We start from the raw sequence: 115,343 nt of genomic DNA on the forward strand, positions 1-115,343 counted from the left end.
AGTAATTTCATATCGGTGCTGTTATCAGGTTTGAACTAGCCGCTTTTGGTGATGGGTTTTATAACTAAAGATATCAAGGGGAAATAAAATGAATGAAGATAAACATGCCGGTAATGTGATTTTATTAAGAACAGCCTGTATTACATTACTTACCGGGTTGGTGCTTGCATGGTGCCTGGTCATGACCAGAGGCATGAAAATTCCTTACATGCTGAATATATTCACCAGCACAGAAAACCTTCTCTCTGGCCACCTGGACTATTTAATGATGACCATGTTGTTATTAGGTTTTTACGCATCAAAAATCAGGTTGCCCAAGTTTGTTATTTGGCCTATGGCACTAGGTTCAATAGGTAATCCAACGGCGTTTTTAATATTGGCCATAGACCCAAAAATTCATTCACTGCCATATATTCTGTTCCTCTATACAACACTCTCTTTAACTACTTTTGGGTTTGGGATGGCTGCAATTAAAGTCCTTAGATACTCCCTGAAATAAACTATCCCTACAGTAGGGCATTAGAAGCGGGGGCTTAAGCGATGGGCATTGATATTAAAAACTCGAATACACAATATGGTCTGATAGCCAGGATTTTGCATTGGACGAGTGTGGCGATGCTATTATCTATCATAGTAATCGCTAGTCAATTTTCGGATTTAGCTCCCGGCCCTGAAAAGCTGGAACTCACTTCCAGCCACTCATCTTTAGGCATTTTGTTGCTCTTTTTGATGATCACCAGATTGACATGGCGAAATCTGAATCCTAACCCTATTCATTCGTACAGCATCAAACCCTGGCAAAAGCTGGTGGCGATTTCCCTGCACAGATCAATCTACATCATCATCATTACGCAGTGTCTTTTAGGGCTATTGATGTTGCTAACCAGCGGCGAAACATTTCATTTTTTTGATGTATTTACATTACCTCCCCTGCTTGAGCAAACAGTTCCTCTTCACGAAACGGCATTAGGTTTTCACTATTTAATTTCAGTGATGATTTATCCCTTGTTTGCTATCCACATTACAGCAGCTATTTACCATCAAATTTTTGGATTGGTAGAAGAAAGTTAATCACCAACAGAAATCTCCAGGGTCATCCAGGTAAGTAGTCTCCTACGCATAAATAAGAGTGTGTCGGATATGTTGGAAAATGGGTTCGTTATTAAATAACTACACGTTCTAAATTTAAATATTTAGCCCCCATATTCAATTGTTTAAAGGATCTAAAATGAAAAAATTATTATTTTTACTAGCTTTGTCAGCCATTGCCCGCAAAGTAATGGCTAAAGTTAAAAACGAGCCATCTGCTTCTCCTGATCTGAGAACATAAGAGTCTATGTAAACTGAAATATTCAGCCTCAAATAAAAAAGAGACTTGTTTAAAGTCTCTTTTTTTTTGCCTTTTATTACCCTTTGAAAAACAACACTTACAACGGCATCAGCAAACCAGTCCGCTCACTGAAAATAAATTTTTGCCAAAAAGTAAAACATAAAAAAATGCCTCGCATTTCTGCAAGGCATTTTTATAATTGAGTATCAACAGAATTTCTTAATTGATAATCAATTTAAAGAAACTCTACTTAACACCATAGCTGATATCTACACGACGATCAATTTTGTGGCAGTGTTCATCAGGGCAATCGCGGCTTGCGAATTCATTCCCGTAACTTAATGTCTCCAGTTGCGCATTCTTTACCCCTTGAGCAGCAAATGCATTTTTCACAGCCACGGCCCGGCGCAACCCAAGATCTTTGTTGTACTCAGGCGTACCTCTTTCATCTGAATGACCTTGTAGTGAAATCTTGCTTTGTGGATGATTAAGCAGATACTTGGCATGTACTGCAATCAGGTTTTTATATTTGGGATTGAGGTTATCGCTGTTGTAATCAAAATATACCTGGCGGTTTGAAAGATAAGCACCATATATTTTGTATGCCCTGCCATCATCTTTCTCGCCTACAGCATGCTCTGCAGCAGTTTCCTGTTTTGAGGTTGGATTAGCAGTATGTGATAAATCCGTTGGGGTGCTTTTACAAGCCGTTAAAACAAATGCAAGTGCAACGATTTTCCAAGTGTATGCTTTCATGATTTCTCCTGTTTTCTGCAAACTTATGAACTAGCGATGTTTTTACATAGCCGTTAGTTTGTTAATAACCAGCGTAGTGCTCACTAGTATAGAGGCTTTCTTCGTATCAACAGCATCAGACTAACCATTTATCAGATAAACATTTATCGGAAAACTTCTCTAAACTGTGTAGGAATTTGCCTGCTTGGTAAAAGTTTGATGAATGCCAAAGAATAATCAATTACAAATACTTTCAGGAAGTCGGCTGTCAACCAGAACACGTAATGATAAAAACTGCCCGGATCATCACTTGATTGATGGAGGTAAAAAAGCCCAGTGTTACTGGGCTTTTAATTAAGCAATGCATCACTGCTTATATGCTGGAAGATTATTCCGGCTTGATATTCGCTGCTTGCTCGCCTTTAGCGCCAACCACGATATCAAATGATACACGTTGACCTTCATTGAGGCTTCTAAAGCCGCCATCTGAAGAAATAGCTGAGAAGTGTGCAAACAAATCTGCACCACCATTATCTGGAGTGATAAAACCAAAACCTTTAGCGTCGTTAAACCATTTTACATTGCCTATAGCCATGTTAATTCCTTTGAAAATAAAAATAAGGCATTTGCCTGAAGTTAGGCGAGAAACAAGACTAGGAATGAAAAAGAAAAGAAACTTATGAAAGAAACTAAACTGATAAAAACTAAAGGACTTGCAATTCACCGCCCACCCACTATGGGCTAATGCTCCAAATATAGCAAGGTTTATTTAAGCATTTCATTCATTTGATGAGTCGCTACTTATTTAATCGGCACTTTTAATCCCGTGATAATAGCAATAAAAGAGAGGCACGGTATTCAATCACACAGGCGCAATGAGGTTAAGCTCAATATAACAGTTTGAAATACTTGGCCTTTAGAAAGTCCTTAATCCTCAGTCAAATCATTAGGGACCACTAATGATTTATCTCAATATATTCATGATACATCCTCATAAAATCCAGATATATACAGATCTGTATATTTATTGAATAACTTATATTGAAATAATCAGAGGATGATATGAAAAAAATATCCATGCTTGCTGTCACAACGTTTTTTTGTTTAAGCAACTTTGCAGGTGCCACAGACAACATTGAGCGTATGAATGCCACAACAATGAAGTCTTTTACTCCTGAGAATATTGAATGGAAAGATGAGCCCATTCTGCCGAAGGGAGCTAAAAGCGCTATTGTGGTTGGAGACCCAACGAAAAAAGGTGTTTTTATAGCCTGGTTAAAATTTCCTGCAAACTATCCAATTCCACCACACACGCATCCCTTTACCGAGGTCGTCACGGTACTCAGTGGTCAGTTAGGAAATGGTATGGGGCCTAAACTCGATAAATCAAAAGGTGAGGTATTAAATGCAGGTTCTAGTTTTGTACTCCCTACAGGTCACACTCATTATGTGTGGACTACGGACAAAGAAACTATTGTTGAGTTGATTGCTACCGGCCCTTGGGATATAAAATACACAAATCCGAGTGATGACCCTAGAAAGACGGGCTCGAAGAAGTAACCATGATCCTTAGCAGATGGGGCACTATCCAATTTGCTCCTCTGCAAGGTGAATCATTGAGTTGCATTGCTAGTGACTCACCTTGCTCTTAACTTCTAAACACCAAGCCAATCGGCTAATCATTGCGCCGGGATAAGCTGGCGTATCAGCCAAGCCCCTGATTACATGACCATGGTTTAAGGCACACGCTTATGGTGAGAGCTTAAAGTGGCAAGTTGGTGAGTTGCTGAAAGACAGTGGCAACTCTTTTGACCGAGATTTCTGCATATTAACAATGGTAATGTGAGCACCACCTTGAGTGGCGGCAGTAATAACTCGGTGCAGATCCTCGGCAGATATATTATTTTTGTTTAAAGTAAATCCAAGGCCTGCTTTAGCGATCCTGATTAATGTATCAGTTGGTTTATTTTCGAAGCTCATGATGATTGACCTTATTAACCTAAGAGAATACTTACCTTACCTGCCTAACCCCATAGGTAGTAGTGGCTAGTGAGCCGTTTATTAGTTGCTGTAGACTAGAACCTAGACGCATCGAATAATGCTCACGATAATCTCGCTATTTCTTAAAAACTAGCGGTTAGCGCACATACAGGCAAATGATTCCAACCTTAATACCTTTCAATTCGATAGATACTAAAAAAGACCCTGGCATTGGACTTGAGTTATCTCATGGTGACGGTGACCTGCCAACCTAACAATCAAACCTGAGCATCAACGCTAACACTCCCGCCTGAATCAATCCGAACGCTCACACCAAGCCAACATAACGGCCAACAATTAACACCAGAATCACTTTTACATCAGACAACTCCTGATTGCCTGGTTGTGCCTCGAGGCGGGACTATTAGCAGGGTTTTAGGCAGCGATCAGTGCACTCCCCCTCTCCGGCGGTGAGTTTACGAATGTGTTTCACAACAGAACATACAGGTGCTTTTTCCCACTGCAATAAATATCACTCCCCACGAACAGTTAAGTTCATAATGCAAGAGAGCGCGGCTTTAAAACTCATTAAAACCAGGTGATGGAAAATTTCGTAATGTATTGAAACAAAATAAGCCTCAATCAGGCTTTGATTCAATCTAACCCATGAAATTATATGAACAATTAGCAAATTCGATCGCTCAATCAATTCATGAGGGCGTGCTTAGTCGCGGGGATAAATTACCTTCAGTACGACAAACATGCAAAAGTAGAAATGTCAGTTCCTCAACAGTTTTCCGGGCTTACTATTTACTTGAGGCCAGAGGGCTCATTAGTGCTCATGAGCGTTCCGGTTATTTTGTGACTGCAGGCAGCACGACTGGCAGCCCATCAGCCCCTGATCCAGCATTTTCTGTTAACCCTGAGTGTAAACATGTCGATGTGAGTGAGCTCGTATTTGAAGTCCTCGAATCCATCAGAGCGCGTAATGTGGTGCCTCTCGGTTCAGCATTTCCAAGCCCTTTGTTATTTCCATGTAATAAGTTGGCTCAAGCCATGGCATCGGCTGTCAAGACCATGGATCGTTGGCACAGTGTCGACAATCTAAGTCCGGGTGATCTTAATCTGCGCAGGCAGATTGCACTTCGATACATGATTGATGGGCTTCATATTCAAACGGATGAGATCGTTGTCACCAATGGTGCGCTTGAAGCATTGAATTTGTGTTTGATGGCCGTTACCCGGCCTGGCGACACGGTTCTGATTGAATCGCCCACATTTTACGGAGCCCTCCAGTCCATTGAGAGAATCGGTCTAAAAGCCATCGAAATTCCCAGCCATCCAAAAGATGGTATCGATTTAGAAGCAATGGAAAAAGCTTTGCAACTACACAAACCAAAAGCTTGTTGGTTGATGACCAACTTTCAAAATCCTTCGGGAAGCTTACTATCTGACGAAAAGAAAAAGGCCTTGGTTGAATTGCTGTGCCGGTATCAAGTGCCATTGATTGAAGATGACGTATACGGCGAGCTGTATTTTGGAAACAAGCGGCCGGCACCGGCAAAAGCTTTTGATACTGAAGGATTGGTGATGCACTGCTCTTCCTTTTCAAAATGTCTGGCGCCAGGATATCGGATTGGCTGGGTGGCCACAGGACAATTCTCTAAAGCCATCGAACGACTTAAATTAACCACAACGCTATCTGCCTCAGTGCCAGCGCAAGTGGCGTTGGCAAAGTATCTTCAGAAAGGTGGTTATGACAAACACCTTCGTAATTTAAGGCACTCCTTATTACTCAATCAAATCAATTTTATTAAAGCGATAGAAAGGTATTTTCCCACTGGAACCAGGTTAACTCCACCGCAAGGAGGGTATTTTTTATGGGTGAAACTACCAGATGGTGTAAATGCATTAGCAGTACATCGGATGGCTCAGTGAATTCACTTAAACATGCACTAATCCTGAACCAATATTTAAATTGAAATAAATTAATTAATTAAATTATAAAATTTACATAAAACTTTAATTATTAATATTCCTCTCATTATCTATGGGCTGAATGCTTTCTTTTGCACTGCAAGAATATTTAGTTATCTGTTTTGGTAAATCTTACTGGAAGGAACACGTGCAATGATGATTAAGAATGGGAACGTAACAGATTTAAGTCATAGAAGACAAAATGAGGAACTCATCTTCGATAAGGCAAGTATTTGCAATGCCATCGAAAATAATCAGTTTGCATTATATTACCAACCTCAAATTGACTTACCTACTGGGAGAGTGGTGGGGTTTGAAGGGCTTCTGCGATGGCAGCATCCCAAGCATGGGATAAAACTACCAGAAGCCTTCATTCCAGCAGCCGAGCAAACAGGCCAAATTGGGCAGCTAACTCATATAGCGATTGATACCGGGTTCAAATTCATTGAAAAGCTGGATCCGGAATTATCATTTTCTCTTAATATTTCAGACTGCAGCATTAAAGATAAGCATCTAGTCGATACGCTAGATAGCTCTTGCCATGCGTTTCATATAGATCCACATCGAATCGTTTTAGAGTTCACTGAGACTGCCTCTTTAGAAAACCCTGCTCATGCAGAAGATATTCTTACCCAATTAAATACCAATGGTTTTCGATTGGGTATTGATGATTCAGTGGCAGGCCATTATTCATTGACGCAACTGGAAAAAATGCATTTTTCAGAGCTGAAAATTGATAAATCACTTGTGGCAACGATGGAATTCTCTTCAAAATCCCGGAAATCTATTATTTCAACCATAGAACTGGCAGATAGCTTAGGTATTGCCACTATTGCAGAAGGTATTGAGACCAACCTAGAAGCCATAGGCCTGCGGGAATTAGGATGCCAATTGGGTCAAGGGTATTATTTTGCAAAGCCAATGGATGAAGTTAATACATTGAAGTGGCTTGAAGACTGGAATAAAAGTCTTAGGCTCCAACCTAAGTATAAGGACTCACATATTTAAGGGGTCTCTCTATCAACAGGACTGCCGTTGTACAGGCGGTCTCTGATTACTTAGCAATTGCTCAAAGTGTTCAAGTGCGAGGGTGCAGGTGGATGAGTTTAGAGAAAAGTGAATAATCACGACTCGGCGATACATTTACAGCGCAATCTTAATGGTTATTGTTGTTCATTTTTGAAATGCAAAAGTCAATAAATTGCCTTACGCGTGTTGGAATTTTCGTGCGCTCTGAGTAATACATGTATATCCCTAACCTAGGCACCCAACCATCCGGAATAAGTTGTATCAATTCGCCCTCCCTCAATTCTTTCTTGATCAGGTATTCGCTTAGCTGCCCAATACCGATACCACGTTTAACTGCCTCAATTTCTGCCTCAATATTATTAAATCTCGCTACAGAGGGCACATGGATGTAATTTACCTCTCCTTTTACATTGATTTCCCAAGGTAATTCCTTACCAGTTTGCGGATGTAAAAAACCAGTGCATCGATGTCCTTGAATGTCATTCAAATCGAGAGGCATTCCATATTTTTCAATATATTTTGGCGATGCACAAATGACGGAAACAATGTCCCCCAGTTTTCTGGAAATGACATTTTTATCTGGTGACTGTCCAGTTCGAAATCCAACATCGATTCTCAGAGTGACGATGTCTACGAATTCATCGCTAAGCATCAGATCAAAGTGAACATCTGTATTTACTGACTGAAACTCATCTATTAAAGGCACCAGGATCCGATTGCCAAAAGCAAGCGGCGCAGCAAGTCTAATGATCCCATCCATGCCTTGCTTACTTTCTTCGAGACCAACGATTGCGTCTGTTAAAAGCTGCATTCCCTGATTGGCATTTTGAAATAGCTTCTCACCGTCTTCTGTCAGGCTTAGATGCCTGGTTGATCGATGGAGTAATTTCAACCCAAGATGCATCTCGAGCTGTTTAACGGCTTTACTGACCGCCTGTGGAGATACGCCCTGTTCAATAGCTGCCTTTCTAAAACTCATCGCATTTGCTACCGCCAGAAACATAGTTAAGGATCTCATCATCCGCATATAAACAACTTAAGGTTGATAATAAAACAATTATATTGAATATTTTTTTACTTTTGAATAGTAATTATGATGGCCTCCATGTTCTGCATGTCGCGGTTCATTTAGTTAAAGGAGATTGTCATGAGCACTCATTCAAAAGTATGGTTTATTACTGGCGCATCAAGAGGTTTTGGTGCCTTAATCGCAAAGGATACACTGGAACGTGGCGATAAAGTCATTGCAACTGCTCGCAATCCAAAAACAGTCATTGATGCATTGGGTAATCACCCAAACCTCCTCGCTTTAAAACTTGACGTTACAAATGAGGCTGCCTCCATCCAGGCGGCTAAAGCTGCGATTGCCCAATTCTCACAAATTGACATTCTTGTGAATAACGCCGGCTATGGGTTGCTGGGGGCCGTTGAAGAGTCTGGAGATCAAGAAGTAAAAGATCTATTCAATACCAATGTATTTGGTTTGCTCAACGTGATTCGCGCTGTATTGCCATACATGCGCAACCAGAGCAGCGGTCACATCATTAACATTTCATCGATTGGTGGTTATGCCTCTTACCCTGGATGGGAAGCATATTGCGCTACCAAGTTTGCAGTGGAGGCTTTGACCGAGTCGCTGGCCTATGAACTTGAGCCATTTGGCATCAAGCCTACAACAGTCGAACCAGGCTTCTTCCGTACAGATTTCCTAGATAGTACATCCCTGGTTTCCACCGAGAAGTCGTTTCCGGAATATGCGGAAACAGTGGGAGCAATGCGTGAGTTTGCTGCATCAGCTAATCATGCACAACCTGGCGACCCTGCTAAGTTATCCAAGGCGATTTTGAAATTAGTTGACAGCCAAAATCCTCCTTTGAGATTGCCACTGGGTTCAGACACTGTTCACAAGATCATTGAAAAAAATCAATTTGTGCAGAAGGAACTGGATGCTTGGAAAGAACTGGCTGTTTCTACTGACTATGTTTAACCGGTATCTCCAGCACCAGGTTGCTGGAGATCAGTTTCAACCGGGAATTCACAAACCCTGCTAATCATTATGAAAGGATTAATCATGAAAAAGAAGCTAAGTCTGGTTGCATTTATTTATGCAAAACCTGAATACCAAGATGAAGTGGCTACAAAACTTAAATCTCTGATTGATCTTAGTAGATCAGAAGCAGGATGTATTAATTATGATCTTCACCAATCGTCGGATGATCCTACCGTATTTGTTATGTACGAAAACTGGCATGATCGTAGCGATCTAGATCAACATTTCAAAATGCCATATATGCAGGAAATAATGAAAATCTTGCCTGAAATGTTACGTGCGCCTTTAGTAATGCATTACCTTGATATGTTATCTAATCCCAGCGCCAGCAGTTGACAATGACTGAGCCCCAAGATTTCTAAAGGATAAACGTCATATCAGTAATGACTTATGTTTAGCTATGGCTCAAGACGTTTCTTAAAAGACATGAAGGCAAATCTTGATTTCACAGGGTAAATTAGCGGCAGTTTATGTCGATAAAGTTAGAGAGGTTCATGTTTTGAAATTAGGATAAAACTCTGCCTTCAACCACGGACTTTAATGGCCTATCATTTATCAAGGATAAATTATGACAAGTATCATTGCTGGAACCATGGGCCTAGGCAGGACAACTTCTTCAAACACATCTGGCGGCGCGAGCGCTGCAGCAAAAGTGGCAGCATTAATGAAGAAGATAACTGAATTACAAAAGCAGGCTTCTGAACTAAAGGGCTCGCCTGAAGAAGTCTCAAAACAATCAAAACTCATCCAAGACCAGATTAAGTTGATTCAAATGCAAATTCAACAAATTATGGCTCAAGAAGGCAAGAAAAACCAAGAATCACAAACTAAACCAAAATCTGATGAAGGTAACAATAAAGCCTCTAATGTTTTTAAATTTGGGCCAGGCAATATTGTGGATGTAGCAGTTTAGGAAACAGGTCGTAATAGCCTGCCACCAGTTCTGATGGTACTTAAAGCTGATGCTTTCCCCCATTAAAATCTAAGACCACTGCGAATAGTCGCCACTAAGCAGCTTCCGCCTGGATAAATTCTAACGCCTACGCCAAGCCAAATAACGGCCAACGATTGCGACGGAGACATGGTATTAGCCAGCCCCTGATTACTTGGTTTGCTGAAGACTTGCGTAAATGGGCACCCTCCTCAAGAACTCATAGTCAAAGGTCTTTTCTCTTAAAACTGAATAATCTAGAATAATATTTTCGCAAGCATAATTATCACGATATTTATATAAAAGGATGTCGTTATGAAGATATGCAAAATAAGAGAATTGAAGTCGGCAGGTAAAATTGACCACCCAGTAATATTGTTATGCGACCATTGCTATGAAGCGGATGCACAACGCGGTGATAATGCCCAGATAGTAAGTTACAACGACTACACTTCGGATTATGATGTGAGCTGTGAAGTTTGTTATAAAACTCTTGAAGAAGAACGTGAAGAGGTAACTTAAACTCAACCTTGATATCAAACAATAAGCTCAAATTGAGATTCAGCTGTTGAAATGCCGACTTAGGCTAAATGAAGTTTATATCTCACTTAGATAAAAGTAACCGGTCCGACAATCAAAATAATCGTATTATTTATTAAGGCCTGGTGAAATGAAGTTTGTTTTATATACAAGTGCATTGGATCAATCTAAATACGACCCATCAATAGTAAGCGACATCATCAGGCATGCCCGCAAACAAAACGTTAAACATAGCATCACTGGCGTGCTTTTGTTCGATGGGAGTACATTTACGCAATATATTGAAGGTCAAGCTGATGGCATAGATAGATTGATGGAAAAAATATTGTTAGATGAACGACACAACAGAGTTTTTATAATCACGGTTGGTGCGACTCAAACACGTTTATACGATAAATGGGAATTAGGCTATATTGATCTAACCAGCCAGGCCTCTGATCCAAAAAATATCATTTCAAAAAAAGATCTGAACGTAAAAGCTTTTCATAAATTGATTGATAGGTTTGTTGTAGGGTAAATCGAACCCCCACCAAAGACCTTACTGTGAATTTGAATTACGGATTATAGAAAATCACTCCCGCCCAGATAAATCTCAACTTCCACGCCAAGCCAACATAACGGCCAACGACCTGCACGTTGAGCTAAAAGAAAATGAGTTTAGAAACAAATGTACCGTTGGTGCTTGAGATACCCAGAATATGGTTACCTTCGCTGAAGCGCTAGTATTCGCGCAGCTTGATTTTCTATCGGCCCAGCTTCTTCATCCCGATTAGTGGCCCTGTAAAGTGCTGCAAGATTCTCCAAATTCGTGACTAAAGCTGGGTGATTGGGGCCTAGCGCCTTCGTCATGATGATCAACGAGCGCTTATAGAGTGGCTCCGCTGTAGCATAGTTTCCTGTAGCTACATATACAGCAGCTAAGTTGTTGATAGACGTAGCTACACTAGGATGGTCAGCTCCATGTACTTTCACTAATATCTTTAAAGAGCGGTAATAAAGCGGCTCTGCTTCCCTGTAATTACCCTGCTTATCGTAAATTCCTGCTAGATTATTCAAAGTTATGGCTACCTCGGGATGGTCTGGACCTAAGGCACTCTCTCTAATCTGCAATGCCTGCTTGTACAGCGGCTCTGCTTTACCAAAATCAGCCTGAGCTGCATATAGCCCAGCAAGATTATGCGCTATTATGGCTACATTAGGATCGCTGGAACCAAGCACTGCCTCATTGATCGCCAGTGATCGTTTATAAAGCAGTTCGGCCTTGGAAAATTCGTTTTTTCTTTCGTACATTCCCGCTACGTTGTTCAGGCTGGTAGCTACATGGATACTATCAGGCCCAAAACTTTGCTCTGCGAACTCTAACGATTTTTGAGCAACAACCATAGCCCGATCGAACTTGCCCGCCTTGTGTAACTGTATAAATTCGTAATTGATATTTGTCCACTCAGCATCTGCATCCTGTGCATACACGATAGAAAGCTGCATGCAAATAAGGATAAAAATCAAAGTACGAAATCTTTTGCTTATCATCACCAATCCTTTAAGCTATTTTTATACTGATACTAAAGTCTACACTAACCAAAACAAAAGACCCAAGGCGTTAACCTTGAGTCTCTCTATAAATGGTGGCCCCTCTGTGAGTCGAACACAGCACCAACGGATTATGAGTCCACAACGTTGATGCACTATGTCTTCCATTACACAACAATACATACACTTAGATAACGTTGCGCAACTAAGTAGACTTGTCATCTAACTATAGCGTTGAACTTTAGTTGTACCTCTGTAACGCTCAAATTAAGGGCGGGCGAAGCCCGTCCGCTTGAATGCCTTGTTATGCATTAGTGAATCACCGCCATAACAAGAGATAGGCCGAAGAACCCCCAACCTAAATACTTAAATGTTGTAGCGAACAGCTTGTAGTTCGTTTCATTATTCTTCTGATCGTAGTGATCTACCACAACAGATAGCATCACCAAGCACGCGCAGATAATAGCCCCATACATTATCCATGCTGGGACGTCATGTAGGTGAACTCCTTTTGAGCGCTTGCCTGGGACATACAGGTCGTTTAGCCACACGCCATAACTGCCATACGCGAAAAGCAATACGGAAAATATGAAGTTTGTGACGCGCTCGCCAGCTGGAATGTGATTCGGTGTGTGCGGAGTAGTCATAACGTTTAAATTAAGGGGCTGGCGACACCAGTAGATCAACCCTAGTTATTAATAATTGCTCATCGAGAGTGCTCTAGCCAGTCCCGCTTGAATGAAGGGTTAGAGTTTAGCCGCATGGAGAAAAAATCTTATGAAGATATTCTTTTTCATCGGGTTGGTTTAAAAAATATTCCTGACTAAAGAATTTAATGGTTTCAGAATTTACTGGAATTTTTCCGTTAACAATAATGCGATAGCCGTTTTCAAAATCCCATGTACTTTCGATTTTATTTACTTCCAATTTCGTTTCTTTGTATATTCTCCAACCCCGTTCCAATGGTTTTTCATCTATGCCGAAAAAATTTATAGAGCCTTTATTAAAGTCAGCAAGAGAAATGAATGCATCAGCATTCAATTTGGCACACTGTGTTTGATTAAATCCATCTATGTCGGTCAATTTAAACTTCTTCGGAATGGAGCAACCTAACATACAGGCTATTATATTTATTAATAATAAAGCTTTTAGGAACTGGTAAGTGTTCATACTCACTCTAACGTGAAAGTGAGGGGCGCGAGCGGCCTCGCGGCGAAGCGTCCCTCTCGACTAGCAGGTTATGCATAGTCACTTGGACTTCCCAAGTTGGGCGATGACACTATTAACTGTTTCTCTCCATTGCGTCACCAAGTCGCTAGATGGCTGGTCTCGCCAAACTCTGGAAATCTTGTAGCCGACCTTGTCGTGATTGAAAGCGAAATGTCTCAATGTCATTACATTGCCACTCGCTAGAGTACATACAGACACCCACCCAAGGAAAGGATCGCTCTCGCCCCCGAATTCAGTTTTGTTGCTGAAGTCCTTACAGTTTCTTGCCCCAGCTCGGACATCACTTTCACGGCTAAAGCTGGGAGATTCAGTACTTCTTGGATCGATGAACAAAATTACCCGATCTTTTCCATCGTTCGCTATCCAGTTGTATCGCTTTACGCCGAAGGCGGCTAGTGCGCTGGCCGTAGGATCGTCGTTCTTTGACGACCACCCCACACCGCTAGGCGTTACGGTATTGATAATTGCAGTATTAAAATCCTCGGCGTGTGCGTTTGATAACACCAGAAGTGATGCAACGGCCGTCACAAAAAATTTGATGGAATTCACTTTTCCTCCTGATGCATAACGTTTGAAGTAAGGGGCTGGCGACATTGTTGTCTCCACCCTCGTTATTAATAAACTTTTCATAAAAGAATCTTATCGCCAGTCCCGCTTGACTGATGGGTTATGCACTTACTTTGATGGGAATACATCTGCTTCTCCCTTCTGCGCGAAAACCTCACCAAAGGTGAGTTGGCCTTTATTTAATTGGTATGTAAAGAAGACAACTACCGAATAATTCTCGCGATGATTGAGAGACACAGCTATGGCATTAGATTTTTTCCCAGACGACGGTAATGTGACTTTCACATCGTAAACCAATGCCGTAGCTTTGTACTCTCCTGACTTTGCACCTTTAGCAAAACCTTGCTTTAGCAAACGGATGATGTCGCTCGATGGTAGGAGTTCGCGACCGTCGTAGCCTGCCACGCTAGCGATTTCTCCATTTTCTTTTAGAGCAGCACCGTATGGAAAGAACTCACCATGCTTTTGGAGCATTTGCTCTGAGAATGGGAGTGCCGTGTTCATGAGGTTTTCGCACTCAGCCTTGGGCGTACTCATGTTTTGGGCTCCAGCAACGAGTGAATACAGAAATGAAAGTGTGAGTAATAAAATTCTCATGGCGCATAACGTTTAACATAAGGGGCAAGCTTTAGCTTGTCCCGCTTGATGGATGGATTAGGCTTGGGGTAGCTCTTCATATATTTGTATAACATGTACTGGCTCAAATTCTACCAATGCCCCGTGGCGAAGCTCATTTGTACAGTAAGGGTCGTTATCCAGTTCACCAATATAACCATTTGTGGTGCGCTCTTTAATCAATACCCACATCCTCTCAACATGCTGCTCACTCTCCAGTGATATGCGAAATATCAATTTCACCAACTCACCTGGTAATAAATTTTCTCGTTCTACATTGCTTGGTATCCAGAATGTTTCTGGAAACTCCTGATTCAACTTTTCACCATCATCAAGTGTGTATCTCATTGAAGGCCTAACGTTTGACATAAGGGGCGGGCTTTAGCGCTTCCTGCTTAATGGATTGGTTAGGCTTGGCTATTTCTGAATTAACTGACAGCTGAGCCGTACATTGATACAAACCAAATAGAAAACCAACAATTACAAAGATAGTTATTGCAATTGGGATACTTTGATGTACCTCTCGCCCAGGATATTTTTCATCCTCTGTAAGGCGAGCTATTTGACCCCATTTGTTAATATGCCATTTCATTCTGAATTAACGCCTAACGTTTGAATTAAGGGGCGCCGTTAGGCGTCCCGCTTGAATGATGGGTTAGCGGCACGGTGACCTAAAGCTACTGCAATTGCACCGCCAAAACTGACCAATACAGTGATTCCAAGAACATACCCCGCTGGATTAAGCAGGCCGGTGTATTGCGCAAGCAAGACCAGCCCAATAGTTAAAAGCAACTGTGATGGCAAAACCAACCAGAGCAAACGCGACATTTCCACACCCAAGCGGTATTTGAGTACGCGCGCGCATAGAACTGGTGGTAGCCAAAGAATGATAACTAGAAGCGATAAAACAATGATTGTAAATACACTCATGTCTTTAGCCGCTAACGTTTGAAGTAAGGGGCTGGCGACAATGACGGCTTAACACTCGTTATTAATAAACGTTTCATAAAAGAACCTTTTCGCCAGTCCCGCTTGAATGATGGGTTAGCCATAATTGGCCTCAATCTCACTCTCCAAAGCAAACCATAGGCTGTCGTACGGCTCAGGATCCTCGCCGGTAAGTTGCCACTCTGAAATAATCGCTTCTGTCATAGCCTGTGGCGTGGCACCGTATCCATGCTGTTGATACCAGCCTTTCGTTTGGCCTGATCCTTTAACGGGCACGGCACCTCTGGCAATTAATGCCAAGATTCCGCGGCGCGTCCACTCAACAAGTTCATCACCTTCAAGATTAAACTGTTGTCGAAGAACAGGGATAATCTGCCACATGCCCACAGCGTCAATCGCCAACTCATTAGGGAGTCGGGAAAGCCACTCATCAAGAGAATAGTCAAATTTGTTCATACTTTCACCGCTATTGTTATGCATGGCTAACAGTTATTAACCGGACGCATGTGTCCGCATAATAATATTCTTAAAAGGGAAACTCTCATGCGGCGTTCCAATTACTTCTTATGTTTAGAAGGAAACCTGTCCGTATAGTAATTAAGAGCAATTGCGGACGCAACCACTTTTAATTTAGGTAAACTTCATCATTTTCACCCCCTGTTTAGGAGCTACATTTATGGGGTCAAAATCCACCTACCCCGCCGCGTCTAATGGATCAGGTAAACAAACAAGGCTAGGTGTCTACAAAACTGTGGATAGTCCAATAAATATAGGCTGGACATGAGTGATTACAGATCCTCGGTTGAGCCTTTTGCATAGATGACAAAAAACAAAGGGCTACGAATTAACGTAACCCTTTGATTTACAGCGATTTTTGGTGGCCCCTCTGTGAGTCGAACACAGCACCAACGGATTATGAGTCCGCTGCTCTAACCAAGCATGAGCTAAGGGGCCGGAAAGCGAGTGATTATAAACTAATCTTGTCCGTTTTCTAAGAAGCTGCGCAGGCGCTCGGAGCGTGTTGGATGACGCAATTTACGTAGCGCTTTTGCTTCGATCTGACGGATACGTTCACGGGTCACGTCAAACTGCTTGCCCACTTCTTCTAGCGTATGGTCGGTGTTCATTTCGATACCAAAACGCATGCGTAGCACTTTGGCTTCACGCGGAGTCAGTGACTCCAGCACTTCACTTGTTGCATCGCGCAGGCTGGCGTACACCGCAGCATCCATTGGTGCCAGTGTGGTGTTGTCTTCGATAAAGTCGCCCAAATGGGAGTCTTCGTCGTCGCCAATCGGTGTTTCCATCGAGATCGGTTCTTTGCTGATCTTCAGGATTTTGCGGATTTTTTCTTCCGGCATTTCCATTTTCTCAGCCAGGGTCGCCGGATCAGGTTCCAGGCCAGTCTCTTGCAGAATCTGACGGCTGATGCGGTTCATCTTGTTGATGGTTTCGATCATGTGTACCGGGATACGAATCGTACGCGCCTGGTCAGCGATAGAACGGGTAATCGCCTGACGGATCCACCATGTCGCATAGGTCGAGAATTTGTAACCTCGACGATATTCAAATTTATCTACCGCTTTCATCAAGCCGATGTTACCCTCTTGAATCAAATCAAGGAACTGCAAACCACGGTTGGTGTACTTTTTGGCAATCGAAATCACCAGGCGCAAGTTAGCCTCGATCATTTCACGCTTGGCGCGACGGGCACGTGCTTCGCCGGTGGTCATCTGTTTGTTAATGTCGCGCAGCTCTTTAATCGGCAAACCAACACGAATTTGCAGGTTTTGCAAACGCTCTTGCTGATCCAGAATTGAATGAGTAAAGCGTGTGAGGCGCTCTGCGTAAGCAGGATTACCAGCCAACTCGCCATCCAGCCAGTTCATGTTGATTTCGTTACCAACGAAACTCTTGATGAATTGCTGACGCGGCATGCCCGCTCTGTCTACACAGAACTCCATGATCTTGCGTTCATGAGAGCGCACTTCTTCAACCATGTTACGCACCTGGTCACACAAGGCTTCAACTTGCTTAGCTGAGAAACGGAACGTGGTCAGCTCATCAAGCACTTGCTGATGCAGGGTTTTATATTCGTCGTTTTGTGTCCCTTTAGCCTGACGGATTTCATTCATCTTGGCATTGTGAGAACGAATTACGGCGAAGCGGTTGAGCACCTCTTCTTTGAGTTTTGCCAGCAATTCGGCAGACATGGAAGAAGCCTTGGCTTCATCATCTTCCTCTTCTTCGTCTTCCTCTTCTTCGCCTTCTTCTTCCTCTGCTTCAACAGCAGCCAGCGCGTCATCCAGGCCCAAATCGCTATCAATCAAACCATCGACCAGGTCGTCGACGCTCATTTCGTCTTTTTCAACTTTATCTACCATCTCCAGCAACTGGGCGATGGTGGTTGGACAGGCGGCGATCGCATGCACCATATGCTTGAGGCCATCTTCGATACGCTTGGCAATTTCAATCTCGCCCTCACGTGTCAGCAGGTCAACCGTACCCATTTCGCGCATATACATACGCACCGGGTCGGTAGTACGGCCAAACTCTGAATCAACCGTTGCTAAAGCTTGTTCAGCTTCTTCAGCAGCATCTTCATCAGTCACGGCTGGCGGTGCGTCTGACATCAGCAACACTTCGGCATCAGGCGCTTCTTCATACACCTGGATACCCATGTCATTGATCATGCCGATAATGCTCTCGATCTGCTCGGAGTCTTGCACATCATCCGGCAAGTGGTCATTAATTTCGGCGTAAGTGAGGTAACCGCGCTCTTTACCCAGAACAATTAGGGTTTTCAGGCGGGTACGGCGCGCTTCTGCATCCATGGCCTGCGTGGCCGGGTCTTTAGGGGATTCGGCTTCTTTGATTCCGAGCTCTTTATCTAAACTTTTATCTGCTTTTGGTCTGGCCATGGCCGATTCCACCTCTAAAATGATTGTTGTCGAGCGCCGACCACACCTTCTGACACGCCGCTCGCTATAACATTACGGGAAACCCTACATTTTACCTGATTTTTGCATTTTCTTTAAGCATACCCATGACTGTTTTTGTGGGTATTAGGAAAACACAGGTTAGCGCTTGCTGGTTAACTGCCGTAAGGACTCTCGTTCAGCGTCTGAGAGTGTAGAAAACGGTTTTTCTGTGAGTTTACCAAGCAGCGATTTGTCTCTCGCAGCTAGCGCCATATCGGATAATTGGGTACACGCCCCCTCAAATTCAAGTGTGAAGTCCAGGCTTTCATCCAGTAAAGACAATTCTCTATGTAATTGATTGCGCAAGACTTCTGAAATACCCTGACTCACTATTTGCAACAATACGACCGGGCGTGACTGAGGGTGCGCGATCGATGCTTTGACGACTTCACGCAACATATGCTCCTCATCACTCTCGCCCAACACCTGATCGAGCAAATCGTGCCGTGCCCATTGCGGACGCATGAGCAAGATCAACGCCAGTCGCAAATGCAATGACAATGGCGTTCTTGAACGCTGTCGCGGTGTTTTTTCCTGTTTCTTTGTCGGATTCGGCAACTTGAGCATGCGCTGCATTTCAGCTTGACCTAAGCCGGTCATTTCGGCAACTTTTTTACGTAACAACATGGAAAACCGCGGTGCCTGGATCTGTTTGAGAATAGGCTCGGCCTCATTCAGAAATTGCACTTTATCCTCCTGCGACGCCATCGGATTATGCTCACTCAAATGCTGGATAATATATTGCGAAAGCGGCATCGCTTTATCCATTTCTGCCTCAAATGCCTCTTTGCCAAATTCACGTACAAAACTATCGGGGTCATGTTCGGCAGGCAGAAACAGGAAGCGCAATTTCAGGCCGTCTTTAATCGCAGACAAGGCATTCATTACTGCACGCCAGGCCGCTGTGCGTCCGGCTTTATCGCCATCAAAACTGAAGACTATTTCATCGGTCTGCCGCATTAATTTGGCGATATGAAACGGTGTAGTAGCTGTGCCCAGCGCGGCCACGGCATATTCAATACCGTATTGCGCCAGCGCCACCACATCCATGTAGCCCTCTACAACCAGCACACGACCTGCATCACGAATGGCGCGCCTCGCCATAAACAAGCCATATAGCTCATGGCCTTTTTGGAACAAAGGCGTTTCCGGGGAGTTGTAATATTTAGGTGTATCTTCAGGGTTAATCACACGCCCGCCAAAACCGATGACTTCACCTTTCTGATTATGAATCGGAAACATAATTCGGTCGCGGAAACGATCATAACGACGCCCCTGCTCGTTCTGCACGACCAACCCGGCAATTTCGAGTGCTTCTGCCTCATAGTTTGGGAATACCGTTTGCAGATTTTGCCAACTGGCAGGTGCGTAACCCACCTGGAATTTGGCTGCCACCTGCCCGCTCAAGCCACGTCCTTTTAAATACTCAATTGCGCGTGGTGATTTTTTAAGCTCAGCTTTATAAAAGACGGCAGCTTGTTGCAAAGTCTCTTGCAAGCTCAGCATCACTGCTTTGCTGGGGGGCTCTGGTTGGCTAGGATCGCGTTGCTCTTGCGGCACAATCATGCCGACTTGCCTGGCCAAATCATGAATCGCTTCAATGAAACTCAGCCCGTTGTATTCCATCAGAAAGCTTAGTGCAGACCCATGGGCACCGCAGCCAAAGCAGTGATAAAACTGCTTGGTTGGGCTTACAGTAAAACTAGGGGATTTTTCGTTATGAAACGGGCAACATGCCGAGTAATTCGCCCCGGCTTTTTTCAATGGAACCGCCTTATCGATGACCTCGACAACGTCTACGCGATTGAGCAGTTCTTGAATAAAACTTTCGGGGATCATAAATGGAAGTATCGCTTATGCGGAGCAAAAAACAAAGGGCGCCAATGCGCCCTCTAACTGTTTTGCAACTGGCTGCAAACTTAGCCTAAAGCAGCTTTAATCAAGCCGGATACTTTCGCCATATCCGCTTTACCTGCAACCAGCGGTTTCACAGCACCGACCACTTTGCCCATATTTTTGGCGCCAGCGGCGCCGGTGTCAGCCACTACCTTAGCGATAATGGCCTTAATTTCTTCTTCACTCATCTGCGCCGGCAAATACGTTTGCAACACGGTGACTTCAAATTTTTCCTGGTCAGCTAAATCGTGACGCTCAGCACTCTCAAAAGCAGCAATTGAATCGCGGCGCTGTTTAAGCATCTTCTCAATCGCGGTAATCACAGCTGCATCATCCATCTCGATACGCTCATCAACCTCGCGCTGCTTGATGGCCGCCAGTATCAGACGAATCACACCCAGCTTGGCCGTATCCTTGGCACGCATGGCGGTTTTCATATCTTCGGTGATTTGTGCTTTCAAGCTCATATGCGTTTCCATTAAACAGACTGACGAAAAATACCGGCTACAGAAATAGCTAAAGGTTGTGGCACGCCACAACCTTTGCAATATTCAGTTAACCCCAGCCACTGGTTAACCGCAAAACATACCCTAGAAATTAATAGAGTTTTGTTGGCAACTGTTGGTTGCGCAGACGACGGTATTGACGTTTAACCGCAGCAGCAGCTTTACGTTTACGTTCCCAGGTTGGTTTTTCGTAGAACTCGCGTGCACGCAAGTCGTTCAACAAACCAGTTTTTTCAATCAAACGCTTAAAGCGGCGCAATGCAACGTCAAACGGTTCGTTCTCTTTCACACGAATAGCGGTCATGTAAATCCCTATCCTTACAATTATTGGTTAGACTAAGGTGCTTGCGGATTGATGCAGCACTGAAAACCGCGTATTCTATCGCGCTTATCTGGATTTATCAATCTTTTCTGTAAAAAATCATATGCGAGTTCCTTTTTAATGTTGGTGTTAGGCATTGAATCCTCTTGTGACGAAACCGGCGTCGCTCTGTACGATACACGTCACGGCTTGCTGGCCCATGCGCTGCACTCGCAAATTGATATGCATGCCGCTTACGGCGGCGTAGTGCCTGAACTGGCTTCGCGCGACCACATCAGCCGTGCTCTACCGTTGACACAGCAGGTCCTCGCGCAGGCAGACAAAACTTTGCAGGACATTCAAGGCATTGCCTATACGCAAGGCCCAGGTCTGGCCGGCGCTTTACTGGTTGGCACCAGCATTGCGCAATCACTGGCGTTTGCTTTGAATGTGCCGTCAGTCGGCGTACACCATCTGGAAGGCCATTTGCTTGCCCCGTTACTGGAGGAAAATCCGCCAGCTTTCCCCTTTGTTGCCTTACTGGTTTCTGGCGGCCATAGCCAATTAATGCGCGTAGATGGCATCGGGCAATATGAATTGCTGGGCGATACGCTAGATGATGCTGCCGGTGAAGCATTTGATAAGACAGCAAAATTAATGAAGCTGGGCTATCCAGGCGGACCAGCGTTATCGAGACTTGCCGAGCTGGGTAAGCCTCGCTTCCAGCTGCCAAGGCCTATGCTTACCAGCCCTGACTTGAACTTCAGTTTCAGCGGCCTGAAAACGGCAGTGCTCACATTAGTTAATAACCAGCCACAACTGGATGCGGAAACCGTGCAAGATATTGCCTGGGAGTTCCAGGAATCAGTGACCGAGATTTTGACGCTTAAATGCATGAAAGCGCTCAAGCAGACCAAGCTGAAAAGACTAGTGGTTTCTGGTGGCGTCGGTGCCAACAAACGCTTGCGTGAGCGCCTGAATGAGGCAGCATTGAAACGTGGTGCGAGCGTCAGCTACCCAAGACTGGAATTCTGTACTGATAACGGCGCCATGATCGCCTTTGCCGGTGCCATGCGCCTGCATGCCATGCAGCAAAACACACCTGATTACAGCTTTAGCGTGCGCCCCCGCTGGGATTTAGCAGAACTCAAAGCACCTGCTTAAATTACTTTTTACCAAAGCGGGTTTCAGTACCCGCCAGTAATTTCTCAATATTGGATTGATGGCGAATCAGTAAAAACGCCGCCATTACCACCACTACAGCCACATAGACCGGATAAGGCGACAAAAACTGCCAGGCAATAATTGGCGATAATACGGCTGCCACCAAGGCTGACAATGAAGAGATTCTGCTGATTAAAAACACCGCCAACCACACTGTGACAACACTTAACGCCAACCAGCCTGAAAACGCAATCATCACACCCAATGCTGTGGCTACACCTTTACCGCCTTTGAATTTATGGTAAATAGGGTATAGATGCCCCAAGAATACGGCCAGGCCAACCAAAGCCACCACATCCATCAGCATACCTGCATGTAACGCCAGCCATACTGGCAACCAGCCTTTAAACACATCGCCCAACAAGGTCAAAATAGCCGCTGATTTCTTTCCGCTACGGGCTACATTAGTCGCGCCGATATTGCCGCTACCTACTGAACGCGGGTCCGGTAACCTATATAATTTGCTGACAATAATGCCAAAAGCAATCGAACCGATTAAGTAGGCCGCTATTACCCAGATGATTGCTTCCAGCTCAAACCCAAAACCAAATTCGCTCATATTTAAAACTCTCAGGAGATGCGCAGTGCGCTTTGTGCCAGCCACTGCGTGATGTTGTATGATGCCGAATCATACTGGATTCCGGCCCGCGCGGAAATAACAAAGGACGCATAGTGATGGACACGATTTTTCTTGAACAAGTCAAAGTACAAACCAAGCTTGGCGTGCCCGAGTGGGAGCGTGCCGTACCACAGACAGTGATTCTGGATATTGAAATTGGTTATGACTTTAGTAAAGCCTGCCAGAGTGATGCGATTGAAGACACCATTGATTATGGGCAGGTAGTAGGGCGTATTCGCGAGACTTTAGCAGAGCGTAGCTTTAAGTTGGTGGAAGCCCTGGGGGAGCATGTTTGCCAGTTGGTTTTGCAAGAGTTTAAGGCGCAGAATGTGAAGCTAAAGGTGAGCAAGCCGGGAATATTGCCGGGGCTGAAGGCATTGGGGGTGACGCTTCATCGGACAGCTTAAATCTTGATTATTTAAGCATTTCTAAACGTTTTATGTCGATTTTAGGAGAAAAAGAATGTTGAGTATCTGAAGAATACCTATTTAAACTCTTCCAGATGATTAACACCCACGATCTAACCACAACTCTGATCAGAACTCGTCTACCCTCTGGGATGATGCATCTTATGCAACTGCTGCAGCCTCTCCCTCGCCACATGCGTATAAATCTGCGTAGTAGAAATATCCGCATGCCCCAGCAACATCTGCACCACCCGCAAATCCGCACCATGATTCAGCAAATGCGTCGCAAACGCATGACGCAATACATGCGGGCTGATATGCTGGGTAATACCCGCCTGTAAAGCATAACGCTGAATCAAATGCCAAAAAGCGTGCCGTGTCATCGCAGCGCCGCGATTGGTGACAAACATGGCATCACTGAGACGGTTCCCCAGGATTTCTGCCCGCGCATATTCCAGATATCTATCAATCCACTCCGCAGCTTCTTGCCCCATAGGCACCAACCTGGTCTTGCTACCTTTACCTGTGACACGCACGACGCCATCCTGTGTGCTGATTTCCGCCACGCTGACATTGACCAATTCAGAAACCCGCAAGCCGCTGGCATATAACAATTCCAGCATTGCCCGATCACGGATACCCAATGGTGTATTCACATCCGGGGCATGCAGCAAATCTTCCACTTGCGATTCGCTCATGGTTTTGGGTAACTGCCTGGGCATTTTCGGCGCTTCTATATGCAGCGTCGGGTCTTGTTTAATCAGGTTCGCCAGCAAGGCATAGCGGTAAAACCGGCGCAGGGTGGCAATCAGCCGGTTGATACTTCTGACTTTGACCAGCGGGAAACGATGTGCCAGATACTCCTGCACCTGGTGTGATTGCACCTCCCATAACGTCAATGTGCGTTTGCTGACCCACTCGGCAAAGCCTTTGAGGTCATTACGGTAACTTGCAAGCGTGTTGGGTGACAGGCCATCTTCCAGCCATAATTGATCAATGAAGCTATCAATTTCAGGAAAAGCTGTTATTGCGGTACTTTTTTTTTGCTGCATTGTTATTTTTCTGCGCGCTGTTCATGCGCCAACAGCCAGCGCTTGATTTCCAGGCCACCTTCTATACCCTGCATGAATCCACCCAGGCCATTACTGGCAACAATACGATGGCATGGATTAAACAAAGGCAACGGGTTGGCCCCACAGGCGTTGGCAACGGCACGCGGCCCGGAACCAACAGCTGCAGCCAATTGGCTATAGGTCCAGGTTTCACCCACTGGAATCGTACGCATGGCTTGCCAGACTCGCTGCTGGAAAGGGATACCATGACTAGACTGAATGGGCTGCCAGGCCATGTGCGGATTTTCAAGATAAGCCGCCACTTGATCGGCAACTGCTTGCGCACGCGGATTAGGGTTGAATTTCACCGGCAAGGCATGCAGCAGGAATTGAAGTATCTCGCCCTTCTCATCACTGCGTACACCCACAAAACCAAATGGTGCAGGAATTAAAGCATCAAGTTCATCAACAAAACTTTTCATGCATGTATTTAACGTTAATCTTGAACCTGGCGCAACCGACTATAGCAAGAATATGGCAATAAAAAAGCCCTTCAAAAGAAGGGCTTTTTCTGCAACGCTTGAATTAGGAGTTGTCTGCCGCGATTTCTTTCTCGCGTGCAACCAGTTTCTCTTTAATACGTGCAGATTTACCTGAACGTTCACGCAGGTAGTACAGTTTAGCGCGACGAACGTCACCACGGCGCTTCACTTCGATAGAAGCGATTTGTGGGGAGTAAGTCTGGAATGTACGCTCTACACCTTCACCTGATGAGATTTTGCGTACGATAAATGAAGAATTCAGGCCTCTGTTACGCTTGGCGATGACTACGCCTTCGTAAGCCTGCACACGTTTACGTGTACCTTCAACCACGTTCACACCTACGATGACTGTGTCGCCTGGTGCAAAGCTAGGGATAGTTTTGTTCAAGCGGGCAATTTCTTCCTGCTCTAACATTTTGATAATGTCTGCCATGTTACTTCCTTTCGTTCCTTTTAATTGTAAAGAGCTCGTTCCTACTCTACATCTTTGAGTAGCCTAGCCTCTTCCTTCGTCAACTGCCTTGCGGCAAGTAAATCCGGGCGTTTAGCCCTTGTTAGCACCAGCGATTGTTGTAACCGCCATTGTCTAATCTTTGCGTGGTGACCAGACAATAAAATGGCTGGCACCGCTAATCCTTCAAATACTTCCGGTCGTGTGTAGTGCGGGTAATCCAGAAGGCCGTTCACAAACGAATCTTCCTGCGCTGAATCAGCGTCCCCTAGCGCACCTGGTAACTGGCGGATAATCGCATCCAGTAATACCATGGCCGGTAACTCGCCACCGCTTAACACATAATCACCGATAGAGATTTCCTCATCTACCAGTGACTCCAGCACACGCTGGTCCACTCCCTCATAGCGGCTGGCTAATAACACCAGCCCCTGATAATCTTTGAGCGCCATCACTTTTTCATGTGTGAGTGGCTGTCCTCGTGGTGACAGATGAATCACCCTGGGCGTTAACCCTTTTGCCTGCAAGCTTGCCTTGGCATCTTTAATCGCTGCTGCCAGTGGCTCAGCCATCATCACCATGCCGGGGCCACCGCCATATGGCCTGTCATCGACCGTATGATGCACATCCTGTGTATATTCGCGTGGATTAATCAGGTTTAACTGATACAAACCACGCTGTTTGGCACGACCGGTAATGCCGTACTCTGTCAGTGCTGTAAACATCTCAGGAAACAAACTGATGACTTCAATCTGCATCATGAGACTACCTTTCATTTCCGGCTTTCAATTCCGGGCTTCCAATATTTCGGACGCCTTTTAAAAATCTGCATCCCAATCAACCAGCACCGTACCGGCTTTTATATTTACATCCGGTACTGCGTCGCTGGTAAAAGGAATCAGCCGCTCGCGGTATTCCTCATGCAACTTACCATCTTTACCCTTGACGCTGGTAGGCTGGTCTTCACGCACGACCAGCACATCGTTGGCACCAGTTTCAAACACCTGGGTGATTTTGCCGAACACGACACCTTGCGTATTGGTAACATGCAAGCCTATCAGGTCAGACCAGTAATACTCACCTTCGTCAGGTTCTGGTAGTGCTGCGCGTGGTACCGCAATTTGCTGCCCTTTCAGGCTAAATGCAGCATCGCGGTCTGCGACGCCTGCCAGCTTGATCAGCAATACGTCGTTGTGGATTTTGGTTTGTTCAACCGAACATTCGCGCCAGTTTGGCGCTTTGCCTATCCACCAGACTTCATAATCCAGCAAGCCATCCAGATACTCAGTATCGGGCACAACTTTCAGCCACCCATAAACGCCATATGGGGCGACAATGCGCCCCATTACAACCATATCTTCAAACGCCATATGAGATCAGGCGTAAGAAAAATTATTCAGCAGCTGGTGTTTCAGCAGCTGCGGCTTCAGCGGCATCCGCTTCAGCTTTTGCGGCTGCGTCAGCTTTTTCTTTGGCAGCGGCTTCTGCAGCAGCAGCGTCAGCTTCAGCTTTTACTTTAGCAGCAGCATCCGCTTCTTTTTTCGCCTTGGCAGCATCCGCTTTAGCAGCGTCTTTAGCTTTGGCAGCAGCCATACCATCAACGCCTTTAGCGTGGAATTTAACCAGACGTGCAACAGTGTCAGACACTTGAGCACCGGTACCGATCCAGTATTGCGCGCGCTCTTCATTGATACGCAGGCCTTCTGCACCAGCACGCGCTGATGGATTGTAGAAACCGATGCGCTCTACGAAACGACCGTCACGACGGTTGCGGGAATCTGCCACAACTACGCTGTAAAACGGGTTCTTCTTAGAACCACCGCGTGATAAACGAATAACGACCATAATCTTTGTTCTCTTAAAAATGAATTCTTAGCAGAAAGGCGCGGATTATACTTGATGAATACGCGAACTGGCAAGTGTTTTTCACTTACTTAATCAGCTATTGCGGTAAGGCGTGGGATCCTCGACACCGGCCTGTACGAAACCTGTTTTGCGGAACCGGCAGGAATCACATACCCCACAAGCCGCCCCGGCATCATCTGCCTGGTAGCATGAAACCGTCAGTCCGTAATCCACGCCCAAGGCGTGGCCCGTGCGGATAATATCCGCTTTGGTCATATCGATCAGCGGCGCATGCACCGTGATCGGCTGCCCTTCCACGGCAGCCTTGGTCGCCAGGTTAGCCATTTGCTGGAATGCTTTCACGTACTCTCCGCGGCAATCAGGGTAACCCGAATAATCGAGCGCATTCACGCCGATAAAAATATCATGCGCTTCCAGCACCTCTGCCCAGGCCAGTGACAATGACAGCATGATGGTATTGCGCGCCGGCACATAGGTCACCGGGATACCTTGCGTTTCTTGCTCAGGCACGGCAATGGCATTATCGGTGAGCGCGGAGCCGCCGAATAAGGATAAATCCAGTTGCACGGTTTTATGTTCGGCTGCGCCTAACGCTGTGGCGACGCGTTGCGCAGCCAGCAATTCGACATTATGCCGCTGGTGATAATCCAGGCTCAGGCAATAGCACTCGTACCCCTGAGATTGCGCAATCGCCAGCACGGTGGTCGAATCCAGCCCACCAGATAACAGGATAACGGCTTTGGGTTTTTGTCCGGTTGAATTGTTGTGTTGATTCAGGTCTGTCAACTTACACCCCTTGCTTCTCGCCCCAAAGGATTTTATGTAATTGCAGTTGCATTCTGACATGTAACTGGTCCTGCAATATCCAGCCGGCAAGGGTCTCGCCACTCACTTGATTAAAGCTTGGGGAGAACAAATGATCACAGTCCGCAGGGAACGGCTGTTCGGCCATCATTTGCCTGGTCCAATCATAATCTTCACGGCTACAGATAACCCATTTCACCTCATCGCCGACTTTAAGCAACGGCAGATTCTCCCAGCGGTTTTTCAGCATTTCGCCGGAACCCGGAGTTTTCACGTCCATGATGACTTTTACTCTTTGATCTACAGGCGTCAAATCCATGGCACCACTGGTTTCCAGTGAAACCCGATAGCCAGAATCGCATAATCTGGTCAGCAAATCAGCGCAGCTTTTTTGCGCCAATGGCTCGCCACCTGTGACACAGACATAGCGCGTGCCATACTGCTCAACCTGCTGCATGATCTCGTCCAGCGTCATATTGCTGCCGCCTTTGAACGCGTATTCAGTATCGCAATACACGCACCGCAACGGGCAACCTGTGAGACGAATGAAGACCGTCGGCAAGCCGACACGGGAACTTTCGCCCTGCAAAGAATAAAAGATTTCGAAAATTCTGAGTGTGGTCATGGGAGTAATAAAGTAAACGGGCAGATATTGCTATCTGCCCGTTATTATCGCCGAAATAAGGCAATTTCAATCATGCAAACTACTATTTAATGCTTTCAAGCACCTTCAGGCGTTTTTGCGCGCTAGGCGTTACTTCTGCTGAAGGGTGGGCAGCAATCAATTCTTTCAAGGTCTTCTTGGCTGCTGGTATCTGGCCTAACTGAATCTGGCTATTGGCCAGACTGAGCATGGCATTAGGTGCCAGCGGATGCGAAGCATAGTTTTCCAGGAACTTTTGCTGGGTTGCCACTGAAGATTTGTAGCTCTTGAGCGCAAACTGGGTATACCCCATGCCATATAAGGCATCAGGCGCCAATTTGCTACCAGAGTAGGTTTTCAAAAAGTTGTCATATGCAGTAAACGCCTCTTTGTATTTACCTGCCTGGTTAAGCGACTCCGCTTCAGAAAAAGCACGTGCCTCCTGCTGGGATGCATCAGATGGCTTATTGGCATCACTACCGGCTGCGCCGGGCACAGCAACACCCAGCTGCCCGGAAACCTGCTGTGCCAGCGACTCAAGACCTTTGACACGGGTATCCAGATCAGTGTACTGCGCATTTTGCTTGGTGCGCATATCCTCCAATTGATGGTTGACGACTTCGAGGTCACCCTTCAACTGCGCAACATCCTGCCGTATCTGCTCCAGCTGGTTCTGCATATCCAGCAAACCTTTGCCATTGATGAGCGACTCCAGGCTTTGCACCCTTTTATCCAGAGATTGCTGGATACGCGTCAAATCACCAATCGATTTTTGCTGCGCATCATGCTCGGAAGCCTGCTTATTCTCTAACTCAAGAATACGTTTCCTGGCTTCAGCATCATCAAACAGCGCCGCATGGCTGACTGCCGAAACAGTCAGCCCCAGTAAGGCAATCGAAATTGCTTTACGCAAATTATTGGCTTGCATACACAACATCTACGCGACGGTCATGCTGGAAGCAATCGTCGTCACCACAATTCTGCTTGGAGCGCTCTTCACCGTAGCTAACAGTTTCGATCTGGTTATCGCTAACGCCCAATACGTTCAAGGCATTTTTAACAGCTACAGCACGACGTTGACCCAGTGCCAGGTTGTACTCATGTGTACCACGCTCATCAGTGTTACCTTGCAATACCACTTTGGTTTGTGGATGTGCAGCCAGATATTTGGCGTGGTTAGCTACCAGTTCTTTGTACTCTGAACGGATTGCGTCGCTATCGTAATCAAAGAAGATTTGACGTTTAGCCAGTTCAGCCGCGCTTAACTGATCTTTGCCGCTATCAACATCAACTGTTTTGATATCAATTTTGTTAGTACCAGCAGAACCATCATTACCATTGTTCTGTGAGTTTGAAATTGGCTTAGTCACGCTTGAATCTTCAACTTTTGCCGGGTTCATTGGGGTGCTTTTACAAGCAGTCAATACCAATGCGAGAGCTGCGATTTTCCAGATATTATTGTTCATACTTTCTCCTTAAATTGAGTTACAAAACTAAAATTCATCCATACCTACTTGGGTGCCGCTTGCGCAGGTCCCCAGGCAGGTTCACGAATATCACCACCAGCTTCAGATAAACGCTGCCTTACCAGGCCATCCACTGTCACTGTCGCCAACGTGCCTTTTCCACCCACGCGCGTTGCATACATGATCGTGCGTGCATTTGGTGCAAAGCTAGGGGATTCATCCTGTGAGCCAGTGCTTAGCAGCTTGACGTCTCCAGAACCAAGATCTTGTACAGCAACTTTGAACGAACCACCATCATTACGGATGTAGGTCAGGTATTTCCCATCAGGTGAAAAACGCGGACTCACGTTATAACCCCCTTCAAATGTCACCCGTGAAGCTGAACCACCCGAAGCAGGCACTTTATATATCTGCGGGCGTCCGCCACGGTCTGAACTGAAATAAATGAACTGGCCATCTGGAGAGAAAGCAGGCTCAGTATCAATCGAGCTGCTCTTGGTTACTTGTTGCAGGTTTGAGCCATCAGCCGAGATAGTATAAATCTGAGAGTTTGCGCCATACGTCAACACTACCGCCAGTTTACTGCCATCCGGGGCCCACGCTGGTGCACTGTTATTACCCTTGAAGTTGGCAACGACTTTGCGCTCGCCGGTATAAAGTGATTGGACAAAAACGATAGGTTTCTTTTTCTCAAAAGACACATAGGCCATTTTGCTGCCGTCAGGTGCCCATGCTGGTGAAATAATCGGTTCATTTGAAGACACCAGGGTTTGTGCATTAAAACCATCGTAATCAGCAATCTGCAGCGTAAAACGCTTACCTGCTTTGGTCACATACGCGATACGTGTGGCAAAAGCGCCTGGCTGGCCGGTGAATTTTTCATAAATCTGATCAGCAATTAAATGCGCAACGTGCCTGTATTGGCTAGGAGAAACAGTATAAGTAGATTGCAACAAAGGTGTTTGGCGCAAAACGTCCACCACCTGAACATTGATTTTCAAATTACCATTGGCTGTTTGCTGAACTTCACCAATGCTCAAGCCTTGTGCCTTGAGTGCAGTCCAGTCGGTATATTTGATTTGTGCAGCCGTCGTAGGCAATGAAGGCACGCCGCTGGTGTTCAGCACACGGAACATACCGCTGCCTTTTAAATCATTGCTGATGATTTCATGAATACGGCTTTTGCCTTGTACATTGGCAGGCTCGTTCAATGGCAAAATTGCAATAGGAATCTGGATGGCGCTACCACCGCTAATCTCGATTTCAAGCGCAGCTTGAGCAGGATTTGCAAACATCCACACCAGGATACTGGTGCAAAACGCATTGATTAATGCCCAACGATTATCTATCAGGCGGCTTTTAACTCTTGTCATGGTTACAATATTATTCACTTTAAATTGCCTGTTATATGAAGAATTATAGCGAAAAGCCCGGCCAACGTCATTTCGACGCTAACCGCGCGGTTTAAATTTCAAATGTAACAACTCCAGCAATGCTTTACGCACTGCCGGGTCATCAGGTAAATCAAACGGTTTAGCTGCCACAATGGCGCGGAAAACAGCATCATCACAAACCGTGTCGCCAGAACCTTTAACCATCTTAGGCATACCGGATAAATCACCAGTATTGGTCAATTGTATGTCAAACAACAATTGAGGATTTGAAACCGGGCATAGACCAGGGTTGACGTTACTCCTGATTTTACGATTCATAAGCCCGACGTAATAACTTAAAACAGAAGGATCCACTGGTCCGGTCGCGGCAGCTTGTGCATCCAGATCCTGCTGCCGCATGGCATCCTGCACTTTCTTCAGCTTTTCTTCTGCTTCTTCCTTACGTAGAGCTTCCTGAATTTTCTTCAGTTTCTCCTCCTGCTTTTTCTTCTCTTCTTCTTTCTTTTTCTCTTCCTCTAACTTTTGTTTTTTCTCATCTTCCCGCTTTTTGAGTGCAATTTCCGCTTCTTGTTCCGCTTTATTCACTTGCGGCTCTGGCGGCGTCACTTTTTCTGGTGGTTTTGGCTTAGGCTCTGGTTCTGGCTCAGGAGGCTTAGGCGGTTCCGGCTTTGGTGGTTCTGGCGCAGGCTTAGGCGGCGTCTTGCTGGGTAAACTATCCCATAACGTCGCCTCCATTACCGAAGGATTCACATGCACGGCTTTCCAGTCGATCATAAAAACCATCGCCAGAAATAGCGCGATATGCATCAGCACAGACAATATCGCTGCACGTCTGCGGAATATCTGATCTTGTGGTGAATGTGAGATTTTCATTAAATATGCGACCTGCCGCTTATTTTTCGTTCTGGAACAGCAAACCAACCTGGTTGACTTGTGCCTGTTTCAACAAATCCATCACAGAAACCACTTCACCATAAGGCGTATTTTTATCGGCAGAAACCACGACTGGTTTTTCTGATTCGGATAACTTTTGACGGATCAATGCCAGCATGTCATCCCGCTCCATCTCCTTGCCATCCATGGTCACGGTGCCTTCTTTCAAGACGGTCACCACAATCGGGTCACCACTTTGTTTCAACGCCTGCCCGACTTTTGGCAATTCAACCATGCCAGGATTTGTCATCGGCGCGGTCACCATAAAAATCACCAGTAATACCAGCGTCACATCAATGTAGGGCACAACATTGATCTGGTTCATCATGCGCCGTTTACGCGTTCTGCTCATAAGGACTCCGATCAGGCTCTACGTTGCAAAATGTTGGTAAATTCTTCCATAAAGCTTTCGTAACGGACCAGCAGCCGATCTACGTTAGCTGCAAAACGGTTATAGGCAATCACCGCTGGAATCGCAGCAAACAAACCAATCGCTGTCGCCACTAAGGCCTCTGCAATACCTGGCGCTACCTGACTCAGCGTAGCTTGTGCCACATTAGATAATCCACGGAAAGAGTTCATGATGCCCCACACCGTTCCGAACAGACCGATGTACGGACTGACTGAACCTACTGATGCCAGAAAAGGCAAATGCGAATCCAGGTAATCGAGTTCGCGGTTATACGCTGCGCGCATGGCGCGACGTGTCGCTTCCATCACATCGCTGATTTCTGCGTCTTTTTGCGCATCTTTCTGCTGTTTGTGGCGGATAAATTCTTTTAAACCGGCCTGGAAAATACTGGCCATGCCTTGAGGTACCTTGCGGCCTGAGCCTATACGCTCATACAACTCGTTCAAGTCACCACCAGACCAGAATTGTGCTTCAAATTGATCGACATTTTCAGCGGCGGCCTTTAATGAAAACACTTTAATGAAGATATACCACCAGGATGCCAGCGAGGTCAGCAATAAAATCAGCATGACCACCTGGACGGGCAAACTCGCCCCGCTCACCAGGGTAAAAATCGACATATCGTTTGTTACATTCATGAAGACTCCAGTGCTATTTTGATACGGGCCGGAATACCCGTGGGTTTAAATGAATCCGCGTCTACACAGGCAACTTTTACCTGTGCTTCTAATAAAACCAATTCGTCCCGCAAAATCTGTTGCTGGCAGCTAAAACTGCCAAGCCGCATTTCAGTGACCTGCGAAACAATTGTTAACTCGTCATCCAGCCTCGCTGGCTTCTTAAATTGTATTTGCATGCTGTGCACAACAAATAACACCTGCTCATTTTGTCGCAACACGGCCTGGGCAAAACCCAGGCCGCGCAACCATTCAGTCCGCGCACGCTCCATAAAGTTCAGATACTGGCTGTGGTATACCACGCCGCCGGCATCCGTATCTTCGTAGTAGACCCGCACGGGAAATTCAAATGGTTTACTGTCCGCCATCTTGCCATAACTCTCCGCTGACCATGCTGGCAGGCGCTTTTAATCCAAAATGCTGGTAGGTTAACAAGGTAGCGACGCGGCCACGCGGCGTACGCATCATATAGCCTTGCTGAATCAGGTAAGGCTCCAGCACATCCTCAATCGTATCGCGTTCCTCGCCGATCGCGGCAGCAAGATTATCCAGGCCTACCGGGCCACCGCCAAATTTCTCTATCACCGCTTGTAACAATTTGCGATCCATCACATCCAGTCCTTGCTGGTCGACATCGAGCATTTTCAAGGCAGCATCAGCAATCACATTGGTGACTATACCGTCGGATTTTACTTGTGCGTAATCGCGCACCCGCCGTAACAGACGATTGGCTATGCGAGGTGTACCACGCGCCCTGCGCGCGATTTCGACAGCACCGGCCTGTTGCATTTCAACCTCCAGCAGATTGGCTGAACGCGCAACAATCTTGGCCAGTTCATCGTGGCTGTAAAACTCTAATCTTGCGACGATACCGAAACGGTCCCGCAGCGGATTGGTCAGCATGCCGGCACGGGTGGTCGCGCCCACCAAAGTAAATGGCGGCAAGTCCAGGCGCACACTACGCGCTGCCGGGCCTTCACCAATCATGATATCCAGGCGGTAATCTTCCATCGCCGGATACAGAATCTCTTCCACCACCGGGCTCAGGCGGTGGATTTCATCGATGAAAAGCACATCATTGGGCTCGAGGTTGGTCAGCAGCGCTGCCAGGTCGCCCGCGCGCTCAAGCACCGGGCCAGAAGTCATGCGCAGATTAACGCCCATTTCTTTGGCGATGATATGGGCAAGTGTGGTTTTACCTAGCCCCGGTGGGCCGAACAGCAATACATGATCCAGTGCTTCCTGGCGGCCGCGGGCGGCATTGATGAAAATCTCGAGTTGACCGCGTGCTTTTTCCTGGCCGACGTATTCGTCGAGCACTTTCGGCCGAAGCGCTCGCTCCAGCGCTTCTTCCTGCACGCTGACTGTGGCAGGAGCGACAAGTCGATCGGTTTCTATCATGGGATGGTCGGTGATGAGGTCATGGAACACATAGTGTCAATGCAAATTTAATCAGTGCAGGACTTCATTGCCGCTAATTTAAGAAGTTATTTTTTATGCATCATACCATGGCGCGCCTGACTATTACAGGCGCCCACTGATGCGAGCCTTGGTTTGGTTTTTGTGGATTATTTGGAAAGATATTTCAGTGCCTGGCGTATACCATCACTGACACCCACACCCGGCTCAAGCAATTTGATCGTCGCTGCCGCTTCGCGCTCATTGTAACCGAGCGCCACCAGCGCATTCAGGATGTCATCGGTGGCCGCTTTAGCCACCGGCTGCGCCGAAGTGGAGCCGGTCACCACAAACTTGTCTTTTAATTCCAGCAACAAGCGCTCTGCGGTTTTTTTACCAATACCAGGCACACGCGTCAACATGGCAACCTCTTGCTGGCTGACTGCCAGCATTAGATCATTGACGCTGACACCACTCAAAATAGAGAGCGCTGACTTAGCACCAATGCCATTCACTTTAAGCAACTGCTTGAAGGTGTTTTTCTCTTGCTCGCTACCAAAACCATATAGCAATTGCGCATCTTCACGCACGACCATGTGCGTCAGCAATTGCACCGGCTGGCCAAGTTCAGGCAGGTTATAAAAGGTGCTCATAGGCACCTCGACTTCATAGCCTACGCCATTACAATCCACCACAATCAGCGGCGGTGATTTTTCCAGCAGACGACCATTCAGACGCGCAATCATACTAACCTTCCATTTTTGACCCTGAGTCCGGTCGTTGCCAGTGCACCCAGGCCTTGCCCACCATGCGCATGGCAGATGGCACAAGCCAGCGCATCCGCCGAGTCCGGGCTTGGGTTTGCAGGGAGTTTTAACAGGCGCTTGACCATTTCCTGCACCTGTTCTTTTTGGGCGTGCCCGTTTCCGACCACAGATTGTTTCACTTGTAATGCGGTATATTCCGCAACAGACAGTTGTTTAATAACTGCTGCTGAAATCGCTGCGCCACGCGCCTGGCCAAGTAACAACGTCGATTGCGGATTCACATTTACAAATACTTTTTCAATCGCCACCTGGGTGGGCTGATAGGTATCGATCACTTCAAACAAACCATCCAGAATTACCTTCAAGCGCTCTGGCAAAGCTTCTTTTTCTGCTTCGCCAGCAACACTCTTTTTGGCAGATGCCGTTTTAATCACGCCGCTGCTGACATAACTCAACTTGCCACCAACGGCTTCTATCACGCCAAAACCGGTGACGCGCAGGCCGGGATCTATGCCTAGAATACGCTGCATGGTCATGGCAGATGTGCCGCTGGAAAAGTCAACTAGCTCTCTTCAATCACTGCGGAAGTATAGACATCCTGCACATCATCCAGGTCTTCCAGCATATCGAGGATTTTTTGCATTTTCACCGCATCGTCGCCGGTAAATACCACTTCATTGAGTGGCTTCATGGTCACTTGCGCCATCACTGCTTTCAGGCCGGCGGCTTCCAATGCTTCCTTTACCGTCACAAAATCATTCGGTGCGGTGATGACTTCAATACTGCCATCTTCATCGGTAATCACATCTTCAGCACCGGCTTCCAGGGCAGCTTCCATCACAGCATCTTCGGAAACTCCCGGTTCAAATACCAGCTGACCACAGTGCTTGAACATAAACGCTACGCTGCCATCCGTACCGAGGTTACCGCCATGTTTGGTCAGCGCATGCCGCACATCCATCACCGCACGCTGCCTGTTATCGGTCAGGCAATCAATAATAATAGAAGCGCCGTTGATGCCATAACCTTCATAACGGATTTCTTCGTAATTCACGCCTTCCAGCTCACCGGTGCCCTTTTTGATGGCACGCGTGATATTGTCAGAAGGCATGTTCTCTTCTTTAGCGGCAGCCACGGCAGCACGCAGGCGCGGGTTCATGGCGATATCGCCACCACTCAGCCTGGCTGATACCGTGATTTCCTTGATTAACTTGGTGAATATTTTTCCGCGTTTGGCATCCTGGCGACCTTTACGGTGCTGGATATTGGCCCATTTACTATGTCCCGCCATGTAATGTCCTTATCAGTCTATGCAGCAATGGTTGTTTCTTAAAAGTGGCGATTTTACCACAGCGCACGCACCGGATTTTCATTGTTCACCCACAATCATCATGCTGGGCAATCCTTCATATATTGATAACCACAAGTCCAAATCAAACCACCAGTGTTTGATTTTCCAACGCCAAAACTTCTGCATTTACATATGCAAAACTGGTTTTTTTTGTTTATAAAGAAATGTTAGTATTTGTTTCCCTTTGTATTTAAAGACGCTGAATATTCTTACAAAGGGATTTTTATTGCGGTTTTTTATCAATGATAAATATCGCTATAAAGCTTGGAGAAGTAAAGAAAACAAATTAAGGAGAAGTGTATGGCATTACTTAAAACCCTGACTTTCGGATTGTTTGGCACTGTCAATGATGTGATTGATGGCACCCAGGCGAAGTTGAATAGCATACTTCCGCAAGTCATTACTCCAGTGGATAACGCCGTCGACCATTTACTCGGCAGTACCGGCAGCCTGCTAAATGTGGGAGGTTTAGTGAACACAGTAACAGGTACTGTAGGTGGCGTAATCAATACCGTTAACCAAACCGTCGGCCATAGTGTCGCAGAGGTAGGTACGCTGGTAAACGGCACCACTGCCTTGGTTGGCGATGTGGTGGCGGGCACCGGAGACTTGCTGGAAGACGTTACAGGCGTGCTCGCCAACACAACTACCACCCTTGGTGAGGTGGTCGGAAGTACCACCAGCCTGGTAGATGTTGAAGCCGTTGTAGGTACCGTCAACAATATCGTTGGTGACGTAGTGCATGCCACAAACACGCTTCTGGATCAGACAGCCACCACTTTAGGCGCTACTGTGAATGGCGCGACCGCCACAGTGGGTACTTTGTTGACCGATGTCACCACAGAAATCGCAGCACTCGTGAATGGTGCCGGCGATGGCGCACCACAAGATATCACAACTGCAGTAGGTGGTGTGGTTGGCACCGTTTCTGGTGTAGTAGCAGGTGCTCCAGAAACCGTCGGCAATTTGCTTGATAGTGCAACCGGCCTGGTTGATATCAGCGGTTTACTGGGTAGCGTCACTAACGTGGTGGACAATGTGACCAGCCAGGTGGATGTCGGTGGTTTGCTGGATGTGAATGGTGTGGTCAATACCGTTACCGGCGTGACTCAAGGTGTCACCGGGCAAGTGCTGAATGTTGCGGACGTACTGTTTGAAACTACCGATGGCTTGCTGGATGGCGTGATTGCTGCGGCGGGCGACATTACTGCAACAACACCAGCCGTGACTGCCGGCTTGACACATGCAGTAGGTGATTTAACACATGCAGTAGGCGACCTGGGTTCAGTACTCGGCAACCTGTTGGGTGGAGTCAACAACGGCTTGCATGAACTGGCTTGATAGCCATCATTTAATAGAGAAAGCCCGCATGTGCGGGCTTTTTTATATGGCTTTCACAGGTTTTGGCTGCTCGCGAATAGTAACCCACGAGATCACCAGCAGCGCAAATGCAATCAATACCATACCGATAGACTCCATTGCATCCGGGACTTCACCAAGTTGTATCCAGGCTGCAATCACGCCTATCACCGGCGCCAGCATGGAGCCCATGCTCGCTACACCTGCTGGCAGCCTTTGCAGGGCAAACAGCCATAACAGCCAGGCGAATGCGCCACAGAGAATCACATTGAACAACACTGCGCCTATCAAATAAGGTTCCCACATAATGGGCGGCGCAGGTACCAGGAAAGCAATCGCGATCATCGGCAACGAGCCCAGCAACATTGGCCAGGCGGTGAGATTGATTAAATCCAGGTCCGGATGACGCCTGTGCAATTTTTTAGTCATGATGACCGACAATGACCAGGAAATACCGGAAATCACTGCCAGCGTCATGCTGAAAGCATCGGCGCGTATATGTAGTGGATCAAAAATAAATATCATGCCGAGCACGGCGGAAATCACAGCCAGCCATTGCCAGCCATGCACACGCTCACCTAATAGTGGCCACGCGAACAATAATGTCCAGAAAGGCATGGTGTAAGTGAGCACCGCTGTTTTACCGGCGCCGCCCTCAACCAGTGCCCACATTAACACACCGGTAAATCCTACATTCTGCAATATACCCAATACCAGCATGGTCGGGAACTCGGTAAGTCGCATGGACCGGCGTGTCACATACAACACCAGAAACAACACCAGCGCACCAAAAAAGGTGCGCATGGCCGCAAACTGGAAAGGCCCCGCATAATGCAGAGCGCTTTTCATCACCACCCAGTTATAGCCCCAGATAATGGCGAGCACTAATAAGGCGGTGAGCGCCTGAGAACGCTGTTTGACTAATTGATCCATACTGTTTATTCGTATTGAATATAGCTTTAGAGAGTCAGGTTTATTAAGCGCCAGCCGGCAGCGCATAATTAACCTGATTGGATTAGTTCCAAATATGTGTCACTGCCAGCCATTGGCCGTCAGCCTGTTTTTGGAAAACAACTTGCACATTACCGCCAAATTGCTGTTTGACACCATCTTGACCAACCATGGCGCCCGCCCAGTTGCCTGTTTGCGTTGCCAATGACTCTGTGACCACTGCATCTTTCATTGTCAGTGCGTGTTCAATGACGCCGGCCTGGATCAAACCACCAAAGAAATCTGCGATTGCCTGGCGGCCTTTTACTGGCTCGCCTGCTGGTGCCGGCAGTACAATGGCGTTTTCTGCATACAATGCTGCAATTGCCTGGGTGTTTTTACTATTGAATGCGGCGTCAAATTGCGTATTCAATGTGGTTAAAGTCTCAACTGTAGTCGCCATCTTTTACTCCTTTAAAAATACTATGAATTACTGATTGAAATCCCAGGCGGACATTCCTTGGTCTATCACGCCTAAAATAGTTTGCAGATCACTACGCTGGTTTTCCGACAAGCCCTGCATGCATAAACGCAAGCGAGTGTAATAATCCGGCATCACCGCATCCAGCTTGGCCTGACCAGCTGCTGTCAATTTGACCTGCACACTACGCCTGTCTTGTGGTGCAGAAATACGCTGCACTAATCCGCCTTGTTCCAGACCATCCAGCAAACCGGTCATGGTTGCGCGTGTGACCCCGATTTTTTCTGCCAGCACAGAAGGCACACACGTTAAATCCTGCTCGCGCATCAGCAAAATAAGCACCCACCAGCGCCCTTGCAGCAAGTCATGCTTGGTCAAACAGGCATCTAGTGCGAGCGACAAATCGGTTGCCACCCTGAGCAACATCAAAAAACTGGCAATCGCAGTGACGTCGGCAGCAGGATACCTTTCAGCAAATCGCTGCAATACTTCTTGGGTAGGAAGATCTCTGAGTTGCAACATAATTAGGATCATTATAGTTAGCTTCCTAATTATGTCAAGCGTAATGAAAGATTTTACTCAGACGACCATCGGTGTATATTTAGATATTTGTGATCATGATAGGAGGAAGTGATGAAGACTCTTCAGCAAGTACTCAATCAGAAAACTCACCAGGGGATCATCAGCATTGCACCTAACAGGCCGGTGTATGACGCCCTGGTTATTCTCTCAGAGTACAAAATTGGCGCACTGGCTGTCATCAAGGATGGCGAGCTGGTCGGTATTTTCTCTGAGCGGGATTACGCTCGCGAGATTATCCTCAAAGGCCGCTCCTCAAAAACGACAGACGTAGGCGAGGTCATGACGCAAAAAGTTATCACCGGGAAACCTGACGAACTGGTGGAATCCGCCATGAACACCATGCTGGAAAAACGCTTCCGGCACTTGCCAGTGGTGGATAAAGGGAAAATGCTAGGCATGTTATCGATTGGCGATATTTTGAAAGAAACTATCAGCTATCAGCAGGAGCTGATTAAACAGCTGGAAAGCTATATTCATAGTTGAATCAGCGCTTTCCCTGATTGCACGAGCAATTAAAGCCATCATAAAAATAATGCCGCCCTGATGTGGCGGCATTATTTTTAAAAAACTACGCTGCCTTATTCACCAATAATCTTGATCAACACACGCTTGTTGCGACGGCCATCGAACTCACCGTAAAAAATCTGTTCCCATGGGCCAAAATCTAACTGGCCTTCAGTGATAGCGACTACCACTTCTCGGCCCATGATCTGGCGCTTGATATGTGCATCGGCATTATCTTCACCGGTATCATTGTGGCGATAACCACTCACAGGTTCGTGCGGTGCCAGTTTTTCCAGCCAGACTTTGTAATCGTGATGCAGCCCACGCTCATCATCATTGATAAATACACTGGCAGAAATATGCATGGCATTGATCAACACCAATCCTTCTTTCACTTTGCTCTCGCGTACGCAGGCGATGACATCTTCTGTAATGTTTTTAAAATCCATCCGTGCCGGAATGTTAAACCACAACTCTTTGCGAAAACTTTTCATACTTTATTCTCCTGATTCCGATGAGCTTATTTTAACACTGGCTGACAAACTCCAGCGATTGAAGAATGCAGGCCATAAAAGCAAAAGGGCCTCCTTCGAGACCCTTTATTAACCCGTTATGCAATTTAGCTGTGCACATCAACGCTTTGCGTAAAAGTTTTGCCCTCATTATCGGTGGCGACTATTTCCAGTTTACCTGGCGCATCAGGCACGAAGCTGAATTTCATATACGGATCTTCACTGGTACCCACACCTACATCTACTGTCATCAACTCTTTACCGTTATAGGTAAATGTCGTCTTATTGATATAAAAAGCCGGCACATACCCTTGTGAAACCAGGTCACGCTGTAAACCTGTGCGCATGACGTGCCTGATATTAAAAGTCGCGGTGGCTGTTTCACCCATTTTGGGCGCATCGACATTGAGTTTGATTTTACCAGCGGCGGCACGCACTTCAGATTCGTTATTGTCCACCGTACCGCCACAGCCGCCAGCTGCGCGAATTTCACGTTTTGCCATGTATAACTTGCCATCGGCAGTTTCGCCAATCAAGCGCACATAAGAATCTGTTTCTTGCCGGATTCGGGTGGCCATGTGAAAACCATTCAAGCTATCGGTCAAATGATAAGTAGAAGCTAACTGAATCGGATTGGCATCGACTATCACATATAACTTCTTAAGATCAACGCCATTCGCGGCCGCTTTGTCATAAGTGAAAGTAACCGGCACTTGCGCTCCACTCTCTGCGCGTTTAGGCGCTTCAATTTTCAGGAAGTCCACCTCCTGAATATCCCGTTTAGGGAAAAATGCCTCTTTCACAACTGCCCATAGTTTAGGATCCGCTTCAGCTTGCGCAAATGTGCTCAAGCAAAGTGCCGACAACGCTATTACCAATATCCATAATCTTTTCATTTGATTCCCCATGTGTCGTATCTAGCTTATTATTTATTTCAATTTGTTTATGTCAACGCCATGAAAGCCATTCTGCTCCGGAAACACAACTTGAATATGTGATACTCATCACATTTTAATGCTTACAAGTATTCCTAATAGTTAAGCCTGTTTGCTTGGGTCGCCAGAAGGACGCATCTCATAATCAGGGTCAGCATACTCTTCAAAATTCAGCTCTACGCCATTGCCGGCAGGGTCGCGCAGGTTAATTTGCTGTATGCCATTGGCCAATGTGCGAGTAGTGTATTCCAGCGAATAGGAATTCAGGCGCGCTTCCATCTCCGGCATATCGGTACAGGTAAATGAAACATGGTCGAAAGTGCCATGCACATGCAGCTTCGGCGCTTCGGCAGTTTTATATTCGGCCAGGTGAATCACGTCGTTATTGCCAATATACAGCCAATAACCATAGGTGGTACTGGCAACGCGTTTGCCTACCGTTAGCCCCAGCACATCGCAATAAAAATCACGCAGCTTGTGCATGGTGTCGCGATCAGAGCGGAAATTCACATGATTGATTTCGGTTAACGGCATGATTACCTTATGAAAAAATGATTACAGTCGGCAACTATAGTACAAAATTTCTTGCGTACAAAACTTAATGCAACGCAATCAGAACTGGCATAAGGCAAATCCTTGCACGCCAGCATTCGCCAATTGTTGCATGCCGCCCAGTTCGGGCAGGTCAATCACAAAGGCGGCCTGTTCCAGCACACCACCCAACTGCCGGACCAGCGTTACCACCGCCAGCGCGGTGCCACCGGTTGCAATCAGGTCATCCACCAACAGGATACTCTCACCAGGCTTGATCGCATCTTCATGCATTTCTAATGTATCTATACCGTATTCCAGGGTGTAAGCTTGCGAAACGGTAGCCCATGGTAACTTGCCAGGCTTGCGTGCAGGCACAAAACCAATACCCAGTTTGACTGCCAACGCTGCGCCCATAATAAAGCCTCGCGCTTCCATCGCCACTATCTTGTCAAATGTGTGCTGTTCAAATTGTTTGCTCAAACGATCAATCGCAGCGGAAAACCCTTGTTTATCCTGTAGCAGTGTCGTGATATCACGAAACTGGATTCCTGCTTTGGGATAATCGGGTATAGTGCGGATCAAAGACTCAAACATAATCACCTTGCAATAAAAAAACGCGCCCTGAGGACGCGCTTGAACTTACTGAGCGCTTGCAGAAAACCATGCAAGCACACCCATCATCAACTGGTAGCAGTATTTTGCTGACGTACGCGAATATGTAATTCGCGCAACTGCTTCTCATCCACCTCGTTTGGCGCATTGGTCATCAGGCACTGCGCGCGCTGGGTTTTCGGAAAAGCAATCACGTCACGGATAGACTCGGCCCCGGTCATCAAGGTGACCAGGCGGTCTAAACCAAAGGCTAAACCACCGTGCGGAGGCGCGCCGTATTGCAATGCATCCAGCAGGAAACCAAACTTTTCTTGCGCTTCTTCCTTGCTGATTTTCAATGCATCAAATACTTTCGATTGCACGTCCTGTTTATGGATACGCACTGAACCGCCACCCACTTCCCAGCCATTCAACACCATGTCGTAAGCCTTGGACAGGCAAGCGCCAGGATTGCTGACCAGCAAGTCTTCATGGCCATCTTTAGGGGCAGTAAACGGATGGTGCAGCGCAACCCAACGATCACCTTCTTCATCATGCTCAAACATCGGGAAATCAACCACCCACAATGGCGCCCACTGGCGACCATCGACATGGCCTTTTTCGTGGCCGACTTTGGTACGCAATGCGCCTAATGCTTCGTTGACGATCTTGGCTTTATCAGCCCCAAAGAACACAATATCGCCATTTTGGGCGCCAGTACGTTCAATAATTGCTTGCAGCGCATTGACGTGAATATTTTTCACAATCGGGCTTTGCAGACCTTCCTCGTTCAACTTGGTAATGTCATTGATCTTGATGTAAGCGAGGCCTTTTGCACCGTAAATTTTGACGAATTCGGTATACGCATCGATTTCAGAACGGCTGATGGCCGCGCCGTTAGGGACGCGAATCGCCGCTACACGGCCACCCGTCATATTGGCAGCACCGGCAAACACTTTAAAATCGACATCTTTCATCACGTCGCTGAGCTCAGTGATTTCAAGCGTAACCCGCATATCCGGCTTGTCTGAACCGTAACGGTTCATCGCTTCACTGAAAGGCATGCGCGGGAATTGCGCTGGCAGATCCACATCCTGTACTTTTTTCAGCATGCGGCGGATCATTTCTTCCACCAGGTCCATGATGTCGTTTTCTTCAAGGAATGAAGTTTCGATATCGACCTGCGTGAATTCCGGCTGGCGGTCAGCGCGCAGATCTTCGTCACGGAAACATTTGGTAATCTGGAAATAACGGTCAAAACCCGCCACCATCAATAACTGCTTGAACAATTGCGGTGATTGCGGCAAGGCGAAGAACTGGCCGTGATGCACACGTGAAGGCACCAGGTAGTCGCGCGCACCCTCTGGTGTAGAACGTGTCAGCATTGGTGTTTCAACTTCTATAAAGCCGTTTTCATCCAGGTAGTCACGCAGGTTTTTTGCCACTTTATAACGCAGCATCAGGTTTTTCTGCATGGCCGGGCGGCGCAGATCGATATAACGATGCTCCAGGCGCACAGTTTCGGTCAGGGTATCGTCATCCAGCATAAACGGTGGCGTCAATGAAGGGTTCAGCACTTCAATCTCGCTTGCCAGCATTTCTACTTCACCGGTAGGCAAATTGCTGTTCACAGTACCCTCAGGACGGGCACGCACTTTACAGACCACACGCAGCACAAACTCGTTACGGACGGTTTCTGCAATGGCAAACGCTTCTTTGGTATCCGGGTCGATCACAATTTGCGCTAGGCCTTCACGGTCACGCAGGTCAATAAAAATCACACCGCCATGGTCGCGACGGCGATGGGCCCAGCCACACAGTGTCACAGTTTGTCCGATATGTTCGCGGTTTAAATGGCCGCAGTAATGTGTACGCATCATAATAATTTTTATAAAGTTGAAAGGGTTGCGGTTAGTGCTGTTTTGGCAAAGGCGCCACTGTACCCATGCTGATAATGTATTTCAAGGCTTGATCTACACTCATATCCAGAGTGATCACGTCTGCTTTCGGCAGCATCAGGAAAAAACCCGAGGTCGGGTTAGGCGTGGTTGGCACATAGACGCTGACATATTCACCTTTTAGATGATTGGCAACATCGCCACCCGGCGTGCCGGTCAGGAATGCAATCGTCCATACGCCCTGACGCGGATACTCAATCAACAACGCCTGGCGGAATGCATTACCAGAATCAGAAAACAGGGTATCAGACACTTGTTTGACGCTGGAATAGATAGATTTCACCACCGGGACCCGGATTAATAAACCTTCCCAAAGTTCAATCAGTTGCTGGCCAAAAATATTCGTCGCTACGAGGCCGGTCGCCAGCACAATCGCTACCGTCAATATCACGCCAAAGCCGGGGATATCCACGCCCAGCAAGGCTTCCGGGCGCCAGGCAGCAGGCAGCAAAAACAAACTCTGGTCCAGCGTTTGCACTAAAGTTTTAAGCACCCAGACCGTAATAAATAAGGGGACCAGTACCAGCAAACCCGTGATGAAGTATTTTTTCATGGTGTCAGCTATTTGCTTTTAATGACAGGCGCAGCCAGCAGCGCACTTGGCACCTTCTGTAGAAGCGGGCTCTGCAGCTTTACTGGCGCTTGAATTACTGCCGCCTTTGAAGTCAGTGGCATACCAGCCACTGCCACTTAACTGGAAATTCGGCGCGGACACTTTTTTAGAAAAGGTCTCTTTTTGACATTGTGGACAGGTGTCCACGCTAGGTGCAGAAACTTTGCGCATCAGCTCTTGCTGATATCCGCATTCGCTACATTGGAAATCGTAGATAGGCATATGTAAACGCAACCCAAAGGACAACTTGCTGAAAAAGATTTATTAAGCGGCAAATTATACATTATTCAAGCTGCAAAACATCAAAACGGCGGCGATGTAATTGAATTAAAAAGACTTTAAGGACTCATGCATGCAACAAACAAGCTTTAAAATGGCAGCACTTTCCAGCCTGTTTATCTTTCTGGGTTTAGTTAGCCGCGACCTGAATGCGCATCACCAACGCCTGACGCTCAATAGTGTGCCGTTAAAAACCCGTACCCTTTCAGCACTGGCTACGGATATTTTGTATGCTGAACCAACGCTGACTATTCGCCGGATTCAATAATCAGCGGCCAGACCGGCTGATTAAACTTGCGCTTCGTAAGTGGCTTGATCCAGCAACACTTCAGCACCGCCAGCACTTGGCTCGAGCTTGAAAAGCCAGGTCGTATAAGGATGATCATTCACTTTTTCCGGGGATGCCAACGCATCCTCGTTTATCGCCTGCACAACGCCAGTCAACGGCGCATAAATATCGGAGCCGGTTTTTACTGATTCAATCAGCCCGCACACTTCAAATTGGCTCACGGCCTGACCGACTTTTGGCGGATCTATAAACACCACGTCACCCAGCATATTTTGCGCATAATCGCTCACACCAACCAGCCAAGACCCATCCCCTGATTGTGCCGCCCATGTGTGTTCTTTAGAAAAGAGGTATTTCAAGCCTGTTGACATAAGTTTTAAAAAAGAAAATTTAGGTGATAATAATTGTGCCATAGACTATTATTCCGACCAATGCTTATTAAGGTAGCGCTGTCACATTAGCAGTTGTAAAGCTTTAATTTTTTACACTAGAAAATTGCGATAAGTGATTGACTCTGAATAATAACTGGGCAATAATAAAACTGGTTTCTGGAAGGTAGATCATGAGTTTTTTCAAGCATTGTCTTAAAGTTTTACTGGTGAGTTCGATTGCATTTGCGCCAGCAGGCCAAGCGATTGCAAAATCCCCATCGAAAAAACAATCGGTTTCCAGTAGCCAGAAGAAATACAGCCCGCGCGTTTCATCCGAATATCGCGTTAATCCAAACAAAACCAGAGCGATGCGTCCGGCCAAAGTCAGGGCGCATGCAAGAAAAGTTTCAAAACCTGCTGTTGATGCAGAGATGTTTGATTCTTTCACAGGCAAGTCTAGCAACAGCAATCTGGCAATTGCTTCGACCAAAGCGCTGGTGATGAACCAGAACACGCACGAAATTATTTACTCCAAAAACCTGGACACCCCTACTCCGATAGCGTCAGTCACTAAACTGATGACTGCGATGGTCGTTCTGGATGCGAAACTTAACCTGGCGGAAGAAGTTTCGATTACCGAAATGGACGTGGATTACCTTAAAGGTACTTCTTCACGTTTGCCGGTAGGCACCACCATGACCAGGGAAGATTTGCTGAACCTGGCACTCATTGCTTCTGAAAACCGTGCCGCATCAGCGTTGGCAACACATTATCCGGGTGGAAAACAGCGTTTCATCCAGGATATGAATGCCAAAGCCGCAAGTTTGGGCATGATGAATACCCATTTCGAGGACTCCACAGGACTGAACAGCAACAACGTTTCTACCGCGATGGACTTGGCAAGAATGGTACATGCAGCGTATCAATACCCGACAATCCGCCAGATCACGACCACTTCTGATTACGACTTGAATGTACACAGAAGGCAACCACTGCATTTCCATAACACCAACGCATTGGTGAGGGAAAGTTCACGCAGCAGCTGGGAAATCGGGCTATCAAAAACCGGCTACATCAGTGAAGCAGGCCGCTGTTTGGTGATGCAGGCAACGATTGCAGGTGAACCGCTGATATTGGTATTGCTGGATTCTGTCGGCAAATTGACGCGTATCGGTGATGCGAAACGGATTAAAAAATGGATGGAGCACAACTCCAATACATTAACCTCGCATAATGATGGTCGCGGCGACATCGTGCTGACAGGCTTATCGATGAGCAAAACGCTGGGGGAAGAAGCTAACTGAGCTGATCGTAGTCACTACATAAGCACAAGCAACAAAAAAGCCCGCAAGTAATGTGGGCTTTTTTTACGTCATACACAAACCTTAATTAGGCTCGGCGCCGTCAAACTCCGGGTCATACCCTTCGCTGGCTGCGGCTTTGCGCTGATGCTCTTTCCATTGTTTACGCAGCACTTCTTTTTTCTCAGGGCTCAGACTCTGGAACTGCTGATAACGCTTACGTGCATTTTCCCGTTCATAAGGCGTCATGCGACTCCACTTCACTAGCTGCTTCTGAACGCGCTGTTGTTTCTGGGCATCCATTTTCGGGTATTGATGGGCAATATCCAGCATTTTTTCGCGTTGCCATGGGCGTAGGGTATCCCATTCGCCTTTCAAAGGTGCCAGCACCAAGCGTTGCTGATCAGTTAATTGCGCCCAGGTAACATTGGCAGCAGGATCATCTGGCGACAGATCATTCTTGATCGCGCCAATATCGGCCATTGCCAATAATGCCGGACGTGAATTGAGATCACCAGCCTGCACTAAAAGTGCGCTCGCAGCGACCCCCAAAGACAACACCACACTCCCTAATATAAATGAATGATTTCGCATCACTTCTCATTGTTCCATTAATTTAAACCTAATAACCCAAGCTTTACTTTAAATGTGTTCTGAATAGTGCCAGGGCTCAAACCCATTATCGACAAAAGCTTCCACCGGCAAATCTGCACTCAGTAACAAAGCATCATCGTTATGCTGGTTAGATATCAACAACACGGTAACTACAAGACAAACAGATAAAGCGGCTGCACCCAACATGCGCGGGTGGCCGAATGACGCCCAGGACAAGATATCGCCAATCATTGGTGATGTTTGTTTGGTTTCGGCAAAGCGCCTTAAGGCATCTTGCCTGGCTTTGGTTAATCGTGCCTCAACCTCCACGGAAAGTGGCGTAACATCATTTTTCAATAAATCCACACATTCACGTAGAGGCAATGGCAAGTCGTCTTCCGGATGACGTTGATTGCTCATGACTTTACTCCTCTTTTTTGCAACTTCTGACCACCGAGACCAGCTTGTTCCAACAATTGGGACATGGCGCTAACCGCTCTGGAACAATGCGTTTTCACACTTCCTTGCGAACAACCCATGGCTTCCGCAGTCTCGGCGACATCCAACTCTTCCCAATAACGCAATACGAATGCTTCTCGTTGACGTGCTGGTAACTTTTCTAACGCTTTTCCTATCAGAATCATGGTTTGCGAGCGCTCGAGCTGGTCTACAGGATTATTGTCGGCACCTTCAACATCTATTGTTTCCAGCAGATCAAACTCTTCATCATCCTGCGGACCAAAGGAAGAAAACAAAGAAGTCCATAAATTGCGGACTTTTTGCCGACGCCAATAATCACGGGTAGTGTTTTGCAGAATGCGTTGAAATAGCATGGGGTATTCAGCAATGGGCTTGTTGGCATATTTATCTGCCAATTTCAGCATCGCGTCCTGGACTATGTCCAGTGCGGCGTGGTCATCGCGCACAGCATAAGCCGTTTGCCTGAACGCCCGTTTTTCAATCTGACGTAAAAAATCCGATATTTCTTGCGCACTCGCCACTACGGTTCCTAATCCCCGAGATAATCAAAGTTTCCACTCGCCGATGCCCGTTATTCGCCGCATTCATGATTATTTTTTTGGCGGTCAAAGAAATAGGCATCGTTTATCTCCCTGTCGATTGGAGTATATCAGTTTTAATTTTATTACTGATAGAATAAGGCTTGATGGCTGCAAAAGTATGGCTCACCTCATGACAATCAAAAAAGAATTACCTATAAACGAAGGCATGCGCTCACATGCCTTGATCGTTAAACCATGGTTTCAGGAAACTGCACGATGGTCGCAGCAATGAGTACGCCTCAGCCAGAAAAAGCACCAGACTTACAGCATCTCAGACTGTACAGCCTGTATCGACTGTGTGCTTCGGGCATGTTGCTGGGCAGCCAGCTATGGCCGTATTTCAAGCACACCTTTCAGGCTCCTGCTTTTGTGTTCTGGATACTGGTCGTATTTTTCTTTTATGCACTGACCGTCAGCCTCAGTTTCAGGCATCTTCAGTCTAAAAGCGGGCTCGCGTTAAAACTGCAAACCAGCCTGGATATTGTATTTATTGTCGTGATGATGCATTTTCTACAGGATGGCCAAAGTGGTATCGGTCTATTGCTCATCATTAATATTATCTTCGCCGGGCTTATCAGCGATGGCCGCTTTGCCATGTTTTATGCAGCAATAGCCACGATAGGTATCCTGCTTGAAAACACCCACCAGGTATTAAAACATAGCCTGCAAAATGGTAGTTACAATGATTACAGCAGTTCTGTGCTGCTTTCATTAAGTTGTTTTGCCACGGCATGGCTGGCGCAAACACTGACCTCACGCATGCAGAGCAGTGAAAAATTGGCCACTGAACGCGGGCAGGATATAGAACAGCTGGCGCGGACGAATGCGCTGATTACGCAGGAAATGCCCAATGGCGTGCTGGTGATTGATCAGCATCAGCGCCTGAAACATTACAACTTGCAGGCTTGCAAATTACTCGGGCTGGAAGATAGCCAGTGCCAGGAGATCGTAAAATCGCAGGCAACATTGAGTATGCTGACCCCTGCCATCACTCAACTTTTGCACTCATCGCCAGCCAACAGACCGATATCACAGGATGCCACCAAACTTACGATTAATAATCGGGACCTAGGCATCCGCTTTCATGCCATTTCGGAAAATATGGACAATGGCGTGGTGATTTTTATTGAAGACTGGTCACAAATCCAAACCCAGGCACACCAGGTCAAACTGGCAGCCCTGGGCAGATTAACCGCCAATATTGCGCACGAAATCCGCAACCCTTTAAGTGCTATCAGCCATGCCACCCAACTATTGCAGGAAGATTCGGTTGATCCTGGCACAGAGCGCATGCTACAAATCATTTCGGATAATGTGCAGCGCCTGGACCAAATCATTAAAGATGTACTGGAACTGAATCGTCGTGACAGAACCAACCAGGAACAATTCAACATCAAAAACTTTATGCAGGAGTTTTACCAGCAGTTTTGTGCCGTGGAAAAAATTGACCCTGCCGCCTTCACGCTCAGCATTCCGGAAAAACACGGCATGGTGATGTTTGATCGCAGACATATCAATCAGATATTATGGAATTTATGTAAAAATGGATGGCGTCATAGCAAGCAACAGCCACGTAGCCTGCAACTCAAAGTCACTGGAGATAAAAGCGGCCAGTTCATTCATGTGTTGATTAAAGATGATGGCAGCGGCATCGATCCAAAAATCCAGCCGCATTTGTTCGAGCCGTTTATGACCACGGAAAAAACCGGTACCGGCCTGGGATTATTTATAGCGCGTGAACTTGCAGAAGCAAATGGCGCCAAACTAGATTATTCAAGTAATACAACCGGCACTCAATTTTCACTGACTATTAAGAAGGTAATCGTTTAAATGGCAAACTCCTATCGCTGTCTGGTAGTCGATGACGAAACCGATATCCGTGAATTAGTCGTGTTGACCCTTGAGCGCATGGGCATACAGGCCGAGAGCGCGAGCAATGTCACTGACGCCAAACACATGCTGCACTCCTTCAGCTATGACTTATGCCTGACTGATATGCGTTTACCGGATGGATTGGGGCTGGAACTGGTGCAGCATATCAATGCACAATTCCCGGGGTTACCGGTGGCGGTGATCACCGCTTATGGTAGTGCCGAGAATGCAGTTTCGGCATTAAAAGCCGGTGCATTTGACTACATTACCAAACCGATCTCACTGAAACAATTACGCCCATTGGTGGAATCTGCACTTAAGCTTTCTTCGCAAAAAGAATCGAATGGTGCCAATACCGTAGACCTGATTGGTGCATCTCCGGCCATGAGCTATGTGCGTACGATGATTGCGAAACTGGCGCGTAGCCAGGCGCCTGTCTACATCAGTGGCGAATCCGGCAGCGGCAAGGAACTGGCGGCCAGACTTATCCACCAGAACAGCTCGCGCAAGGACCAGGCCTTTATTGCCGTCAACTGCGGCGCCATCCCGGAAAACCTGATGGAAAGCGAATTTTTCGGCTATAAAAAAGGGGCATTTACCGGCGCCATACAGGATACACAAGGCCTGTTTCAAGCCGCCAATGGCGGTACTTTATTCCTGGATGAAGTGGCTGATTTGCCGCTAGCCATGCAGGTAAAATTATTGCGGGCAATCCAGGAGAAAAAAGTACGTGTAGTTGGCAGCACCATTGAAGAAACGGTTGATGTGCGCATCATTTCTGCCACCCACAAAAACCTGAACGCCATGATGGAAAAAGGCGAATTCAGGCAAGACCTGTATTACCGCCTGAATGTGATTCAACTCAAAATGCCATCCCTGCGCGAACGGCCGGAGGATATTCCGGAACTCACTGAACGCTTGTTAGCTAAACTCTGCCAGAACCAGAATATCAGCAAACCCGGTATTGCGCCTGAAGCCAAAGTGTATATCCAGCAGTTACAGTTTCATGGCAATGTACGTGAGCTGGAAAACATGCTGGAACGCGCGCTGGCATTATGTGATGGACTTACCATCGCGATTGAGGATTTATCGCTGGAGGACATGCCACCGGTAGTGTTAAGTGACAAACCAGTGTTGCCATGGCACTCGCCCGCTGCTGCCGAAGAAAATGTCGATTCGTCTATATACCATTCTCCACGCACGGAGGCAGTATTAGCTGGTGACAGCGCGATTAAACCAGCCAATGCAGGTAACACCATGCTGCCTATGGATGTCAGCTTGTCAGATTATCTCGAAGATATTGAAAAGCGCACCATCTTGCAGGCACTTGAAAAAACTAATAATAACAAAACGGCTGCTGCCAAATTGCTGGGTATCAGTTTCCGTACTTTACGTTATCGATTATCCAAACTTGGTTTATCTAAAGAACAGGATATTGAAGACGTAGAAAATGAAGAAGATTAAGATTTAAGCCGAAGTTGAGACTGGTAAATAATTAGCCGTTTAAAAAGATTAAGGCCCTTCACAGGGCCTTAATCTTTTGTAAAACATGGTCTTAATTCAGAACAATCGCCAGGTAAATTAAATAGAACAGACCATTGACCAACAAGTGCCATACCAGCAAACCACCTTTGGCAACCCGGTAACGTAACCAAACCGCCGCCAGCAGTGTGATCAAAATCCCCAAAGCGACTTCCTGCCGTGGCGCCCAATCTGTCAGCATAATACCGATTGCGGGCAACAAGGTGCCTTGAAACACCATGGCGCCGGTAATATTACCGAACGCCAGTGTATCTTTACCTTTGCGTATCCAAATAATGCTGTTTACTTTTTCCGGTAGTTCGGTGGCAATCGGGATAACCAGTAGTGACAACAACAGCGCTGATACACCAAGAATCGCTGCTGCGGTTTCCACTTCATTGATAAAGCCTTTGGCACCCGCAATCAGCAATCCCAACCCAATCAGCAACTGTACTACGATAGTTACAATATTGGTTGGCAGGCCAAGCTTGGACAGCATCATGATGTCTTCAGCCTCGGTAGCGTGGCCTTCCTCGACCAACCCTCTAGAGGCTTTAATGGTCATCAACACATAAACAAAATAGATTAGCACCATCAGTATGCTGATCGCATAACGCACAATCGCTTCCGTATGCGGCACGAACATGGCAATGGTCGCGAATATAAATGCCAGGATAAAGAAATTCAGGTCACGGACCAGGCCTGTACGCTCAGGGCGAATATGGCCAGTGCTGCCGCGTCTTTTCCAGACCGACAAAGCCATCAAGCTGATTGAGAGTGTACCCAGCATGAGTGGAGCGCCCAGAATTGCGCCTATGCCGATATCATGACCGGCATGGCTATCGCCCGTTGAGGAGGTGTAAGAGAAAATGGCCAGCAGGGGCACCAATGTTTCAGGAAGAGCCGTGCCAACTGCAGCAAAAATAGAGCCGGTCACACCTTCTGAAATACCAAGGCGTTCACCCAAATGCTCCAGTGCATTGGTAAACACTTCTGCGGCAATCAGTATCACCACCAACATTAATAACAACTGTAAGAAAACCATGCTCGTTCCTGTCCTGGCGGCAATCAGTTTCCATGCAGCCTCCGCCAATGCGGCATGGAATGACAAACTTGTGGTTGCGGGCGGAATCATAACGCAATTCGTACAAATTCACCTACAATGTTGGCATGTTGCCTGCGCTTTCCTCCTTCATAGAAATTGATACCCAAGGCATGGCCAGCCCATGCCTCATCATAAACTCACCCAATACGGATGAGCGTCCTGCTGGTACCAGCATAGACATGATTGTCATCCATAACATCAGTCTGCCTCCAAACGAATTTGGCGGCCCGGGAATTATCCAGCTATTTACCAACCAGCTGGATGCCAATGAGCATCCGTACTATGCAGAGATTGCGCATCTGAGAGTGTCGTCGCATTTCCTGATCCGCCGTGAAGGTGAATTAATACAATTCGCCAGCTGCGCGCAACGCGCCTGGCATGCAGGCGTTTCCTCATGGGAGGACAGAGAGCGCTGTAATGATTTCTCTATTGGTATAGAGCTTGAAGGCAGTGACGAATGCGCATTTGAAGACGCGCAGTATCTGACCTTGCAAGCGCTGATTGACGCATTAAAAAAACGTTACCCAATCCAGCATATCGTTGGCCATTCAGAGATTGCGCCAGGGCGTAAAACCGACCCCGGTCCTTTTTTCAATTGGCAGCGGATTACACCATCCAGCTAGTCGTGCAAGCTTTGGTTTATGGTGAATATTCGAGGATTACTTACTAGAACTTCCAGAAAGTACGAGCTTATTCCTTTTGAAACTAAGCTCAGCATTAACTTTTACCTAGACCCTCCCTTGCAGGGCTCCTTACTTTCTGAGATGAGTGGTGTTTTAAAAGTAACCTTCGATGACTAAGCATCGAAAAGCATTCAATTTACAGGCAGGTTCATAATTCACAACACCTTCTGCAAAACAATCAACTGCATATTCTCCACCTGCGCTTGCCACATATCCGGCTGATGCGGAAACGGCACCGTCTCCCCAGTCGCCTGGTATCCCAGCCGCTGATAAAATTCAATCAACTCCTTCCGCAGGCTAATCACCATCATTTCCGCCCGCTGTGCCTCCCACTGTGCTTTTGCCAGCTTTTCCGCTGCCAGTATCATGATTTTCCCATACCCACGATTCTGCAATAAAGGCGAAACAGCAATCATACCTAAGTGCACCATCTCCGCGGAATCCGCATGCCTCTCCAGGCAAATACAGGCAGCCACTACCCCACCAGCTTCTTCACCTAGCAAAATACAGGCATCCTCGCTTTCAATCAGCGCCTGGATGGTGCGTTCACTGGTGCGCACACCGGAGAGTAAATCGGCTTCTGTAGTCCATCCAGCGCGACTAGTCTCTCCGCGATAAGCGGCATTGACCAATGCGCAAATGACGGGGGTATCTGAAACCTGGGCTATGCGTTGTTCTAACATGGATGGTTTAGCTCGAAGAATGGGATTCAGTCACGTGTTGTACCACCAGGCTGCCTATCATATCGCCTTCCACGTTAACAGCGGTTCTGACCGTATCGAGCAAGCGGTCTATGGGCAATAATATCGCAATCGCTTCCGCGGGCAAGCCTACACTTTGCAATACCATCACCATGGTGACCATCCCGGCACTGGGGATGCCAGGCGCGCCCATAGCTGCAATCATGGTAGTGAAACACACCACCAGTTGCTGACCAAGCGACAAGTCGATCCCTGCCAGTTGCGCGACAAACAAGGCAGCAGCGGCTTCGTACAAGGCGGTGCCATCCATATTCACTGTTGCCCCTAGCGGCACGACGAACCCGGCAATCTCAGGTTTCACCTGCATATTTTGCGTGGCGCAGCGCATGGTCACCGGCATGGTGGCATTGCTCGAGCTGGTCGCAAAAGCAGTGATCAAAGCTTCTTTGGCATTGCGCAAAAACCACCAAGGCCGCTTGCGGGTGATCAGGAATAATAAAGCAGGCAACACGACCAGCCCATGCAGCAAAGTCGTACCGGTGACCACCAGCATAAACTTGGCCAAGGTGGTAAACAGGCTCAAATCCTGTGTGGCTACCAGCTTGAACAGCAAGGCACCAATCCCGAACGGTGCCAGGCGCATGATCCAGCCTATCATTTGCATGGATAAACGCATGCCTTCTTCAAACAAACCCAGCAATTGCGGATAGCGGTCTGAAGCCATCACCAGCGCAATACCCAGCAACAATGCGTAAGCGACGATAGCGAGAATATTGCCATCAGCCAGCGCTTTGAAAGGGTTCATGAAAATGCCATGCAGAAACTGGGTGAAAAACTCGGGCAAGGTCATTTGCCTGGATTCAAACTGCTGCATTGCATCGGCAAACATGGCCAGATGCAAGCCTTCGCCCGGTTTGAAAATCTGGCTGGCACTAATACCGATGACCACTGCAATGATCGTTGTGGTGGCAAAGAAGAGGAGAGTGGTTTTCCACACCAGGTTAATCTGACTATGCTGCCGCAGATTGGCAATCCCGGTTACGATGGCGCAAAATACCAGCGGGATCATCACCATTTTGAGTAAGTCTATAAACAGCGTACCGACCAGATTGGTGGCGTAAAGACTCCACATTAGTGTTTCTGAATGTGCGGGCAAGCCATGCATCGCCCACCCCCCGGCAATACCCAGCACCGCAGCGATGAGTATTTGCAGATTCAGAGTCAGTTTTGTCATTTCTATGCTTTAAGAATTAATCAATCGTGGATTAAGAATAACTCAAAAAAGTAGTGTTGACATGTCCCAGTCGTCTATTGCTGATTGATTGCTGCCTCTAATCTACTGGGACAAAGTTAGCTGCTAAGCCCATCTGATTGATGCCTCAGCAGCTTATAGTGTTTTCTAATCAAGAATCCTTTGCGACCTCGGTTGTTTGACCAGCCTTCTCAAATACCGCCGCAAAAAAGCCATCGGTCCCATGCAAATGCGGCAATTGTTTCAGGTATTCGCCAGTATCCAGATCAATGTTTTGCTGTGCAAACACTTCACTGGCAGGGATCAACTTAAAGTCTGGATGCGCTTGGAGAAATGCTTCGGCGATCGACTCGTTTTCATCACGCAACAGGCTACACGTCGCATAAATCACGCGGCCACCGGTTTTGCACAGTTTGGCTGCACGCGCCAGAATATTGGTTTGTTTTACATTTAACTCGGCTACGTCCTGCTCGGTTTGGCGCCACTTCAGATCCGGATTGCGGCGTAAAGTCCCCAAGCCGCTACATGGCGCATCCACCAGCACACGGTCAAACTTGCCGTTCAGGCGTTTGAGTTTTAAATCATTTTCGTTGTTGATCAGCTGCGCCTGCAGGTTGGATAATCCACTGCGTTTCAAGCGATGGCCTAAATTATTCAAGCGTTTTTCAGAAACATCGAACGCGTACAAGCGACCGGTGTTTTTCATCAATGCGCCTAGCGCAAGCGTTTTGCCACCAGCGCCTGCGCATAAATCAGCCACCATTTGCCCGCGTTTTGGGGCAACCAGGTAACTCAGCAATTGGCTGCCTTCATCCTGCACCTCAATCTTGCCTTCGGTAAACAGGATGTGTTTGCCGATATTCAGGCGTGAGCCCATGCGGATACCGACTGGCGAATAGGGCGTGGTAGTAATCACATTATCTTTAACGGTATTTTCAGCCAGCATGCGAGCAAGCACTTCTTCGCGGGTAGCTTTGATGGTATTGACGCGCAGGTCGAGGCTGGCTTGTTCAAACATGCTGCGGCAGATGGTCATGGCTTCGGCTTCGCCGTATTGCGCCACCAGTTTGTCCCAGAACCAGTCACGTACATCGGCCAGAATGGCGGGCGCAAACCCTTCGCTGGTTTTGCTTTTAATTTGCACGGCCCATTCTTTTTGGCGCTCGTCTAGCATCTCGTCGAGGTCGCGTATGCTTTTGCCTTCGATCTTGATCAAATAGGCCAGAATCAGTTTACGCGTGTCTTCCTGTTCATCAGGCTCTGTGATGCTGATTTCGCGCAAGTAGCGATAGCGACGCAATACACCATAGGCGGTTTCAGCGATCCAGGCACGCTCTTTAGTGCCCAGCTCCCTATGCTGGCGAAAAAACTCACTGAGTTTGCCATCGGCCGGGCTTTCGAACTGCAGGATGTCGTTTAATAAAGCCGCCGTTTGGCGCATAAGGGTGGAATTCATAAATGTCTTTCAAATATGTTACGTCTTGCGTTATTCAGTGATCAACCGTGTGGCGACTTGCTCAATCACCATACCGTTTTTTTCCTGTTTTCTGATCTTGACTGGCACATAGCGGTAATCGCTCGCCAGCCATAATTCAATTTTTTCGTCGGTCTCGCCACGGGTATGCGCTATGTGTACCGTTTGAATGGCCTGGTCAGCGATCACCATCGAATCTTCACCCTCAAACTCGTATTGGTAGGTATTCAGGCGTCGCCCGTTGGTGAGTGCAATATGCATTTCCTGCAATGGCGGCACAAACATAAACTGGTACATAAAGCTGAGGATATCCTGCGTGTTACGAGGCAGGTCCAGCCGTTGCTCGCCCTTGGACGTTTTCAGGGTGATAAAATTGGTTTCCCAATCCAGAGTCGCTTCATATATTTTGTCCGCCTTGCTGCCAAACGCATAACGGTAAAAATGCGGTTTTAATCCATGTGGGCCAATGTCACCGCGGCTTTGTTGCTCAAGCGTCGGGTAGAGCAATTTTAACAGACCACGCCCTTCAACCACCCAGCGGAGGCTGTATTGGCCGGATGGCTCCTGCGCATAATCTATTTTTGCGCTGCCCGCAGGCTGCTTTTCGCCATTTACAAACACCGCGTACTCAGTACTTACCCGCTGATAAGGCGGCGGTAGCGCCGCATCCTGCTCTACGATGGCACTGTCAGTTTCATGCCAGGCGGCAATTTCTGCCTGCGCTGTGTCCTGTTCGCTCATTTCTGCGGGTTGCGATGCAACAGGAGATTCGGCCACAAGTTCTGGTGGATCTTCAACTGGAATAGCTTTTGGCGCTGGTTCAGACTTGGTTACCGGTGGCTTTTCTTTGGCTACAGCTTTGACTGGTGCTTTGACCGGCGGCTTGACTGGCGCGGCTTCAAGCTGCGCACTTAACAAGGTTGGTGGCGGCTCTTCGCCTGAAAACCAGCTTTGCCAGGCAACCTCCTTCACAAGCAGCACATGCACAAGCAAGGATACGCATAACGCCAACCCTAATCGCCAGGAAACGTGTTGCCGTATCCATTTTCGCAGGCCTTGTGTGTTAATCACGCGCTTTCCCGATGTGGAGAATACCCGTTATTGGCCAGTGATGCTGGTGATCACTTGTTCCATGCGTTTACCATCATCCTGCACGACTAACTTCACAGGGAGATAACCTTTGTCCTTGGCCAGATAAAGCGTTTTTTCACCCTCGCTGTCTTCCAGCTTGATCACATTAAATGTACCCGCCTCGGTTTCCAACGGTGTCTTTTCTTCACTTACTACAAATGTGTGTGGCGATAGTTTCTTACCATTATTGATCAGCAACTTCACCTGCTTGCCTTTTGGCGGTTGCCACATCCAGCAATACAATATGCTTAATAAATCCTGGGTACCTTTCTCCAGCTTCTCCGTTTCCTGTTCGCCTTTCACCTGCATATTGAGTACTTTTTTGCCCCAGTCAAAATCACTTATCAAGGCTTTATCAGGATGTTTGGATTGACGGGATTCAAAATGTGCAGGGCGTAACGTATTTTGGGCCACATCGCCCTGGCTTGAGAGTGTGCGCTCACCCATCAGCTTGTAAATACCTTTACCTTCGGCCAGCGAGTCGATCTGGTATTTATTACCGGTCACCGTCAGTTGGTCTTTGACACTACCTATGGTGACGCCTTGCTGAAGCAGGTCATACTTCAGGGTGAGCTGCTTGGGCGCTGCCGCTAAATTCGCGGAAGCAACAAACAATAGTACCGCCAGCCCGCTGACGACCCTATGCTGTAAGCGAATCGGATTCATTACACCACCACAGTCGGCGCTTCGCCAGCCTGTTGCGTACGAATCTGGCCAATGCGGTATACCGTTTCACCTGAACCAGCCAATACGGTTTGTGCCTGCTCGGCATGTTCGGCAGCAACGATGATGGCCATACCAATACCACAGTTAAAGGTACGGTACATTTCCACCGAAGCGATATTGCCCTGAGCCTGCAACCATTGGAACAGCGGTGGCAATGTCCAGCTCGATTTTTGCACTTCTGCCGTCAGACCTTCAGGTAACACGCGTGGAATATTTTCAGTAATGCCACCGCCGGTGATATGCGCCATGCCTTTGACCGGCAAGGTTTCCAGCAATTTGAGCACGGATTTCACATACAGCCTGGTTGGCGCCATCACTACATCTTTGAATTTACGGCCATGGAAGTCTGATTCCATATCAATGCCAGATTGTTCAATCAGTTTTCGGATCAGAGAGTAGCCATTGGAATGCGCGCCGCTGGAAGCCAGGCCCAAAATCACATCACCTGCTTTGATGGTAGAACCATCAATGATATTGGCTTTATCTACACAACCAACCGCAAACCCTGCCAGGTCATATTCACCCGCCGGATACATGCCAGGCATTTCGGCAGTTTCACCACCGACCAATGCACAGCCGGATTCTTCACAACCTTGGGCAATCCCTTTAATCACAGCGGCGGCCGTGCCAACTTCCAGTTTGCCACAGGCAAAATAATCGAGGAAAAAGAGCGGCTCGGCGCCCTGCACCAGAATGTCATTCACACTCATGGCTACCAGATCGATACCTACGGTGTCATGCTTGTCGAGTTGGAATGCCAGTTTGAGTTTAGTACCTACACCGTCAGTACCGGAAACCAGAATGGGCTCCTTGAATTTTTTCGGCATGGCGAACAATGAACCAAAGCCGCCAATGCCACCCATGACTTCCGGGCGCATGGTGCGTTTGGCAAATGGCTTAATCTGCTCGACCAGCGCATCACCAGCTTCCATATCCACACCGGCGTCGCGGTAAGTGACTGAAGTTTTATCAGAAGAAGTCGTCAAAGTACTCTCGTTTCTTTCTATGCTATGAATATTTAATTCAATATAAATTCATGGATATTGCAACAAAGCGTGTTACATCCACGAAATTCAGTATAATTTTAAGAATAATCATTATTTTAACGCATCTTGCCAGTTCGACCTATGCCGGATTGAGTGTATGCATTACAGGCGCCCATGTCAGATCACGAGTATCAAACGTCCAGTGTGACTCAGTTTGTCAGCGAAAATCGCTGGTGGATCGTGGCTGCGCTTTTCATCTATCTGTTTTATTTGCTGGAACCTGTGCTGACGCCCTTTCTGGCAGCCATGGTGATTGCCTACATGCTGGACCCGCTGGTAGACCGGCTCAGTGAAGCCGGATACCGTCAATGGAAAGTTGGCCGCACCCTGGCGACTTTGCTAGTGATGGCTGGCGTGATTCTGGCGCTGATTGGTTTGATGCTGATTATTCTCCCGCTGTTGCAACAACAATCAATGCTCATTGTGCAACGCTTGCCGGCAGTGGTGGATCATTTTCACCAGCAGGTGGAGCCCTGGCTGCTGCAGCATTTTGGCATTCGTTTCAATGTGAACCCGGCCTATATACAAAAACTGTTGACCGAGCACTGGCAATCAGCGAGCAGCTTTGTTGGCAGCGTATTATTGAGTGCCGGTCAAAAAGGCCTGAACCTGATTGGCATGCTCGCCAACATACTCTTGCTGCCCGTGGTGCTGTTTTATTTTTTGCGCGACTGGGACGATATGATGACCAAAATTGGTGAGCTGATTCCACGCGACCTGATAGGCCGTGTCAAAAAAATCGTCAAGGATATAGACAGTGTAGTGGCCGAATTTCTCCGCGGGCAGTTATCAGTGATGCTGTCGCTTTGCGTGTTTTACAGTGTTGGCTTATGGCTGGTTGGCCTCGATATGGCACTGTCTATCGGCATGATTGCCGGCTTACTCAGTTTTGTACCTTATCTCGGTTTTGCCTTGGCGTTTATTTTGGCCATGATCCTGGCATTATTACAATTCGCCTCACTGCCAGAAGTGGTTCCAGTGCTACTGGTGTTTGGCGTCGGCCAGTTTGTAGAAAGCTTTTTCCTGACACCTATCTTGGTCGGTGACCGTATCGGCCTGCATCCGGTACTGGTGATTTTGGCTTTAATGGCGGGCGGGCAATTATTTGGTTTTGCCGGGGTGTTGCTGGCGTTGCCGGTCAGCGCTGCCATTGCCGTCGGTTTACGTTACGTCAAAAATAGTTACTTGCGTAGCGACACTTACCTGCACAGCCAGGCATCAGTAATTCACCTATCGGATGACTGACATTTTAATTTTTAAGCATTCGCTGTGAAACAATTATTACTGAATATCCAACCCCCGGCCGCACCGGGGTTTGGCAATTTTATTGTCGGCCAGAACCAGGAAGCGCTCAGCAGCCTGCAAGCAGCACTGGCCGGGCATGCGCCTTCACCTTTTGTATATCTATGGGGTGTTGCGGGCAGTGGTAAAACGCACTTGCTACTGGCAGCCCAGGCCATGGGTGCGCATATCGCCGATGATGTGCATACCCTGGATGAAGAATCACAAATCATCCTGTTTGATACCTTTAACCAAATCAAAGCCGAGGGCGGTGTATTGGTGACCGCCGGCAACCATGCACCCACGCAAATGGGTTTGCGGGATGATTTGGCTACCCGTTTAGCGTGGGGATTGGTCTACCAGTTACAGCCATTGAGTGATAACGAAAAAGCCGATGCTCTGCGTGCGCATGCGCGTGACCGTGGAATGAAATTACCCGATGAAGTGATCGCTTACTGCCTGAAATACTTACGCCGCGACTTACCGACACTAGTGGCAGTACTTGATGCGCTGGATGAATGGTCACTGACGACTAAAAAGCCGGTGACAGTGCCTTTGCTAAAAAACATGCTGCAACTTGAACTGGCAAATTAATGCACTATTCACCATCAAAACTGTAAGAATTTTTACCGTTTTTCTTCGATACATACATCGCCTTATCGGCCGCATGTAATAGCTGTTTCACTTGTTTGCCATGCCGCGGATACTCGGCAACGCCTATACTGACGCCAATATTAAGTGCCATGGTTCTGACAATCACCGGGCGCGAAAATAACTGTATCAATCGTTGCGCGAGTTGCACTAACTCCATGCGATGCATATAACTGCCCACCACCAGCACAAACTCATCACCACCCTGGCGGGCAAGAAAGTCTGTTTGCCGGAGCACTTTCTGGAACATATGAGACACTTCAATCAGCAGTGCATCGCCAATTTCATGACCATACTGGTCATTCACCTGCTTGAATCCATCTAAATCCATAAAGAAGATGGCAAACGGTTTTGAAGTGTGTTTTGACCGCTGGAAAACACTTTCCAAATGCTCATCCACACTACGCCGGTTTGGCAAACCGGTCAGCAGATCATGGTCAACCTGATGGCTTAACTGCTCGGTGACCGCCTGGGTTTCCAGCATCTTGCCTAACAAATCGGTGGTACTGCGGTACGAAAACAGCAACACGCCGATAATCAGCATACACAGCAAAATAGCGCCGATTACCGCCTGGATCACGCGCTGGCGTATTTCTTTTTCGTAATCCGCCCGCAAATGCTCAAGCTTGCTATCCATCTCACCCAAGCGATCATCAATCAGCTTCATCAACTCTCGGCTTTTATCTTTACTCAGGGTGAGGTGTGAGGCATAGGAACCGGCGCGCATTTGCACCTGGATGCTGATATCCATGGCATCAAATTTTCGATTCACTAATTGTTTAACCGTTTCCAGTTCGGGGCGAACTTCACCCACAGAGGCTACACGTCTATCCAGGCTGGCAAGCATTCTACGTGTGTCTGTACGGCCCTGCTCCATCGTATCGAGGAACAAGGTATGCCCGGTCAGCAAATAGCCGCGCTGGCCGCTTTCAGCGTTGGTGATGGCTTTACCAAGTGCAGCCACGTCATAGCGCTGCCGGTCTACCGAATCTTTTTGCTCCGAAAAGGCCACCAGCTGATACATAGCGATAAATAACCATATCATTGAGACGCACAGAATAGTTGCGGCAATGATTAACGGGGTAAGTATTTGGCGCTTGTAGTTAAACATAATTCCTCTAACGACCAAATTCGACACTAATTAAATAGAACCGATATAAAAATCTACCATACGCTAAGACTGGATGTAATAAAATACGTTTTTGATAGATAACCACTATCCATGAGATATTTATGCTACGAATTACTGAAATCAAGCTTCCATTAGTACAAGCGGAGACGCTTAAGCATCAAGACGATAAAATCAGGGCTGCTATCCTCAAGCGGCTGGAAATTCCTGAGAGCGATTTGATCCATTTTGAAATTTTCAAGCGCGGGGTGGATGCGCGTAAATCACATGCCATTCTTTATGTGTACAACATCGATATCGAGGTCAAAAACGAGTCTCAGATTCTTGCCAGGTTTAAAAAAGATCCCCATATCAAACCTGCGCCAGATACCAGCTATAAATTCGTTGCCACCAATACGCAGGCTTCGGAACACAGGCCTGTCGTAGTCGGCTTTGGCCCGGCAGGTATTTTTGCAGCCCTGATATTGGCGCAAGCCGGTTTTAAGCCTATCGTGCTGGAGCGTGGCAAAGAGGTACGTGAGCGGACCAAAGACACCTGGGGATTATGGCGTAAAGGCAAATTGAATCCTGAATCCAACGTGCAGTTTGGTGAAGGTGGCGCGGGCACTTTCTCCGACGGCAAACTGTATAGCCAGATTAAAGACCCCAAACATTACGGCCGCAAGGTATTGCAGGAATTTGTCAAAGCTGGCGCGCCGGAAGAAATTTTATATATCAGCCATCCGCATATCGGTACGTTCAAGCTGGTCAGTATGGTCGAGGAAATGCGTAGCACCATTATCAGCCTGGGCGGCGAAATCCGTTTCGATCACCGCGTCACCGAGATTGATGTGCAGGACCAGCAAGTGCAGGGTGTTTTCTTGCAAACAGGCGAATATTTACCTACCCGCCATCTGGTACTGGCCGTCGGCCACAGTGCCCGGGATACTTTTGAAATGGTCTACAACAAAGGCATTTTTGTCGAAGCAAAACCGTTTTCAATCGGCTTCCGTATTGAGCATCCGCAAAGCCTGGTAGACCGTGCACGCTATGGCAAAAGTTACAGCGATGACATCCTGCAAAAACTGGGTGCAGCTGATTACAAACTGGTACATCATGCGAAGAATGGCCGTAGTGTGTACAGCTTCTGTATGTGCCCAGGGGGAACTGTAGTCGCCGCCACGTCTGAGCCTAACCGAGTGGTGACCAACGGCATGAGTCAATACAGCCGTAACGAGCGCAATGCCAATGCGGGTATTGTGGTCGGCATCACGCCGGAAGTAGATTACCCCGACCATCCATTGGCAGGCATTGAGTTACAGCGTCAACTCGAAAGTCATGCGTTTGTATTAGGCGGTAGCAACTACGCGGCGCCGGGGCAATTGATTGGTGACTTTCTGGCAAATCGGCCTTCTACCGAGTTTGGTGAAGTCACGCCTTCCTATACGCCTGGCGTGCATCTGACTAACCTTGAATCCGCCTTGCCAGAATTTGCGATTAACGCTATCCGCGAAGCAATTCCGGCGTTTGCCAAGCAGATCCCCAATTTTGATTTGGCAGATGGTATTTTAACCGGTGTGGAAACACGTACTTCCAGCCCGATACGCATCAAGCGTGACGATGAAACGCTACAAAGCATCAACACCAAAGGCTTGTTTCCCTGTGGTGAAGGTGCTGGTTATGCTGGCGGTATTTTGTCAGCGGCTGTGGATGGCATTAAAGTGGCTGAAGCGGTTTCTTTATCGCTAAACTCATCAATCAATAGCCTTAAATAAAAAAACCTGCCGAAGCAGGTTTTTTTATTATTACATGACTTATTGGCGAATCAGGTAATCAAATGCGCCCAGAGCAGCATTCGAGCCTTCGCCCATTGCAATCACGATTTGCTTGTAGGGAATCGTTGTCACATCCCCCGCTGCAAATACACCCGGCAACGAAGTCGCATTATGGTTATTAATTTCAATTTCACCATACTTGCTCAAGTCTATCGTACCTTTCAGCCAGTCCGTGTTCGGTACCAGGCCAATCTGGATAAATACACCTTCCAGGGCTACATGCTTGCTTTCGCCACTGACACGGTCCGTATAGGTCAAACCATTGACACGGGTGCCATCACCAGTAATTTCAGTGGTTTGTGCACTGGTCAGAATAGTGACATTTTCCAGAGTGCGTAATTTGCGTTGTAACACGGCATCCGCTTTCAGCTCGGTATCAAATTGCAGCAAAGTGACATGGCCCACTACACCGGCCAGGTCAATCGCCGCTTCAACACCGGAGTTACCACCACCAACCACTGCCACGTGCTTGCCTTTAAACAACGGGCCATCGCAGTGTGGGCAATAGGCAACGCCTTTGTTTTTGTACTCTGCTTCACCAGGCACATTCAGGTTTCTCCAGCGTGCCCCGGTTGCCAGAATCACTGACTTACTACGCAAGGTCGCGCCGCTTTCCAGCTTCACTTCAATCAGGCCGCCATGCTTTTGGTCGGTCTGTTTAGGCTCAGCCAGACTAACTGCACGTTGCAACGGCATGATGTCGACTTCATAAGTTTTCACGTGTTCTTCCAGCGCTGCCACCAATTTAGGCCCTTCAGTTTCCTTGACCGAAATAAAGTTTTCAATCGCCAGCGTGTCGTTGACCTGGCCGCCAAAACGGTCCGCCACGATGCCAGTACGGATACCTTTACGTGCAGAATAAATCGCCGCTGAAGCGCCAGCCGGGCCACCGCCCACCACCAGCACATCAAATGGCTCTCTGGCATTCAGTTTTTCAGCTTCTTTCGCTACCGCGCCAGTGTCCACTTTCGCCAGAAACTCTTCCACCAGCATGCGGCCAGAAGCAAACATCTCGCCATTCAGGAAAGTGGCTGGCACCGCCATGATGTTGCGCTCGTTCACTTCGTCCTGGTATAGGCCGCCATCAATCACCGTCACATTGATGCGCGGATTAAATACCGTCATCAAGGTAGTCGCCTGCACAACATCCGGGCAGTTATGGCAAGACAGGCTCATATACACTTCAAAGTTCAGGTCACTATCCAGCGCCTTGATCTGGTCGAGCACATCCTGCTCCACTTTTGGTGGATGGCCGCCGGTCCACAACAAGGCCAGCACCAATGAGGTGAATTCATGACCCAGAGGAATCGCTGCAAAGCGCACGCCATGCGTTTCACCTTCCTTGGCGATCACGAATGAAGGTTTACGCGCATCATCGCCAGTTTCATCCAGGCTGACTTTGTCCGATAAGGCGGTAATCTCTTGCAGCAATTCGCGCATTTTTGCGGCATTGTCGCTGTTATCCAGGGATGCGATCAGACGGATAGGCTGACGCAGCATACCAAGGTAGGTTTGCAGTTGTGTCTTTAAGGTATCGTCTAACATTTTTATTCTCCAAAATCCTGCCCTTATTTCAGGCGGCAAGAAGCCCTGGCCATTCCACATGGCATTTAAAACGGTTGGGGGAAGCTCAGGTAAACCCGCTAAGCTTTTAGTGACTTTACCTGAGCGCCCTGCTCTCGCAGGGCGATGCTAAAACTAATCTCAGAGAGATTAAATCTTACCTACCAAGTCCAGTGATGGTGTCAATGTCGCAGCACCGTCATTCCATTTGGCTGGGCAAACCTGGCCTGGGTTGGCAGCGGTGTATTGTGCCGCTTTCAACTTGCGCAAAGTTTCTTTTACATCACGCGCGATTTCGTTGCTGTGTACTTCAGCAGTCTTGATCACGCCTTCGTTGTTGATTACGAAAGTACCGCGCAATGCCAGACCTTCTTCATCAATATGCACATCAAATGCACGTGTCAATTGGTGAGTCGGGTCGCCAACCAACGGGAATTTTGCTTTACCCACGGCTGGTGAAGTCTCGTGCCAAACCTTGTGGGAGAAATGCGTATCGGTGGTCACGATGTACACTTCAGCACCAGCCTTCTGGAACTCTGCGTAGTTGTCAGCGGCATCTTCAACTTCTGTAGGGCAGTTAAACGTGAACGCTGCCGGCATGAAAATCAATACAGACCATTTGCCCTTTAAAGATTCTTCAGTCACTTCGATAAATTTACCGTTGTGAAATGCCTGGGCCTTGAATGGTTGAACTTGTGTATTAATCAATGACATTGTGCTCTCCTTTTAATAATGGTTTAAAACGTTGTTTCACTTAACTAGTGATCTGATACTGCTATTTAAACTTTGTTTGTTTAAGCGAATGAATGCATTGTAGACAACTTTAATACATATGCATAATTGATTGTTTTAATTTTAATGATAAAAATTACTTATCAAAAATTAAAGTGATACGGTGACTTCACCGTGGCCGCTGAAACCGCGATTATCCTGCCAGTTAACTGCAATCACATCGCCAATTCTGGCGTCTTTCAAATAAAACGTAAAGTAGGGGTTACGCGAAATGCCGGTGCCGGTTTGCGCATCGACAATGACCGCTCCATTCAGTATTACCTGCATCAGCTGCATGAAATGCGCTGGCATCAATTGCCCATCGTCATTTTTACTGCGACCGGTGCGCATCGGGTGCACGATAATAATCTTGAGCTCGGTAATGTTCTTGCCTAACGGCCCGTCTGCAAGTGGCCTTGCGCGCATTTTCATGCTGCTGGCGAATGGCTCTTCGCGCTCACTACCTGCACAGCCATCCTCCAGCACAATCACATCACGGCGTTGTTGATGAAATTCGCCGCCAGTATTCTGCACTAAGGCGATTAATTCACCCGATTGCGCCAGCTTGATGCGCGTCACCAGCTTAGGCAATACCTGCTTGCCCAACTCAAAACTGGCAATCAGCGGCGTCGGGTTGGCATCTGCCAGCAAACGCATGTTACTGACACTACCCGCAGGCTGCTGGCTGGAAATCTCCACTTGCACCACCGCCCCATTTTCGGCTTTTTGTGGTGCTTCGATATGAATCTCCTGCGAAACCGGTACTGATTTCGCCTGCAATTCAGCCATGACTTCGGCAGTGTGCTTGGCTTCAAACGCCTGCGCAAACCAGGTGGCAGCCTGTACTTTCTGAATCATCATCCAGAACGGTAACGTCGCCAAGGCGAAACAGCCCTTTAATAGTGTCCGTCTTTGCATTTAACTCTCCTGCAACCAGTTAGCCTTTGTCATCATCTTTTTCCAATGCTTGCTGCAAACGGAGCGCCTTCAGTCGAGCTTCGACTTTGGATTGCAAATAAAAATCCCCATCTTTGGCTTTACTGGCGATTTCAAACTGATCTACCGCACGCGGCAAATCGTATTTGCGCACATATGCCTCACCCAATGCCTGATGTCTCAGCATTTGCTTGCCTTGCCCCTGGTAAGCCGCGGCCAGCCATTCATACAGTTTGGGATCATCAGGAAACGTTTGCAGCTGCTTTTGGATAAAACTCACTGCCGGCGCCCACTGATTGCTATTAATCAATGACTCCGCCTGGCCCTGGGCAAATATTCTATGCTGCGGGTAACGTTGCAGACCTTGTAAAAACTGCGCTTGCGCTTCTGGCACCTGGCCGAGCTTGGCCAACGTCACCGCTTTCAGGGTAATAATGTAAGGATTGACCATGCCATGCTGCTCCAGCCATTGCACTTCCTGCTGGGCATTTTTTGCCTGGTTCGCCCGTAAATAAGCATACGCCAACCCGAAGTGTTCGGACTGCTCATTCTGGAATCGGCCTTCCTCCAGGTTATTCTTGAACTCTTCCACCATTTGCGTTGGAGAACCCTGGAACGCGCGAATTTTTGCCCGCATCAACGAAAAAGCCGGGTTTTCACTAACCTGTTTATAAGGCAGGTTTTGCACACGGTTACCCATATCGGCAATCCGCTCGCTGGTCATCGGGTGAGTACGCAAATAACTAGGCATATTGCCATCAGAAAAACGCGTCGCCCGCTGCAAGGTATTAAAAAAAGCGGGCATGGCGCGTACGTCAAACCCGGCATCCTGCAAGATAGTCAGGCCAACACGGTCCGCCTCACGCTCATGCTCACGCGTATAATCAATCTGGCGCTGGATACCGGCAGCCGACGCCGCTGTCATCGCGCCCATCCCCGCTTGCGGATTTGACCTCATCACTAGCAAAGCCAGCGCAGTCGCAGCAATATTCTTGAACATATCGTATTTTTGCGAGGCCAGCATACGCGCCAGGTGATGCTGGGTAACATGACCGATTTCATGTCCCAGCACACTCGCCAGTTCAGACTCGCTATTGGATGATGTAAACAGGCCGGTATGCACACCGATCACACCGCCAGGCATCGCGAACGCATTAATGCTTTTATCCTGCAAAACAAAAAAATAGAATTTCTGCTGTTTGTCCGGACTACTGGCCCCCAGACGCTTGCCTAATGCCTGTAAATAATCAGTGACCTCGGCATCATCAAATACATCCTGGCTCACAGCCACCTGCTTGAGAATCTGGTTAGCGATTTTTTCCTCATCGCGCGCAGACAATACGGTTTGCGAAGCATCCCCCAGTTCAGGCAACTGGTTGGAAGAGTCTGCCGGTAAATTTAAATCCAGCTCGGGCTCATAAGGTTTACCGGAAAACTGGCCAACCGCACTTTCTGCCAGCATGGGGAACCCGGATGGCATCAGCAAAGCCAACGTCACACTCCATCGCCCAAGTGTGCGGCGCGAGTATGGATCAAAAAATTTGAGTGGGTTAAAAACCATGTACCTTTGAGTAAAAACGATCCTGAAAATCACATTATTCCTGAATCAGCATAGACCGCTGACCCAAACTTGTTATGATAACGGCTTCACCGCTTGAGTTCATCATTTTTCACCATGTCCGAATTAACGCATTTCAACGCACAGGGCCATGCGCATATGGTCGATATTGGCGATAAAGCGCACAGCAAACGTGTGGCCATTGCTGAAGGCAGCATTCATATGCAAGCGGCGACATTGCATACCATTTTGCAAGGTAATGCAAAAAAAGGCGATGTCCTGGGAATTGCGAGGATTGCAGCCATTCAGGCCAGTAAAAAAACCAGCGATCTGATTCCGCTTTGTCACCCGCTTAGCTTAAGTCGTGTTGATGTGAGCTTTGTGACAGATGAAATTAATCATCGTGTTGTTTGCCATGTGCAGTGTGAAACTACCGGGCAGACGGGGGTTGAGATGGAAGCATTGACGGCGGTTCAGGTGGGTTTGCTGACGATTTATGATATGTGTAAGGCGATAGATCGTGGCATGACGATGGATAGTATTCGATTGCTGGAAAAGCATGGCGGGAAGAGTGGGGATTGGGTAGCTGCTGAGAACAGTGGTAATTAAATTCTTGCTGACGTCAGCTTAGCTTCTAATGCTAACTCTTAAAGATTAGCTTAAAAAGCAATTCTCATTTTTTTAGCTTGGTGGTCATTCTTTTTCGCCCCTAGGCGACCTTCTTTCTTATGCTTGTTCATAAGAAAGAAGGTAAAGAACAGGACACCCTAGCTTCCGCTTATTTTGACGAGCAACGCAGGAAACAAGCGGAAGCTAGGGTGCCCTTTCTTTTGGTTACTTGTTCTTTGGGCAAGCAAAGAAAAGTAACTCGCCTAATGGCGAAAAAAGGAATAGTGAATTCCAAGTTAAGACTTCCAGCCAGTACGGCACTCTTCTCTTTAAAGGACCTGAGCCAAGCAATAATGCTGCCTGGATTCTGGCCTCCGCCAGAATGACGACCCCTTGCTGTTCTTATGATTTGCGCACAGGCCTGCCGTAAGCTATGTACTGCACATGCCGCACTGTCAGGCAATCAACGCGGCAATTCTCCGTGCACACTCCGGCGCCATCGTCACCCCATAGCGAAAATGCCCGGTATTCAAATACAAATTCTCAATCTGCGGATGCCGTCCTATCATCGGGATATTATGCGGCGTCCCCGGCCGCAACCCACTCCAGTGTTTGATAATCGGCTGCCCACGCAATTCTGGCAATATTGCCTCTGCCTTCTCCTGCATTTCTAGCCGCATGCTCTCGGTCACACCTGTATCAAAACCGACATCCTCAAGGCTACTGCCCGCCAGCAAGTGGCCATCCGCACGTTGCAGCATATAAAAACCATTCCGGTAAACAATATGCGGCAACAAGCCAGGTTGCATTTGGTATAGCAGCATCTGTCCGCGCATGGGCTTGATATCCAGCGTAAGGGCAGTCTGTTTAAGCAACTCAAAGCTCCAGGCGCCTGAAGTGACTACGTAGGTATCCGCGTACAAGGTTTCATCTTCAGTAGTTTTCCAGCCACTGATAGGCAATTGCCCTTCTTGCAATGGCATTAAACGGGTTTGCTCACGTAACTTGACGCCGTGTTTAATCAACCAGGCTTTCAGGGATTGCAACAGGCGAGGATTACGGATTTGTATCACTTCAGGGATCAGCAGGTTTTCGCCATGCGCCTCTACTGCCAGGCCAAATTTGCTACACCATGCCAATGCCAGTTCGCGCTCAAAGGATGGCTGAATCAGCATGCCACTTTGAATACATTCAGGATCAATGCCGGATTCTGCAAACAACTCGGCGCTGATTGCTGGGTAAGCCCTGGCACCGGCCAGTGCTAATTCGTTGACCACATCCTGGTAAAACCATGGCAACAGCGGAAACGCGATACCCGCCCCGGCCCAGGAGGATTCCCCCGACGTTTGCGCGGCGATAACATTACGCTCTACCACCGTGACTTCATGCCCTTGCTTGCGCAATTGCATGGCGGTCAAACAGCCGACAATGCCGCCGCCCACAACTAATACCGAAGTGTTTGCCATTAAAGAATTTTCAGGAAAAAACGCGTGTGTCTAACAGTGGATTAAATGGGAATTAAATTAAACAGGCTGCAGACTTTACACTGTTAGCAGCCTGCTTGAAATCAGGGGTGGATTTTCTAGGGTTTGCGGCCGGAAATCAAATAGACTTCCATGGCGATCAGGGCGGCATTACTGCCCAGCAATACCAGCACATCACCTTCGTTCAGCACGATATCGCCGCGCGGGACGATAGGTTCCGGCATGTTAGGGCGGCGTAGCTGTTTAACCTCGACCGCAAAATCTTCAAACGGAACATGATCCAGCCGTAAGCCATGCGCATAGAAATTTTTATACATTTCCACCGAGTGCAGTTGTGGCAAAGAGGCAGTAGACGCATCGGCATCGCTGACACCGCGGAAATAACCCTTGAACATTTTGTAGCGTTCTTCGCGGAACAGGCGGATCCGTTTGACCACCCGATTTAGCGGCACCCCAAGGGTAACCAGGGCATGCGAAGCTAACATCAGGCTGCCTTCGAGAATTTCCGGCACCACTTCAGCGGCACCGGCGGCGCGCAACTCATCCATCTCGCTGTCATCATGCGTGCGCACAATCACCGGCAGGTTAGGATGGCGTTCCTTGATCACATCCAGCACCTTCATGGAGGCACGTGTTTCGGCATAGCTGATAATCACGGCCTTGGCACGACCCAGTCCAGCGGCTTCCATCACTGAACGCCTGCTGGCATCACCATAAATCACGTTTTCACCGGCAGACGCGGCTTCCTGCACGCGGCTGGCATCCATATCAAGGGCAACATAGGGAATATTTTCTTCACGCAGAAAACGGCCCAGATACTGACCGCTACGGCCATAGCCACAAATAATAACGTGACCACTTAATTCCTGGCTGTGCTCCTGGATAGTGTCAACGCCTTTGATACTATTGCGGGTATAGCTTTTTACCAGGTAACGCGCGATACGGCCGTTGTACTGAATAATAAATGGCGCCACCAGCATCGAAAGTATAGCCACGGACAACACCAGTTGCAGGGCCTCTCCATCGATCAGGCGCGTTTGCAAACCCAAAGCCAGAATCACAAAAGTAAATTCACCTGCCTGGCCCAGGATAATGCCGGTACGCACACCAACACCCATTTCAAAGCCATAGAATTTGGTCAGGAAAGCAATCAGGGCTATTTTGAACATCAGGTAAACCGCCAGCAACACAACGATTAAGCCTGCATGTTCAAGAATGACCCTGACATCCAGCAACATACCGACACTGATAAAGAACAAGCCGAGCAGAATATCGCGGAAAGGCGCGATATCCGACTCCACCTGGTAGCGGAACTTGGTTTCTGAGATCAGCATGCCAGCGACAAAGGCACCCAGCGCGAAAGATAGACCGGCAAAATTGGTGGCTGCCGACATGAGCAAGGTCACCATCAGCACGTTTAATACAAACAGTTCGCGTGAACGCTGTTTGGCTACCAGCTCAAACCAGAAGTTGAGGATATTCTTACCAAATTTGAATAACAGGAATAGCAGGACTGAAGATTTCAACAATGTCAGGCCAAGCACATCCAGCCAGTTATTACTGTGCGCACCCAATGTTTGAATCAGCACCAGAATTGGAATCACTGCCAGATCCTGGAATAACAATACCCCGATACTCAAACGTCCATGACGTGAGCTGAGGTCTACGCGTTCCATCAGAATTTTTGAAACGATGGCGGTAGATGACATGGTCAACGCTGCGCCGATAATAAAAGCAGTAGTCAGGCTTAACCCGGCCATTTTGCCTAGCAACAGGCTGACAACCAGCGTGAGAATCACTTGCCCCCCACCCAGACCAAACAGGGTTTTACGCATGGCATATAGCTTGGGCAGGCTGAATTCCAGGCCTATGCTAAACATCAGGAACACAATGCCGAATTCAGCTACCTGGCGACCGGTTTCTTCATCCTCAAGCAGGCCCAATGTGTGCGGACCGAGGACGATGCCGATCATAAAGTAAGCCAGTATTGCCGGCAGTCCCAATATGCGGAACAAACCGACGGCAAATACCGAACTGGTGAGCAATAAAAGTAAATGGATTAGGGAGTCAAACATGCAAAAATTCTAAGCAACTAATTAAAACCACTGATTTAGACCACATTGCCGATATACAGAGAATACGCCGCTTGTGGTCGTTAATTTATTATAAAACCGGATTATGTCAGCTTAATTATGCCGCCACAAAACTTTTGTTCAATGCAAAAAATGTGCCTGATATTAAAAAAACGGTAAAAAAGCCTAGATTCGCTTTCTTGCCGGGGCTGTCACTTGCTATACTTAGTGACCATGAGTATAGCAAAATCAGGTGTCAAACTTGCTGAAAGTTCTGGCATCGTAGAAAAAGCGCGCAATGTGTTATTGCACGAAGCAGATGAGATCCGCCAGCTGGCCGGACGCCTGGGCGCTGAGTTCGAAGCTGCGGTCCATATGATTCTTGACTGCCGCGGCCGTATTGTTGTCACCGGCATGGGAAAATCCGGCCACATCGGCGGCAAAATTGCAGCTACACTCGCCAGCACAGGGACCCCAGCATTTTTTATGCATGCGGCTGAAGCCAGCCATGGTGACCTCGGCATGATTACCGCAGAAGATGTGGTCATTGCGCTTTCCAACTCGGGCGAGAGTGATGAAATCATCAATATTCTGCCTGCTATCCGTCGCATTGGCGCCCGTATTCTCAGCATTACCGGCACCCAAGATTCAACCTTATCACGTGAATCGGAAGTACATTTAAGTGCTGCAGTTGGCCATGAAGCCTGCCCGCTAGGCCTGGCACCGACCGCGAGCACCACCGCGGCACTGGCTTTGGGCGATGCACTGGCGTTATGCGTGCTTGACTTGCGCGAATTTACTGCCGAAGACTTCGCCCGTTCGCACCCTGGAGGTAGTCTTGGCCGCCGATTACTGGTCAGGATTAAAGATGTGATGCGCACTGGCGATGCTATTCCAAGTATCAGTGAAAAAGCCACTGTACAGCAGGCAATCCAGGAAATCACCAGCAAAGGCATGGGGTTTACTGCCATTGTGAATGCTGAACAAAAACCGACCGGTATATTTACCGATGGCGACCTAAGACGCCTGTTCGTACAGGGACTCACGGATCACCAGGCGCCTATTTTAAATGTGATGAGCAAGCAGCCCAGATTGCTGGGCGCTCGGCAAATGGCCGTTGAAGCCGTCAGTTTGATGGAGCAGTACAGAATCAATGGTTTCCTGGCTGTGAACGAACAACAGCAACTGGTAGGCGCATTTAATATGCATGACTTGCTCAAGGCGAAAGTCGTTTAGGCAGACAGGTAGAGATTTTACGCATGCTTAAATATCCGATTCTGCTGCCGATTGGTTTGATGCTGTTTTTGGCGCTGCTGACTTTTTGGATTAACCAAACAGTGCAAGAGCAAGCGGCGCGCGTGACTGGTCTGAGCCGTCATGCGCCCGATTACATGCTGTATAACTTTGTAAGCACGCGCACCGATGCGACTGGAAAAACAAAATATGTGCTGGCTGCTGCGCAGATGCGCCACTACCCGGATAGTGACCACACTGAACTGGACAGGCCGCGTTTTACCCAGTTTGGACAAGAGTCGCCATACACACAGATTCACGGTCAGCGCGGCAAAATATCCGGCAATGGTAAACTGGTGGAGTTTGACAAACAGGTCAAAGTGATTCGCCAGGCCACCGCTGAAAAAGGTGAAATGCAAATGCTTACCGAGAAGTTATTCGTAGAGCCGGATACGGATATTGCTTATACCGATTTGCCCGTTACCATCCATCAGAAACCGGCGACAGTGATTACCGGTACCGGTATGCGTTTTGATAAAAAATCGGAAACCATGCAATTATTTAACCGGGTGCATGTTCATTATGAGCGAGCGCCCGATGCAGCACCCACAAAGGCTGTGGTCAAGCCAGCTAAAAGCGGCACCAGCAAAAATACAAGTACTAAGAGTCGATGATTCTGGAGAGATGAGTTGAAAACGCGCACGCAATTATTTTATGTTACCTGCCTGATGCTGGGCACGCTATGCTCAGCTACCGGTTGGGCTGAGGAGTCAGATCGTGACCAGCCGATAGAACTGGAAGCCGATACCGTCAGCGTCAACGATGCGAAAAAAATCAGCGTCTATACCGGTAATGTGATCCTGAACCAAGGTACTTTGCAAATCAAGGCCGACAAGATGATAGTACGTGAAGACCAGGATGGCTTCCAGCATAGCACTTGTACCGGCACTCCTAGCACGCCAACCACGTTCAAACAGAAACGCACCGGCAAAAATGAGTGGATGCAAGGCAGTGGTCAGCGCATTGAATACAATGCCCGCATGGATAAAGTGCAACTGTATACCAATGCCTGGGTCAAACGTGGAGAAGACGTAGTGACGGGTGATTACATCAGTTATGACGCCAATGCCGAATATGCAGAAGTGATCGGTGGCACTAAAGCAAACCCGAATGGCACCGCCAACAGCCGCGTGAAAGCTACCATACAGCCAAAAAACAAAACAACCCCACCAGTGTTAGATAACAAATCTAATACCCAACAAGGGTTACGGATGAATCGCTCGTTGCAATTAAGGACTGAACCGGTACCCGATGCACCTGAAAACGGATCCAAGAAAGAATCACAGTAAAGACTGGCAATATGCAAACAACCGTTTCTCCAGACAACAGCCATTTGTGCGTCAGCCATTTAAAAAAAACCTATCAGGGCCGTACCGTCGTCAGAAACACCACGCTTGATTTGCATAGTGGTGAAGTGATCGGATTACTGGGTCCGAATGGTGCAGGCAAAACCACTAGCTTCTACATGATTGTTGGCCTGGTGGCATTGGATGACGGCCGTATCACCCTGGATGGCACCGATGTTAGCCACGCCCCCATGCATGAGCGTGCGCGTATGGGTCTGGCCTACCTGCCGCAGGAAGCCTCCATTTTTCGCAAGATGTCTGTGACCGATAATATTCTGTCGATACTGGAAACCCGTCCTTATACCTCTGAACAACGTGAAGCCAAACTGGAATCATTGCTGGATCAGCTACATATCCAACATATCCGCAATAGCCAGGCTGTCAGTTTGTCAGGGGGTGAGCGCCGCCGGGTTGAAATCGCGCGTTGCCTGGCAACTGACCCGAAATTTATTCTGCTGGATGAGCCATTTGCCGGGATTGACCCGATTGCGGTGATCGAGATCCAGAAAATTATCCGTTACCTCAGCAGCCAGAATATAGGCATTTTAATCACAGATCATAACGTGCGTGAAACGCTGGATATATGCGACCGCGCTTATATCGTGAATGAAGGCGCCATCTTTGCCGCGGGTACGCCGGATGAAATCATCCAGAACGAAGGTGTACGTGAAGTATATCTGGGCAAAAACTTTAGGCTGTAATTTGTTATGAAGCAAAACCTGCAATTACGCATGTCGCAAAACCTGGCTCTTACGCCACAGTTGCAGCAGTCTATCCGTCTGTTGCAATTGTCGACGCTGGAACTTAACCAGGAGCTGGAAGCCATCTTGCAGGAAAATCCTTTACTGGAAATGGCTGACAATGAAGAAGGCGAGTTTGAAGATAACACGCCCGATGCACCGTTGCAGGCTCAGGCTGAAGTGGAAGATGCCAGTTCATTTGACGTAGCCATTCAGCAGGATATCTCTTCGCCAGCCGATACTTTGCGTGAAGAATTACGGGATGACCTTAGCGGTAATGAAGGCGAATTACCCAACCTTAATGAAGAATTCACACCGCCGGAATTTGAAGATGATTATGGCGAATTTGGCAGTACCAGCAATTGGGACGAGGCAGGCCGCAACAATAATGACGATGAAGACGGCGATTTCTCCCGCCAGGATGCCAGCAGCATCAGCTTGCGTGAGCACCTCATAGACCAGATTCAGCTGGCGCATTTATCACACCGCGATATGAGCCTGGTTAAACTGCTGCTCGACAGCATTAATGATGACGGCTATCTCGAACAGGATCTGCAGGAGGTTGTTGAAAACCTGCCGCTGGAACTTGAGGTTGACTTGCTCGAACTGGAAACCGCACTCAAGCTGATCCAGAATCTCGACCCGATCGGCATAGGCGCACGCGATTTGCGTGAGTGCCTGTTATTGCAACTTAATGCCTTGCCTGCGGATACGCCCTACCTGAAAACCGCCATCGCGCTGGTCAAAGATCACCTGGCACTACTTGCCAATAAAGATTTTGTGAAGCTGCGCAAACAATTGAGTTGCGATGAAGCCTCACTCAAAGGCGCGCAACAACTAATCCGCCAGCAAAACCCGAGGCCGGGTAGCGAATTTTCCAATTTCAGCCACGATCATTTTATCCAGCATGATGTGGTGGTCAAAAAAATCAAAGGCATCTGGGTGGCAACCCTGAATGACGGCGTGATCCCTAAATTGCGCATCAACCAGATGTATGCCGACATCCTTAAACGTAATCGTGAGAGTTCCGGCCAGTATCTGCAAAGCCAGATGCAGGAAGCCAAATGGATGATCAAGAATATCCAGCAACGCTTCTCGACCATATTGCGCGTATCGCAAGCAATTGTGGATAGGCAGCGCAACTTTTTTGAGCACGGTGACATTGCCATGCGCCCGCTGGTATTACGTGAGATTGCTGAAGAACTCGAATTGCACGAAAGCACCATTTCCAGGGTGACTACGCATAAGTATATGCTCACACCACGTGGTGTTTATGAACTGAAATACTTCTTCGGCAGCTCGGTTGCCACAGATGCTGGCGGCTCCTGCTCGGCGACGGCGATCCGCGCACTGATCAAACAAATGGTTGCAGAAGAAAACGTCAAAAAACCATTATCAGATAATCAGATTACCGACACCCTGGCCCAACAGGGCATTGTGGTAGCGCGCCGGACCATTGCCAAATATCGTGAATCATTGAGCATTCCACCCGCCAATTTGCGTAAGTCACTTTAAAACGTAATCTCTATCTTCCAGAAAAAAGCCGCTAAAAAGCGGCCTTTTACTTTCAAGCAGTTATTACTTAATGGTTATTTTGGCGAACTTGCGTTTGCCAACTTGGGCCACCACCACGCCTTTTTCCAATTGCTGATTTTTGTCTTCCACTTTTACGCTATCCAGTTTCACGCCACCTTGTTGAATAGCACGCATCGCTTCACTGGTGCTTTCTACCAGGCCAGCCAGTTTCAGTAACTGGCTGATACCAATACTCTCGCCTTCAATGGCCACTTCCACTTCCGGCACATCATCAGGGATGCCACCTTTGGCGCGCGTCTGGAAATCTGCCAGTGCTTTTTCTGCTGCTGCCTGACCGTGGAATCGGGCTACGATTTCCTGCGCAAAACCTACCTTGATATTACGCGGGTTTTCGCCACCGGCAACTTGCGCCTTCCATTCGGCGATGGTTTCCAATGAGGCAAAAGACAGCAAATCAATATAGCGCCACATCAGCGTGTCGGAGACAGACATGATTTTGGCAAAAATTAATTCGGGTGCCTCGCTGATACCAATATAGTTGCCCAGCGATTTGGACATTTTATTAACGCCATCAAGACCTTCCAGCAATGGCATCATCAGCACACACTGCTGCGCCATTCCTGCCTGCTTCTGCAACTCGCGGCCCATCAGCAAATTAAATTTTTGATCGGTGCCGCCCAACTCCAGATCGGACTGCAAGGCGACAGAATCGTAGCCCTGTAACAACGGGTATAAAAACTCGTGAATCGCAATCGGCTGATTACCTTTGAAACGCTTGGAAAAATCATCACGCTCCAACATACGCGCCACAGTAAGGCTGGCAGCCAGTTTAATCATGCCAGCTGCACCAAGCTCGCTCAACCATTTGGAGTTGAACACAATTTCAGTCTTAGCCGGATCCAGGATTTTGAATACTTGCTCTGAGTAAGTGTCCGCATTGATTTTGACCTGCTCTACCGTAAGCGGCGGGCGGGTAGTGCTTTTACCAGTGGGATCACCTATCATGCCGGTGAAGTCACCGATCAGGAATAAGATCTGGTGACCAAGATCCTGCAACTGGCGCAATTTATTGATAAGTACCGTATGGCCTAAATGAAGATCAGGTGCGGTTGGGTCAAAACCTGCCTTGATGCGCAGTGGCTTACCGGTTTTGAGCTTTTCAACCAATTCTTGCTCGATCAGCAATTCATCCGCACCGCGTTTGATAATAGCCAGTGCTTTGGCAATCTCGGGGGAAATTTCCGTGCTGATCGCCTCGGCTGAAGGTTTTGAGTCTGTCATAAATACATTTCTGTCACGCTGTTAGCGAAGATACTTCTTAACAGCATGGTTTAAATTAAAGCGGCTATTTTAACGTAATCTGGTGCATTACTGTAGGCATATCCCGCGACGATGTTACTATGTGGGCCTATGATTTCACAGTCAGCAGTCCCCGATACGCGTTACTTTATTGGCATCATGTCAGGCACCAGCCTGGACGGTGTTGATGCGGCATTGGTCGCGCATACCGGTGATCGCTTTGAACAAGTTGACCAGGCATTTGTACCATACCCATCCGTCATCAAACGGGCATTGCTGGCGTTGCACCAACCTGCCATCAATGAACTGCATGATGCAGCACTGATGGCAAATAGTTTGGCCGAGCTCTACGCAGAGTCTGTATTAAAAATTTTGCAGCAAAGCCAATTGCCGGCATCAGCAATTACCGCGATTGGCTGCCACGGACAAACCATACGCCATTGTCCAGACCTGCCAGATGGCCAGGCTTATACCTTACAAATAGGTAACCATGCCCGGCTGGCAGAACTGACGAATATCACAGTAATAGGTGATTTCCGCAGCCGGGATATTGCAGCAGGCGGTCAGGGCGCACCTTTGGTACCGGCCTTTCACCAGGCGGTGTTTGCGAGCCTTACTAAAAACCGAGCTATTATCAACATCGGCGGCATTGCCAATATCTCGTGGTTACCGGTGGATGGACAAGTGACCGGATTCGATTCCGGCCCCGGCAATATGTTGCTCGATCAATGGACGCAACAACACACAGGTCAGTCCTTTGACGCCAATGGCGCCTGGTCTGCCAGCGGACAGGTAAATAGTGTTTTATTAGAAGCCATGCTGGCTGAACCCTATCTGGCGCAGGCTGCACCAAAAAGTACAGGACGGGATTTGTTTAACCAACAGTGGCTGGCGCAACATTTAAACGTGGTTGATGACCGCCCGGAAAATATCGCGCGAACCTTGCTGGAGCTTACAGCGCTTAGTATTGCCGATGCCATCAAACGCTTTTGTCCGGCTATAGACGAGGCCTATGTCTGCGGTGGCGGTGCGCATAACGGCCTATTGATAGAGCGCTTATCCGCACTGATTGGCTGCTGCATTGAGCCAACCGACAAACTTGGCGTAGAGGTGGATTGGGTAGAGGCAGTAGCGTTTGCGTGGCTGGCGCAATGCTGTGTCGATGGCTTGAGTGGCAACCTTCCGGCAGTTACTGGCGCACGCGGCCCACGAGTGCTCGGCGCCATCTATTCCGCGTAGCGGATTTTTCACGCAAGCAGTGCAACTGCACCATGCTAGCGGTTAATTCTGGTGCATGTTTTGACAGCTTTTTCCGTGTTTTCACTTTCAATCTCCCCGCAAGTGCGCATTTTGGAGAGTTGATTGCGTATAATTTAGTCTTAACCCGTCTACACCATTTTGAGTATGTTATGGCAACCAAAGCGACCATTTCTTTTGATAACGACACCCCCGCAATAGAACTCCCGATCCTGAAAGGGTCGCTAGGTACCGATGTCATCGATATCCGCAGCCTGGGCAAACACGGCATTTTCACTTATGACCCGGGATTCATGTCCACGGCGGCTTGCGATTCTGGCATCACCTTTATTGATGGTGAAGAAGGTTTGCTGTATTACCGCGGCTACCCTATTGAAACCCTGGCGGAAAATTGCGACTTCCTGGAAATATCCCACCTGCTGTTACATGGCGAGCTGCCAAATGCCGCCCAGAGTGAAGAGTTCGTCAACGCAATCCGCAAAAACAGCATGTTGCACGACCAGATGAGTAATGTCTTCCGCGGCTTCAGGCGCGACGCTCACCCGATGGCTGTGATGATAGCCGTCGTCGGCGCGATGGCTGCTTTTTACCCTGACAACAATGATGTCAGCAACCCGGAGTCGCGCAAACGCGCGGCAATGCGCTTGCTGGCAAAAGTGCCGACCATTGCAGCATGGAGCTACAAATACAATATCGGCCAACCGTTTATGTACCCGAAAAACAACCTGGGTTACGCCGAGAATTTCATGCACATGATGTTCGCCACGCCCTGTGAAGAATACGTGCCTAACCCTATCCTAGCGCGCGCGTTCGAACGTATCCTGATCCTGCACGCAGATCACGAACAGAATGCTTCTACGTCTACCGTGCGTCTGGTCGGCTCCAGTGGAGCCAATCCATTCGCCTGTATCGCAGCCGGCATCGCCTCGCTGTGGGGCCCTTCACACGGCGGCGCCAACGAAGCCACACTGAACATGCTGGAAGAAATGGGTGACATCAGTCGTATCGGGGAGTTTATCAATCGCGCCAAAGATAAAACCGACAGCTTCCGCCTGATGGGGTTTGGCCACCGTATCTACCGCAACATGGATCCACGTGCTTCCATCATGCGCAAGACTTGCCATGAAGTACTGAATGAACTGGGTTTGCAGGATGACCCTATGTTCAAGCTGGCAATGGAGCTGGAGAAAATTGCATTGGAAGACGAATACTTCGTTTCACGCAAACTGTATCCGAATGTCGATTTTTACAGTGGTATCGTCATGCGCGCCATGGGCATCCCAAACTCCATGTTCACCGCCATTTTTGCGCTGGCACGTACGGCTGGCTGGATTTCGCAGTGGTGCGAGATGAATGCAGACCCGGAACAAAAAATCGGGCGTCCCCGTCAGCTGTATGTGGGCGAAGCGCGCCGGGAATTTGTGCCACTGCATCAACGCTGATTTCAGAATTGCTGAAAAACAAAACGCCGGAATATTCCGGCGTTTTCTATTCTCTTTGCAACTCAGAGCGTTGCACCTTTCCTGGGCCGAATGCTTCAATAAGCGATTCAAATAATTGCCTGGCTTTTTCTGAGTTATCGTCTTTGTAATTACATACAAACACATCTAATGTCACATAGCCAGACTCCGGCCACGTATGTATTGCCAAATGTGATTCAGCCAGCACCAAAGCACCGGTAACTCCCTGCTGATCACCAAAGTCATGAAAACACTCTCCGACAATAGTCAGCCCTGCTTTTCTAACGGCATCTACACATACGCTTTTGCATGTAGTTAAATCAGTCATCGCCATGATCGCATGATCTACTTTATGCAAATTGGCTATTAAATGCAGGCCACTATAGTGTAATCTTTTCATATGCTAACTTATGCAACACAGCAGTCACTAAATTTGAAGTATATTAACAATGATTGGTCGCCTCGCATTGTATAGGAATTCGCGTCCAAGCCAAGGTAAGGCATATAAAAGATACAGCATATAAAAACAGCAGGGAGCTTACGTGGGTATTTTTGACTTTGTAAAGAAACAGTTTGTTGACGTTATTCAGTGGACAGAAGACAGTGACGGAGTACTGGCCTACCGCTATCCAATGATGGACATGGAAATTCAGTACGGTGCACGACTTACGGTGCGCGATTCGCAAAGTGCACTATTCATAGATGAAGGCATCATTGCGGACAGCTTTAATCCCGGCCTGCATACGTTGAATACCCAAAACCTGCCCCTGCTTACCAATTTAAAGCACTGGGACAAGTTATTTGAGTCCCCCTTCAAATCTGATGTGATTTTTTTCAGCAAGCGTTTGCAGCTTGACCGCAAATGGGGAACATCGAATCCGATCACACTGCGCGACCCGGAGTTTGGCATGGTCCGACTGCGCGCTTTCGGCATCTACAGCTACCACCTGTCTGATACCACTCTTTTTTATAAAGAGGTTTGTGGTACCCGGGAGGTGTATAAGGTTGATGAGCTGGATGGTCAGCTGCGTCACTTGATGATTGCCGAACTGACCCAGCTGTTTGCCAACAGCCAAGTACCGTTTATTGATATGGCTGCCAATCAAAGCAAACTGTCTGATAGCTTACGCACGCATATGGCTCCCATATTTGCCCGCTATGGCCTGATGCTGGACAACCTGGCGCTGGAGAATATTTCGTTGCCTGAAGACCTGCAAGCGGTGCTGGATAAGCGCATAGGCATGAATATGGTCGGCGATTTGAATCGCTACACACAATACCAGGTCGCAGATGCCATCCCGATGGCCGCGCAAAATGAAGGTGGCGTCGCCGGCGCAGGGGCTGGCCTGGGTGCAGGCTTTGCCATTGCACAAAATATGGCGCAAGCAATGACACCCCCGGCAAACAATGGTCTCAATCCGCCAGCATCCGCCATCTCACACGATGACATTATAGCCACACTAGAGAAACTGCATGGCTTGGTCACCAAAGGTGTACTCACCCAGGCGGAGTTTGATGCCAAAAAGGCAGAACTACTGAGCCAACTCAAATAAAGCGTAGTACCCGTGTTACGTTATAGTCAGTGCCCTTCTTGTGGCGCCAGAGTTCAGTTTCGGGCCAGCAGCACCTTGCTCATGGTGTGCGAATATTGCCAGAGCACCTTGCTCAGAAGCGATGTCAACCTGGAAAACCTGGGGAAAATGGCAGAGTTGCTGCCTGACCACAGCCTGTTGCAGATAGGCAGTAGCGGCCTGTACTCCGGGGATGGGTTTTCTGTCATTGGCCGCATGCAGTTTGAGCATAGTAGCGGCGTCTGGAACAGCTGGCATTTGCTATTCGACACCGGCAAGACCGGCTGGCTATCAGAAGCCTCAGGCACTTATACCTTAAGTTTTGAGGTGCTTGACGGCATACCAGACTTGCCGCTGGAGCGCTGCGTCCCCGACCTCAGCGTGCCGATACAGGGCCAGCGCATGTCAATCATCCGCATTGAGGAGGCGCAATGCATTGCCGGACAAGGCGAGCTCTCTACTGCAGTCCCCGTAGGCAAAACCATACACTTTGTAGAACTGGCGGCAGCGCAACATTACGCCTCACTTGAATATCAGGCAGGCAAAGCCGCTCTTTATCTTGGGCAGGCAGTTGCACTGGAGACCTTGCACCTGCAAAACCTGCGCGACATAGAACAAATGGCGGTGAGGGTTACCAGCCGTCAGCTGGACTGTCCGTCGTGTGCCGGCAGCCTGCCCAACAGACTGGAGCGCGCGCTTACCATCACCTGCCCGCATTGCGCGACGATTCTGGACGCGCGCAATGAAAGAATCGCCGTTCTGATCAAGCAGAAGAAAAAGCTGGATCAATTGCATCATCTGACTATACCGCTGGGAAGTACAGGCCGTTTTGAAAAAGCTGATTTTACGGTGATCGGCTATCTGCAACGGTCTTCTACCTGGGAGGGCCTGACCTATTACTGGGAAGAGTTCCTGTTACATCACCCAGGCTACGGCTTTCGCTGGCTGGTGTGCAGCCAGGGACACTGGAACCTGCTCAAGCCCCTGGTCGCAGCACCAGTATTAAGTAAAGATTATTCACAGGGCACGCTGGCAACACTGGAAAAGCACCGCTACCGGCATTTTGCCAAATACAATGCCAAAATAGACCTGGTTGCCGGAGAGTTTTACTGGCTGGTCAAAGCCGGCGATAAAGCCTCTCTGGAAGACTACATTGCACCGCCTTATCTGCTCAGTAAAGAAACACAGGGCAAGGAGATCCAGTGGAGTCAGGGAGAGTATCTGACGCCAGAGCAAGTCAATACAGCCTTTGGAGAGCATCTGCAGCTGATGCAGCCGCAAGGCGTATTCGCCAATCAGCCTTGCCCCTACACGCAATCGGTGTCTGCCTGGGTAAGCAACACTTTGCTGTTCATGCTGCTCGCCATCGCTTTGCACAGCTGGTTTGTGATGCAATCACGCGAAGAATTGGTATTCAACAGCATCATGCAAGTTAACGCTGTCGACAGTAGCGACTGGTCAAATTACCGCACCCTCAACCCTGAAACCGCCTCACTAGAAAGCGAGCCTTTTGAGATACACACGCAGCATGGCAATGTCGTGATCAAGATAGATGGCGCCCTGAGTAATAGCTGGTTATTTTCCAGCCTGACACTGGTTAACCTGCAAAATGGGCTCACTTACAGCAGCAGCCGTGAGATCAGTGACTATTCAGGCTATGATGGCGGCGAGTACTGGCGGGAAAACGATAGCCGGGCCGAAGTGATTTTCAGCGCTGTTCCTGCCGGTCGCTATCAATTGCAAGTCGAAACCGAAAGTGAACGCAGCTACAGCATGAGCTCCGCAATTAAATCGCAGCAGATTAGGGTGATAAGCAACGTGCCTTTGTGGCGTAACTTCTGGTTCTTGCTGGCATTTCTCTGTATAGGCCCGGCAATTTTTTATTATCACAATTCCAATTTTGAACAACGACGCTGGGCGTTGAGTGATCACCCGCTGAATACTTGATGGATATAGCACACCATGTGGCTCAGACTTTACCAATTGACAGCAATTCTGGCGCTTGCCTACTTCTGCAAGCTGCAATATGACGGCGCGCCCTTCTGGCAAAGTGATGATGCAGTGCATGTCAACAGAGGCGGCTCGCATGAGTCAAATCATAAATAAACGAAAGGAAGCATAATGGATAGTCTCTTAATTACCAATCTGCAAAACTCAGTCATTTTTTCACTATTAGGCATCGTGATTTTCTGGTTGGGATTTATCATTATCGACAAAATCACACCCTATCAGCTGTGGCGTGAAATCATTGAAAAAAACAACCTTTCGCTGGCAGTGGTCGTAGCTGCCATGTGTATCGGTCTTGCGATGATTATTTCAGCGGCCATACATGGCTAGTACTTCGTCATCGACTGATAGCATCAGGCCGGTGCATGACAAAGTCTTGCGGCAGGTCCTGTTTGCTTCAGTTTTTATTATTGCTTCATGCGGTTTAGTATATGAGCTGGTCGCAGGCACCGTTTCAAGCTACCTGCTAGGTGATTCGGTCACCCAGTTTTCGACGGTGATTGGCGTGTACCTGTTTGCCATGGGTGCGGGTTCATGGGCCTCCAAATATATCAATCAGGACCTGGTCAGACGCTTTATAGAACTGGAGTTGCTGGTTGGGCTTATAGGCGGATTTTCCGCAGTTATCCTGTTCCTGGCTTTTTCACAGATCGGTTACAACGGTGGCCTGGCATTCCATGCCATACTTTACCTGCTGGTGTTTGTCATTGGCATGCTGGTCGGGCTGGAGATCCCGTTGGTCATGCGCATCCTGGAGCAATCGCTGACCCTGAAAGAGCTGGTATCCAAAGTACTGACCTTTGATTACTTGGGCGCATTGGCGGTCTCGCTGGCTTTTCCTTTGCTGCTGATTCCTCATTTAGGCCTGATGCGTACCAGCCTGGTTTTTGGCCTGCTCAACATTTTAGTGTCATTTTGGGCCATGCATCTGTTCAGTGCACAACTGCGGCAACGACGGGCTTTGCTGGTTTCCGCTTCTTTTGCCAGCCTGAGTCTGCTTGCCGGATTAGTCTTCGCCGAACAATTGACGCGCTATAGTGAAGAAATGCTGTTTGAGGACCGTATCGTGTTCTCCAAATCCACACGTTACCAACGCATGGTACTGACACAATGGCATGACGACACTCGCTTATTTTTGAATGGCAATTTGCAGTTTTCATCACGCGACGAGTACCGTTATCACGAAGCCTTGATTCATCCTGCCCTGAGTGCGATCGCACATCCGCGCAAGGTATTGGTACTGGGTGGAGGAGACGGTCTGGCCTTAAGAGAAATATTAAAATACTCCTCTATTGAACAGGTGACACTGGTTGATTTAGACCGTGAAATGACGGATATTTTCAAGAGCAACATTCGTTTAAGCCAGCTCAACGCTCATGCTTTTGATTCGTCCAAAGTACAGGTGGTCACCGCAGATGCGTTTGTCTGGCTAGACCAGCAGCAAGCGTTTTATGATTTTATCGTGGTGGACTTTCCTGACCCGACCAATTTTGCGCTGGGCAAGCTATATACCACCAGTTTTTACCAACTGATTGCGGCCCATTTGTCACAGCATGGTTTGGCTGTGATCCAGTCGACTTCCCCCCTGTATGCCCGTCAGTCGTACTGGTGCATAGTCAATACCATTGCCAGCTCCGGTTTGCACACCTACCCTTATCACGCACTGGTGCCCTCTTTCGGTGAATGGGGGTATGTGATCGCCAGCCACCTTGCTTATCAGCCACCGGCCAGCATCGCAGTGAGCGGACTTAGATTCATACAGGCAAACACCATGCCCAGCCTGTTCTATTTCCCGCCTGATATGCAGGCAGTGCCGGCCGAGGTCAATCGTCTGAACAACCAGAAACTGGTGCATTACTACGAGCGCGAATGGAATCACCAGGGCCCATGAAGCATGGATAGACGTACCTTCTTGCTGAGCATGGCCGCCAGCCCTTTATTGATGCACTGTCAGCGTAGCACAGGCATCACCTACAGCGGCGATCTACTGGGGCCTGATCATGTCGCTGGCCATGCTTTGGTCAAAGGCGATTTTCCAGTTTTTACGCAAACCAAACGCAGCAAGGTGGTAATAGTCGGTGGCGGCATCAGCGGTTTATCCGCTGCATGGCACTTGCAATCACAAGGCATGCATGACTTTACGTTACTGGAACTGGAGGCCGCAGTCGGTGGTAACGCCCGTAGCGGCCGCAACAGCATCAGCCCTTATCCATGGGGGGCACATTATCTGCCGGTGCCTAACCATGAAAACCTGTTACTCAAACAGTTACTGGCAGAAACCGGCGTCATTGTCAGTGGCTATGACAGTGAGCGGCCGCAGTACCATGAGCGTTATCTGTGTTATGCGCCACAGGAAAGGCTATACATTCACGGCCAGTGGCAGGAAGGTTTGCGGCCGACTCACGGTCTGACAAAGCAAGAACATGCTGATATAAACGCGTTTGAACAGCAGATGCAGTATTTCAGGCAAGCGCGCGGTAAAGATGGCAAGCCAGCCTTTGCTATTCCGCTAAACAGCTCTTCCACCGATTCTGAATTCCAGGCACTCGATAAAATCAACATGTCTGACTATCTGCTTGAGCAGGGCTGGCATAGCAAGCCCCTGCACTGGTATGTCAATTATGCCTGCCGAGATGATTACGGTGTCCCCGCCGGGCAGATCTCCGCCTGGGCTGGCATCCATTACTTTGCCTCGCGCCGCGGGCAGGCTGCCAATGCTGAAACGGATCAGGTACTGACGTGGCCGCAAGGCAACGCGTGGCTGGCCGGCCAGCTGGCGAGCAAACAACAAGCACATACACACACACGGCAGCTGGCCCATTCCATCACATTGGAAAAGCATGGGGTGACACTGGATGTGCTGGATCTAAACACGCAGCAGACAACGCGTTGGCTGACTGACCAGGTCATTTATGCTTCACCTGCCCACACGCTGCCTTACGTACTGCGCAACGCCGCTGATATTGCACAGGCAGCCCGTAGTATCCAGCATGCGCCATGGCTTGTAGCAAACATCAGCCTGAACAATGCAGATATATTAAACGCCAACCTGCCAACAGCCTGGGACAATGTGCTGTATGACAGTGCAGGGTTAGGATATGTGGTGGCCAACCACCAAAACCTGCAGCAACACCCAGCACAATCTGTCATCACCTATTATCATGCGGTTACACTAAGAGATAGCAGCAGCGCTCGTAAACAATTGTATACACAAACATGGCAAGCGCTTAGCAAGCAGGTGACACAGGATTTACAGCACGCCCATCCGCACATTGCACAGGCAATCACCCATATGGACATCTGGCGCTGGGGACATGCCATGACTTCTCCACGTCCTGGTTTCCTATCGGACAACCAACGCCTGCGGCTTAATAATCAGACGCGCTATCCACGTTTGCATATTGCGCACACTGATGCTGCAGGCATTTCAATCTTTGAAGAAGCTTTTGCACAAGGAGTGGAGGCTGCGACACGATGTCTGTCTACATCGCAGCGTTTATCAAAATAAAAAGCCGGGCATGCCCGGCTTTTTATAAATCTCTGATTAGACTGAGAAAGAACTACCACAACCACACGTCGTCGTGGCATTCGGGTTACGAATCACAAACTGGGACCCTTGCAGGCTATCCGTATAATCAATTTCCGCCCCTGCCAGATACTGCAGGCTCATCGGGTCAATCAATAAAGTGACGCCATCTTTATCCACTTGCGTGTCGTCGTCATTCACCTCTTCTTCAAAGGTAAAGCCGTATTGAAAGCCGGAGCAGCCACCACCGCTTACAAATACGCGTAACTTGAGGTCGGGCGTGCCTTCCTCATCAATCAGTTCTTTCACCTTTTTGGCGGCATTATCGGTAAATACCAATGGGGTTGGCATTTCAATATCAATCATAGCTTCTGCGGTCATCATAGACTCCTGTCAAACTCTCAAACTCAATATGGCGGCGAAATTAAATATTTCAAGTTAATTCTGGTACAGCCACTTCGGGTGGTTGTTCTCCGAGGTAAATCAACTTGCCTTCAATCACTGCGCCGGTATGCATTTCCAATGACTTGTAGTACAAATCACCCACAATCCGTGCCTTGCTTTGCAATTCTATAAATACCGAGGATTTCACCGGCCCGCGGATAATCCCGTTCAACACAATCTTCGATGCTTCTACTGCCCCTGTAATCGCGCCATTCTCACTGATAATGAGCGTGCTCGGGTGCTCTCGTTTTTCAATCAGGTTTCCGGCTATCTGGCCATCTACCCGCAAGCCGCCAGCGAAGTGCATATTGCCTTGAATCTGTGTTTCGTGGCCGACTAGTGTATCAATATGGCTGTCGATATGAACGCTTTTTTTGAAAAACATGGCATTTCCTGTTCCGAATCAATTATTCTGAATGCGTGCTTGTTTCTAGAACCGATACAAGCAAATATTATGCACACACTTAACGCTTGGTAATTTTCTTGTAAAACACCAGTTCTTCTTTCAGTTTGATGTTTTCATCTTGCTGGGCCGTGAGCGTTTTTGCTAGATTATTGCTGGTAGCCAGTTCCACCTGTAACTCACGTTGCGAAGCAATTAATTTTTTCTGAAACTCAATATTTTCTGAAGTCACCTGACGCAGGCGTTCGCGGACATACTGACTATTATCATCATGCAGTGCCCAGTAAGCCAGTGCGAAACCAAGCAACAAGTTGATGACAGCCAGTGTACCCTGAAAATACCAAGGCCTGTGTGAACGCACTGCGACTTGCTTGGCTGTTAATCCAAAATGGTTCCTGAGTCTTCTACGTATGGGTCTTATCATTATGGCAATAATGGCAACACTTGCAAACCTGTATCTGACGCCAATCCAAACATGATGTTCATATTCTGAACTGCCTGGCCTGAAGCGCCTTTCACCAAATTATCTTGCACGACAATGATCGTCACATAATCATTTGCCTGTGGATATAAAGCCACCCGCAAAAAATTAGAGCCGCGCACTGAACGTGTTTCAGGCAAAGCACCTGCAGGCATGATATCCACAAAATAATCATCCTGGTAATGCTGCTCATACACTGCTTGCAATGCATGCTTGGCGCCTTCTGCATTCAGCTTCACATGCAGGGTCGTCAACATACCGCGAATCATCGGGATCAGATGTGGTACAAAGATTAGGTTGACCGCATCATTGCCCGAGAGTTTCTTCAATTGCGCCAGAATTTCCGGGTGATGCCTATGCCCGGCCACACCGTAGGCTTTGAGGTTATCACTGGCTTCGGAGAATAAAGTGCTGACTTCGGCTTTTCTGCCCGCACCTGATACCCCAGATTTGGCATCTGCAATAATTGGTGCAGAAAAATCAATCCAGCCATTTTGCAGTAATGGGGACAGACCCAACAAAACCGTAGTTGGATAACAGCCTGGATTACCGATGACTTGCGCGTGTGCAACTTCATCTGCATATAACTCCGGCAGACCGTACACCGATTGTTCCAATATATCGGTACAGCTATGCGGCAGTTTGTACCATTTTTCAAACTCTGCTGCATCCTGCAGGCGGAAGTCCGCCGCCAGATCAATAACCTTCACACCTGCCGCGACTAACGCTGGTGCCTGGCTCATTGCCACTCCATGCGGGGTAGCAAAAAATACGACATCGCATTGGCTTAAATCAATGGTAGTGGGATCGCTAAAGGTTAAATCAACCACACCCCGCAAGCTTGGAAACATATCAGCCACCGGCAAGCCAGCTTCACCACGGGATGTAATGACCTGCAATTGCACTTGCGGATGCCGTGCCAGCAAACGCAATAATTCAACACCTGTATATCCGGTGCCACCGACAATGCCGACTTTAATCTTTTCCATAGACTTCAACCAAACTTGCGATTCATGCAGAGAAAAATAAAACAATAAATGAAAAAGGCCGCCAACGCGACCTTTTTGCACAACTCTCTTGTAACAAACGTGAAATTAACGTTTGGAGAACTGCTTCCGGCGACGTGCTTTGCGCAGGCCGACTTTTTTACGTTCAACTTCGCGAGCATCACGGGTAACGAAACCAGCGTGAGACAAAGCGCTCTTCAACGCTGTATCGTAGTCGATCAATGCGCGAGTAATGCCATGACGCACAGCACCAGCTTGACCGGACTCACCACCACCGTGCACATTGACCAAAATGTCAAATGTCGCTGTGTTATTTGTTAATTCCAGTGGTTGACGCAGAATCATGCGAGATGTTTCGCGTGAGAAATAAACGTCAACTGGCTTGTCGTTCACTACGATGTTGCCACTACCGGACTTAATGAACACACGTGCCACTGAGCTTTTGCGGCGGCCTGTGCCATAGTTGTATTTACCGATCATGCTTTATCCTAATCGTCTGTATTTAGATAGTTAATGTTTGCGGTTGCTGAGCAATGTGCTCGTGCTTGTCACCGGCATACACTTTCATTTTCTTGATCATGGCATAGCCCAAAGGACCTTTTGGTAACATGCCTTTTACTGCTTTTTCCAACGCACGACCTGGGAAACGGTCTTGCATTTTAGAGAATGTAGTGGTTGTGATACCACCTGGGTAACCGGAGTGGCGGTGATACAATTTACCGCCAGCCTTGTTGCCGGTCACTTTAATTTTGTCTGCATTGACGACAACGATATAGTCACCGGTGTCTACGTGCGGTGTGTAAATAGCTTTATGCTTACCACGCAGGCGGTGAGCAATAGCACTGGCCAAACGACCCAAGACTAAATCTGTGGCGTCGATCACGAACCAATCACGTTGTACTTCATGCGATTTTGCTGAAAATGTTTTCATTTTATAACTACCGAGTTATAGCGTGTAAATTAAGAGGGCGGATTATAAGCCAGCTTGAGAAAGCTTGTCAACGAATTAATCCGAAAAAGAATTGACGGTTACGCCGGATCGCATCTTTCACGCGTGTATTTGACCAACATTGTTTTTTCTCGTGTCAATTATGCAAATTAACGGAAAATAAACCTAGTTTATGATCAATTCCCCTTGATATCTAGGGGTTTTATACGGTCAAGTGTTATATTAGGCCATTCATTGTGTTTCCAAGCAAGCTTCAATTTAAAAATAAACATTTGCATCATGCTTTTTTGCAACACGCATACACAAAGCAGACGCTTCGCAGCTTTTCACCGGTTGCGACTTATCTCTTTATTTTTTCTCGGTTTGGCGTCCGTTTCAAATGCCGCCGAGTTAAATACACTCAGCATCGAATCTGGGTTGAATGAACCGTTTCTCGCGCAATTCAGAATATATAACGCACAATCGAGTACAGACCTAAGCTGCTTCACCCTGCAACAACCACCTTCACCTGACCCTATCCAACTCGAATACACCACCTTGAGCAATCAGCAAGGTAGCATCATGTTGTGGTCAAACAGCCCGATTTCCGCACCACTAAAACTTACCCTTATTGATCACTGCCAGCATAGCAGCCAAACTTTAAGTATCCAGGCCGATAATACTGTCACTGTTTCACCGCCAGTTTCCACCAATAAAGTGACCACTGAGACTATACCTTTGCAACCTGCAACAGCAGAAACCATTGCTGACACACCTTCTGTGCAGACTGAGATAATTTCACCGCCGACCATGATATCTCCGGATGTTCCACTAGATACTTACAATGCATTGCAGCAACAAATTAACGCACTTCAAGTCGACTTTAAACAATTACAGAAAAAATCCGACACGCTTTATGCCAGCAATCTTGCTCAAGCAAATATATTAATGACATTAAAAAGCCAGCTAACCCAACTGCAAAATGAAAATCACTTGTTGCGTACGCTGGTATTGACACTGAGCCTGGCATTAATCGTCAGCGGCTATTTCTTCGCCGATTGGCTGCGTCGATATGCAGCGATCCCTAAAACATCCAAAGTGCGCGAGAAAACTAAAGACAAAACTAGCAATCCTGCACAGCCTGGCCACAGTCAACCTGCAGATATATCTGCCAGAACTCAGCAGGCGGCACCTCATACACAATCTCCTTATCAGCCAACAAACCAGTCGACGAACAGACTGCAATCTGTTCCGCTACATGCGAATGATGATGCGGTGTCACCGGCTAGCACACCGCAGAGAATCAGTTCTCAGCAGAATACTAATGCAGTGATGCAGGACGCTTCCCGGCTATTTACCCATGGCCGCGCTAATCAGGCGATTGAGCATTTGCAGCAGCACCTGGCGCGCCACCCTAAATGTTCACCGTGGATGTGGCTTTATCTACTCGATTTATTATCCAAAGAGGATAAGCAACAAGAGTTTGATATTGTGGCCGCGGACTGCAGGAAACATTTCAACCTTAGCGTGGAGCGCAGTCCCGACCTTAAACAGCAGGGAATAGAATCCTATCCTCGCATCATGAAAGCTTTGCAACAGACCTGGGGTACGCCACAGGTGATTTCGCTGATTGACGACCTGGTATACAACACGCGCCTGGTACCGCGCATGGGATTTGAACGCAGTGTGTTTGAAGAGTTGATGATGCTTAAAGAAGTGGCTTGCCAGACCCAGAATCTGCCTACGGTACAGCCAACGGTCAAGACCACTGCGGATGCAGAATCGATGAGTGATAATTTGCGTGAATTGCAAAAACTCTCAGGTGATATTTATGTACTGGCACCAGTCGACCAAACGCCATTCCAGTACTGGACCGATTTCACCTTCGAGCTGGATGAGCCTTCAACGGCACGCAAATCAGCCTAACCAGTAAGCCCCTGCAAACCCTGCGGTTAAGGCAGCGCCTATCCAGACATTATCCAGAAAAGCCTTAAAACACTGTTGTGGATCGCGCTTGCTGATGAGCTTGTATTGTCGCGCAATCAATACACTCGCCAACAACCAGCCCAGCCAGAAGGACCATGCGAAACCCGCATATATCGCAACAGCTGCCAGGATCAGCATCATGACAGTAAAACAGCCCATGATTGCAATCACATCAAAGCGCCCGAAGGTAATGGCTGACGAGCGTATACCAATCTTAAGATCATCTGCACGGTCTACCATGGCATAAGCCGTATCATAGGCAATGGACCAGAACATATTGGCCAGCAATAACCACCATGCCACCGCTGGCACCTGCCCTTGCAAAGCAACAAATGTCATCGGAATACCGAAGCCAAATGCCAGCCCGAGATAAGCCTGCGGTATGGCCAGGAAACGTTTGGTATAGGGATAACTGATGGCAAGAAATAATGCGGGCACCGACCATGCCACTACTTTCCAGCCCAGGGTGCAGACTAGCGCAAAAGCAATCAGTGCCAGGATGACGGCCACCAGATAAGCTTCTTTGACAGAAATTTCGCCGGTTGCCAATGGCCTTGCCTGCGTACGTGCTACTGCACCGTCCCAATGCCGGTCCGCAATATCATTGAGTGCGCAACCCGCCGAGCGCATAAGGATAGTGCCTAAAACAAAGACAGCCACTAAATGCAAATCAGGTTGCCCTTGTCCGGCAATCAGCAAACCCCATAAAGTTGGCCACATCAATAACCAGATACCAATGGGTTTATCCAGCCGTGTCAGGCGATAGTAAGCATTCCATTTGGCAAACGACAACATTATTCTTTTAATCCATTATCGGTATTCGTTAACAGGCTTGGCAGAAAAACTTCAGTGACCAGTAAGTGATGGCGTTGCAGGCAAAATAATGAACGGCGCGCCCATAATGGGTGGTTTGTCTTGAGCGTTAATTTTTTTGACACTGCTTTGTAAAGAGCGTGCGCAGGAGTGAGTTTTCTAAAATGCAAAGCGCCACGCTTAACTTTAGGATTAGCAAACAAAGCGGCCCCCAATGGTAACCTTCCCATTTTGCGCAGGCCATACCATGAACCTCGCAAATCTTTGCGCGCAATCACGCTATGTGCAAACACGCGTGGTTGCCCGCCGCCCATCAGCCATACTTCGCGCACCCATGTTTGGGTATCGGCTGGTAATCGCAATAGTTGTCGCTCATCGACATGCGGCTTGCCCCATGCTTCATGGTAAGGCTGCACAGAAAAATCCGCATACTTCTCTTTTAACTTGGCAGTCAATGAACCGCGCTCTTGCAACCATGGACGCAAGGCGCTCCTGATTATCAACTTAGCGTGCCAGCGGGCGTCATTGCGATAATGAACGCGTTGCATCTAGGTCACTGTTGGGGCAGTTTAAAGGTTTTAGGCAACCACACCCACAATTGCCCTTGCTGCCGCATCGCGCCTGCCAGTTTACCGGCAGCTTCGCCGTCACCCCAATAAATATCGGCACGCACACCACCTTTGATGGCACCGCCTGTATCTTGCGCCACCATTAGTTGTTGCAGCAGAGCATCCGAATTCGGGTAAGGGTAAGTCGTTGCCATGTATACAGGGGCACCCAATGGAATATAAAACGGGTCTACCGCAATACTGCGGGCAGGTGTTAATGGCACGCCGAGCGCACCGAGCGGGCCTGATAAGCCTGTAGGTAATAATTTAAAAAATACATAACTGGGGTTGGCATTTAGCAAGCCCTGCAATTGATCCGGATGCTGTTGCCCCCAGGTTTTAATGCCTTGCATGGAGGCTTCGCTGGCAGTGAGCTCGCCGCGCTCGACCAGCACTTTACCGATAGACTGGTAAGGATGTCCGTTTTGGTCGGCATAACCAACAGGGATACGCTCGCCACTTTCCAGCTCGACAATGCCTGAACCTTGCACCTGCAGGAAGAATGCTTCCACAGCGTCATTCACCCACAACAATTCATTGCCCAGCAATGGCGACTGTTGCTGCTCAATTTGGGTACGGGTGTAATAAGGCACCAGTGTTTGCCCCTGTACACGACCACGCACGCGCTTGTATTTAAGGTCAGGGAATAAATTCGAAAGATTGACCGTAATCAGGTCTGTGGGCACTTTATACAATGGAACAGGATAACGCTCACTGGCTGCTCTAGCGCCTTTTAATACCGGCTGGTAATACCCAGTAATCAGCCCCTGCTGGGTGCCTTCGACTTGCTGTGTAGCATAGACATTGAAATACTGCTGCCAGTAAGCCTTGATCGCATTGGCATCATCACTTTTGACGGTCGGTGCCGCAGCGCATACGGCTTGCCAATCAGATTTTTTCCTTAATCCCTGGCAGCTTTGCAACCATGCTGCCCAACTGGTAACCCAGTTCTCGTTATCCACGCCTGGCATCTCTGTCCAGCTCGCTGGCGTTAATAATGCATAAGGTGAAGTTGGCACCGGACGGCTGCTTTGTGTGGCTAGGTCAGGCTTTTCAGCCGTCGTAGTCACCGATGGTTTGGATGCAGATTTTTTGGGAGGGATAGGCGCAGCCGATTGGCAACCAGCCAGCCCAAAGGCCATCAAAACAGATATCAACAACAGGCCTGATTTACTTGCGCTGATTTTTCTTGCTAAAAACACATCAATTAATTTCACTTGAATCTTTTCATGACTAGCTCACGCATGTATGAGCGTCAGCCTTAATGTAAACCTGCCGCCTGATGCAGCCAGAAAGTCGGGATATCCACTTCAAACCAGTGACCATCAATCGCCACCATCTGGTAAGTACCGTACATTTCGCCACTCGGCGTATTAAACATCACGCTGCTGGTATATTTGTATTCAGCATCAGGTGCCAGCAATGGCTGCTCGCCAATCACGCCCAGGCCTTTGACTTCGCGCACCTGCTGCATGGCATCGGTGATCACCCAGTGTCTGCTGATCAGTTGCGCCGGTGTTTTTCCGGTATTCCGGATAGTGACGGTATATGCATAAACATATTGCCCGGCTTCAGGGGACGATTGATCGTGCAGATACTCGGTGATGACCGAAACCTCGCATGCATATAATTCGTTATCTTCCACGGTTTACCCAATCATGCCGGTAGTAGGTGAACTTGGGCTGGCGGAATACAGCTTTTTCGCCATACGCCCAGCCAGGAATGATTCGCGCCCGGCTTCCACTGCCTTTTTCATGGCACCGGCCATCAGCACCGGGTCTCGCGCAGCGGCAATTGCGGTATTCATCAGCACCCCGGCACAACCTAATTCCATAGCTATCGCGGCATCAGAGGCACAGCCTACGCCAGCATCCACCAGCACAGGAATCTTGGCGTTTTCAATGATGATCTGCAGGTTCCATGGATTCAAAATCCCCATCCCGGAACCAATCAGTGACGCCAGCGGCATCACTGCAACACAGCCGATGTCTTCAAGCTGTTTGGCAATAATCGGATCATCCGAGGTGTACACCATGACTTCAAATCCTTCTTTCACCAATACTTTGGCAGCTGCAATCGTTTCTGTTACGTTAGGATATAAAGTATTCGGGTCACCGAGCACTTCAAGCTTGACCAGGCGGTGATCGTCCAGCAGCTCACGCGCCAGGCGCAACGTACGCACCGCGTCATCAGCACTATAACAGCCTGCCGTGTTCGGCAGATAAGTAAATTCGGTAGGCGGCAGATAATCCAGCAACGAAGGCTCATTGGCATTCTGGCCGATATTAGTGCGACGGATGGCAACAGTCACAATTTCGGTACCGCTGGCATCAATCGCCGCGCGGGTTTCCGCAAAGTCTTTATATTTACCAGTCCCTACCAGCAGGCGGGATTCATAACTTTTACCGGCAATTACCAGTGCATCACTCATGTATTTATTCTCAAAAAAATCTTGTTTCTGTAACAGGGATAGGATTAGCAAATGCTATTTTGGTTGCAGATGATTCAACCGCCGCCAACCGCGCCAACAATCTCCAGCCTGTCGTCCCCTTGCAGTTGCACCTCAGGGAACTGGCTGCGCGGCACAATATCACCGTTACGTTCGATGGCAATGCGCTTGCCAACCAATTGCATATGTTCAACCAGTGCCAGCACTGTCATCGCCTCCGATGGCAATTGCATGGCTTTACCATTGACAAGAATTTGCATCCCACTCTTCATTTTGTATTTATCCAGCCGTTATTTTACGAAATATTGACGCATTTGGCTTTTAGTTTTTAAGCGCTGTTTTAGGTTGTCATCCAATGGTCATGGCTGTGCGTTAAACTAAGCAAACATGGCATCATGTTTGCTTTGATGTTGTAGCGGCGCAAATACAGCATCGCAATTGGACCAAATTGGGCACTTTAACGTTTAACCCTTTGCTCAATCAGGAACTTTTTGTTAATTTTGTCGCCACAGACACGACGAACAAAATTCGTTATGTCGTAATGGAAATATTGAATCCCAAAAGGAAAATTGAAATGCAAATTGTAGAGTCTTACCAACAAGCTTCGTCTATTCATTTTTTAACGGACGAAATTTATTCACCAGGCTTAAATACTGCTGCTGATGTGAGTGCTTCAAAAGCTTCGCTTAAAGCTCAGGAACATAAAAAAGCCATTCTCGAGTTACATCGTTTTCTGGAATCCAGTTGCGATTGCGTTTAAAGCTTTAACACACGCTCGACCGTGACCCAGGGTGGGTCAACGTTTTATCTGTGCCATGCGAAAATTGATTAACGAAATAAATGATTGATTAGTGCAGTTGCAATATTCATTTTTCTGCTGCTAACAGATAAAGACAAAAAAGATGGCATCTAGCCATCTTTTTATTTTCTGCCTGACCAACGCACAGATGCCAAAGCGGCATCCACACATCAGATTTAATTACCAGAAATTACTCAATCACCAATTCAGGACGACCTTGTTCCGGCCAGTCCAGATGGAAGAATTGACCGCGTGGATGATCTTTACGCTCATAGGTATGTGCGCCGAAGAAGTCACGCTGGCCTTGTAACAGGTTAGCAGGCAAGTCAGCACTTCTGTAGCCATCGTAATAGGCCAACGCCGCAGCAAACCCTTGTGCAGGAATACCATTGGTCACTGCCAGTGCAATCACCTTACGCCAGCCTGCCTGGCCTTCATTCATTGCATTCGTGAAGTATGGGTCCAGCATTAGGTTTTTCAGGCGTGAATTCAATGCATAGGCATCGGTAATTTTTTGCAGGAAGCGCGCGCGGATAATACAACCACCACGCCAGATTTGCGCGATTTCACCAAAGTTGAGTTTCCAGTTGTAAGCCACTTGTGCTTTATCAATCAGTTGGAAACCCTGCGCGTAAGCGCAAATTTTGGAGCAATACAATGCATTCTTAATCGCTTCAATAATCGCTGGCTTGTCAGTTTCCTTAACAATCTCCGGACCTTTCAGAATGCGGCTCGCTTCCACACGCTCTTCTTTGAGGCTGGATAATGCCCGCGCATACACAGCAGCGGCAATCGCGTTTGCAGGTGCGCCCAGTTCCAAGGCGTTGGCAGCTGTCCATTGACCGGTACCTTTCTGGCCCGCAGTATCCAGGATATTATCGACCAGGAAGCCTTTACCCCCCGGATCTCTCTGTTGCAGGATATCTGCCGTGATTTCAATCAGGAAGCTGGACAACTCGCCCTTGTTCCATTCCGCAAATACCTTACCGATTTCATCTGCTGGCATACCCAGCAGGTTTTTCATCAACCAGTAGGCTTCGCAGATCAATTGCATATCGATGTATTCGATACCGTTGTGCACCATTTTAACGTAGTGACCGGCACCGTCAGGGCCAATATATTCCGCACAGGAGAAACCGCCTTCTACAGGCTTGCCTGGCTCGCCACCTTCCATAGGTGTGCCAGTCACCGGGTCTACCTTCGCGGCGATATCACGCCAGATTGGCTCCAGGCTGGACCAAGCCTTGCGTGTGCCGGATGGCATCAATGAAGGACCGAAACGGGCACCGGTTTCACCGCCTGAAACACCTGAACCAATGAACTCAATGCCTTTAGCGGCCAGCTCTTTTTCGCGGCGGATAGTGTCTGTCCACAAAGCATTACCGCCATCAATAATAATGTCACCCTGCTCCAGGAAAGGCAATAAAGCATTGATAGTCACATCGGTGGCGCTACCGGCTTTTACCAGTAACACAATTTTGCGTGGACGTTTGATACTTAACACGAAAGAAGCCAGATCAGCGTGGCCGACTACGCGTTCATGCGATGGCTCCTTGGCCTTGCACTCTTCAATAAAATTCAGCATTTTTTTCGGGTCGCGGTTGTATACCGCGATGGTGTAACCGTGATCGGCAATGTTCAGGGCCAGGTTTTGGCCCATCACTGCGAGGCCCACCAGGCCGATGTCAGCATTTTTTGTGGTCATATCAGTCTCTTAAATTTTTGATTTGGTTTAAAAAAAAGCACAGGCTTTTGGCCTGTGCTTGGACTTCAAAGTGCAATTGAACGTTCAATGCTTGCTGAAAAACCAATCTTAACAACAGTCATTTATCGCTCAACCCAATTACTTATTTTAATGCGTTGCCCAACAAGTGCAGAGCCAGCTGATAACCGATGCCAGCCACCTGCGCATCATATCTTTCACCCTCATCGCGCATAAAGGCATGTTGCCCGTTGACTTCATGCCAGGTGTAATTCAAACCTGGGATATTAGCGAAGCGGTTGTATAACTCAGCACGCTTATCGCCAGGAATGTGTGGATCCTGTTTACCCCAGATCATCAGCAATTCGCCTTTAATCTCGTTCACCCGCTCCATGCTGTGCTGGCCAGGTTTATTAGGAATAAGGTTGGTATGTAAATCGGTCGCGTAGAAGCAAGCGGTGGCTTTTACTTCTGGCTGCAACGCAGCACGGAATGCCAGATGACCACCGATACAGAAACCGGCTGCGCCCAGCTTACCGCTATACCATGGCTGTGCATTGAGAAACTCAATCATGGCGCGGTTATCAGTGTCGTAAGCCTGCACATCTTTGGCAAACTTATCTGCATTACCCTTATCGCGACCGGCATCGTCATAGCCAAGCACAGTACCAATCGGGTTCAGCTCATGAAACACTTCCGGCACTAACACCGCATAGCCATGGCTGGCCAAGAAGCGTGCTGCACGTTCGATTGGGCCGGTTTGCTGGAAAATTTCCGAGTAAAACAAAACCGCAGGCACTTTACCATCCTGCTTTGGACGATGCACATAGGTGCGCATCACCCCGGTCGGCGTGTCCAAATCAACGATTTCGCTTGTAATCAGCATAACTATCCTTCAACAATCAAAAATATCGGCTATTCTAGCGCTGTTTCGCTGGCTTTTCACTGTATTAATGGCTAGTCGCAGATTTTTTTGCATTTTTCGCTTTAAATTAAGTCTCATCATTACCTAGCAAAACAGTCACAAGGAGTTGGCATGCGCACTCTGTTTCAAGGCTTTATCGCACTTACATTGTTATGGTCTATAGATGTTGCGTTTGCAGAGCCAGATCGTGAACTGGTGTACAAGTTAAAAGCATCCATTGTAAAAGTGCATGTGATCACACAAACAGGAGGTCATGGCGTTGGCACTGGCGTGGTGGTCGCTAAAGACACAGTCGCCACCAATTGCCATGTACTGGCAAACAGTAACGGCATCAGCATTTCAAAATTCGGCGAGAGTATTAGTCCGGTTGGCATGGTGGCAGATTGGCCGCATGATGCGTGTTTGCTTAAGTTCCAATATCTGGAACTGGCACCAGTCAAACTGGCCTCGGCTGACTCACTAAATTATGGAGATGATGTCTTCACCATAGGTTTTCCCGGCGGACCACCTAAACCACAAACCATCGCCGGCAAAGTACGTGCGCTTTATCCTTATGATGGTGGCACCATAGTGCGCTCAGATGCCGCATTCATCATGGGTTCCAGCGGTAGCCCGACTTTCAACCAGGCCGGTGAACTGGTCTCACTGAGTACTTTTAAAAGCCCGGGCAAACACGCGTATTTCTACAGCATTCCGGTCGAGTGGGTACAAGCCCTGATGCAGAAGGATAGTGTGTCTACGCCTGCTCCCGATGGCACGCCTTTCTGGGATTTACCACCGCTTGAGCGCCCTTACTGGATGCAAGTGGTGCAACCCTACCAAAACAGTGACTGGAAAGAACTGGAAGCCATTTCACGCGTCTGGTTCAGCCAGCAGCCCAACTCGGCGGAGGCGGCTTTTTACCTGGCAAGCGCGCTACACGGGCAAGGGCAACTCGATGCTGCCCAGCAAGCTTATCAGCAATCCGTTGCACTACAACCCGTCCATATTGATGCCTGGATAGGTTTAGCTATCCTCGCCCAGCAGAAGCAGCAAACTCAGGTATTAGCTGATGCCGAAAATCACATCCGGCAACTGGATGCGCAGGCATTTGCCGATTTGCAGCAGCGCTTGCAAGAGAATCGCTAGTTCCACATCTGCCATCAGGCAACATGCCTCTGATAGAATAACGTTTTTGACGTTTTGATATCCTCAGGCTTATGACTTCTCGCAATCAGCAACTGTTCGAACAATCCCAAAAACTGATCCCGGGCGGCGTAAACTCGCCAGTCCGCGCTTTCCGCAGTGTTGGTGGGACGCCGATTTTCTTTAAAAAGGGCGTGGGTTCCAGATTATGGGATGCCGATGGCAAGGAATATATCGATTACATCAACTCATGGGGACCCATGATTCTCGGCCACGCACATCCTGAAGTGGTGGCAGCCGTGCAACAAGCCGCCGCTAACAGCCTGAGCTTTGGCGCCCCAACCGGCCTTGAGCTGGAAATGGCCGAACTGATTAATAAGTTAGTGCCAAGCATGGAACAAGTACGACTGGTCAGCAGCGGTACTGAAGCCACCATGAGCGCCATCCGCGTAGCGCGCGGTTTTACCAAACGCAATAAAATCATCAAGTTTGAAGGTTGTTACCACGGTCACGCCGATGCTTTACTAGTAAAAGCTGGTTCCGGCTTGCTGACCTTTGGCGAACCAAGCTCAGCTGGCGTGCCTGCCGAAGTTGCGGCGCACACGCTGACGCTGGATTACAACAACACGCAAATGCTAAAAGACACTTTTGCCAGCATTGGCGATGAAATTGCCTGTGTAATCCTGGAACCTGTGGTTGGCAATATGAACCTGATTGTGCCGCATCAGGAATTCTTGCAAACGCTACGCGACCTGTGTACTCAGCATGGCACGGTACTGATTTTTGATGAAGTAATGACTGGCTTCCGTGTGGCACTTGGTGGTGCGCAGGCTTTGTATAACATCACGCCGGATATGACCACATTAGGCAAAGTGATTGGCGGCGGCTTGCCTGTAGGCGCTTTTGGCGGTCGCAAAGATATCATGAGCGTACTGGCACCGTTAGGCCCGGTTTACCAGGCAGGCACATTGTCAGGCAACCCGGTAGCTGTCAGCGCAGGCTTGACCACCTTGAAACTGGTGCAGGCACCCGGCTTTTATGAAAAACTGACTGCGCAAACTGCCAAGCTGATGGAAGGCTTCAAAGCTGCAGCGAAAAAAGCGGGTATTACTTTCAACGCACAAAATGTAGGCGGTATGTTTGGACTCTATTTCAGCGAAAACAACCCAACCAGTTTCGCCGAAATCATGCAATCAGATAAAAATGCATTTAATAAATTTTTCCATAGCATGCTGGATAGCGGCATTTATCTGGGGCCTTCAGCCTTCGAAGCTGGCTTTGTCTCTGCAGCACATACTGATCAGGATATTGCTGAAACAATCGTCGCCGCAGAAAAAGCTTTTGCGGCTTTGTAATCGCTCTTAGTCTAATCAAATTGAAGTAATTAAATAGTTTTTCAAAAATATTGATAGCCCCGCTTCAATGGCGGGGCTAAACATATCTAGCGCCTGAGTGTGTTTAAAGTCTTCCCAAATGATTGAGTAGGTATGCTGCAAATGATTTTAACTAGCGGAAAGGAAGAAGTTAAGTCTTCATAAATTTTAAGAAGTACGATCAATTTCTCGACTGTTCATAACCATTTATTTTGAATATTTGACTGAATTTTCATACACACAACCCAACAAATGAAAATCATTCTCAACTACCAATTAAAAATGCAGGCCTGCGTTATTTAACGCAGGCTAAACGATTGAAATTGCTAAACTTTAACGGTATCATTGAAGGTTCCTCCAAATGTTTTGTAAGTGAAGAATCTGGCAATGGATATGCAGCCCGACAACAACCTGATGAGTGCTTCTCAAGATTCCGTAACCGCCCTGGATAACCAGCTAGGTTTAGCCCCGCAATCGCAGGGTTTATATGACAGACGTCATGAGAAAGATAGCTGTGGCGTGGGCTTTGTTGCCCACATTAAAGGCCAAAAGAGCCATGACATTGTCGCCAAAGGTTTGCAGCTCCTCGACAACCTGACCCACCGCGGTGCAACGGGCTATGACCCGAAACTGGGTGATGGTGCCGGTTTGTTGATGCAAATGCCAGATACCTTTATGCGTGAAGAAGCTACCAAACTGGGCATGACTTTGCCGGTAGCTGGTCAATACGCAGTGGGCCAGGCATTTTTGCCACAAAATGCAGATAACCGTGCTAAATGCGAAGCCATTTTTGCGCAGATTATTGCCGAAGAAAATCAAACATTATTAGGCTGGCGAGATGTGCCAGTCGACAACAGCAATATTGCTGATGCAGCGCGCGCTGTTGAGCCGATGATGCGCCAGGTATTTATTGCCAGCACAGTGGCTGACAATAATGCTTTTGAGCGCAAATGTTTTGTGATCCGTAAACGTATCGAGCATGCCATTCGCGCGCTTGCGTTACAGGATAACGCTCAGTTCTACATGCCTTCCTTTTCTTCGCGGACAATTGTCTACAAAGGCATGTTGCTCGCGAACGAGGTAGGCGTCTATTACAAAGACCTGAAAGACGCTCGCGTTGTGTCAGCGCTAGCATTGGTACACCAACGCTTCTCTACCAACACTTTCCCCGCCTGGGACCTGGCACATCCATTCCGCATGATTGCGCACAATGGCGAAATCAATACCGTGCAGGGCAACGTCAACTGGATGACTGCACGTCATGAAACGATTAAATCTGTTGTGCTTGGTGAAGACCTGGAAAAACTGTGGCCATTGATTGTTGAAGGCCAGTCTGACTCAGCCTGCTTCGATAACTGTCTGGAATTGCTGGTGGCCGGCGGGTACAGCCTCCCACACGCGATGATGATGCTGATTCCGGAAGCCTGGAACAACAATCCGCTAATGGATGAAGACCGTCGTGCATTCTACGAATACCACGCCAACATCATGGAGCCATGGGATGGCCCGGCCGCGGTTGCATTTACCGATGGCAAAATGATTGGTGCAACTTTGGACCGTAATGGTCTGCGCCCTGCACGTTACCTGGTGACTGAAGATGACATCGTCATGATGGCGTCTGAAATGGGTGTAATCACTTTCCCGCAAGAAAAAATCGTCAAAAAATGGCGCCTGCAACCAGGAAAAATGTTGTTGATCGACATGGAGCAAGGCCGCATTATCGATGACGAAGAAGTCAAAAAAGAACTGGCACAAGCCAAACCTTACCGCCAGTGGATTGAACAAACCCGTTTCCACGTGACTGAATTGCCTAACGTAGGCTCCGGTGAAGTCACCTTGCAAGCCAGCCTGCTGGATACACAGCAAGCGTTTGGCTATTCACAGGAAGACCTCAAATTTGTTCTGCAGCCAATGCTGGACAACGGTGAAGAAGGTGCTGGCTCCATGGGTAACGATGCGGCTTTGCCGGTGTTATCCAACAAGGCCAAAACTTTATACAACTACTTCAAGCAGTTGTTTGCACAAGTGACCAACCCGCCAATTGACCCGATTCGTGAAGAATTGGTGATGTCACTGGTCACCTTTATTGGCCCTAAGCCTAACCTGCTGGCCGTGGATGAAACTAACCCGCCATTGCGTCTGGAAGGTAGCCAGCCCGTATTGAGTTTAGATGGCCTGGAAAAACTGAAACAAATTGATACTTTAACCAAAGGCCAGTTCAAATCCATCGTGTTGGACCTGACATACGATGCGGCCTTGGGTAAAGATGGCATGAAACAAGCGCTGGACACGCTGCATGACCAGGCTGAAAAAGCGGTACATGATGGTTACAACATATTGATCCTGTCAGACCGCACGGTATCAGCTACGCGCGTTGCAATTCCTGCATTACTGGCCTGTTCGGCAACACATGAATTCCTGGTGAAAGCTGGTTTGCGTACCAGCACTGGCCTTGTAATTGATACCGGTTCTGCACGTGAAGTGCATCACTTTGCCTTATTAGCCGGTTACGGTGCTGAAGCCGTCTGCCCATGGCTGGTATATGAAACCATGAAGAGCATGACCGGCGATGCGGAAAAAGCTGGCAAAAACTTTGTGAAAGCAATTGGCAAAGGCTTGTATAAAGTCATGTCCAAAATGGGTATTTCTACCTATCAGTCTTATTGCGGCGCGCAGATTTTTGAAGCGATTGGTTTGAACAGCCAGTTCGTGAATGACTACTTCACCGGCACAGTCAGCCAGATCGAAGGTATAGGCCTGGAGCAAGTAGCTGAAGAAACCATGCGCATGCATGACCAGGCATTTGGCAATGACCCCACCTTATCTAACTCACTAGAAGCGGGTGGCGAATATGCCTTCCGCGTGCGTGGTGAAGAGCACTTGTGGACTCCGCAATCTATCAGCAAACTGCAAAGCGCTACCCGTACCGGCCAGTACGACACCTATAAAGAATATGCAGCGCTTATCAATGACCAAAGCCGCCGTCATATGACACTGCGTGGCCTGTTCGAGATCAAACCGGCTGCGGCAGCGATTCCGCTTGAGCAAGTTGAATCTGCGAAAGAGATTGTTAAACGCTTCGCTACCGGCGCGATGTCACTGGGCTCTATCTCTACAGAAGCACATGCGACTTTGGCAGTAGCGATGAACCGCATTGGCGGTAAATCCAACACTGGCGAAGGTGGTGAAGACGTTAAACGCTTTATCCCGGTGCAAATCGATTCCAGCATTGCCAAAGTATTGGGCAGCGAATTGATTGAGGCCGATGTGCCACTGAAAGCCGGCGATTCAATGCGTTCACGCATCAAGCAAGTGGCTTCCGGCCGCTTCGGTGTGACGGCTGAATACCTGAGCAGCGCTGACCAGATCCAGATCAAGATGGCGCAAGGTGCCAAGCCTGGCGAAGGAGGCCAGTTACCTGGTCACAAAGTTTCCCCATACATTGCGAAACTGCGTTTCTCGGTGCCTGGCGTAGGTTTAATTTCACCGCCACCGCACCATGATATTTATTCAATTGAAGATTTGGCTCAGCTGATTCATGACCTGAAAAATGCGAATCCACAAGCCTCAATTTCGGTGAAACTGGTATCAGAAACCGGGATTGGTACCGTGGCAGCGGGTGTGGCAAAAGCCAAATCTGACCATATTGTGGTCGCTGGCCATGACGGTGGTACTGGTGCATCCCCATTATCTTCAGTTAAGCATGCTGGTACACCTTGGGAGCTCGGTCTGGCTGAAACACAGCAGACTTTAGTTTTGAACCAGTTGCGTGGCCGTGTCGTACTGCAAGTCGATGGCCAGATGAAAACTGGCCGTGACGTGTTGATTGGTGCCTTGCTGGGTGCGGATGAGTTTGGTTTTGCCACCGCGCCACTGGTGGTTGAAGGCTGTATCATGATGCGCAAGTGTCATTTGAATACCTGCCCGGTTGGCGTAGCGACACAAGACCCTGAATTGCGCAAGAAATTCACCGGCCAGCCAGAACACGTGGTGAACTACTTCTTCTTTGTAGCTGAAGAGTTGCGTGAGTTGATGGCAAGTATTGGTATTGCCAAGTTTGAAGACCTGATTGGCCGCGCTGACTTGCTGGATATGAAAGCCGGTATCGAGCACTGGAAAATCAATGGCCTGGATTTCAGCAAAATTTTCCATCTGCCAGACATGCCAGCCAGCGTATCGCGTAAAAACAATGACATTCAAGACCATGGCATTGCCAAGGCGCTTGATAATCAACTGATTGCCCTGTCGCAAGCGGCCCTGGAAAAAGGTGAAAAAGTCATCCTGGACCTGCCGATCATGAATACCAACCGTACTGCCGGCACCATGCTGTCGCATGAAGTTGCACGCCGTTACGGTAATGATGGCCTGCCACATGACACCATCCACGTTAACTTTACCGGTACGTCAGGCCAGAGCTTTGCCGCTTTCCTGGCTAAGGGCATCACCTTTGAGTTGACTGGTGAAGGCAATGACTACGTTGGTAAAGGTCTGTGTGGTGGTCGCATCATTATCAAACCACCAACCACCTTCCGTGGCCTGTCTTACGAAAACATCATTGTCGGTAACACTGTGATGTATGGTGCAACCACCGGCGAAAGCTTCCTGAGTGGTGTGGCTGGCGAACGCTTCGGTGTACGCAACTCAGGCGCTACTGCGGTTATTGAAGGCGTAGGCAACCACGGTTGTGAATACATGACCGGCGGTACTGTGGTGGTGCTGGGTCAAACCGGCCAGAACTTTGCTGCGGGAATGAGCGGTGGTATTGCTTATATTTACGATGTCGACGGCCAATTCTCCAAGCGCTGCAATATGAGCATGGTATCACTGGAAAAAGTCGAAGCCGCTGAAGCCGATGTTGGTAAAGTACAGCATCTGGGTCAGCCTGATGAAGTGATTCTGAAAGGCCTGATTGAGCAGCATGCAGCCTTGACAGGTAGTCCGCGTGCCAAAGACATCCTTGCAGACTGGCCGGCTGAACGCGCAAAATTCGTCAAGGTGTTCCCGAACGAATATAAACGCGTGCTGACCGAAATGGCTGCGGCCTCTGCCAAACAAGCCGCTTAATCGTTGTTGTTATTGAATGCCCCGCGTCTGCGCGGGGTTTTGTTAAGGTTGTGCCAGACTGGCACAATAGGGAAGAGATAATTTCACATGGGTAAAGTCACAGGTTTTATGGAGTTTGACCGACTGGCAGAAGACAATCTGCCGGTTCCGCAACGCGTCAAAAACTACAAAGAGTTTGTTCTGCATTTGACAGACGACCAGGCCAAGCAACAGGGTGCTCGTTGTATGGATTGTGGCATTCCGTTCTGTACTACCGGTTGCCCGGTCAACAATATTATTCCTGACTGGAATGACCTGGTCTATCACCAGGACTGGCGTAATGCGATTGATGTATTGCATTCCACCAATAACTTCCCGGACTTTACCGGCCGTATCTGCCCTGCCCCTTGCGAAGCGGCTTGTACGCTCAATATCAATAATGACCCCGTCGGCATTAAATCGATTGAACACGCGATTATCGATAAAGCCTGGGAAAACGGCTGGGTCACCCCAGAAATTAATCCGAACAAAACCGGTAAAAAAGTTGCCGTGGTTGGTTCAGGCCCGGCAGGCCTGGCTGCAGCACAACAGCTCGCACGCGCCGGTCATAACGTGACGGTATACGAGAAGAATGACCGTATCGGTGGCCTGCTGCGTTATGGCATCCCTGATTTCAAACTGGATAAATCCAATATTGACCGCCGTATTACCCAGATGGAAGCCGAAGGCGTAACCTTCAAGGTGAATCAATACGTAGGTGAAAACGTCAGCGCCGCTGACCTCGAGCGTGATTACGACGCAGTAGTATTGGCCGGTGGTGCAGAGTTACCACGTGACCTGCCGGTCACTGGTCGCGAACTGGATGGCGTACATTTTGCAATGGATTTCCTGACACCAAATAACAAAATGGTGGCAGGTGACAACGTGCCTGACCAGATCAAAGCCACTGGTAAACACGTGGTGGTCATTGGTGGTGGTGATACCGGTTCTGACTGTGTTGGTACATCCAACCGCCATGGCGCAGCTAGCATTACGCAATTTGAATTAATGCCGCAACCGCCGGAAAAAGAAAACAAACTCATGGTATGGCCAAACTGGCCACTGAAAATGCGTACTTCCAGCTCTCACGAAGAAGGCGCTGACCGTGACTGGTCTATCACTACCAAAGAGCTGATCGGCGAGAATGGCAAACTGACCGCACTCAAAGGTGCACGCGTGGAATGGAAAGACGGCAAAATGACTGAAATTCCAGGCTCTGAATTCACTATCAAAGCTGACCTGGTATTTTTGGCAATGGGTTTTGTTTCCCCTATCCAGAAAGTACTGGATGCATTCGGTGTGGAAAAAGACAACCGCGGCAATGCCAAAGCGACTACCGATGGCGAAGGCTGCTACAAAACCAGCAAAGCCAAAGTGTTTGCCGCCGGTGATATCCGTCGTGGGCAATCACTGGTGGTATGGGCAATTCGTGAAGGTCGCCAGTGTGCACGTGAAGTGGATGCTTTTCTGATGGGAAGCTCAACCCTGCCACGTTAATTGTGACATAAGTCATTCAACGCCGATGGGTTAAACTCATCGGCGTTTTTATTTGTGCCAGCGCAAAAAAACAACATTCTTTCAGGTGAAAACTGACTGTGCACTTTATAATGCTATTTTGATTTTTTAACGGTTCAATCACTCACCAGCCAGGCCCGAAAGCTTGCTGTGTTAAATGTGGACCGGGACCTTGTGATCTATATGAGCCAACTGCAAAACGATACCTTTTTACGCGCACTGCTGCGCCAGCCAACCGACTATACACCGGTATGGATGATGCGTCAGGCAGGCCGCTATTTACCTGAGTATCGTGAAAGCCGTAAAACGGCAGGCAGCTTTATGCAGTTGTGCCAAAGCCCGTCGTTTGCCACTGAAGTCACCTTGCAGCCACTGGATCGCTACCCGCAACTGGATGCCGCAATTTTGTTCAGTGACATCCTGACTGTGCCGGATGCCATGGGCCTGGGTCTTTATTTTGAAGAGGGTGAAGGCCCGAAATTTGAGCGTACCTTGCAGGCTGAGGCCGATATCCTCAAGCTTGAAATTCCGGATATGTCTAAACTGCAATATGTGTTTGATGCCGTGAGCAGTATCCGCAAGGCACTGAATGGCCGTGTGCCACTGATTGGTTTTTCCGGCAGCCCGTGGACACTGGCGACCTATATGGTGGAAGGCAAAGGCGGTACGGACTTTTTAAATACCAAGAAAATGGGCTATGCCAGGCCGGAACTGCTGCACCGCATTCTGGAGATTACTGCGCAGACAGTCATCCAGTACCTGAATGCACAGATTGCCGCTGGCGCACAGGCAGTCATGATTTTTGATTCCTGGGGCGGCGCGCTGTCACACAACGCCTATACTGAATTTTCACTCAACTATATGCAGAAAATTGTCGCCGGCCTGACCAAAACTGCCGAAGGCCGACAAGTACCTTGTATTGTTTTTACCAAAGGTGGGGGCTTGTGGCTGGAAGCCCAGGCAGCCATTGGTGCAGATGCCCTTGGCCTGGATTGGAGTATGGATGTAGGCAATGCCCGCCAGCGGGTTGGCAACAAAGTCGCACTGCAAGGCAATATGGACCCGGCGATTTTATTGAGTTCACCAGCAGCGATTGAAAAAGAAGTAGCTAGCATCCTGGCCAGTTACGGTCACGGCAATGGCCATGTATTCAACCTTGGCCACGGCATCACGCAATGGACCCCGCCTGAACATGCAGCCTGTATGCTTGAAACTGTGCGCAAGCTGAGTCCGCAATATCATCAGTAAACTGTTAGATTAAAAAACAATATAAAAAATCCCGCTACGCAATGAGCGGGATTTTTTTATGCTGTGCAGATGATTATTTGAGCGTCATACGCGACAGGGTTTTATCTTTATCAATAAAGTAATGCTTGAGTGCGCCGACAATATGCAGGGCAATCACAGCGAGCAAGATCGTCGCAAACAACTCGTGTGAGTCTTTGAAAATATCGCGTAAATCTGCATTATCCAGTCCACCAAAGACTTCCAGCCCAAACCACTTCAATCCATATTTGCTATAGAGGGTCATTAACACACCACTCAACGGCATTGCCACCATCAGCACATACAGGAAGTGATGTGCGGCAGTCGCCAGTTTACGTTCGAAAGTCGGATAGCTGCTCAGCATGGCAGGTGGCGTATGGCTAACGCGCCAGAACACGCGGAATATCACCAGCCACAACAAAGTGAAGCCTAGTGATTTGTGCAAATTGAAATACAGGGTGCGGGCACTGCCCGGCTCATCCATCTGCCAGGTATAGATACCCCAGCCAAATAAATCGAATTGCGTTTCTTTAGGGCCATCTTTCGGTAGCCCGGTCATATACCATCCCAGTGCAAACATCCCGGCGATGGCCAAAGCAATCAGCCAATGCAAAATAACGGCAACTTTGGTATATCGTTGCGTAGAACTCATGTCTTCTCCTTGAAATCCCTTGTGACAACGATCACTTTGTCATCACGAATGTATTGATTATGATGTATGAAACATTCATGGGTGAGTCAGCATGTTATCAAAAATAAAGCTATCGTGTGTTGGTGTTACATTCGGGTTTGTAACGTTTTGTAGTCATGTGTGGGCAGACACCTTTGAATTAAAAAAAGTCGCTGAAGGGATTTATGTACATCACGGCCAGCATCAGGATATTGACGATGGCTACAAGGGAGATATCTGTAACTTGGGCGTCATTATCGGCAACCAGTCGATTGCCGTGATTGACAGTGGTGGTAGCAAACACACC

Annotated in this window: 124 protein-coding genes and 1 tRNA gene (1 of these 125 running past the window's edge); 43 read left to right on the plus strand and 82 right to left on the minus strand. The window is 48.1% G+C overall.

Features of this window, described 5'->3' with window-relative positions:
• Positions 1-88 precede the first annotated feature (88 nt).
• Complete coding sequence (locus LPA26_RS12770; protein WP_055828495.1) at positions 89-499, plus strand: hypothetical protein; 411 nt, start codon at positions 89-91, stop codon at positions 497-499.
• A gap of 41 nt (positions 500-540) precedes the next feature.
• The gene (locus LPA26_RS12775) at positions 541-1,071 is read left to right on the plus strand and encodes a cytochrome b (RefSeq protein ID WP_229008638.1); all 531 of its coding nucleotides are present in this window, start codon (positions 541-543) and stop codon (positions 1,069-1,071) included.
• Positions 1,072-1,576: 505 nt separating this feature from the next.
• On the opposite strand, the gene LPA26_RS12780 is transcribed toward LPA26_RS12775, so the two are convergent.
• Complete coding sequence (locus tag LPA26_RS12780; protein ID WP_229008639.1) at positions 1,577-2,086, minus strand: OmpA family protein; 510 nt, start codon at positions 2,084-2,086, stop codon at positions 1,577-1,579.
• A 367-nt stretch (positions 2,087-2,453) separates the two neighbouring features.
• Positions 2,454-2,660: a cold-shock protein gene (locus LPA26_RS12785; protein ID WP_055828509.1), complete on the minus strand. Its 207-nt coding sequence runs from the start codon at positions 2,658-2,660 to the stop codon at positions 2,454-2,456.
• Positions 2,661-3,127: 467 nt separating this feature from the next.
• Between LPA26_RS12785 and LPA26_RS12790 the strand changes: the two genes are divergently transcribed.
• Positions 3,128-3,625, plus strand: a complete 498-nt coding sequence (locus LPA26_RS12790; RefSeq protein WP_229008640.1) for a cupin domain-containing protein — start codon at positions 3,128-3,130, stop codon at positions 3,623-3,625.
• 189 nt (positions 3,626-3,814) lie between these two features.
• Here LPA26_RS12790 and LPA26_RS12795 read toward each other — a convergent pair whose 3' ends face one another.
• Positions 3,815-4,045, minus strand: coding sequence for a hypothetical protein (locus tag LPA26_RS12795; RefSeq protein WP_229008641.1), 231 nt, complete (start codon positions 4,043-4,045; stop codon positions 3,815-3,817).
• A gap of 666 nt (positions 4,046-4,711) precedes the next feature.
• Here LPA26_RS12795 and LPA26_RS12800 point away from each other — a divergent pair.
• Positions 4,712-5,983 carry a PLP-dependent aminotransferase family protein gene (locus tag LPA26_RS12800; protein WP_229008642.1) on the plus strand — a complete coding sequence of 424 codons (1,272 nt, stop codon included), beginning with the start codon at positions 4,712-4,714 and terminating at the stop codon, positions 5,981-5,983.
• Positions 5,984-6,175: 192 nt separating this feature from the next.
• Entirely contained in the window at positions 6,176-7,030 is an 855-nt protein-coding gene (locus LPA26_RS12805; RefSeq protein WP_229008643.1) for an EAL domain-containing protein, read from the plus strand.
• 148 nt (positions 7,031-7,178) lie between these two features.
• On the opposite strand, the gene LPA26_RS12810 is transcribed toward LPA26_RS12805, so the two are convergent.
• Positions 7,179-8,054, minus strand: coding sequence for a LysR family transcriptional regulator (locus LPA26_RS12810; RefSeq protein WP_229008644.1), 876 nt, complete (start codon positions 8,052-8,054; stop codon positions 7,179-7,181).
• A gap of 144 nt (positions 8,055-8,198) precedes the next feature.
• On the opposite strand from LPA26_RS12810, the gene LPA26_RS12815 reads away from it, so the two are divergent.
• The 5 genes from LPA26_RS12815 to LPA26_RS12835 all read left to right on the plus strand — a co-directional run bounded on the left by LPA26_RS12815 (position 8,199) and on the right by LPA26_RS12835 (position 11,089).
• Positions 8,199-9,038, plus strand: coding sequence for an oxidoreductase (locus LPA26_RS12815; protein ID WP_229008645.1), 840 nt, complete (start codon positions 8,199-8,201; stop codon positions 9,036-9,038).
• Positions 9,039-9,122: 84 nt separating this feature from the next.
• Positions 9,123-9,437, plus strand: a complete 315-nt coding sequence (locus tag LPA26_RS12820; RefSeq protein WP_229008646.1) for a putative quinol monooxygenase — start codon at positions 9,123-9,125, stop codon at positions 9,435-9,437.
• A gap of 232 nt (positions 9,438-9,669) precedes the next feature.
• On the plus strand, positions 9,670-10,014 hold the full coding sequence (locus tag LPA26_RS12825) for a FlxA-like family protein (RefSeq protein WP_229008647.1): 345 nt from the start codon (positions 9,670-9,672) through the stop codon (positions 10,012-10,014).
• A 333-nt stretch (positions 10,015-10,347) separates the two neighbouring features.
• Positions 10,348-10,554 carry a hypothetical protein gene (locus LPA26_RS12830; RefSeq protein ID WP_055869492.1) on the plus strand — a complete coding sequence of 69 codons (207 nt, stop codon included), beginning with the start codon at positions 10,348-10,350 and terminating at the stop codon, positions 10,552-10,554.
• Between the two features lie 148 nt (positions 10,555-10,702).
• Positions 10,703-11,089, plus strand: a complete 387-nt coding sequence (locus LPA26_RS12835; RefSeq protein ID WP_229008648.1) for a BLUF domain-containing protein — start codon at positions 10,703-10,705, stop codon at positions 11,087-11,089.
• A 185-nt stretch (positions 11,090-11,274) separates the two neighbouring features.
• Here LPA26_RS12835 and LPA26_RS12840 read toward each other — a convergent pair whose 3' ends face one another.
• The 13 genes from LPA26_RS12840 to rpsU all read right to left on the minus strand — a co-directional run bounded on the left by LPA26_RS12840 (position 11,275) and on the right by rpsU (position 21,149).
• Positions 11,275-12,102 (minus strand): tetratricopeptide repeat protein, encoded by an 828-nt coding sequence (locus tag LPA26_RS12840; RefSeq protein WP_229008649.1) that lies wholly within the window; start codon positions 12,100-12,102, stop codon positions 11,275-11,277.
• 753 nt (positions 12,103-12,855) lie between these two features.
• Positions 12,856-13,272 carry a hypothetical protein gene (locus LPA26_RS12845; RefSeq protein WP_229008650.1) on the minus strand — a complete coding sequence of 139 codons (417 nt, stop codon included), beginning with the start codon at positions 13,270-13,272 and terminating at the stop codon, positions 12,856-12,858.
• 78 nt (positions 13,273-13,350) lie between these two features.
• On the minus strand, positions 13,351-13,962 hold the full coding sequence (locus LPA26_RS12850) for a hypothetical protein (RefSeq protein WP_229008651.1): 612 nt from the start codon (positions 13,960-13,962) through the stop codon (positions 13,351-13,353).
• A 45-nt stretch (positions 13,963-14,007) separates the two neighbouring features.
• Positions 14,008-14,436: a hypothetical protein gene (locus tag LPA26_RS12855; RefSeq protein WP_229008652.1), complete on the minus strand. Its 429-nt coding sequence runs from the start codon at positions 14,434-14,436 to the stop codon at positions 14,008-14,010.
• A gap of 117 nt (positions 14,437-14,553) precedes the next feature.
• Positions 14,554-14,862, minus strand: a complete 309-nt coding sequence (locus LPA26_RS12860) for a hypothetical protein (protein WP_229008653.1) — start codon at positions 14,860-14,862, stop codon at positions 14,554-14,556.
• A gap of 7 nt (positions 14,863-14,869) precedes the next feature.
• On the minus strand, positions 14,870-15,106 hold the full coding sequence (locus LPA26_RS12865) for a hypothetical protein (protein WP_229008654.1): 237 nt from the start codon (positions 15,104-15,106) through the stop codon (positions 14,870-14,872).
• Positions 15,107-15,144: 38 nt separating this feature from the next.
• Positions 15,145-15,342, minus strand: a complete 198-nt coding sequence (locus LPA26_RS12870; protein WP_229008655.1) for a hypothetical protein — start codon at positions 15,340-15,342, stop codon at positions 15,145-15,147.
• A 216-nt stretch (positions 15,343-15,558) separates the two neighbouring features.
• Positions 15,559-15,918 (minus strand): hypothetical protein, encoded by a 360-nt coding sequence (locus LPA26_RS12875; RefSeq protein WP_229008656.1) that lies wholly within the window; start codon positions 15,916-15,918, stop codon positions 15,559-15,561.
• A gap of 419 nt (positions 15,919-16,337) precedes the next feature.
• Positions 16,338-16,416: transfer RNA gene (locus LPA26_RS12880), tRNA-Ile, on the minus strand.
• A gap of 20 nt (positions 16,417-16,436) precedes the next feature.
• Positions 16,437-18,383: an RNA polymerase sigma factor RpoD gene (gene rpoD, locus LPA26_RS12885; protein WP_055828686.1), complete on the minus strand. Its 1,947-nt coding sequence runs from the start codon at positions 18,381-18,383 to the stop codon at positions 16,437-16,439.
• A 159-nt stretch (positions 18,384-18,542) separates the two neighbouring features.
• Positions 18,543-20,282 (minus strand): DNA primase, encoded by a 1,740-nt coding sequence (gene dnaG / locus LPA26_RS12890; protein WP_229008657.1) that lies wholly within the window; start codon positions 20,280-20,282, stop codon positions 18,543-18,545.
• A gap of 80 nt (positions 20,283-20,362) precedes the next feature.
• Complete coding sequence (locus LPA26_RS12895) at positions 20,363-20,806, minus strand: GatB/YqeY domain-containing protein (protein WP_229008658.1); 444 nt, start codon at positions 20,804-20,806, stop codon at positions 20,363-20,365.
• Positions 20,807-20,936: 130 nt separating this feature from the next.
• Positions 20,937-21,149 carry a 30S ribosomal protein S21 gene (gene rpsU, locus LPA26_RS12900; protein ID WP_055828694.1) on the minus strand — a complete coding sequence of 71 codons (213 nt, stop codon included), beginning with the start codon at positions 21,147-21,149 and terminating at the stop codon, positions 20,937-20,939.
• A gap of 138 nt (positions 21,150-21,287) precedes the next feature.
• Here rpsU and tsaD point away from each other — a divergent pair, with 138 nt between their 5' ends.
• On the plus strand, positions 21,288-22,310 hold the full coding sequence (gene tsaD / locus LPA26_RS12905; RefSeq protein WP_229008659.1) for a tRNA (adenosine(37)-N6)-threonylcarbamoyltransferase complex transferase subunit TsaD: 1,023 nt from the start codon (positions 21,288-21,290) through the stop codon (positions 22,308-22,310).
• A 1-nt stretch (position 22,311) separates the two neighbouring features.
• On the opposite strand, the gene plsY is transcribed toward tsaD, so the two are convergent.
• Complete coding sequence (gene plsY / locus LPA26_RS12910; protein ID WP_229008660.1) at positions 22,312-22,929, minus strand: glycerol-3-phosphate 1-O-acyltransferase PlsY; 618 nt, start codon at positions 22,927-22,929, stop codon at positions 22,312-22,314.
• Between the two features lie 116 nt (positions 22,930-23,045).
• Between plsY and folB the strand changes: the two genes are divergently transcribed.
• Positions 23,046-23,396 carry a dihydroneopterin aldolase gene (folB, locus tag LPA26_RS12915; protein WP_229008661.1) on the plus strand — a complete coding sequence of 117 codons (351 nt, stop codon included), beginning with the start codon at positions 23,046-23,048 and terminating at the stop codon, positions 23,394-23,396.
• A gap of 140 nt (positions 23,397-23,536) precedes the next feature.
• Here folB and xerD read toward each other — a convergent pair whose 3' ends face one another.
• From xerD to LPA26_RS13010, 19 genes are all read right to left on the minus strand, one after another.
• Entirely contained in the window at positions 23,537-24,448 is a 912-nt protein-coding gene (gene xerD, locus LPA26_RS12920) for a site-specific tyrosine recombinase XerD (RefSeq protein ID WP_229008662.1), read from the minus strand.
• A gap of 2 nt (positions 24,449-24,450) precedes the next feature.
• The gene (locus tag LPA26_RS12925; RefSeq protein WP_229008663.1) at positions 24,451-24,930 is read right to left on the minus strand and encodes a methylated-DNA--[protein]-cysteine S-methyltransferase; all 480 of its coding nucleotides are present in this window, start codon (positions 24,928-24,930) and stop codon (positions 24,451-24,453) included.
• Positions 24,931-25,033: 103 nt separating this feature from the next.
• Entirely contained in the window at positions 25,034-25,423 is a 390-nt protein-coding gene (rplS, locus tag LPA26_RS12930) for a 50S ribosomal protein L19 (protein ID WP_055872143.1), read from the minus strand.
• A gap of 41 nt (positions 25,424-25,464) precedes the next feature.
• Positions 25,465-26,199, minus strand: coding sequence for a tRNA (guanosine(37)-N1)-methyltransferase TrmD (trmD, locus tag LPA26_RS12935; protein ID WP_229008754.1), 735 nt, complete (start codon positions 26,197-26,199; stop codon positions 25,465-25,467).
• 60 nt (positions 26,200-26,259) lie between these two features.
• Entirely contained in the window at positions 26,260-26,811 is a 552-nt protein-coding gene (gene rimM / locus LPA26_RS12940) for a ribosome maturation factor RimM (protein ID WP_229008664.1), read from the minus strand.
• A gap of 22 nt (positions 26,812-26,833) precedes the next feature.
• Entirely contained in the window at positions 26,834-27,286 is a 453-nt protein-coding gene (gene rpsP, locus LPA26_RS12945) for a 30S ribosomal protein S16 (protein WP_055828723.1), read from the minus strand.
• 93 nt (positions 27,287-27,379) lie between these two features.
• Complete coding sequence (queC, locus tag LPA26_RS12950; RefSeq protein ID WP_229008665.1) at positions 27,380-28,093, minus strand: 7-cyano-7-deazaguanine synthase QueC; 714 nt, start codon at positions 28,091-28,093, stop codon at positions 27,380-27,382.
• A gap of 1 nt (position 28,094) precedes the next feature.
• Entirely contained in the window at positions 28,095-28,736 is a 642-nt protein-coding gene (gene queE, locus LPA26_RS12955; protein WP_055872140.1) for a 7-carboxy-7-deazaguanine synthase QueE, read from the minus strand.
• An 82-nt stretch (positions 28,737-28,818) separates the two neighbouring features.
• Positions 28,819-29,682, minus strand: coding sequence for a YbgF trimerization domain-containing protein (locus tag LPA26_RS12960; protein WP_229008666.1), 864 nt, complete (start codon positions 29,680-29,682; stop codon positions 28,819-28,821).
• Entirely contained in the window at positions 29,669-30,220 is a 552-nt protein-coding gene (pal, locus tag LPA26_RS12965) for a peptidoglycan-associated lipoprotein Pal (protein WP_229008667.1), read from the minus strand. Before pal ends, LPA26_RS12960 begins: the two co-directional genes overlap by 14 nt.
• Positions 30,221-30,264: 44 nt before the next feature.
• Positions 30,265-31,611 (minus strand): Tol-Pal system beta propeller repeat protein TolB, encoded by a 1,347-nt coding sequence (gene tolB, locus LPA26_RS12970; protein WP_229008668.1) that lies wholly within the window; start codon positions 31,609-31,611, stop codon positions 30,265-30,267.
• 60 nt (positions 31,612-31,671) lie between these two features.
• On the minus strand, positions 31,672-32,487 hold the full coding sequence (locus tag LPA26_RS12975) for a TonB C-terminal domain-containing protein (RefSeq protein ID WP_055828732.1): 816 nt from the start codon (positions 32,485-32,487) through the stop codon (positions 31,672-31,674).
• 19 nt (positions 32,488-32,506) lie between these two features.
• Positions 32,507-32,899, minus strand: coding sequence for an ExbD/TolR family protein (locus LPA26_RS12980; RefSeq protein ID WP_055828735.1), 393 nt, complete (start codon positions 32,897-32,899; stop codon positions 32,507-32,509).
• Between the two features lie 11 nt (positions 32,900-32,910).
• Positions 32,911-33,597, minus strand: a complete 687-nt coding sequence (gene tolQ / locus LPA26_RS12985; protein ID WP_055828737.1) for a protein TolQ — start codon at positions 33,595-33,597, stop codon at positions 32,911-32,913.
• Complete coding sequence (gene ybgC / locus LPA26_RS12990; RefSeq protein ID WP_055828740.1) at positions 33,594-34,004, minus strand: tol-pal system-associated acyl-CoA thioesterase; 411 nt, start codon at positions 34,002-34,004, stop codon at positions 33,594-33,596. The genes tolQ and ybgC overlap by 4 nt, the downstream gene beginning before the upstream one ends.
• On the minus strand, positions 33,991-35,037 hold the full coding sequence (gene ruvB / locus LPA26_RS12995) for a Holliday junction branch migration DNA helicase RuvB (protein WP_055829167.1): 1,047 nt from the start codon (positions 35,035-35,037) through the stop codon (positions 33,991-33,993). Before ruvB ends, ybgC begins: the two co-directional genes overlap by 14 nt.
• Positions 35,038-35,204: 167 nt before the next feature.
• Entirely contained in the window at positions 35,205-35,780 is a 576-nt protein-coding gene (ruvA, locus tag LPA26_RS13000) for a Holliday junction branch migration protein RuvA (protein WP_229008669.1), read from the minus strand.
• Entirely contained in the window at positions 35,777-36,337 is a 561-nt protein-coding gene (gene ruvC, locus LPA26_RS13005; RefSeq protein ID WP_055828745.1) for a crossover junction endodeoxyribonuclease RuvC, read from the minus strand. Before ruvC ends, ruvA begins: the two co-directional genes overlap by 4 nt.
• Before the next feature lie 26 nt (positions 36,338-36,363).
• Positions 36,364-37,092, minus strand: a complete 729-nt coding sequence (locus tag LPA26_RS13010) for a YebC/PmpR family DNA-binding transcriptional regulator (protein ID WP_055828748.1) — start codon at positions 37,090-37,092, stop codon at positions 36,364-36,366.
• A 360-nt stretch (positions 37,093-37,452) separates the two neighbouring features.
• Here LPA26_RS13010 and LPA26_RS13015 point away from each other — a divergent pair, with 360 nt between their 5' ends.
• Positions 37,453-38,493 carry a hypothetical protein gene (locus LPA26_RS13015; RefSeq protein WP_229008670.1) on the plus strand — a complete coding sequence of 347 codons (1,041 nt, stop codon included), beginning with the start codon at positions 37,453-37,455 and terminating at the stop codon, positions 38,491-38,493.
• 42 nt (positions 38,494-38,535) lie between these two features.
• Here LPA26_RS13015 and LPA26_RS13020 read toward each other — a convergent pair whose 3' ends face one another.
• From LPA26_RS13020 to LPA26_RS13030, 3 genes are all read right to left on the minus strand, one after another.
• Positions 38,536-39,444, minus strand: a complete 909-nt coding sequence (locus LPA26_RS13020) for a DMT family transporter (RefSeq protein WP_055828754.1) — start codon at positions 39,442-39,444, stop codon at positions 38,536-38,538.
• Positions 39,445-39,526: 82 nt separating this feature from the next.
• Positions 39,527-39,904 carry a nuclear transport factor 2 family protein gene (locus LPA26_RS13025; RefSeq protein WP_229008671.1) on the minus strand — a complete coding sequence of 126 codons (378 nt, stop codon included), beginning with the start codon at positions 39,902-39,904 and terminating at the stop codon, positions 39,527-39,529.
• Positions 39,905-39,931: 27 nt separating this feature from the next.
• Entirely contained in the window at positions 39,932-40,444 is a 513-nt protein-coding gene (locus LPA26_RS13030; RefSeq protein WP_229008672.1) for a MarR family winged helix-turn-helix transcriptional regulator, read from the minus strand.
• A 111-nt stretch (positions 40,445-40,555) separates the two neighbouring features.
• Between LPA26_RS13030 and LPA26_RS13035 the strand changes: the two genes are divergently transcribed.
• Positions 40,556-40,987 carry a CBS domain-containing protein gene (locus LPA26_RS13035; RefSeq protein WP_055828763.1) on the plus strand — a complete coding sequence of 144 codons (432 nt, stop codon included), beginning with the start codon at positions 40,556-40,558 and terminating at the stop codon, positions 40,985-40,987.
• 95 nt (positions 40,988-41,082) lie between these two features.
• Here the strand turns inward: LPA26_RS13035 and LPA26_RS13040 are convergent, their stop codons facing one another.
• From LPA26_RS13040 to LPA26_RS13070, 7 genes are all read right to left on the minus strand, one after another.
• Complete coding sequence (locus LPA26_RS13040; RefSeq protein ID WP_055872131.1) at positions 41,083-41,502, minus strand: secondary thiamine-phosphate synthase enzyme YjbQ; 420 nt, start codon at positions 41,500-41,502, stop codon at positions 41,083-41,085.
• A 125-nt stretch (positions 41,503-41,627) separates the two neighbouring features.
• Positions 41,628-42,416 (minus strand): quinoprotein dehydrogenase-associated SoxYZ-like carrier, encoded by a 789-nt coding sequence (locus LPA26_RS13045; RefSeq protein WP_229008673.1) that lies wholly within the window; start codon positions 42,414-42,416, stop codon positions 41,628-41,630.
• Positions 42,417-42,557: 141 nt separating this feature from the next.
• The gene (locus tag LPA26_RS13050; RefSeq protein ID WP_229008674.1) at positions 42,558-42,989 is read right to left on the minus strand and encodes a VOC family protein; all 432 of its coding nucleotides are present in this window, start codon (positions 42,987-42,989) and stop codon (positions 42,558-42,560) included.
• A gap of 78 nt (positions 42,990-43,067) precedes the next feature.
• The gene (locus LPA26_RS13055) at positions 43,068-43,583 is read right to left on the minus strand and encodes an adenine phosphoribosyltransferase (protein WP_370634374.1); all 516 of its coding nucleotides are present in this window, start codon (positions 43,581-43,583) and stop codon (positions 43,068-43,070) included.
• An 86-nt stretch (positions 43,584-43,669) separates the two neighbouring features.
• A complete protein-coding gene (gene aspS, locus LPA26_RS13060; RefSeq protein ID WP_055828775.1) occupies positions 43,670-45,460 on the minus strand; it encodes an aspartate--tRNA ligase in 1,791 nt (596 codons plus the stop codon).
• Positions 45,461-45,491: 31 nt separating this feature from the next.
• Entirely contained in the window at positions 45,492-46,091 is a 600-nt protein-coding gene (locus LPA26_RS13065) for a DUF502 domain-containing protein (protein WP_055872127.1), read from the minus strand.
• 18 nt (positions 46,092-46,109) lie between these two features.
• The gene (locus LPA26_RS13070) at positions 46,110-46,373 is read right to left on the minus strand and encodes an FmdB family zinc ribbon protein (RefSeq protein ID WP_055872126.1); all 264 of its coding nucleotides are present in this window, start codon (positions 46,371-46,373) and stop codon (positions 46,110-46,112) included.
• A gap of 130 nt (positions 46,374-46,503) precedes the next feature.
• On the opposite strand from LPA26_RS13070, the gene LPA26_RS13075 reads away from it, so the two are divergent.
• Complete coding sequence (locus LPA26_RS13075; RefSeq protein ID WP_229008675.1) at positions 46,504-46,698, plus strand: hypothetical protein; 195 nt, start codon at positions 46,504-46,506, stop codon at positions 46,696-46,698.
• A 20-nt stretch (positions 46,699-46,718) separates the two neighbouring features.
• On the opposite strand, the gene LPA26_RS13080 is transcribed toward LPA26_RS13075, so the two are convergent.
• Entirely contained in the window at positions 46,719-47,132 is a 414-nt protein-coding gene (locus tag LPA26_RS13080) for a glycine cleavage system protein H (RefSeq protein WP_229008676.1), read from the minus strand.
• A gap of 185 nt (positions 47,133-47,317) precedes the next feature.
• Between LPA26_RS13080 and pbpG the strand changes: the two genes are divergently transcribed.
• On the plus strand, positions 47,318-48,394 hold the full coding sequence (pbpG, locus tag LPA26_RS13085; RefSeq protein WP_229008756.1) for a D-alanyl-D-alanine endopeptidase: 1,077 nt from the start codon (positions 47,318-47,320) through the stop codon (positions 48,392-48,394).
• Between the two features lie 81 nt (positions 48,395-48,475).
• On the opposite strand, the gene LPA26_RS13090 is transcribed toward pbpG, so the two are convergent.
• The 3 genes from LPA26_RS13090 to LPA26_RS13100 are packed head-to-tail and all read right to left on the minus strand — an operon-like array spanning position 48,476 to position 49,986.
• Entirely contained in the window at positions 48,476-48,985 is a 510-nt protein-coding gene (locus LPA26_RS13090) for a DUF3106 domain-containing protein (RefSeq protein ID WP_370634375.1), read from the minus strand.
• 48 nt (positions 48,986-49,033) lie between these two features.
• Positions 49,034-49,405, minus strand: a complete 372-nt coding sequence (locus LPA26_RS13095; protein WP_229008677.1) for a DUF3619 family protein — start codon at positions 49,403-49,405, stop codon at positions 49,034-49,036.
• On the minus strand, positions 49,402-49,986 hold the full coding sequence (locus LPA26_RS13100) for an RNA polymerase sigma factor (protein WP_229008678.1): 585 nt from the start codon (positions 49,984-49,986) through the stop codon (positions 49,402-49,404). Before LPA26_RS13100 ends, LPA26_RS13095 begins: the two co-directional genes overlap by 4 nt.
• A 276-nt stretch (positions 49,987-50,262) precedes the next feature.
• On the opposite strand from LPA26_RS13100, the gene LPA26_RS13105 reads away from it, so the two are divergent.
• Positions 50,263-51,876: a PAS domain-containing sensor histidine kinase gene (locus LPA26_RS13105; protein ID WP_229008679.1), complete on the plus strand. Its 1,614-nt coding sequence runs from the start codon at positions 50,263-50,265 to the stop codon at positions 51,874-51,876.
• Entirely contained in the window at positions 51,877-53,382 is a 1,506-nt protein-coding gene (locus LPA26_RS13110; RefSeq protein WP_229008680.1) for a sigma-54 dependent transcriptional regulator, read from the plus strand.
• A 91-nt stretch (positions 53,383-53,473) separates the two neighbouring features.
• On the opposite strand, the gene LPA26_RS13115 is transcribed toward LPA26_RS13110, so the two are convergent.
• Positions 53,474-54,484 carry a sodium:calcium antiporter gene (locus LPA26_RS13115; protein ID WP_055829177.1) on the minus strand — a complete coding sequence of 337 codons (1,011 nt, stop codon included), beginning with the start codon at positions 54,482-54,484 and terminating at the stop codon, positions 53,474-53,476.
• Positions 54,485-54,609: 125 nt separating this feature from the next.
• On the opposite strand from LPA26_RS13115, the gene ampD reads away from it, so the two are divergent.
• Entirely contained in the window at positions 54,610-55,167 is a 558-nt protein-coding gene (gene ampD, locus LPA26_RS13120) for a 1,6-anhydro-N-acetylmuramyl-L-alanine amidase AmpD (RefSeq protein ID WP_229008681.1), read from the plus strand.
• 215 nt (positions 55,168-55,382) lie between these two features.
• Here ampD and LPA26_RS13125 read toward each other — a convergent pair whose 3' ends face one another.
• From LPA26_RS13125 to purM, 6 genes are all read right to left on the minus strand, one after another.
• Positions 55,383-55,910, minus strand: a complete 528-nt coding sequence (locus tag LPA26_RS13125) for a GNAT family N-acetyltransferase (RefSeq protein WP_229008682.1) — start codon at positions 55,908-55,910, stop codon at positions 55,383-55,385.
• Positions 55,911-55,917: 7 nt separating this feature from the next.
• On the minus strand, positions 55,918-57,162 hold the full coding sequence (locus tag LPA26_RS13130; RefSeq protein WP_229008683.1) for a dicarboxylate/amino acid:cation symporter: 1,245 nt from the start codon (positions 57,160-57,162) through the stop codon (positions 55,918-55,920).
• 169 nt (positions 57,163-57,331) lie between these two features.
• Complete coding sequence (locus LPA26_RS13135; RefSeq protein ID WP_229008684.1) at positions 57,332-58,636, minus strand: RsmB/NOP family class I SAM-dependent RNA methyltransferase; 1,305 nt, start codon at positions 58,634-58,636, stop codon at positions 57,332-57,334.
• Between the two features lie 30 nt (positions 58,637-58,666).
• Positions 58,667-59,725 carry a DUF3108 domain-containing protein gene (locus LPA26_RS13140; RefSeq protein WP_229008685.1) on the minus strand — a complete coding sequence of 353 codons (1,059 nt, stop codon included), beginning with the start codon at positions 59,723-59,725 and terminating at the stop codon, positions 58,667-58,669.
• A gap of 27 nt (positions 59,726-59,752) precedes the next feature.
• Positions 59,753-60,451, minus strand: coding sequence for a DUF3108 domain-containing protein (locus tag LPA26_RS13145; RefSeq protein ID WP_229008686.1), 699 nt, complete (start codon positions 60,449-60,451; stop codon positions 59,753-59,755).
• Positions 60,451-61,497 (minus strand): phosphoribosylformylglycinamidine cyclo-ligase, encoded by a 1,047-nt coding sequence (gene purM, locus LPA26_RS13150; protein WP_055828814.1) that lies wholly within the window; start codon positions 61,495-61,497, stop codon positions 60,451-60,453. The genes LPA26_RS13145 and purM overlap by 1 nt, the downstream gene beginning before the upstream one ends.
• Positions 61,498-61,671: 174 nt before the next feature.
• Between purM and LPA26_RS13155 the strand changes: the two genes are divergently transcribed.
• Together LPA26_RS13155 and LPA26_RS13160 are read left to right on the plus strand one after the other, a co-directional pair.
• Positions 61,672-62,802: an AI-2E family transporter gene (locus LPA26_RS13155; RefSeq protein ID WP_055828816.1), complete on the plus strand. Its 1,131-nt coding sequence runs from the start codon at positions 61,672-61,674 to the stop codon at positions 62,800-62,802.
• A gap of 24 nt (positions 62,803-62,826) precedes the next feature.
• On the plus strand, positions 62,827-63,432 hold the full coding sequence (locus LPA26_RS13160) for a DnaA ATPase domain-containing protein (RefSeq protein ID WP_055828820.1): 606 nt from the start codon (positions 62,827-62,829) through the stop codon (positions 63,430-63,432).
• 4 nt (positions 63,433-63,436) lie between these two features.
• On the opposite strand, the gene LPA26_RS13165 is transcribed toward LPA26_RS13160, so the two are convergent.
• The gene (locus LPA26_RS13165) at positions 63,437-64,534 is read right to left on the minus strand and encodes a diguanylate cyclase domain-containing protein (RefSeq protein ID WP_229008687.1); all 1,098 of its coding nucleotides are present in this window, start codon (positions 64,532-64,534) and stop codon (positions 63,437-63,439) included.
• 188 nt (positions 64,535-64,722) lie between these two features.
• On the opposite strand from LPA26_RS13165, the gene LPA26_RS13170 reads away from it, so the two are divergent.
• Complete coding sequence (locus LPA26_RS13170; protein WP_229008688.1) at positions 64,723-66,372, plus strand: NAD(P)/FAD-dependent oxidoreductase; 1,650 nt, start codon at positions 64,723-64,725, stop codon at positions 66,370-66,372.
• Between the two features lie 39 nt (positions 66,373-66,411).
• Here LPA26_RS13170 and ahpF read toward each other — a convergent pair whose 3' ends face one another.
• The 4 genes from ahpF to LPA26_RS13190 all read right to left on the minus strand — a co-directional run bounded on the left by ahpF (position 66,412) and on the right by LPA26_RS13190 (position 71,200).
• A complete protein-coding gene (gene ahpF / locus LPA26_RS13175) occupies positions 66,412-67,977 on the minus strand; it encodes an alkyl hydroperoxide reductase subunit F (protein WP_229008689.1) in 1,566 nt (521 codons plus the stop codon).
• A gap of 168 nt (positions 67,978-68,145) precedes the next feature.
• On the minus strand, positions 68,146-68,709 hold the full coding sequence (gene ahpC, locus LPA26_RS13180; RefSeq protein ID WP_055828833.1) for an alkyl hydroperoxide reductase subunit C: 564 nt from the start codon (positions 68,707-68,709) through the stop codon (positions 68,146-68,148).
• A 168-nt stretch (positions 68,710-68,877) separates the two neighbouring features.
• Entirely contained in the window at positions 68,878-69,684 is an 807-nt protein-coding gene (soxZ, locus tag LPA26_RS13185) for a thiosulfate oxidation carrier complex protein SoxZ (protein WP_229008690.1), read from the minus strand.
• A 19-nt stretch (positions 69,685-69,703) separates the two neighbouring features.
• Positions 69,704-71,200, minus strand: coding sequence for a M48 family metalloprotease (locus tag LPA26_RS13190; RefSeq protein ID WP_229008691.1), 1,497 nt, complete (start codon positions 71,198-71,200; stop codon positions 69,704-69,706).
• Between the two features lie 177 nt (positions 71,201-71,377).
• Here LPA26_RS13190 and moaC point away from each other — a divergent pair, with 177 nt between their 5' ends.
• Positions 71,378-71,869, plus strand: a complete 492-nt coding sequence (gene moaC / locus LPA26_RS13195) for a cyclic pyranopterin monophosphate synthase MoaC (protein WP_229008758.1) — start codon at positions 71,378-71,380, stop codon at positions 71,867-71,869.
• 455 nt (positions 71,870-72,324) lie between these two features.
• On the opposite strand, the gene LPA26_RS13200 is transcribed toward moaC, so the two are convergent.
• Both LPA26_RS13200 and LPA26_RS13205 read right to left on the minus strand, forming a co-directional pair.
• Complete coding sequence (locus tag LPA26_RS13200) at positions 72,325-73,335, minus strand: FAD-binding oxidoreductase (RefSeq protein ID WP_229008692.1); 1,011 nt, start codon at positions 73,333-73,335, stop codon at positions 72,325-72,327.
• Positions 73,336-73,451: 116 nt separating this feature from the next.
• Positions 73,452-75,428 (minus strand): cation:proton antiporter, encoded by a 1,977-nt coding sequence (locus LPA26_RS13205; RefSeq protein WP_055828841.1) that lies wholly within the window; start codon positions 75,426-75,428, stop codon positions 73,452-73,454.
• 231 nt (positions 75,429-75,659) lie between these two features.
• Between LPA26_RS13205 and LPA26_RS13210 the strand changes: the two genes are divergently transcribed.
• The 5 genes from LPA26_RS13210 to LPA26_RS13230 are packed head-to-tail and all read left to right on the plus strand — an operon-like array spanning position 75,660 to position 80,319.
• A complete protein-coding gene (locus LPA26_RS13210) occupies positions 75,660-76,661 on the plus strand; it encodes an SIS domain-containing protein (protein WP_229008693.1) in 1,002 nt (333 codons plus the stop codon).
• A 23-nt stretch (positions 76,662-76,684) separates the two neighbouring features.
• Positions 76,685-77,332, plus strand: a complete 648-nt coding sequence (gene lptC / locus LPA26_RS13215) for an LPS export ABC transporter periplasmic protein LptC (RefSeq protein ID WP_055872107.1) — start codon at positions 76,685-76,687, stop codon at positions 77,330-77,332.
• A 54-nt stretch (positions 77,333-77,386) separates the two neighbouring features.
• Positions 77,387-78,007, plus strand: a complete 621-nt coding sequence (gene lptA / locus LPA26_RS13220) for a lipopolysaccharide transport periplasmic protein LptA (protein WP_055829188.1) — start codon at positions 77,387-77,389, stop codon at positions 78,005-78,007.
• Positions 78,008-78,018: 11 nt separating this feature from the next.
• Positions 78,019-78,765: an LPS export ABC transporter ATP-binding protein gene (gene lptB, locus LPA26_RS13225; protein ID WP_229008694.1), complete on the plus strand. Its 747-nt coding sequence runs from the start codon at positions 78,019-78,021 to the stop codon at positions 78,763-78,765.
• Positions 78,766-78,771: 6 nt separating this feature from the next.
• Positions 78,772-80,319 (plus strand): RNA polymerase factor sigma-54, encoded by a 1,548-nt coding sequence (locus tag LPA26_RS13230; protein WP_229008695.1) that lies wholly within the window; start codon positions 78,772-78,774, stop codon positions 80,317-80,319.
• A gap of 63 nt (positions 80,320-80,382) precedes the next feature.
• Here the strand turns inward: LPA26_RS13230 and tyrS are convergent, their stop codons facing one another.
• Complete coding sequence (tyrS, locus tag LPA26_RS13235; RefSeq protein ID WP_229008696.1) at positions 80,383-81,621, minus strand: tyrosine--tRNA ligase; 1,239 nt, start codon at positions 81,619-81,621, stop codon at positions 80,383-80,385.
• A gap of 129 nt (positions 81,622-81,750) precedes the next feature.
• Here tyrS and LPA26_RS13240 point away from each other — a divergent pair, with 129 nt between their 5' ends.
• Positions 81,751-82,878 (plus strand): anhydro-N-acetylmuramic acid kinase, encoded by a 1,128-nt coding sequence (locus LPA26_RS13240; protein ID WP_229008697.1) that lies wholly within the window; start codon positions 81,751-81,753, stop codon positions 82,876-82,878.
• 170 nt (positions 82,879-83,048) lie between these two features.
• Positions 83,049-84,338: a citrate synthase gene (gene gltA / locus LPA26_RS13245; RefSeq protein WP_229008698.1), complete on the plus strand. Its 1,290-nt coding sequence runs from the start codon at positions 83,049-83,051 to the stop codon at positions 84,336-84,338.
• A gap of 46 nt (positions 84,339-84,384) precedes the next feature.
• Here the strand turns inward: gltA and speD are convergent, their stop codons facing one another.
• A complete protein-coding gene (gene speD, locus LPA26_RS13250) occupies positions 84,385-84,756 on the minus strand; it encodes an adenosylmethionine decarboxylase (RefSeq protein WP_229008699.1) in 372 nt (123 codons plus the stop codon).
• A gap of 142 nt (positions 84,757-84,898) precedes the next feature.
• Here speD and LPA26_RS13255 point away from each other — a divergent pair, with 142 nt between their 5' ends.
• The 5 genes from LPA26_RS13255 (at position 84,899) to LPA26_RS13275 (ending at position 91,442) form a co-directional block, all read left to right on the plus strand.
• Positions 84,899-85,909 (plus strand): SPFH domain-containing protein, encoded by a 1,011-nt coding sequence (locus LPA26_RS13255; protein WP_229008700.1) that lies wholly within the window; start codon positions 84,899-84,901, stop codon positions 85,907-85,909.
• 12 nt (positions 85,910-85,921) lie between these two features.
• Positions 85,922-87,874, plus strand: coding sequence for a DUF4178 domain-containing protein (locus LPA26_RS13260; protein WP_229008701.1), 1,953 nt, complete (start codon positions 85,922-85,924; stop codon positions 87,872-87,874).
• A gap of 174 nt (positions 87,875-88,048) precedes the next feature.
• Complete coding sequence (locus tag LPA26_RS13265) at positions 88,049-88,264, plus strand: DUF350 domain-containing protein (RefSeq protein WP_229008702.1); 216 nt, start codon at positions 88,049-88,051, stop codon at positions 88,262-88,264.
• Entirely contained in the window at positions 88,257-89,825 is a 1,569-nt protein-coding gene (locus tag LPA26_RS13270) for a polyamine aminopropyltransferase (RefSeq protein ID WP_229008703.1), read from the plus strand. The genes LPA26_RS13265 and LPA26_RS13270 overlap by 8 nt, the downstream gene beginning before the upstream one ends.
• A gap of 3 nt (positions 89,826-89,828) precedes the next feature.
• On the plus strand, positions 89,829-91,442 hold the full coding sequence (locus LPA26_RS13275) for an FAD-dependent oxidoreductase (protein WP_229008704.1): 1,614 nt from the start codon (positions 89,829-89,831) through the stop codon (positions 91,440-91,442).
• 36 nt (positions 91,443-91,478) lie between these two features.
• Here LPA26_RS13275 and erpA read toward each other — a convergent pair whose 3' ends face one another.
• The 6 genes from erpA to rplM form a co-directional block, all read right to left on the minus strand.
• Positions 91,479-91,841 (minus strand): iron-sulfur cluster insertion protein ErpA, encoded by a 363-nt coding sequence (erpA, locus tag LPA26_RS13280; protein WP_055828861.1) that lies wholly within the window; start codon positions 91,839-91,841, stop codon positions 91,479-91,481.
• A gap of 52 nt (positions 91,842-91,893) precedes the next feature.
• Complete coding sequence (locus LPA26_RS13285; RefSeq protein WP_055828864.1) at positions 91,894-92,289, minus strand: polymer-forming cytoskeletal protein; 396 nt, start codon at positions 92,287-92,289, stop codon at positions 91,894-91,896.
• Positions 92,290-92,368: 79 nt separating this feature from the next.
• Positions 92,369-92,668: a hypothetical protein gene (locus tag LPA26_RS13290; RefSeq protein ID WP_229008705.1), complete on the minus strand. Its 300-nt coding sequence runs from the start codon at positions 92,666-92,668 to the stop codon at positions 92,369-92,371.
• A 62-nt stretch (positions 92,669-92,730) separates the two neighbouring features.
• Positions 92,731-93,777, minus strand: a complete 1,047-nt coding sequence (argC, locus tag LPA26_RS13295; protein ID WP_229008706.1) for an N-acetyl-gamma-glutamyl-phosphate reductase — start codon at positions 93,775-93,777, stop codon at positions 92,731-92,733.
• Positions 93,778-93,882: 105 nt separating this feature from the next.
• Entirely contained in the window at positions 93,883-94,275 is a 393-nt protein-coding gene (gene rpsI, locus LPA26_RS13300) for a 30S ribosomal protein S9 (RefSeq protein WP_055828869.1), read from the minus strand.
• A 22-nt stretch (positions 94,276-94,297) separates the two neighbouring features.
• Entirely contained in the window at positions 94,298-94,726 is a 429-nt protein-coding gene (gene rplM / locus LPA26_RS13305; protein WP_055828872.1) for a 50S ribosomal protein L13, read from the minus strand.
• 297 nt (positions 94,727-95,023) lie between these two features.
• On the opposite strand from rplM, the gene LPA26_RS13310 reads away from it, so the two are divergent.
• The gene (locus LPA26_RS13310) at positions 95,024-96,649 is read left to right on the plus strand and encodes a FimV family protein (protein WP_229008707.1); all 1,626 of its coding nucleotides are present in this window, start codon (positions 95,024-95,026) and stop codon (positions 96,647-96,649) included.
• Here LPA26_RS13310 and ubiA read toward each other — a convergent pair.
• The 6 genes from ubiA to thiS form a co-directional block, all read right to left on the minus strand.
• A complete protein-coding gene (ubiA, locus tag LPA26_RS13315; protein ID WP_229008708.1) occupies positions 96,641-97,504 on the minus strand; it encodes a 4-hydroxybenzoate octaprenyltransferase in 864 nt (287 codons plus the stop codon). The genes LPA26_RS13310 and ubiA overlap by 9 nt on opposite strands.
• Positions 97,504-98,070 (minus strand): chorismate lyase, encoded by a 567-nt coding sequence (locus LPA26_RS13320; RefSeq protein ID WP_229008709.1) that lies wholly within the window; start codon positions 98,068-98,070, stop codon positions 97,504-97,506. The genes ubiA and LPA26_RS13320 overlap by 1 nt, the downstream gene beginning before the upstream one ends.
• A gap of 5 nt (positions 98,071-98,075) precedes the next feature.
• Entirely contained in the window at positions 98,076-99,272 is a 1,197-nt protein-coding gene (locus LPA26_RS13325) for a murein transglycosylase A (RefSeq protein ID WP_370634383.1), read from the minus strand.
• A 119-nt stretch (positions 99,273-99,391) separates the two neighbouring features.
• Complete coding sequence (gene apaG, locus LPA26_RS13330) at positions 99,392-99,775, minus strand: Co2+/Mg2+ efflux protein ApaG (RefSeq protein ID WP_229008711.1); 384 nt, start codon at positions 99,773-99,775, stop codon at positions 99,392-99,394.
• 3 nt (positions 99,776-99,778) lie between these two features.
• The gene (locus tag LPA26_RS13335) at positions 99,779-100,561 is read right to left on the minus strand and encodes a thiazole synthase (protein WP_055872176.1); all 783 of its coding nucleotides are present in this window, start codon (positions 100,559-100,561) and stop codon (positions 99,779-99,781) included.
• A 74-nt stretch (positions 100,562-100,635) separates the two neighbouring features.
• On the minus strand, positions 100,636-100,839 hold the full coding sequence (gene thiS / locus LPA26_RS13340) for a sulfur carrier protein ThiS (RefSeq protein WP_229008712.1): 204 nt from the start codon (positions 100,837-100,839) through the stop codon (positions 100,636-100,638).
• Between the two features lie 314 nt (positions 100,840-101,153).
• Between thiS and LPA26_RS13345 the strand changes: the two genes are divergently transcribed.
• A complete protein-coding gene (locus tag LPA26_RS13345) occupies positions 101,154-101,339 on the plus strand; it encodes a hypothetical protein (RefSeq protein ID WP_055828884.1) in 186 nt (61 codons plus the stop codon).
• Between the two features lie 229 nt (positions 101,340-101,568).
• On the opposite strand, the gene gndA is transcribed toward LPA26_RS13345, so the two are convergent.
• Together gndA and LPA26_RS13355 are read right to left on the minus strand one after the other, a co-directional pair.
• A complete protein-coding gene (gene gndA / locus LPA26_RS13350) occupies positions 101,569-103,083 on the minus strand; it encodes an NADP-dependent phosphogluconate dehydrogenase (RefSeq protein ID WP_055828887.1) in 1,515 nt (504 codons plus the stop codon).
• A gap of 142 nt (positions 103,084-103,225) precedes the next feature.
• Positions 103,226-103,966 carry a dienelactone hydrolase family protein gene (locus LPA26_RS13355; RefSeq protein WP_055828890.1) on the minus strand — a complete coding sequence of 247 codons (741 nt, stop codon included), beginning with the start codon at positions 103,964-103,966 and terminating at the stop codon, positions 103,226-103,228.
• Between the two features lie 150 nt (positions 103,967-104,116).
• On the opposite strand from LPA26_RS13355, the gene LPA26_RS13360 reads away from it, so the two are divergent.
• The 5 genes from LPA26_RS13360 to hemE all read left to right on the plus strand — a co-directional run bounded on the left by LPA26_RS13360 (position 104,117) and on the right by hemE (position 114,348).
• Positions 104,117-105,133, plus strand: a complete 1,017-nt coding sequence (locus LPA26_RS13360; RefSeq protein WP_229008713.1) for a serine protease — start codon at positions 104,117-104,119, stop codon at positions 105,131-105,133.
• A gap of 71 nt (positions 105,134-105,204) precedes the next feature.
• Positions 105,205-106,485 (plus strand): glutamate-1-semialdehyde 2,1-aminomutase, encoded by a 1,281-nt coding sequence (gene hemL, locus LPA26_RS13365; RefSeq protein WP_229008714.1) that lies wholly within the window; start codon positions 105,205-105,207, stop codon positions 106,483-106,485.
• A 411-nt stretch (positions 106,486-106,896) separates the two neighbouring features.
• Positions 106,897-111,567 (plus strand): glutamate synthase large subunit, encoded by a 4,671-nt coding sequence (gene gltB, locus LPA26_RS13370; RefSeq protein WP_229008759.1) that lies wholly within the window; start codon positions 106,897-106,899, stop codon positions 111,565-111,567.
• A gap of 87 nt (positions 111,568-111,654) precedes the next feature.
• A complete protein-coding gene (locus LPA26_RS13375) occupies positions 111,655-113,082 on the plus strand; it encodes a glutamate synthase subunit beta (protein WP_229008715.1) in 1,428 nt (475 codons plus the stop codon).
• A 201-nt stretch (positions 113,083-113,283) separates the two neighbouring features.
• Positions 113,284-114,348: a uroporphyrinogen decarboxylase gene (gene hemE / locus LPA26_RS13380; protein ID WP_229008716.1), complete on the plus strand. Its 1,065-nt coding sequence runs from the start codon at positions 113,284-113,286 to the stop codon at positions 114,346-114,348.
• A 73-nt stretch (positions 114,349-114,421) separates the two neighbouring features.
• On the opposite strand, the gene LPA26_RS13385 is transcribed toward hemE, so the two are convergent.
• Complete coding sequence (locus LPA26_RS13385) at positions 114,422-115,018, minus strand: cytochrome b (RefSeq protein ID WP_229008717.1); 597 nt, start codon at positions 115,016-115,018, stop codon at positions 114,422-114,424.
• Between the two features lie 91 nt (positions 115,019-115,109).
• Between LPA26_RS13385 and LPA26_RS13390 the strand changes: the two genes are divergently transcribed.
• Positions 115,110-115,343 carry the 5' portion of a quinoprotein relay system zinc metallohydrolase 2 gene (locus tag LPA26_RS13390; protein WP_229008718.1) on the plus strand. The gene runs 696 nt beyond the window's last position, so only the first 234 of its 930 coding nucleotides appear in the window; it begins with the start codon at positions 115,110-115,112; the stop codon falls past the right edge of the window.

It is taken from the genome of Methylophilus sp. Leaf408 (assembly GCF_916856905.1).
In the GTDB taxonomy this organism is placed as follows: Bacteria; Pseudomonadota; Gammaproteobacteria; order Burkholderiales; family Methylophilaceae; genus Methylophilus.

Coding starts and splice junctions, on each gene's coding strand:
- LPA26_RS12770 (WP_055828495.1), top strand. CDS start 89: ATGAATGAAGATAAACATGCCGGTAATGTGATTTTATTAAGAACAGCC.
- LPA26_RS12775 (WP_229008638.1), top strand. CDS start 541: ATGGGCATTGATATTAAAAACTCGAATACACAATATGGTCTGATAGCC.
- LPA26_RS12780 (WP_229008639.1), bottom strand. CDS start 2,086: ATGAAAGCATACACTTGGAAAATCGTTGCACTTGCATTTGTTTTAACG.
- LPA26_RS12785 (WP_055828509.1), bottom strand. CDS start 2,660: ATGGCTATAGGCAATGTAAAATGGTTTAACGACGCTAAAGGTTTTGGT.
- LPA26_RS12790 (WP_229008640.1), top strand. CDS start 3,128: ATGAAAAAAATATCCATGCTTGCTGTCACAACGTTTTTTTGTTTAAGC.
- LPA26_RS12795 (WP_229008641.1), bottom strand. CDS start 4,045: ATGAGCTTCGAAAATAAACCAACTGATACATTAATCAGGATCGCTAAA.
- LPA26_RS12800 (WP_229008642.1), top strand. CDS start 4,712: ATGAAATTATATGAACAATTAGCAAATTCGATCGCTCAATCAATTCAT.
- LPA26_RS12805 (WP_229008643.1), top strand. CDS start 6,176: ATGATGATTAAGAATGGGAACGTAACAGATTTAAGTCATAGAAGACAA.
- LPA26_RS12810 (WP_229008644.1), bottom strand. CDS start 8,054: ATGTTTCTGGCGGTAGCAAATGCGATGAGTTTTAGAAAGGCAGCTATT.
- LPA26_RS12815 (WP_229008645.1), top strand. CDS start 8,199: ATGAGCACTCATTCAAAAGTATGGTTTATTACTGGCGCATCAAGAGGT.
- LPA26_RS12820 (WP_229008646.1), top strand. CDS start 9,123: ATGAAAAAGAAGCTAAGTCTGGTTGCATTTATTTATGCAAAACCTGAA.
- LPA26_RS12825 (WP_229008647.1), top strand. CDS start 9,670: ATGACAAGTATCATTGCTGGAACCATGGGCCTAGGCAGGACAACTTCT.
- LPA26_RS12830 (WP_055869492.1), top strand. CDS start 10,348: ATGAAGATATGCAAAATAAGAGAATTGAAGTCGGCAGGTAAAATTGAC.
- LPA26_RS12835 (WP_229008648.1), top strand. CDS start 10,703: ATGAAGTTTGTTTTATATACAAGTGCATTGGATCAATCTAAATACGAC.
- LPA26_RS12840 (WP_229008649.1), bottom strand. CDS start 12,102: ATGATAAGCAAAAGATTTCGTACTTTGATTTTTATCCTTATTTGCATG.
- LPA26_RS12845 (WP_229008650.1), bottom strand. CDS start 13,272: ATGAACACTTACCAGTTCCTAAAAGCTTTATTATTAATAAATATAATA.
- LPA26_RS12850 (WP_229008651.1), bottom strand. CDS start 13,962: ATGAAAAGTTTATTAATAACGAGGGTGGAGACAACAATGTCGCCAGCC.
- LPA26_RS12855 (WP_229008652.1), bottom strand. CDS start 14,436: ATGAGTACGCCCAAGGCTGAGTGCGAAAACCTCATGAACACGGCACTC.
- LPA26_RS12860 (WP_229008653.1), bottom strand. CDS start 14,862: ATGAGATACACACTTGATGATGGTGAAAAGTTGAATCAGGAGTTTCCA.
- LPA26_RS12865 (WP_229008654.1), bottom strand. CDS start 15,106: ATGAAATGGCATATTAACAAATGGGGTCAAATAGCTCGCCTTACAGAG.
- LPA26_RS12870 (WP_229008655.1), bottom strand. CDS start 15,342: ATGTCGCGTTTGCTCTGGTTGGTTTTGCCATCACAGTTGCTTTTAACT.
- LPA26_RS12875 (WP_229008656.1), bottom strand. CDS start 15,918: ATGAACAAATTTGACTATTCTCTTGATGAGTGGCTTTCCCGACTCCCT.
- rpoD (WP_055828686.1), bottom strand. CDS start 18,383: ATGGCCAGACCAAAAGCAGATAAAAGTTTAGATAAAGAGCTCGGAATC.
- dnaG (WP_229008657.1), bottom strand. CDS start 20,282: ATGATCCCCGAAAGTTTTATTCAAGAACTGCTCAATCGCGTAGACGTT.
- LPA26_RS12895 (WP_229008658.1), bottom strand. CDS start 20,806: ATGAGCTTGAAAGCACAAATCACCGAAGATATGAAAACCGCCATGCGT.
- rpsU (WP_055828694.1), bottom strand. CDS start 21,149: ATGACCGCTATTCGTGTGAAAGAGAACGAACCGTTTGACGTTGCATTG.
- tsaD (WP_229008659.1), top strand. CDS start 21,288: ATGTTGGTGTTAGGCATTGAATCCTCTTGTGACGAAACCGGCGTCGCT.
- plsY (WP_229008660.1), bottom strand. CDS start 22,929: ATGAGCGAATTTGGTTTTGGGTTTGAGCTGGAAGCAATCATCTGGGTA.
- folB (WP_229008661.1), top strand. CDS start 23,046: ATGGACACGATTTTTCTTGAACAAGTCAAAGTACAAACCAAGCTTGGC.
- xerD (WP_229008662.1), bottom strand. CDS start 24,448: ATGCAGCAAAAAAAAAGTACCGCAATAACAGCTTTTCCTGAAATTGAT.
- LPA26_RS12925 (WP_229008663.1), bottom strand. CDS start 24,930: ATGAAAAGTTTTGTTGATGAACTTGATGCTTTAATTCCTGCACCATTT.
- rplS (WP_055872143.1), bottom strand. CDS start 25,423: ATGGCAGACATTATCAAAATGTTAGAGCAGGAAGAAATTGCCCGCTTG.
- trmD (WP_229008754.1), bottom strand. CDS start 26,199: ATGCAGATTGAAGTCATCAGTTTGTTTCCTGAGATGTTTACAGCACTG.
- rimM (WP_229008664.1), bottom strand. CDS start 26,811: ATGGCGTTTGAAGATATGGTTGTAATGGGGCGCATTGTCGCCCCATAT.
- rpsP (WP_055828723.1), bottom strand. CDS start 27,286: ATGGTCGTTATTCGTTTATCACGCGGTGGTTCTAAGAAGAACCCGTTT.
- queE (WP_055872140.1), bottom strand. CDS start 28,736: ATGACCACACTCAGAATTTTCGAAATCTTTTATTCTTTGCAGGGCGAA.
- LPA26_RS12960 (WP_229008666.1), bottom strand. CDS start 29,682: ATGCAAGCCAATAATTTGCGTAAAGCAATTTCGATTGCCTTACTGGGG.
- pal (WP_229008667.1), bottom strand. CDS start 30,220: ATGAACAATAATATCTGGAAAATCGCAGCTCTCGCATTGGTATTGACT.
- LPA26_RS12975 (WP_055828732.1), bottom strand. CDS start 32,487: ATGAAAATCTCACATTCACCACAAGATCAGATATTCCGCAGACGTGCA.
- LPA26_RS12980 (WP_055828735.1), bottom strand. CDS start 32,899: ATGAGCAGAACGCGTAAACGGCGCATGATGAACCAGATCAATGTTGTG.
- tolQ (WP_055828737.1), bottom strand. CDS start 33,597: ATGAATGTAACAAACGATATGTCGATTTTTACCCTGGTGAGCGGGGCG.
- ybgC (WP_055828740.1), bottom strand. CDS start 34,004: ATGGCGGACAGTAAACCATTTGAATTTCCCGTGCGGGTCTACTACGAA.
- ruvB (WP_055829167.1), bottom strand. CDS start 35,037: ATGATAGAAACCGATCGACTTGTCGCTCCTGCCACAGTCAGCGTGCAG.
- ruvA (WP_229008669.1), bottom strand. CDS start 35,780: ATGATTGCGCGTCTGAATGGTCGTCTGCTGGAAAAATCACCGCCGCTG.
- ruvC (WP_055828745.1), bottom strand. CDS start 36,337: ATGACCATGCAGCGTATTCTAGGCATAGATCCCGGCCTGCGCGTCACC.
- LPA26_RS13010 (WP_055828748.1), bottom strand. CDS start 37,092: ATGGCGGGACATAGTAAATGGGCCAATATCCAGCACCGTAAAGGTCGC.
- LPA26_RS13015 (WP_229008670.1), top strand. CDS start 37,453: ATGGCATTACTTAAAACCCTGACTTTCGGATTGTTTGGCACTGTCAAT.
- LPA26_RS13020 (WP_055828754.1), bottom strand. CDS start 39,444: ATGGATCAATTAGTCAAACAGCGTTCTCAGGCGCTCACCGCCTTATTA.
- LPA26_RS13025 (WP_229008671.1), bottom strand. CDS start 39,904: ATGGCGACTACAGTTGAGACTTTAACCACATTGAATACGCAATTTGAC.
- LPA26_RS13030 (WP_229008672.1), bottom strand. CDS start 40,444: ATGTTGCAACTCAGAGATCTTCCTACCCAAGAAGTATTGCAGCGATTT.
- LPA26_RS13035 (WP_055828763.1), top strand. CDS start 40,556: ATGAAGACTCTTCAGCAAGTACTCAATCAGAAAACTCACCAGGGGATC.
- LPA26_RS13040 (WP_055872131.1), bottom strand. CDS start 41,502: ATGAAAAGTTTTCGCAAAGAGTTGTGGTTTAACATTCCGGCACGGATG.
- LPA26_RS13045 (WP_229008673.1), bottom strand. CDS start 42,416: ATGAAAAGATTATGGATATTGGTAATAGCGTTGTCGGCACTTTGCTTG.
- LPA26_RS13050 (WP_229008674.1), bottom strand. CDS start 42,989: ATGCCGTTAACCGAAATCAATCATGTGAATTTCCGCTCTGATCGCGAC.
- LPA26_RS13055 (WP_370634374.1), bottom strand. CDS start 43,583: ATGTTTGAGTCTTTGATCCGCACTATACCCGATTATCCCAAAGCAGGA.
- aspS (WP_055828775.1), bottom strand. CDS start 45,460: ATGATGCGTACACATTACTGCGGCCATTTAAACCGCGAACATATCGGA.
- LPA26_RS13065 (WP_055872127.1), bottom strand. CDS start 46,091: ATGAAAAAATACTTCATCACGGGTTTGCTGGTACTGGTCCCCTTATTT.
- LPA26_RS13070 (WP_055872126.1), bottom strand. CDS start 46,373: ATGCCTATCTACGATTTCCAATGTAGCGAATGCGGATATCAGCAAGAG.
- LPA26_RS13075 (WP_229008675.1), top strand. CDS start 46,504: ATGCAACAAACAAGCTTTAAAATGGCAGCACTTTCCAGCCTGTTTATC.
- LPA26_RS13080 (WP_229008676.1), bottom strand. CDS start 47,132: ATGGCACAATTATTATCACCTAAATTTTCTTTTTTAAAACTTATGTCA.
- LPA26_RS13090 (WP_370634375.1), bottom strand. CDS start 48,985: ATGCGAAATCATTCATTTATATTAGGGAGTGTGGTGTTGTCTTTGGGG.
- LPA26_RS13095 (WP_229008677.1), bottom strand. CDS start 49,405: ATGAGCAATCAACGTCATCCGGAAGACGACTTGCCATTGCCTCTACGT.
- LPA26_RS13105 (WP_229008679.1), top strand. CDS start 50,263: ATGGTCGCAGCAATGAGTACGCCTCAGCCAGAAAAAGCACCAGACTTA.
- LPA26_RS13110 (WP_229008680.1), top strand. CDS start 51,877: ATGGCAAACTCCTATCGCTGTCTGGTAGTCGATGACGAAACCGATATC.
- LPA26_RS13115 (WP_055829177.1), bottom strand. CDS start 54,484: ATGGTTTTCTTACAGTTGTTATTAATGTTGGTGGTGATACTGATTGCC.
- ampD (WP_229008681.1), top strand. CDS start 54,610: ATGTTGCCTGCGCTTTCCTCCTTCATAGAAATTGATACCCAAGGCATG.
- LPA26_RS13125 (WP_229008682.1), bottom strand. CDS start 55,910: ATGTTAGAACAACGCATAGCCCAGGTTTCAGATACCCCCGTCATTTGC.
- LPA26_RS13130 (WP_229008683.1), bottom strand. CDS start 57,162: ATGACAAAACTGACTCTGAATCTGCAAATACTCATCGCTGCGGTGCTG.
- LPA26_RS13135 (WP_229008684.1), bottom strand. CDS start 58,636: ATGAATTCCACCCTTATGCGCCAAACGGCGGCTTTATTAAACGACATC.
- LPA26_RS13145 (WP_229008686.1), bottom strand. CDS start 60,451: ATGAATCCGATTCGCTTACAGCATAGGGTCGTCAGCGGGCTGGCGGTA.
- LPA26_RS13155 (WP_055828816.1), top strand. CDS start 61,672: ATGTCAGATCACGAGTATCAAACGTCCAGTGTGACTCAGTTTGTCAGC.
- LPA26_RS13165 (WP_229008687.1), bottom strand. CDS start 64,534: ATGATATGGTTATTTATCGCTATGTATCAGCTGGTGGCCTTTTCGGAG.
- LPA26_RS13170 (WP_229008688.1), top strand. CDS start 64,723: ATGCTACGAATTACTGAAATCAAGCTTCCATTAGTACAAGCGGAGACG.
- ahpF (WP_229008689.1), bottom strand. CDS start 67,977: ATGTTAGACGATACCTTAAAGACACAACTGCAAACCTACCTTGGTATG.
- ahpC (WP_055828833.1), bottom strand. CDS start 68,709: ATGTCATTGATTAATACACAAGTTCAACCATTCAAGGCCCAGGCATTT.
- soxZ (WP_229008690.1), bottom strand. CDS start 69,684: ATGCAAAGACGGACACTATTAAAGGGCTGTTTCGCCTTGGCGACGTTA.
- moaC (WP_229008758.1), top strand. CDS start 71,378: ATGTCCGAATTAACGCATTTCAACGCACAGGGCCATGCGCATATGGTC.
- LPA26_RS13200 (WP_229008692.1), bottom strand. CDS start 73,335: ATGGCAAACACTTCGGTATTAGTTGTGGGCGGCGGCATTGTCGGCTGT.
- LPA26_RS13205 (WP_055828841.1), bottom strand. CDS start 75,428: ATGTTTGACTCCCTAATCCATTTACTTTTATTGCTCACCAGTTCGGTA.
- LPA26_RS13210 (WP_229008693.1), top strand. CDS start 75,660: ATGAGTATAGCAAAATCAGGTGTCAAACTTGCTGAAAGTTCTGGCATC.
- lptC (WP_055872107.1), top strand. CDS start 76,685: ATGCTTAAATATCCGATTCTGCTGCCGATTGGTTTGATGCTGTTTTTG.
- lptA (WP_055829188.1), top strand. CDS start 77,387: ATGCTGGGCACGCTATGCTCAGCTACCGGTTGGGCTGAGGAGTCAGAT.
- lptB (WP_229008694.1), top strand. CDS start 78,019: ATGCAAACAACCGTTTCTCCAGACAACAGCCATTTGTGCGTCAGCCAT.
- LPA26_RS13230 (WP_229008695.1), top strand. CDS start 78,772: ATGAAGCAAAACCTGCAATTACGCATGTCGCAAAACCTGGCTCTTACG.
- tyrS (WP_229008696.1), bottom strand. CDS start 81,621: ATGACAGACTCAAAACCTTCAGCCGAGGCGATCAGCACGGAAATTTCC.
- LPA26_RS13240 (WP_229008697.1), top strand. CDS start 81,751: ATGATTTCACAGTCAGCAGTCCCCGATACGCGTTACTTTATTGGCATC.
- gltA (WP_229008698.1), top strand. CDS start 83,049: ATGGCAACCAAAGCGACCATTTCTTTTGATAACGACACCCCCGCAATA.
- speD (WP_229008699.1), bottom strand. CDS start 84,756: ATGAAAAGATTACACTATAGTGGCCTGCATTTAATAGCCAATTTGCAT.
- LPA26_RS13265 (WP_229008702.1), top strand. CDS start 88,049: ATGGATAGTCTCTTAATTACCAATCTGCAAAACTCAGTCATTTTTTCA.
- LPA26_RS13270 (WP_229008703.1), top strand. CDS start 88,257: ATGGCTAGTACTTCGTCATCGACTGATAGCATCAGGCCGGTGCATGAC.
- LPA26_RS13275 (WP_229008704.1), top strand. CDS start 89,829: ATGGATAGACGTACCTTCTTGCTGAGCATGGCCGCCAGCCCTTTATTG.
- erpA (WP_055828861.1), bottom strand. CDS start 91,841: ATGACCGCAGAAGCTATGATTGATATTGAAATGCCAACCCCATTGGTA.
- LPA26_RS13285 (WP_055828864.1), bottom strand. CDS start 92,289: ATGTTTTTCAAAAAAAGCGTTCATATCGACAGCCATATTGATACACTA.
- argC (WP_229008706.1), bottom strand. CDS start 93,777: ATGGAAAAGATTAAAGTCGGCATTGTCGGTGGCACCGGATATACAGGT.
- rpsI (WP_055828869.1), bottom strand. CDS start 94,275: ATGATCGGTAAATACAACTATGGCACAGGCCGCCGCAAAAGCTCAGTG.
- rplM (WP_055828872.1), bottom strand. CDS start 94,726: ATGAAAACATTTTCAGCAAAATCGCATGAAGTACAACGTGATTGGTTC.
- LPA26_RS13310 (WP_229008707.1), top strand. CDS start 95,024: ATGCTTTTTTGCAACACGCATACACAAAGCAGACGCTTCGCAGCTTTT.
- ubiA (WP_229008708.1), bottom strand. CDS start 97,504: ATGTTGTCGTTTGCCAAATGGAATGCTTACTATCGCCTGACACGGCTG.
- LPA26_RS13320 (WP_229008709.1), bottom strand. CDS start 98,070: ATGCAACGCGTTCATTATCGCAATGACGCCCGCTGGCACGCTAAGTTG.
- LPA26_RS13325 (WP_370634383.1), bottom strand. CDS start 99,272: ATGGCCTTTGGGCTGGCTGGTTGCCAATCGGCTGCGCCTATCCCTCCC.
- LPA26_RS13335 (WP_055872176.1), bottom strand. CDS start 100,561: ATGAGTGATGCACTGGTAATTGCCGGTAAAAGTTATGAATCCCGCCTG.
- thiS (WP_229008712.1), bottom strand. CDS start 100,839: ATGCAAATTCTTGTCAATGGTAAAGCCATGCAATTGCCATCGGAGGCG.
- LPA26_RS13345 (WP_055828884.1), top strand. CDS start 101,154: ATGCAAATTGTAGAGTCTTACCAACAAGCTTCGTCTATTCATTTTTTA.
- gndA (WP_055828887.1), bottom strand. CDS start 103,083: ATGACCACAAAAAATGCTGACATCGGCCTGGTGGGCCTCGCAGTGATG.
- LPA26_RS13355 (WP_055828890.1), bottom strand. CDS start 103,966: ATGCTGATTACAAGCGAAATCGTTGATTTGGACACGCCGACCGGGGTG.
- LPA26_RS13360 (WP_229008713.1), top strand. CDS start 104,117: ATGCGCACTCTGTTTCAAGGCTTTATCGCACTTACATTGTTATGGTCT.
- hemL (WP_229008714.1), top strand. CDS start 105,205: ATGACTTCTCGCAATCAGCAACTGTTCGAACAATCCCAAAAACTGATC.
- gltB (WP_229008759.1), top strand. CDS start 106,897: ATGCAGCCCGACAACAACCTGATGAGTGCTTCTCAAGATTCCGTAACC.
- LPA26_RS13375 (WP_229008715.1), top strand. CDS start 111,655: ATGGGTAAAGTCACAGGTTTTATGGAGTTTGACCGACTGGCAGAAGAC.
- hemE (WP_229008716.1), top strand. CDS start 113,284: ATGAGCCAACTGCAAAACGATACCTTTTTACGCGCACTGCTGCGCCAG.
- LPA26_RS13385 (WP_229008717.1), bottom strand. CDS start 115,018: ATGAGTTCTACGCAACGATATACCAAAGTTGCCGTTATTTTGCATTGG.